Below are 115,343 nucleotides of genomic sequence, written 5' to 3'. Positions count from 1 at the left end.
ATAACAACTCCTGATTGGCTGTCTCAAGCAGTGTTAGCACCTCCACCATGGGATGCAAACGGGGATTTGTAAGTTCCAATAATAATCGGGCACTGATCATATGGGACAGCTCAGCCCATTCGTATTGGGGAAGATTCCGCCTCTGGTATGCCGCTTCTACAGCAAGGGCCAGACCGAGTGGATGTCCATCGGTCATTCTCGTAATGCTACCTGCCATGCCCTGATTCAGAGACCCCGCCACCGTGATATATTCCGTAATCTCATCGACTGTAAAATGTTCAAGCTTCATCTGTACCAACCGCTGATGCAATCGGGGATGTGTCCGCCAGGCAGAGGCTAGTTCCGGGCGTGAGGCAAGAATGACCAGTATCCCTCTTAACGGAAGTTTGGATACGAAGGCTTCCATGAACCAACTTTCGAGTAAAGCGAGTTCTTCATAATTATCCACTGCCAGGACTAATCGCTTCTCGATTGATGTGTCTTTCAGCAGACTCAAAGGTCGCGGGTACCCTTCACTGTCCAATGTTTCCAGCCCCAATGTCGAGGACAAATAATCCATAAAAACGGAAGGTGTTCCGCCGCATGATCGACCATCCATCCATATTGCCGTCGCACCTCGATCCCGAGAGACAGATAACATCTCTGAAAGCAAGGAAGATTTACCAATACCTCCCATACCCGTAATTGCGAATATGGTCAATGGGGCTTCTGGATGATTGAACCACCGCTCCAGTGTCGTCAGTTCCTTGGTTCGACCAACGAAACGTTTGCCATCCTCAACATATTTGTCGTATTGAGCCTCACTACTGTTTCCCATATATGTCCTCCGCACTAGATACTGGTACTTTTAATATACTTTATTTCCTCAGAAAATTGAGACTATATTGAGACGCACAATTGCATGTGAAGTGATAGAATCTTGTTAAAAGCCAATTTATAGAAAATATTCAAAACAGCGGACATAGAAACGTTTAACAAGGTATATAGACGCCTCCCCGCTTCTTCTTAACTTAATGAATCATTCCGCCGATCAAGCACAGCCAACATGCATATGAGTATGTACTGATCTCGAATTCATGCTTCCCTTTCATACCCTACTACCAGCCCGATATTCCAGGAAAGGCGGATTTGTGTGAGAATAAACCTCGATATCTGTAATCTGAGCGGACAACTTGGAATCAATCCCAAACGACTTAATGAATGGCTGCACCAAAGTGGCATTTCAATGGCGGCCAATGAAGCAGAACCGGAAGGACGCCCTGACCGGTCTTCACCCCCGTATCGGCTGGCTGCTCCTTCTTCATTATCATTGGCACCATCCTCCGGTCAAACGAAGCTTTATCGGGGCCGACGCTCCACTCCCACTCTGCAACGCCTGCCTGCTTCATTACAACATACCCGGCGGATTAGTAAAAACTGCTAGACTGTGCTTAAGGTCTTGTAAGATCGATGCACAGTCTGTCTTGCATTCCTTTCACCTCATCAAGAGGATTGCCACTGTCCATTCTCAATCATCGCGTGCGCGAGCAGCGCCATCTCCAGACAGATTCGTCTCCCTTGATCCATGTAATCCGGCCCCATCAGTTCTTCCAGCTTCTCCAGTCTGTTATACAACGTTTGCCGATGAATAAATAGCTGGGCAGCTGCATCCCGTTTGGAACCAAAATTCTGCAGGTAGGCATCCAACGTCTCTACCAATCGCAGGTGATGCGTTTGGTCATGTTCAATCAACATACCCAGGTGATCCTGGACAAAGGGTTGCAGGAAGGATTGGGGTAACGCTTTTAACATTTGATATATACCCATACGTTCGTAAAAGTGAACATGTTCCATCCGATCTACCGATCTCGAAACTTCGATCACCTGATAGGCCTCCTGAAGGCTCTCCGGCAGGCTGGTCAGACGACTGCGTAACTTGCCAAACCCGACATGAATTATAACCTGCTTCAAGTTACGACTGGCAAACCGTTTTACATCCAAGGCGATCCCTTCCAGCAATCGTTGCAGTTGATGCCGCGCAGCCGCCGATACCGCTTCCTTCGCACAGCACAGATATACCTGGTTGTTCTTCAGCATAATCAGACTGGGCAGACTGTTCTTCTTAAGCAGGGAACGAAGCAGGACAAGAACATCCTGATGATTCGCTTCCATCCGCTCCCGGCCTGTGCCTTTCAATCGATGCTCAATCTCGATGACCCCTCCTGCAAACCAGTACTGCCCCTTCACCAGCAAACGAAGGCCCATTCGGGTCTGAGCCTGTTCCTCCTGATGGATGTTACCATTCATCAGATCCTGGATCAGTTCATTCTGATTACGGACCGTCTTCTCTTCAAGAAACTGGGAACGAAGCGTGAGTGCTGCCGCCGCCTTCGCTGTATAGTCGAGCAACAGCTTGAGATATTCCACTGGGGCCGCGGGATGAACAATCATGCCTACAGCAGAAAATACCTGGCCGAAACAGACGACCGGATGGCACAGCAGAACTTTCTCTTCATCCATATGGAACCATAATTCGGTATCTGAATCATTCAAATCCAGATGTTCCACCTCTTGCTCATACCAGGTATATATGGCCTGTTCCATCTCCGGAGCCAATTCAGGTACAAAGCTGCCCGGTTCCATCGACGAAATGTACACCACCGGTTTTGCAGCGTACTCATGCAGCAGGTTCAGCACAGCAGACATATCCGTACTCTGTAATGTTCGTTGCTGAAGCTGACGGGAGTAAGCCTCCAGACTTTTCAGCAGCTGGTGCTGATGATTAATGAGCAGAGAGTGAATATCCTGTGTGATCTCTACAAAACGGACCGGTTGCTCAAATACGATCAGCGGAAACTGATGTCTGTCCGCCAGTTCAATCAGTTCTTCCGGGATTCCGTATATGCTGGTACCAAACTCCACACACAACCCCGCTGCTTCACTGCCGATGAGCTGAAGCAGATACTCTTCGCGCCCTTCTTCCGATTGAAGCCACAGTCCAGTGGATAAAATAAGATCATGGGGGCTTACGAATGGAGATACATTTGTAATCTCGAGCACATGAACCCAGCCAACCTGACGGTTCACTCCATCCTTCCCTGCCGCTAGTCGTGCTCGGCCAAATACCGGACGTGCAAGGATATCTTTGATCGTAAACACGCGGTCATTTTGCAATGGCGATCCCTCTTCGTGTTATTTTTTCTTACATTATAATCCATGGACAAATGTCCTGAACAGTCTTTTTCAACAATATGTTGAGTTTAATTTCTAAATATTAGACATCAAGTAAGGTGCAAAACGATTATCCAAGTCATAAACTTGTAGTATAAGCTAACAACCAATAAATGGACGAGGTGCATGGTGATGAGAATCGGAATTCCCAAAGAAATCAAAAACAATGAGAATCGTGTAGCAATGACTCCGGCCGGGGCTGCTGATTTCATCAGAGCCGGTCACCAGGTGATGATTGAACAAGGAGCGGGCATCGGCAGCGGATTCACGGATCATGAATATCAAGCTGCGGGCGCAGAGATTCAAATGGATGCCAAGTCAGTATGGAACGAGGCCGATATGATCATCAAAGTGAAAGAACCGCTTGCCAGTGAATATGGATATTTTCGTCCGGGGCTGATTCTGTTCACCTACCTGCACCTCGCAGCGGAACCCGAGCTTGCAAAAGCGCTTATTGCAAGCCGGGTAACGGCCATTGCGTATGAGACGCTGGAGGTCAACAGTTCTCTCCCCCTGCTAACACCTATGAGTGAAGTTGCAGGCCGCATGGCCTCCCAGATTGGAGCACAGTTATTGGAGAAGACGGAAGGTGGCAAGGGCATTCTGTTGTCAGGTGTACCCGGCGTTAGTCGGGGGAAAGTGGTCATTATTGGCGGCGGTACGGTGGGAACAAATGCTGCCAAAATTGCCATTGGCCTCGGAGCGGATGTAACTATCCTCGATCTGAATCTGAATCGTCTGCGCCAGTTGGATGATATCTTTGGCAATCAGATCCACACGCTGGTATCCAGCCCCTCCAACATTGCAACAGCTGTTGCGGCGGCAGATCTGTTGATCTGTGCGGTGCTGATTCCGGGCGCCAAGGCGCCAACACTTGTCAGCGAGCAGGTGGTGAAGACGATGGCACCGGGTTCGGTCATTGTGGATGTGGCGATTGATCAGGGCGGGATCGTTGAGACCATTGATCATATCACAACCCACGATGAACCGACCTACGTGAAACATGGGGTTGTGCATTACGCGGTGGCGAACATGCCGGGCGCTGTGCCGCGTACGTCCACGGTGGCACTGACCAACGCCACCATGCCTTATGCGCTGCAGCTGGCCAACCACGGTGCAGCCGCCGCGATTCGCGGCAGTTCGTCCATTCGCAGCGCGGTCAATGCGCTGAATGGACACATCACGTATGAGGCGGTTGCCCGGGATCTCGGGCATGCCTATGTTCCTGCGGGTCAGGCGCTGGAGAATACCGCCGCCGTCCAGTAATCTTGATATGATCGTTCCACCCCGGCGCCTTGTCGCCTGGCCTGTGGAACGCAATAGAAGCGCAAGTCGGGCGGTTGATGTGCCCGGCTTGCGCTTCTTGATTTTTTTCACATAAGAAATAGCTCGTTAGTTGGTATAAGGCCTTTAGATTCCTCCGGTTATGGCACTTCAGACCGCCCGTTCACTGCACACTTCGCGGAAGTTGCAATCCCGGCAGGACCGGTGCGAAGGCATTGCCGTAAAGTAGGTAACGTCCTTGGGACGGTTATAATACTCATCCTCCACGCAGGATCGCATCTCCTCAATGTAACGGCCCACGTTCTCTTCCACCTTCCGGATATCCTCTTCTGTGGCTGTAAACTCTCGATGTTTCCCGGTTAACAGGTACTCCACTCGCAGCTCAATCTGTTCCAGGGGAACCCGGTAGTGCTCTCTTACATAGGATGCGTACAGCATTAGCTGATCGGAGAAGTCATCCTCCTTGCCGGTCTTCCAGTCCACTATGACAATATTGCCGTTACTGCGCCGATACAATAAGTCCATCTTCACATACACGCGTGTATCGTGCAGCATCATCGTATCCCATTTCTCGATCTCCAGAATGTCCGTACTTGCCCGGGACAAGTCCTCCCACGTAAGCGTCTGGTACAGGTTATTGACACAGGCCGAAGCCCGCTCCTTAATCGTGGCGATCCGGTCATTCAATGTGTCATCCCCGTAATAAATCTCAGACAACATCGTGCGATTTTTGGGGTTCAGCCGCCACTGATCCACATCCATCGACTCCACATACGCCTGATTCAGCAGCTTGCGTATCGTCTGTTCCAGAAAGGGTTCACGCGGTTTGTCCTTGCCCTCTTCCCTGCTGCGTACCGCCGACTCACACATTCGATGCGCGAGGTCTCCGAAGACAAGATACAGATTGCTAAGTTGTTTCAGACGGTACAGACGTACCTGCATCTCATCAGCCGAGTCTGTCTTCCAGCCGTTGTGGGCACCGTAATAATGATAATAATATTTGCGCAGGCACTCATCGAACATACTCGCCCGCGACTGCGAATAAGACCATTGCGGGTATTGTGCCATAAGATTTTCTGCCTTTCTGTATGCCGGATCTGCATGAGATCCCTTAATGCTCACAGTATAAAGCCCGGGCAACATTGCCGCAAGCGCGCTTCCGTTATTTTCTTCTGACGCAACCGTTTCCGCTTCAATCCGTATCGTTTATATAGTAACATCACCAAAAGATGAAATTGCGGAGCAGAACGCTTAATATACTCCATAGAGGGCAGCGATTCCGGGATGTTAGTGCGGGTCTTACAGGTCCAGCGCTGGCCAGGCGCTAACAATCACATACACGAACGCGAAATAAGACTTACTCCGTTCGTTAGAAAATGATTATATGAAAAATTGTACAGGCATATCCTAAAAGGAGGCACCACCCATGAATCGACCGGATTGGTTCCAGGCGGAAGAAGCATTACAAGAGATCCAAGTCATCGGAAGCGACCGGAATGAGCTGGTGAACATCATCGGCGATGCAGAAGGATTGAATTGCATTGGCACAGGTACGGATGCGGCTGTATTTACGTATGATGGCTTGCCGCAGTATGCCTTTAAGATGTACTCGGATCATGCCCTGGACAAACTCGAAAATGAAAAACAGGTATACGAACAGCTCAAAGGTCTGCCATACTTTCCTACCTATTACGGCAGCGGCCGGAATGTTCTTGTGATCAGTTTTGAACCAGGGGATACGCTGCTGGAATGTTTGGAAAAAGGAATCCCCGTCCCCGAGCAAGTGATGCTCGATGTGGACGCAGCACGAGAAGCCGTTCGCAGCCGCGGGTTGAACCCTCGCGACATTCATCTGAAAAATGTCATTCTTCAGAACGGACGTGGGAAAGTAATTGACGTATCCGAATACATTCAGGACGGCAATGACAATCGCTGGGAGCATCTCGTCTGGGCCTATCACAACATCTATCCGCGAATCAAAGGAACGCCCATATCTCCGCGCATGCTGCAGACGATCAAATGGGGATACAATCAGTTCGATCATGCCAACGTCAAAATGGACGACCTCGCCAAGAAAGCCAATCGTCTGTTCTCCAGATTTATGAAATGAACACGTTGTACACAGTAGAGGATTGTCTTGTTGTTTTTATTGAAACCAAACCGCCCGGATAATAGCCTTGAAATGGCCTTTATCCGGGTGGTTTTTTTGTGAAGGTGCGCATCCGTATGCGTATGTGTGTGTGTATGTGTATGTGTGTGCGTATGCGTATGTGTGTGTGTATGTGTGTGCTGACTGTTATGGTAGTCACTGCTGTGCGCTCTGCTTCTGCTTACTTTTGTGATTGCGAGTTGCACATGTCTACAACCTTCGTTATGGACATTTTATTCGAGGCTGCTGCCAAACTGACCGTGCTCAACCTTCTTTTCTCCCCCGCCCCTGCGAAGGGGTCATGCCCTTGTACTGTTTGTATAACTTCGTAAAATAGTTGGCGTTGTCGCAGCCTACTCTGGCGGCGATCTCCGTAATGGTCAGACTGCTGCCTTGCAACAGTTGTTCGGCCTCACTCATCCTGCACCCGTTCACGTATTCCACAAAGGTACGTCCGGTCAGCTTTTTGAACATTTTGCAGAAGTGATACGCATTCAGTCCCACATGACTTGCTGCTTCCGTAACAGACATCTTGCCTGTAGGGTCCGCTTCAATCTGCGCAATTAATTGCTTGAAGCGTTCGCGGTTTGGAAAATACGATCCCACCGATCGATCCGGCAGCTGCTGCGGCATAAAGGTTCGCGCAAGCAGGGTGAATAAGGCATGCAGCTTGGACTTCACCACGAGCTGATAAGCCGGGGGCTGTAACGCCATTTCCTCTACGGCTTCATTCAACAAAGAATAATAGCCTGTGCAAGCTGTGTTTTCCTCTGCCGGTTTGACCGGAAACCTCACCCTTCCTTCCAGATACGGCGCAACATATTGCTCATGCACAGGATCATGGGTGAAGTCATGAAACAAGGCACGGTTCACCACAACGGAATCATAATGCACATCCCCCTCATCCAGAGCATATCCAACATGTAATGTGCCTCCGGGAATGATGATGACCTCACCTGCTTGAACTACATAAGGTTTGCTATCAATATGAAACAGCGCACTGCCCTTGCGCATGACAATCAGTTCAAAATGTTCATGCCAATGCAAATACAGAATGCATTCTTCCACTTTCATATCTGAACATCGATTTTGGAACAGCTGAAATGGATGTGATTTATGGTCAATTCGGGTATTTTCGTGAAGCGCTTTCAGATCCAGCACGACTTCTTCCCCCTCTTCACAAGATCCGACTATTATTACACAAGATTGTGTAGAGCCATCCCGTTAATCCACGGCTATAATGAGTGTGTCACGAAGTACTATAAGCCAATATTGGAGTGAAATTCAACCATGAATAAATCATTACGCATCGGTACTCTTGTAGGCGGGCAGGACGCCGTCCGCGTTATCCCGCAGATCATGCAACACGGCTTCGAATCATTTAACCTGACCTTCTGGCAAACAACTGGCGATCTGGATCTGACTGAGACGGCCAAACGTGTCCGTGAAATCGTGGACGAACAAGGCATTGTCATCTCCGCGGTGAGCGTATTTGGTAACCCGCTCACGGGAGCTGGGGACAACGCCGATACACTGGCAAGCTGGGAACGAGTGATTGACCACGCACAGCTCTTCGGTGCAGATATCGTCTCCGGATTCACTGGACGATTGACCGATCAACCCATTGACGAGTCCATCCCCCGGTTCAAGAAAGTATTTGGTGAACTGGCACGCCGGGCAGCAGACCGGGGTGTACGCATTGCTTTTGAAAACTGTGATATGGGAGGCACCTGGCAGACAGGCGACTGGAACATTGCCCATAACCCGACGGCTTGGGAGATGATGTTTGATGCGGTTCCGGATGAAAATGTTGGGCTGGAATGGGAGCCTTGCCATCAAATGTCCAGCCTGATCGATCCTATTCCACAGCTACGCAAATGGGCTCACAAAGTGTTCCACGTCCATGGCAAAGATGCCACGATTGCCTGGGATATTGTCAAGGAATACGGCGTACACGGTCCACGGGAATTTGTCTGGCACCGCACACCCGGCTTCGGGGATAACAACTGGGCAGACATTATCACTATTCTGCGTCAGAACGGTTATCAGGGCACGATTGATATCGAAGGCTGGCATGATCCCGTCTACAAAGACGAACTCGAAATGACCGGACAGGTACATGCATTACGGTATTTGAAACAATGCCGTGGTGGCGATTTTGTGCCCAATCCGGTTTAGGAAACCTCATGATTTGAAGACTCCGAGGAAGAAACCATTTCAGCTGTATAACACAATCCATGCGAAGGAGATGAGAACATGAGTCATCCTTATCGGGTAATTATCGCTGGCTGCGGTGCCATGGCGAACACATGGGCCGAATACGCCTTGCAAAGACCGGATACGGAAATCGTCGGGCTAGTTGATCTGTATGAGCAGACTGCTACTGCTTTCGCTACAAGACATGACCTCACCTGCCCTACGTTTACCGATATCCGTGAGGCCATTCAAGCGACTGGTGCGAATATCGTATTCGATGTCACAATTCCGGCGAGCCATTATGGCATTGCCATGACAGCGCTGAAGGAAGGATGTCACGTTTTTGGCGAAAAACCCCTTGCGGAGTCCTTCTCCGACTGCACGGATATTGTGCAAACCGCTCGTAGCACGGGACGTATTCAAGCCGTGATGCAGAATCGCCGGTTCGATCCGCGGATCCGTGCCTACCAGCACCTCATTTCCGGTGGAGCTATAGGGCAGGTAGGTTACGCAGGGGCAGACTTTTTCCTCGGGCCACACTTCGGTGGATTCCGGGATCTGATGGATAGCCCGCTGCTGCTCGATATGGCAATACATACGTTTGATCAGGCACGATATATTCTCGGAGCCAACCCAGTATCGGTGTACTGCCATGAGTTCAATCCTCCAGGTTCCTGGTATCAGGGCAATGCGATGGCGTTATGTATATTTGAGATGTCTGACGGGTCCGTATTCAACTATCGCGGATCCTGGTGCGCAGAAGGTGTACCCACATCATGGGAAGCAAGCTGGCGCGTAATCGGTGAAAAAGGAACCGCCATCTGGGATGGTCATGATGACATCTATGCTGAGGTGGTTGCTGCGCAAAGCCTGGATGCCGACGGCAAACCATCCTTTTTCCAGCCAAGTGAGCGGATTGAAGCGGAACTGCCAATCATGGAGAAAACAGGACACCACGGCTGCCTGGAAGACATGTTCGCTGCACTGGAATCCGGCCGACTGCCTGAGACCGATTGCAGCGATAACCAGTTCAGCATGGCTATGGTCCTCGCATCCTTAGAAAGCGCACGCACAGGCCAGAAAGTATTCATCGCCGATTTGCTAAAAAACACATAGCGAAGCGCCTGTGTTTTTCAATCGAGTAGGAGGCTACCCATTAGTTGAGTAGCCGACCTCTCACACCACCGTACGTACCGTTCGGTATACGGCGGTTCAACCGCTTGCGTGCACTTGTCGAAGACGCTCGTACTGGGCAGGGAAGTTATAATACCTTGCCTGTGCGAGCCTTTCGTTTGTTACAGAGCGATTCAGCACTGCACTTCCGGCGATTCGCCAGTAGCCCAGCCTGGTATTCCCCCATTGGTAGGCCTGCCACTCCGGTATCCCCAGCTTTCGCAGGTTCTGCACCTTTGTTCGAGGCTTTTTCCACTGTTTCCAGATATACATCCGCATTCGTCTTCGCAGCCATTCATTCCAGCCTTGCAGAATTCGCTTCATATCCGCTATATAGAAATAGCCGATCCATCCCCGAATGTAGACTTTTACGTTCTCCATGACCTGCCGTGCGCTCTTGCCTTGGCTTCGATTCGTTAGCTCCTTTAGCTTCCGCTTTGCCTTGGCCAGGGATTCGCGGTGTGCACGGATGTACACCCCCTTCCCGTTCTTGCCAAGCGCATATCCGAGAAATTTGAAGTGCTTCTGCGCCACGACGCTGACCACCTTGCTTTTCTGCGTGTTCATTTGGAGCTTGAGCTTTTCTTCCAGATACGTCCGGCTGGATGCCAGCAGTCGTAGGGCGGCTCTTCTGCTTTTCGCGAGGACAACGATGTCATCGGCATAGCGAATGACTCTCACGCCTCGACCTTCCATCTCCTGATCAAATTCGTTCAGGTAGATATTCGCTAAGAGCGGGGATAGCGGTCCACCCTGTGGGGATCCTTCTTCCACCCTCCGGCGTATGCCATTCTCCATAACGCCGCTTTTCAGGTACTTCTTGATCAGATCGATGACACTTTTGTCCTGAATTCGCTTTCGCAGTAAGTTCAAAAGAAGCTCGTGGTTCAACGTATCGAAGTATCTCGACAGGTCGATTTCGACTGCATGTCTGTAGCCCTTCTCCGCATAGGCTTTGACTTTTCCAATGGCTTGTTGCGCGCTTCGCCCAGGCCGGTAGCCGTAGCTTCCGTCCGAGAAGAGCGGCTCGAACAACGGTTGCAGTTGCTGTGCGATCGCTTGTTGAATCACCCGATCCACGACCGTCGGGATGCCCAGCTTTCGTACGCCACTTCCATCTGGTTTAGGGATTTCCTTGCGCCGCACCGGGCTTGGCTTGTAGCTGCCTTCCCGAATGCTTTGCAGGAGTTCCTCTCTGTTTTCGCGCAACCACGGCAACGCCATCTCCACGGTCATTCCGTCGATTCCCGGCGCACCATGGTTGCGTTTGACCTGTTTATACGCCCGGTTCAGATTGTCTCTGTTCAGGATGCGTTCCATCAGGCCTTTTGCACCGTCTCTTTCTCTACTTTCCCGAGTTTCGATACTCCGCGCTCCGGCATACCCTTCGCGTTCCACGCCATCTCTTTGCCGGTAGCCCTTTCGGTATTCTGCTTTCATCGCATCGACTCTCCTTTCAGTCTGTACTCAAGACTTACGATTGTTCAGTCCTTCCCGAAAAAAAAAAAACTTCCGGTACTATGACTTCTGCTGACTTCTCACCACAAGCTTTACTCCGTCTTTCGGATTTTTTTTTTTTCCTACTTCACGTCAGTGAGACCTCCCCGGGTAAGAGCGATAACTTTCCCCTCATCCATCTGCCACATCTACATGATGAGATTTCGGGCAGTATTGGACTTCGCTTTGTAATGCAAGCTCATCCATCTCATCATGCCTTGTATGTGATTTCTGTTCGTCAGACCGAGGGTTTGCCTCCGGCTTCCTTCAGATTCGGCCTCACGACCGACACCCTTGCCCTTGGCTAACAGTTCCTACTGCCAAGCCTGTAGCGGACTTTCACCGCCTAGTTATCGCCCATGCCGGGCGCACATTAATAAAGCCCAAACTGCAAAGTTCAGCAGTTTGGGCTTTCCTGATTTTTTTACCTACTCCCCTTTCCTATACAAGGTACAAAAAAAGTTTCTGATGAAACGCGACGTAGTGCAGGGAACGAAATCGATTCTGAAGAAGCAACGCGGTCGCCTTTATCACCGGATTTCGACTTTACAAAAGTCGATCAGGAAATCCGGGGATAACAGCGATCGAAAGAACGATTCGTAACCGAAACGGCCGCTTTACGAGCAGTAAGAACTCTTTTTTTAAATGTACCATTTATAGAATTCCTTTTTTCATTGCCTTGTACACCAACTGCGAGAACAGGCTGTTGGACCAGGCGAACCATGGTCTGGTGAACGTGTTGGGATCATCGGCGTGGAAGCCTTCATGCATATATCCAGTACCTGCATCTGTGTTCTCCAGTAATCCAATCATGGCCAGCATTTCCTCGTCATTGTCTGCGGTTAAGCCCTGCATGGATAACGCCATGTGCCAGATGTATCCCGGAGGGGTGTGGGGGCTACCTATTCCTTTGGCTACCTTCCCTTCATAATAAAACGGATTTTCCTTGCTCAAAATGAATCGCCGTGTGTTCTGATACACCCTGTCTTCAATCGAAGCATACTCCATATACGGGATGGACATCAGTCCAGGCGTGCCCGCATCATCCATCAGACAAAAGTTGCCGTAACCGTCCGTTTCATAGGCATAGATCTGCCCGTACTCTGGATGACGGTAAGTACCGTACAAGGAAATCCCATGTCGTATTTCTTCTTCCAATCGAGCCATCCGGCTTACCAGTTGTTCATCCCGGAACACCCACTTCGCGATCTCCCCCATCTGCTGCAAGGTTACCGCAGCGAACATATTCGCCGGAATATTATAATGAAAATCACAGGCATCATCACTCGGACGGAATCCGGACCAGATCATTCCCGTATAATTCACGGGCATACCCAATCCTTCATTTCGCAGCGTATCATGGGCTGGACAATTACGACGCATGAACCGGTAAGGTGATTGCTCTGTGTGATGCTGTTCTGTCTCCCATAGTTGTACGATATTCTCCATCACTTTCTTGAATCGCTCATCGAATATGTCCGTAAGTTCCGTCTCCCGCCAATAGGTATAAGCCAGCTTCATGGAGAAACATAGAGAATCCAGCTCAAACTTCCGTTCCCATACCCACGGTGACATCTCCGTCTCATCATTGGCATCCCAATGCCATCCATTCGCCGTTTCATTGAATGCGTTGGCATAGATGTCCATATCAGCGTAGAACGTATGACGTTTGATCAGGCCTCCAATGATACGTTGCAACTTCTCGTCATCCTTCGCAAGTGGAACATAGTGCATGACCTGCTCTACGGAATCCCTTAACCACATGGCGGGAATATCTCCTGTAATCACAAAGGTTGTTCCATCATCGAGCAGCTTTGTAGTCGTTTCCAGCGTATTGGGAAAACAATTGCGAAATTGAGCCAGCAACCTCGGTCGATGTTGCAAACGCTCGTCCGCTTCAGTCAGAATATCCTGCACAGCTTGCGGTAATTCCAGATGCGGCATAGGGATTTTTGGTAATCTGAACTGTTCCATGGATGTTGTCTCCTTTGAATTGAGGTTTTATGTATAATTTGATAAAAGATTATTTACACTGGCACTACGATGACAGAGCAACTTTCCAATCGCTGTTATCCCCAGATTCTTTCGATCCCCTTTCTCAAGGGGAAATCTGGTGATAAAGGCGCACGCTTCGCTTTGTCAATTTTTTTCTGTCCTCTCCGTTATCGTGTAAATGATTAGTTCAACATATATAGATTGGTTTAGATTGACTATATGACCCCAACTCTATTGTTATTTTTGTTATGATAAATTATAATAACAGTATTATTTGTAAGTGTACTGTGTCAGAAGATGATCGTCAAATGAAGGAGTAATGATATGTCACGCAAAGTATCCATTCAGACGCTGGCTGACCAGCTCGGATTATCCAAATATGCCGTCTCCCGCGCCCTCAGTGGCAAGACGGGCGTTAGTGAAGCAACACGTGCACGGGTACTGGAACTCGCTCGGGCTTTGGGATATCGCCAAAGTACTCCGGGTGCTACCAACAGTCCTGCTGCCGCAAACCATACGGACCTGTCCGATCCCCCGTTTGTTCTCATATGCATGAATCAGCTCAATCGCGGTGAACCCCATTACTGGCAACGTGTTCTGTCAGGCATGATCTCCGCCTGTAATGAACGTGGTTGGCATCATGCCATTGTATCGCCCTCACTTGGAGTGACGGACGAGAACACTTCTCCCGAAAAAGCGATTGCTCCTCATTTGGACTGGGAACATTGTGCAGGGATTATTGTCATGGGTGCTTTTCCTCATACGGTACTGCAAAGACTTTCTCAGACGGGACGACCTATTATTCTCGTAGATCATCAGGAACCATTGCTGAATTGTGATACAATCAGCCACGACAATCTGGAAGCTGGCATCACCGTGGCTAGATATCTATTGTCTATGAATTGCCAACGGATCGGCCTTATCACTGATGATGGTCGTGCTGCGAGCTTCGCGCAGCGGAAGATCGGGATTGAGTTGGCCTTGAACCATTTCCATGTGGATACCAGTCATATTACCAGCTTCAGGGAATGGAACATCCCATATGAGAATGGGGAATGGGTCAACCAATTGGCTGCCACCATTCAAAACATGCCAGATGATGAACGTCCCGATGCCTGGATTGGTGTTAATGATGATATTGCTTTGCAGTGGATGCACAAATTACAGGAGATGGGCATCTCCACACCTAAAGATTGCCTTGTCATCGGTATCGACAATGTACATTCTGCCGTTACGTCTTCCCCGCCTCTGACCACAGTTAATCTGTGTAAAGAGGAACTCGGGCAGCGTGCGGTTGAAGCTTTACAACGCCGGATTGAACGCCCGGGGACACCGAAAGAAACGGTGATGTTATCGACCACCTTGATTCCAAGGGAATCGGCGTAATTCGGAAAGGTAATCGCTCTGTTCTTAAGATGAATTCGTTAGGTATTTGCTCTCCCCGTGAAGTCCGGTGCATACGAAAGAGGCCTCGCATATATGCAGGGCCTCTTTCGTATATTAGGCTTGTATGCTTATATTTCTCTTTTACATTCACACTTAAATCTATTGATCCATCCATCCATCCTTACATCATCTATTCAAAGCTTCATTTACTTCATGGCTGGGGATTGTACTATGGTTATTTCAGCCAAGGCAGGCTATAGTACGATGGAAGATCCACTTCCCAATTCACATCACGATACTCTCTATCGACTACGGTTCTTTTCAAAGTGAATTTTGTACCCTTTTCTTCGTTAAAGCCACGAATCTTCAACTGCAGATCATCTTCAACGTATTCACCGTTATTGTTAGGCTGATCCGGATAACCGTTCACTTCAACAGGATACTCTTTTCCATCCGAATCTACTGCAACCCAGCGATCACCCATGAAAGCATTTCGGAACGTCCCACTCCCCTTTAGAACTAGTGAATACCCTTCCTTTACATCAATCTTCGGAGGATCATACGATTCCATCAGTGGCTCGTACTCAAAATCATAGAATAATATTTTATCTCCAAGCTGTTCAAATTGTGCAAAAGTATAAAAATTCGTATCCTTACGCCTCTTCTCCAGATCAACTTCCACTGATTTCTCTTCCTTCACCGGGAGGGTGTAACCATCCAGAATAAAGCGAATGTTCTTCGCATCTACCGTAACAAATGCAGGGTCCCATGTCTCAGACAACTTCAACGGTCCACCATTTCTTATGTCACTCAGATCTTGGAGCCGAAACTTGGCTTGACGGGAATCTGGTCTTATCCCATTGAAAATTCGATATTCATTTGTTTCAGGAATCTCAAGATGGTAGATGATACTCATATAGCTCGCCCAATTCTCATCAACTTTAGCACGGAGCTCATCATCCAGACTCACATTCAGGTCAAGCCGGGTTCCATTTGGCGTACGTACAAGCTGTGTCATATCGAGCTTTAGTCCTTCTGGCGTCGTATATGTGTTATCCATAGAATTTTCAACAGCCAATGATTTGGCTTTGGTCATATCGATCTTGAATTTGAAGCTCCAATCCACCGTAACATCTCTATCTTCGTAGGATTTCTTCTCGTAATCATAATATCTGCCCACATTTAAATTACGCAGTTCACCCCGCACGACCACTTGATCCGGAATTTCATCATGAAACTGGAATAACAATCGTTCAGTTAGAGGGCCCTTTGTTCTTGCATCTCTTGCAAGAGTGGCAACCTGTCGCCCCTCTTCATCCGTAACATGAATTCTCCCCAACTCAGGCAGAAATCGTGATACCCCTAATCCATCAGGTGTTGTTTGTTGCATGGTCATTACCATATGAGATCGGTCTACAAGCACGTCTTCAATTTTAAGCGTGTAGCCCTGGTCATTGATATTGATATCCGGATTAACCACAAGTCCAAGAGGTTTAAGACGTTTATAATCATCCGCAAAATAGGAATATTTCAATGCTTCAGGCACAGGTATGTTAGGCAATGGCAGACGATCCACAGCATTTACCGCGGGTTGTGCTGGCTCTGCTGTTCGGTCAAAAGCAAACCAAGCCCCTCCCGCAAGAATCCCAACTGCCGCTGCAGCGATACCCGTCCAGCGCATCCAATGCGCTCTCTTGGATTTTTTCACGAATGGATGCTCATCTTCTCCATTTTCCATGGACACGCCATCCAGCTTCTGCATGACCTTAAGCGTGAAATCCGCATCCGGCTCCTCTCGATACAGATGCTCTTCCCACAACCGATCTTCATCCTTTGAAATAGGCTTCATACGTGGCTAAACCTCCTTTGCGTTCCATTTGCTTCCTCAGCATTTTTTTCCCGCGATAAAGGGCATTACGCACTTTGGTTGGACTCATGCCTGTAATGTCCGCAATCTCTTCATAGCTCAACTCGTTTGTGTACTTCAGCAATAACACCAGGCGATACGATTCAGGTAACTGTTCGAGTTGTCGATATATTTCACGCTGCATCTCCTTATGCAGCACACGCTTTTCCGGTGTTTCAGTACTGACAGGTTCGATCCCCTGATCGACCGGAGACATGACGGGTTTCTTTTCCCGTATAAAATCCCGCATCCGATTCACCGCAATGGTGTACACCCAAGATGAGAAACTGCTCCCCTCCCGCCTCGACGGAAGATAACGATAGATGCGAATAAATGTATCCTGAGCGAGATCCTGTGCATCCGGATGACTCGCGCCCATTCCGCGCATGATGCCGTAGACTTTATTTTTATATCGATCCACAAGCACGGAGAATAACTGCTTCTCCCCTGCAACAATGCGCTGAATAAGCTCCTCCTCCGGTATCTGTTGAGTCATGTAATCCCCCTTCTCTACAGCTTCCATGCATGGTTCTGTACTATATAGACGGAATCCGTTCCCGAAACCTCTCACTTTATCCAAAAAAAAGAATTCGCCCTTATCGGCGAAGCCGACTGGGTGAACTCTGCTTACTTGCCTCTTAATCTTCCCTGTTCTTCTCCGTAACAAAATCAGCAAGCTGGGAGTAGATCGCCACAATCTCATCCATCGACATGCGCACGAGTCCACTGGACGAAGGAGCGACGAATTCCTGAATTTCCTTGACGACCGGGTCATCCTGGAATCCCCATTGTACTTTGGCACGTTTGCTGTACTGGGTGTACACCCCTTTTCCGACAAAACAGGCGATGTCCGGTCGGTATTCCTCCAGCTTTTGCCGCAAAATCTGGCGTCCTTCTGCATATTCTTCCTTCGTAATATCTTCCATACCTTTAGTGGGCCGGGCCACGATATTGGTGAATCCGTACCCCAGCTTCAGCAACTCTCCATCCTCCTGTGCATCATATAAACGCGGGGTTAATCCCGATCGTTCAAGGATGCGCCAGAACCGGTTTCCTTTGTAAGCATAATGATGACCCGTCTCTCCAGACGTAATGCTCGGATTGAAACCAATAAACAATATCGATAAACCAACATCCAGATGATCTGGAATCATGATGCAACCCCTCCTGATCTTTTTTAGCCTATTCCCACGTTCGGTTGTGTATAAAATGATATAATAAGCAAAGCATTTTCGAAATCGGATTGAAATTTTCATGAAAAAGGAAGCTGACCTAATGATTACAGACATCATGCTTGAAGTCGTCCTGCCCGTCTTTCTCCTGATTGCCGTCGGGTCCTGGATGCAAAAGGTGTTCAAGCTGGACTTGTACACCCTCGCCAAAATCAATTTCTATTGTATTACCCCCGCAGCCGTCTTCATGAGCATGTATCACTCGGATATGTCCGGGGAACTGCTCGGGACTGTGACACTCTTTTACGCAATATATGTATTGATTCTCTATATTGTAGGTTCTGTAGTTGCGCGCTCACTTAAAATGAATAAAGGCATGAAGGCTGCCTTCAACAACAGTATTATGCTGGATAACGCAGGCAACTATGGACTGCCTATCAATGCACTGGTATTCCGCGGCGATCCACTCGCCTCTTCCATTCAGGCGCTGGTCATGTCTTTGCAGGCATTACTGACATTTACCTATGGCGTGTTGTCCATTCAGGGCGCGAAGCTCAAAGGTAATTACCGTGCGGTGATTATTGGATTTCTCAAAATGCCTGTTCCGTATGCACTCTTGCTGGGGATTCTGTTCCATATGTGGAAGGTTCCCTTGCCTACGTTCCTGTCCATGCCGCTGACCTATGCGCAGCAAAGTATGGTCGCTGTAGCGCTGCTGACACTCGGAGCACAGATTGTAAAATATCCAATTCGACTGTATCGTCTTGATGTGTATATTAGCACATTTTTGCGTCTCCTGATTGGCCCCGCGATCGGGATTTCGATTGTGCTCATGTTAGGGTTGGAAGGCATCGCGGCACAGGCACTCATTATCGCTTCGGGTATGCCGACCGGTGTCAACGCATCCATCCTGGCGGAAGAATACGATAACGAACCCGATTTTGCAGCCCAGACGGTGTTGATTTCAACGTTGCTTAATATCATTACGATTACGGCACTGATCTCTTATGCCAAAACGTTCTAGATGGGGAATGTCCATAAGTACATCCCTCCATTAAGACCCAACTAAAATTTACAAGTCCACGCCCCCTATAGGTGGTTGTGGGCTTCTTTGTTTATACTCTTCGTCCCATTTGCAGGAACAAAGTCTTACGAAAAGCATTTATTTAACCCAACCAAAGGACTGTTTTGCGCGTCAATTCCTTATTATCCGTTGCGAATATACGTTTCGACCTTTAAAATTAATGGGTAAATATTTCACAGCGTTTCATTTTTGATCTATACATAATCTGTAGAAATCCTTAATTTTATCTTCCACGAGGTGAATGTCGTGACCAGGATTATTGTACCGCCTGAGCAGCTTCAGGCAATCTCCAACCAATTTGCTCAAGCTTCGGAACATAGTCGTAGCATGATTAACAATTTAAGCAGACATATAAGTACATTACAAAGCCAGTGGTCAGGAATCACACAGGAGCGTTTCTTTCAGAACTTTCAGGTGGCACATCGGCAAATGGAAAGATTCTCTAGCTCAGTTTCTGCGATTGGCACGGAACTACATACCATCGCAACTCGTTTCTCCCAAGCGGATCAATCTCAGGGGCATGGTGTACAGACCAGTTCAAGTCAATCCTCTTCTGGGAAAGATGTAAAAACGACACTATCGGATATATATGATCAAGGAAGTCAGTCTTGGAATATAGTTAATGGAATTCATGGAAATGTAGGCCTGATTGGAACAGGATTATATTCTGCTTTGGCTACGTCCATGGTACTCTCCAAAACGGTTCATTTCAAAGTAGATCCCCGGAACTCTAGCCGTGCCAAAGTCCATAATGCCCCGTGGGTGAAGGGAAAGGGGAATTCCTTTCTGAGTAACATGGCACGTAAACTGGATAAACAATTCCGCAACCCGGGACTGGTCATGAAAGGATTAAAGGGCTTTGATCGACTTGCAGGTAATTTAAAAGTAGGTGATATCGGGCTTGGTTTCAACAAAGCCAACAGCTTCAGTCAATGGACCCGCAATGTTATTGCCGGTGTGAATAAAGGTCAATACGGTATGAAAATTTCCAAAATACCTACAATGATAAGCAAAAAACTGTTCCCTATCAACGTAGGACTTAATGTTTGGGATGAAGGGGTCAAAACGGTCTCCAAGTATAAGGAAGGAACATTAACCAAAACGGATCTCGCCGTGTCCACATCGAATATCGTGATCAAGTCTGCCTCTGCCGGAGCCGGGGCTATTGTTGGCGGGACGCTATTATCGTTCGCCGGGCCTGCCGGAACAGCAGTTGGAGCTTATGTAGGCGGAGCTATAGGTAGTTACGCCGGAAAACATATAGCCTCGGCGGCTGAAAAGGGGATTAGATGGGTTAGTAAACTCTTCAGATAATACTTAGGAGGTATCCATGCAGCTCGTTACATACCAACGCAAATATGCAATTCGTCATACGCTGATATCTGCTCTTTTTATCATTGCTGGACTTGTCTTGATTGGTGATGTTATCTATGGTGACAATAGCGTTCTTCAGTCCTTGTACTTTACTAGTGCGGCATTCTTAAGCTTTTGGTTTGTGGGACGTCTGTTCATCTGGAACATCACGAGAATATTTGGAACAAACATCTTATTTTCCTTCGATCTGTCTGGCATTAAGACAAATGCAGGAAAACAGTTATCTTGGAAGGATATACGCACCATTGATTTCGTAGCACCGGGACTAAACAAATGGATTCAACCTACTCCATCCTATTACTTATTCAAAATGGTTGATGGAAAGAGCAATAAAATATATACGTATAGTCTACTGAAACATCAGGAAAGCGACATTCTTAAAGTACTTCGAAAAACCTGGAATGAGCACAAATGATCTTCAAAAAAAAGTAACTTGATCTATTAATCTACATAGAAAGTAGGCGGTTAATCTCATGAATAAACCACTTGTTACCTTATCCATTGAAGAATTCGGATTTGCGCTGGCCACACTTGGCGCAGAGGACATTGCAGCCGGTCTCCTAAAACCGATGTATGGCGAGTTATCTGAACAACACTGGGAACTCCTTCTAAGGGCTGCCTCACACGGTCTTTTATCCAAAGGTCTCATCTTGCATATGGAAGATAGCGAGATAGAGATCGAGCCGGAGTTTCTGAAGATGCTTATGCATTTTGCCCAAAGCCGCAGCATGATTAGAGCGTACTCAGACAGCCTTGAACAAGAAAAGGTATTAACCATTCACAAAAGTACGGATAACAACGATACATACCTCTATCATTTACCAGTGGATCAACGTGTGCATTTGTTCACCTGGACAGAACCTGAGGAATGGGAAGAGGAATTGTTCCGATTTTACATAGGGCAACACAAACCATTCATTGATCAACCTACTCAGTTCACGATAACGGAGGAACAATGGACTGTCCTGACGAACGAGGAAAACCATATTTTGTTAGATAGATTCATGGATGATTGGGAGCTACCTCTAGAAACACGCGAGTTATTGAAGGTATGGCATAACTCTTTTGAAGCTTCTGGCCGTAGTGTGGATAACCTCAGTATTATCAATTATGCCGAAGATGTAATTCCTCTGCCTGATCAAGCTCTCCTGCTGCTTCATACCGAACAAGGTATCTGGAGCATGACTAACAGAGATTCCACCAGCCAAAATGATTCTAACATCGAGATTGACCAGCATACCAATTCCTCCTTTCGTAAACAATTGCGAGAATGGATCGATCGCTTCGTAGTCCCTGTCTCCCATACTTAAATGTGCAGCACACGCAAAAAAAGTCCAAGAGCCACCACCTTTGGTCTCTTGGACTTCTTCCATTATTTAACCCATGAACTCTCAACTGCCTGCTCAGCCTACTTGTCATGCAGCCTGCCATAGGACTATGATTCAAACGTCGTTCGTTCCGGGAACTTGCCGCCTTCCCTGAATAAACATCGTACCAGTCGCTGCGCGGCTCGGTTAAAGAAAAAACTCGGACTTACCCCATCCACCTGGACAGGTTCCAGTTCCCTCACACTTTCCTTGATCTTATTCATCTCAATGAGCCCCATCTTACGCTCATTCGGTCCGAATCGATAAATAACCTTCTCATCGTCCTCCGTCTGTTTTACCAGCAGAATCACGGATGCCATACAGGTTACCCCCTATCGTTACGTTTTGAGATTCCATTAATCACTTGCCTATTATAATTATTACCCAGATTCTAGTGGAAGGATATAGGACTTAAGTTAGTTCTACCTAAATTAAATATCCTGAAATAAAGATTTCCCGAAATGAGTCGTTAGGCTCACAAACACCGTATTCACGCTATCCTTTTGGATAGTCACTGTCATGAAAGTGCGTACTGCCCAAGTCGTTTTTCTCCGTTTATACTAACCTTATCTTAAATTCCAAAGGAGAGATTCATATGACTACAACTCAAATCTATAGCCACGGTGTACCGTGGGAAGAAGCATTCAGCGTCGCTCAGGGATACAGCGTTAACGGTATGATCTACATTGCAGGACAATTTTCGCATGATATGCAGGGGACGTTTATTGGTGTCGATGATATTGAAACACAGGTTCGCCAGACACTCGATAACTTGGATCGCGTGCTCGCAGGATTCAACGTGACCAAGTCGAACATTGCTGAACTGGAGATTTTTTTGGTTCACCCGCAGGAGCATCTTGAGCCATGTGTTGCCGTGTATAAAGAGTACATTGGTACGCATCGTCCGGCTGTCACGATGGTTGGGACATCGGGGCTGGCCTTCCCTCATCAACTGGTTGAGATTCGCGCCGTTGCACATACCGACTAATTCCTGTCACCTTGAGTCTTGTAGCACAAAGCAAACAGACTGATAAGGTGCTCCCTTTATTGAAGTTCATACACTAAAAAAGCAGGCTGGGATTAGATCCCAACCTGCTTCACATTTCTTATTCTTTTACCTTCTTCGCATCTTACAAACGCGGGTCTACTCGCTCTGACTCCAGCGATAGCGTTGCCAGCACGCATTCATGAATTCGCTCCATTGGCTCTCTGCGTATAAAGCGCTCAATTCCCTCCATGCCCAAAGCACTCTCCATTAAGGCGTGACGTTCCTTTTTGGATGTTTTGCGTTTACGAAGTCGGGACAGATTCTCGGCTGCCAGGTAATCCATCCCATAGATGATGTGCAAATATGCACGTCCTCGTACTTTTATCGCAGGCTGGATGATTTTGTTGCTATTCCAGGCGCGGAACGTTTCAGGTTTGATCACAATCCCCTCATGTCCTTCCGCCGTAATCTCATCCCACCAACGAATGACATCCGCTTCATCTGCCTCACTTGTGATCACGCGATATTCCGTCTCCATCATCAAGGTCGACATCCGGGCGAACTCACGGTTTTGTTCCATATGCCATTCATGTGGTTGCTCCCAAAATGCTCCCGTGCTATGTGCCAGTGTGTGGAACGGCGCAATCCGAATGTCCCCTATATCATCCACATCCCAGCAGTATTTCTGGAATACATCGCGGAACATCTCGGCATTCGCGAGTTTGCCAGCAGTCTCCTGCAACCAGTCATCTACATTCCGACCTGCCACTTCAGCTTCGTGCAGTTTGTCCAGCACCGTAGAGCGATCTATAATCGAGGCTTCGGCCACGTGTGCATATTGTGAAGCAATCAGCTCACGCGCCTTCAGATTCCAAGGTACGATCTCCGCATCAAGCAAAACGAACTCCGTCTGATGACGATCAAAATAACCATCTGCGATCAAGTCCGCATGTAATCTGGAAAGCACATCTTGCTCTGTCGAAGAGTCAAAAAAGGATCGGCCCGTCCGGGTCACAATGTTCCCCAGCATCGGTCGGCCCACTCGCTGCACCGCAGCTTGCTCATCGCGGAAAAGCAGCAAAATGGCCCGGCTGCCCATGTGTTTCTTCTCGGCAACCATACGGGTAACGCCCTGTGAGCCATAATATTGGAACGCATCCTTTGGATGCTCCAGGTATCCCTCTACAGAACATACACCCGGCGGCGGACTCATCGTAGGCGGGATGTAAATCAGTTCTTCCAGCGGTACGGTATAATGAGAAAACGTATCAATCGCCGTCTTCGCCACCTCACCGTGCACAGAAACATCCAGTTTGGATGCTGTCTGAACCGTGAAACCCTCCTTGAACTTACGTATGTTGGGCGGAGCAAATCGCCGCTGTTCCCAGCGCTTTAATGGACTATCCGGATCTCCCGCATAATCCTGCCTCGCCGGAACACTGACTGCCTCACGTTCTGGCATTCGCCAAGCAGTGAGCATGCCACCAAAAACGACACCTTGATCAATGTTGACCGTATCATTCACAATCGTAGGATATGGACGAGGATCATGTCCCCAAACGATGCATTCACCCGAATTGTGATCCACGTACCAATCCTTGCGCACAGGCCGCCCCTGCTCATCGGTACCTTCCACATCTCCATACCGGCAGTAATCCTGAATGCGTTTGGACTGTTTTCCGATAAAATGATCTCGAATTCCTGCATGTGTCACAACCACCTGTCTTATCCCATTTCGGGAAAATACCAGATGAGATGGTGCATCAAGCAGAAATGTTCTAAGCTCCGTACGTACTAACTTTGCTGTCTCTAGACCTTGCTCCTGCTCAAGCTGTAGCAGTTCCATCTCCACCCGTTCGTCACCATGACTCAGCGTAACGTCACGACCATCCAGATAACGTGCGATCTTCCAGCCGTGATTACTGTCAATCATGTAGGCGAGCCCGGCGGCACAATGCCGTTGCCAGAACAACAGACATTTTAACGATTCAGGTCCACGGCTCGTTACGTCACCAACGGAGACCAATTTGCGTCCTTCAGGGTGATGGTACAGATCAGCTCCATCCTCGTCCACATACCCTAGCTGAATGATTAATTCCATCATTTCATCGTAACAACCATGAATATCTCCGATGATATCAATACCTGCACCCATGTCGGTCACCAGCGGATTCGATGTGCGAACAAACGTAATCTCATCCGGCTGCTTCAGCACATAGCTGGCATCGAAGCCATCCTCACGGATCGAGCGCAATGTACGCTTGAACTGCTGCACCTGTTGTTTCACTCGTTGACGTCCACGCGGATACTCCCGCCGGGCATCACGTTCCAGCAGTTCCTTTTCAGGGATATCCAGCACCACAGCAATCACGGGAACATGAGCTTTCCTTGCCACCTGAATCAGGCGCTTGCGATCCTCGGGATACAGATGTGTCGCATCCACCCAGGTCAGCTTGTTCAGACGGCAGCGAGTTGCCAGCATCGCCTCCATCGCTTCAAATGCTTTGGCCGACACTTGCTGATACTCCGCATAGATCACATCCGCTTCACTGCGGGGACGATGTTTCCAATCCACATACTCATCATCTCCAACCAGCATGCGGAATTGATCGGATGAGACGGCTTCCGTGCGGCGAATGACGCTCTCTGCGACCAGACGATCCAGCAGCGTACTTTTGCCACTGTTAGATGGGCCGACAAGAACAACGATACCTGCATGAGGCAGACGAATCTCGCGTTGTCTTTCCTCTGTCCCACTTTCCCAACCCTGCTGTCCTCTGCCCGTATCTGATATTTCGTTAAGTCTCATTTTCCTCCTCATGATTGGCTCTCCTTTCTCCGCTCAAAAATGGCCAGTTGGGTAGGTTGTCCATAGCCTTCTGCATGCTCACCGATACCCTTAATTTCATAGGCATAGTTCCCTTGTTGCGTCCATTCCTCACACCGGGCAACCAGCTCCGCACGAGTCCACTCAAAGCGATGATCATGGTGACGGAAGCTCTCCTCTTCCATTGCGTACACTTCGTTATATTCCTTGTTTGGCGTAGTGACCAGCAACACTTCTGGCTGATATTCGTTCATGATCGTATCCATAATTCCGTTCAGACGATATTCCTCAATATGCTCAATCACTTCGCACAGGATCATGACATCCTGGTTTTGCATCTGTTCGTCAAAATAAAAAAGTGAACCGATAATTGGCTCCGGCATAGCCACCACTCCAGAACGACCTTCCAGCTTCGCGAAACGCTCCATGGCCCGAAGCCGTGACTGACCGGAAGGTTCAACGGCCAGAATCGACTCCACACCTGGAATGTATGCCAAACGGGCAGACAGCTTTCCTTCACCCGCTCCCATATCCACAATGCTTCGTTTGACTGGTAACGCTGCAACCACATCTGTAATCGCACGATAACGCAACTCGTTTAACCGCACAGGAGGTTCAGATTGTTCAGATTGCACACGTTGATTTTGTTCTCCTTCTTCCTGATGCCCTGCTTTATTCTCCAGAATAGCAGTGTCCGAGGTGTGGCCTAATCCTTCCACCTGTCCAAGAGACGCAGACAAAGCACCCTCTTGTCGCTCATACTGTCGGATCAATTCGGCAAAACGCAGCGTACGCTTCACAATGAGTTCTTTCAGTGGGTGAGCATCCAGCCACCCTTCACCATAACGTTTGATTTTATCGATCTCATCTTCACTGATGAAATAATGTTTGTAATTATCCAATACTGGAATCAGCAGAAAAAGCTGACGCAATGCATGTTGTACCGTGTTACGACCACGCAGGATGATATGGCGAACCGTGCTTTTATTTTTCAGATCAAATGAGTACGATAGTTCTCCACGTTCCACCGAAACTGCGTAGCCTAATGACGAGAATAATTCCTCCACAACCCGATCCGGCAGGTCTGAGGCCACCGGGCCAAATTTCAGTTCCAGTTCAAATGCATGATTCACCCACTGTAAATAGTCTTCCTTCGGCTTACCATTCAGGGCCGTCCCAAGCGCCGCACGTATGTAGGAGCAGAACAGGCTGCTGGTCACGAACTCACGATCATTGATATATTGCGTAATGTCATAACCATCAGGTGTACCTCTGACGAGGTCCACAGGATCTGGCTCGGCATGAATCAACACTTCCGTTTCGTTCTCTGTAGCCGTAGTGTACACCATTCTTACACGCACACCTTTGTCTACGCGGTCATATATATTCAGTGGGTTCTTCGCTAACAAATGGGATACAACCCCCGCGTCAGCGCCGCTTGCTTTTAAGATCAGATGCATCGGTTCTCCTCCTTTGATTGAATTCCATTCTCTTTTATGATTTCCGTTGTATCAAGCTCTTGTTGGTCTCCCATACCTCTTGTAATGCCAAACGGAAAATCCGGTCCAATTCTTCAAATTGAATAATCTGCTCATTCTCCATCTGTCCGGCAAGTCTGTCAAAATGTTCGATCTTCTCCGCTAAAAAAACCTGTATTGCCGGCAACTGCGCCTCCAGATCCAGTTCCTCGCCCGCCTTTTTCCGGCGCAGCAATTCATGAATCTCCGTATATAGCGGTGTAGTCGCAGGTACAAGTTCTTGCACCAGCTCTTCGAATGCCATCGGTGGCATCGCATCATAACGTTCAATCCAGCCACAAGCAAGTAATGGGCGAAGAACATAGAAGTACTTTTTAATCCTCACTCGCTCACCTTGTAAATAATCCCGGAAATTTCCTTTCGCCATATTAAGATAATGATACATGCAGGACTTGGGCGAGAAGGTCAACGGTGAAAGTGCACGGATATGCTGTGCCACGTTGTATTGTTCATCATACTGAATCGGGGATTGCAACCACTCCAGTAACGGTGGATTTGATTTTCGAAACAGCTTCAACGCCTTGCGCAGATCCCAACCATTGATGTCGAGCTGATCATTGATTGGACGTTCGATAACATCCCTCTTATCCTCAATCGACAAGTACCATTCCAGCGGTCTCACATACAGAAAACGTACATCATAATCACTGTCCTGTGAAGGAAATCCCCACGCCCGACTGCCCGATTCACAGGCATAGATAACTCGTACATGCTCCTCCTGTTCAATCTGCTTCAGCTGTTGTCTAATCGTATCTCTCATTTCTTCATGAACGTAGGTCATGTCCGTCTCCTCCTTTAGAAACCAATACATTACTTTATGTATCACTGGTTCCCATTCTCTTCTCGCATTGTTCACCAGATCGATTAATCGTGTGTCCCTGCCTCGCTCATACCCTCATTATGACCCACGCATGATACATACGAACATGGCAGAAGTATGACGACCCTCATAAGTTTAAAATGAAACCTGCCGCTCATCCTGCTACAATGAAGGGATAACAAGGAGTGAATGTTCATGGCAAGAGAGAGTTTTGACAAAGAAATTCAGTTCTTACGCATGTTATCCCTAACAAGCGGTGCATATAACCGTAAACAGTATGCCGAGCGGCTTGGCATATCCGTACATACCTTTGATAAAACCAATCGCAGATTAAAAGACATCATGCAGAGCGTCACTGACCAGCGTTCAGGTGCTGAAGCAAGCCGGGAAATGGCTGATCTCGTCCGCTTCCAGTATGGAGAATCCGCGGAACCGATGCTGCTTTTCCTCTTCCGCGCCAAGTCGATGAAGGAGACTGAAGTTCAGCGTCTTTCTGTCCTTTTGCATACCCTACAAGATAAATCTCTGACCGCGATGGAACTGCTGGACGCCTGCTGTGCTGATCTGCCGGAAGATCTGGCGTTACCTGACGAGAAAACCATTCGCTCCGATCTGAAGTACCTGGAAGAGGTTGGCGTTATTCGAAAAGAGCCCGGTGGCAGACCGTATCGATATACTTTAGAACAAGATGTCCTTACCGAATTAACCGTGGAGGAACAGCTGGAGTTGTATGATTTTGTAGATATGATGGCAAATACCCAGGTTCCTTCCGTACAGGGATATTTATTGCGGGACAGTCTGAAGAAAGCCATTACGGCAAGTTTTCCGCAAGAAGAAGCTACCGAACCCTATATTTATAAGTATCACTACTATTCTCGTATCCTGGACGAAGCTCATCTCTACACGCTGCTTAGTGCAATTCGCCAGCGTAAACGTGTGCAGTTCCTATACTATTCACCGAAAAAACCATCCAGCTATAGTTCACAGAATACAAATCCACGCTTTGAACGGGAAGCAGGTGGACGATCCAACCAGATCGTGCCCCTTGAAGTGATCTATGACCATCAGTATGGTCGGTGGTATGTCATTGGATATCAAGGCCGCCGGGGCTTTGTGAAATTCCGCATGGAAGGCATAACCCAACTGGAGGAACAGGATTCAGTAGAAGAGGAATACTTGCTTGAATTGAAGCAGCAGTGGACCAACATTAGTCGCTACAGTTGGCTCGTGGATACGGGGAATACCGTGACGGTTCAAGCACGCTTTTTCCACCCGGAGCGAGGTCAGCGCAACTTCATTCTGGATCGGGTTCGTCTGCAAGGTCAATGGGGCAAGATCATACCCGAAACGGATCATACCTTTCTCTACGAAATCCAGGTCAACGGTACCACCGAGATCAAACCGTGGTTACGGAGTTTTGGCTCAAGCTGTGAAATCATCGCACCGCAGAGACTCCGCCAGGAGATGATTCAGGAATGGAAGGAGATTGCGGCATATTATGAATCTGTTCGAGAAGATGTTCAATTACCAAATGATGACCCGACTGAATGAAACCGGACTGTTCACCTGGACTTCACAGGAACGGGCCTGGCTTCGCATGATGCTGAATCACCCTGCGGCAAGAGAAGCGCTGAGCCCTGTAGCGCTGGATAAAATGCATAACATGCTGAATGGTGAGCAGGACCTGAACCTTCAGGATTACCTGACCGAAAAAGCCAAAAGCGAAGAAAACAGTGTCTCTCATCCACTACTTCGACCGTTACGGCTAATCATTCTGCATCATCAGGGATTTCGAATGACGGGTCGCGTCCGCAATGGACGCACGAGCCATGATGAATTTGGTTTCCCGTATAAACTGGAGTATTCCATGGTCAAAAAAGAATGGTATGTGCTCTGGTACGCCCCTCGCTTCGACAAACTCATGTCTACCAAGCTGCACAGCATCGTTACTGTCGAAGCCCAACCGGTTGATCCGGATACCGCTTCGGGCTACACTGCCCGAATTGCTGCGATAACGGAGAGACGTAAGACGACCATCACCATCGAAGTTCTGCCCCAGTTCAATCAGGAGCTGTCCCGAATCCTCTATGCCTTCTCCTGCTTTGAGAAACAGGTCGAGTACATGGAAACCAAGCAAACCTATCGGATCGAGCTGACCGTTCCACGGAATGAGATGGATTATGTCTTATCCAAAATGCGTTTTCTCGGCAAACGGGTTCGAATCGCTGACCACACGGTGCTGCGGGAACGAATGTCCGAGACAGCTGCCAAGGCATTGGCCCGTTATGCGGAAAAAGATCCTGATAACCATTTCGAACACTCCAATGAAGTTCAGCACCGTCAACCTGAGGAAAAACCGCTTGCAAAAGCCGATGGTCATTGATTTCGTAAAAGTCGGTTAACCGTAACCCTTTGCTCAAAAAAAAACCATATACAAAAAAAGGTCTGGATGATCTCATCCAAACCTTCTTCTATACATGTCCCTAAACTAGGTTCCTCCACTACTGGCAGCCGAATTCCGTCTTTTATTAATCGCGTGCACGCCCATGACCACTGCAATTAACTCATATGTGTCCAGTTGTTCCGACTGGTTATCCAATACAAATGCCCCTGAACTAAACCAGCCACTGGTGCGACGGAAACTGGCCACGATGCGGCCGCCAGCTCCACTGATATCATATTCCTGCGAAAATGCTGGAGCAGACACATCATACGTACCTCGTGATCCTGCATCATATTCATACTTTTTGCTGAAGAAGCTAAACCTCGCTCGCAATACACCCAGATGTTTCCCATCTGCTGAAGTGATATCCCAACGATTGGTTAACATGCGGAATTTGCCGCTGCAAACCAACCCCGAGTTATCTGATACATCGAGCGAAGAGCCAAAGAGACTTTTCAAATCCAGATGCCCTGCCTGTTCCTGATCCGGATTCATAATCTCGGTGTAACCCGCGTTAAAAAAATTATCTCTGAAGTAAAGTTCCATAACCCTTTCTCCTTTCCCTTACATATCCTTTCGTTCTTTATAAACACCATCGCAGATCGAACACACAATATATCTATATTAACGTATCTTTAATGGGGTTTGATTCAAAAATCAGATCATCGCTGGATGTAAAAAAACGAGCAACCCTAGTTGCTCGCATCACGTTCAAGTTATCCTGTCATCAGACTTCGACTTTTTTGTTGTTCAGGTAAATGGTAGCCCACACCAAGATGACCGCCACAATGACTTCAAATACAATGCTTCCCCACATGCCGTCCGACCATAATACACCATTGGCTGTGATTGCAATACCTGTACTTTCTTCGGTGTAACGGAACATCTCATTTGGATTGAAGCGTCCTGTCATCATCATATTCTCCAACCAGCCAATTAGATTAACGAGGACTAAGAATGCGACGATTCCGATCCATGGTCCCGTTCTCCAACGGAAGCTGCCCGCAATGGAGATCGAAAGAAAGATGATGACAGTCATAAATACGATAACCCAAGCGATAAACAGCAACAAACGAATATAATCCGAAACTTGCAGACCGGAAAAATCAATATTGGTAACCATGTTCATTCTGAGTTTCATGGAGATATAGATGTAGGCATGAGTCGTAAATATAATAACTAATCCCAACCCGCAAAGAGCTCCAAAGATCAGTGGAGACAACACATGTGTTAGACCTGTTACGGGTAAGAGACGGCGATTATAAGAGCGGATATTGGACGTGTATGTTTTAATCATTTTCACATAAATCGCCACACCTACTCCAACATAACCCATAATGCCAAGCACAACCCCTGTGACCTCAGACATGAAAAGGGAAAGCGCCACTTGCGCGATAATTAAAATAACCAGCCCAGCCAGCAGTGTATTCCAGTTCCTTCTAAAGTCATACTTCAATAATGTCATCATTCCGCATAGACCTCCTTGAACATCTCATCCACACTTTTTCCATACTTCAGACGGAGCGTTTCCACTTCTTCCCGCATCACCAGTTGACCTTCACGAATGAAGACAACTTCATCAAAAATCCGCTCGATATCATTCACCAGATGTGTGGAGATGATCAGACTGCTGTCTTCATCATAGAATTTGACGATCGCATCCAGAATCTTGCCACGCGCAACCGGATCTACTCCGCCAATCGGTTCATCCAGCAAATACAGACGAGCCTTACGAGAAAGTGCCAGTGTTAGTTGCAGTCGTTCATTCATACCTTTTGACAGATGCCATACCCGGTCACTCTCGACAAGGCTCATGAAATCCAGCATCTCCCGCGCCTTCTCCTCATCAAAATCAGCATAGAAATCGCGATAGTACGCAATCGCATCCCGCACTCTCATCCACTTCTCGGTTAATGGGCGATCCGGCATAAATGAAACCAGTGACTTCGTCTCCAGCCCAACAGGCTTGCCTGTGACTTGAATCGTTCCACTGCTCGGATGCAACAAACCTGCAATCAGCTTCATGAGCGTACTTTTTCCACTTCCGTTGCTGCCCAGCAGACCTACGATTCGTCCTGGAGCAATATCCAATGTAATATTACTAAGCGCTTTCTTATTGCCGTATGTCTTATTGATCTGGTTCATTTCAAGGATGTTACTCATGCGTTGTTCCTCCCTTTCCTTCCGCAACGGCATCAGCTACGATGGACAAGATATCCTGCTCTTCGATTCCCAGCTCCTGCATTCCGGTCAGAAAGCGTTCCAGCAATTCACCGGCCATCTCTTTTTTGATCGTCATAATCTTCCGCTCCTCACTGGTCACATATCTGCCCAAACCACGTTTGGTTTCAACCACTTCTTCCCGCTCAAGCTCTTGAAATGTCCGTTGTACTGTATTGGGATTGATCTGTAGTTCAGCCGCCAGTTCACGAACCGAAGGAATTTTGTCACCTGCCTGAAGTGTCCCGGTTACAATCTGTCTTTTGATGTACTGCATGATCTGCAGATAGATTGGTAAATTGTTATCAAATTCCATAGTCACAAAGCTCTCGCCCCTCTCTGTATTTGTGTGTTAGTTACATAGTACACTAGTGAAATAGTGTTGTAAAGCCCATTTGTTAAAATAAATATTCGCTTAATTGAAGGGCAAGCTTCAGTTATCTGTGTACATACAAAAAAGAGCAGATCGTGACGATCTGCTCTGCATAACATAATATTCGCATTTTCACTTTATTCATGTGCTCATCCGTTCAAGATACCCTCTACACGATGTCTAAAGGTACCTTACCTTTAGGTGCAGGGAAAGCCTCATCCAGCCTGGTCCGTTCCTCTGGTGTCAAAACGATGTTCACTGCTGCTGCATTGTCTGCCACATGATTCAGCTGTACCGCCTTGGGAATCGCCAGCACGTCTCCGTCCCTGATCACCCAGGCTAATGCGATCTGCGAAGTTGTCACTCCCCGACCCTGTGCAATCTCCTGAATGACTGGATGCTCCAGCAATTCACTTCGAAGTCTGCCGCCCTGAGCCAGGGGACAATATGCCATGACTGGAACATGCCGTTCCCGCATCCATGGAAGCAGATCATGTTCAATACCTCGCGAAGATGCATGGTAAAGCACCTGATTCACCATACACTTTGAGCCCTCCGGCAGGCTCCATAATTCCTGCATATCCCTTGTGTCCAGATTCGAGACACCCCATCGCAGAATTTTACCGGATTGTTTCAATTGTTCCAAGGCCTGAACCGTCTCTTCGAGCGGTACTCCTCCACGCCAGTGGAGCAGATACAGATCCAGACGATCTGTTCCCAATCGCTTGAGACTGCGCTCACAGGCCGTAATCATTTGCTTGCGATCCGCATGATGGGGATACACTTTGGATACGAGAAAGACTTCATCACGAAGGCCTGAGATAGCCTTTCCGGTAACAACTTCTGCCCCACCTTCTGCATACATCTCTGCCGTATCAATCACGGTCATTCCCAGTTCAATACCGGAACGCAGTGCACGCACTTCTTCTTGCTGGCTGGATTGCTTCTCTCCCATGTTCCATGTGCCTTGTCCTATCGCAGGCAGGACAGTTCCATCCGGAAGCAGAATCGTGCGTGTCTGATCACCATGCATCATCTATATTCCTCCATTCTGAAAACTTATGGACATTCTGACCTCTCTAACGACGATTATACGAATCATACATCATGTTATCACTCACATGTCTCCAGTGGTTCATCATTATGGTATACACCTGATCCAGTGGCATTGTGAGGCTACTTTGGGCAACACTGATGGTCGCATCGACCATATTACTGTTGACCATCATCAATTTGCGTTTCATCCCGTTCTGGCGATCCAGAAAGGCTTTCTCGTCCCGCAATTTAACCCCGATCATTTTCTGTCCCATCAATTCATACATAAAAATATTCTCAACGTCTCTCCAGGCCACTGCTCCTCCTGCGGTATAAGAAGATGCATCCACAAACCCATCCTCATCGATCAAAAAAGAAGGTTCCTTCTTAATCATCTTTACCAGACTGTAGCAGAAACATAGCCCAAAAAACAAAATGGACAGAAGTCCAATCACACCCGAGAGGATGGAACCATTCGTACCTGAAGAACGATCAAAAATCAAAAAAAATCCGGCTGCCACAAAAAGTGCTGCCCCTGCTGTGAGCCACGCCATTCGTTTCCGGTTTGGATATTCCACATGCTGCTCATAGGATGTTCTCAACGTAACGTTCCTCCTTCATTACGACTGAATCATACAAGTTCTATATAAACGAATAGCTATGAACTAAATTCCTGAATGTAGAACAAGAATTGCATTGTACATTAAACCAATTTCACCAATGTTAAACATTAATTTAAGAGCATTTTCGTCATTTCTGCGCTTATTCAACATTAGGATTCGTCATCTTTCGAGCAAATCCTTTTAACACATCTATATGAATTGAACAAAGAATGTTTGCACTGACCACTCCGATGACAGAACAACCTTCCGATCGCTGTTATCCCCAGATTTTTCGATTCCACTTTTTCAAAGTGAAAATCCGGGGATAAAGGCGAACGCTCCGCTTCTTCAGGTTATTTCTGTCCTCTACGTTACGTGCAAATATTTAATTCAATTAATACACATTGTTAAATGTCTTACCCTCCTTCATTACACTTATTGTCCTGTCCCATGCTTTCCGTTAATATAAATGGAAAGGTTAGGAAATTAGCCGATTCTAATTCATGGTGGGAGGACAAACAATGATGAGTCATCGCGGCATAACATCGGAAGATCTTTATCACATTACATGGGTTAACGATCCAACTCCGTCTCCTCAAGGCCGACAACTGGTATATGTAAGCCGGAAAACGAATGAAGCACGTGACGGTTATTGTTCTCACCTAAGACTGTTGCATCTGGGGAGTCAGAAGGACAGGCCCTTTACCTCTGGAGAGAAGGATCACTCCCCAGCCTGGTCGCCGGATGGGTCACAGCTTGCTTTTATACGAGAGGTTGAGGGAAAATCCCAAGTGTGGATTATCGCAGCTGATGGCGGAGAAGCACAGCAAATCAGTCACTTGAAACATGGCGTCAGTTCCTTTCTCTGGTCACCAGATGGCCATACCCTACTTGTGAAATCATCCGTGGATATGAGCGGAGAAAACGAATTAAAACATACAGATTCCAAAGACGATGGTCCTAAACTGCCGCAAGAACATGTCGTGGACCGAATTCGAATGAAATCTGATGCAGGCGGATTATGGGACGGAAGACGTTCCCATCTCTTCACCATCTCGCTAATCGACGCAGAAGCTATCCCTGTAACTACAGGTCATTATGACGTTGGCGACTACGCCTGGTTACCGGATGGATCATTCATCACATGGATCACGCAAATGCCTGAAGAAGGCGAGGATCATACTGATTATACCCTGACCAATCATGTGTACCTTGCCAAGGCAGACGGAACAGATGTGCAGCAGTTGACCCCGGAAGGATATACGTTCAGCCGACTGACATTTGCACCGGATGGACAATCCCTGGCCCTGCTCGCCAGTGACCGTTCTTATGGAAATGCCACGCTTGTGAAGCTATATACTCTTCCTATATCAGGTGGTGAACCCGTATGTCTGAGCACGGATTGGGACGTACAGTTAAATCACAGCATTGTTGGTGACATGCGATCACATCTGACAACTACAGGGCCTGTATTCAGTCGGGATGGTTCATCCATCCTCTGTCTCGCGACCATTCATGGTAGTGTACGCATCGCCAAATTCGCACGAGACGGCAGCAGTGCCGAGTATATATTGCCTGACGAGCAGGAGATTTATCAATTTACCGAATTGGAAAACGGACGGATTGTTGCCGCTGTTGCCAATACGCGCAATCCTGGTGACCTCTATATGTATGAACAACCGGAAGATTCCGGTGTAGAACCGATTCAGCTTACCCGCAGCAATCCACAGCTTGAGGATGAGATCCATCTTAGTGCACCCGAGACCTTCTGGTTCAACGCCTCGGATGGCCTGCGGCTGCAAGGGTGGATCGTGAAACCTCGTGGCATGGTCGATGGGGTCAAAATCCCGACCATTCTTGAGATTCATGGCGGCCCACACATGATGTATGGTTTTACATTTATGCACGAATTCCAGATTCTCGCCGCACAAGGCTATGCTGTTGTGTACATCAATCCACGCGGGGGACTTGGATACGGGCAGCAGTTTGTAAACGCCTGTCGCGGAGATTATGGCGGTGGCGATTATCGCGATCTTATGGAGAGCGTGGATTACGTCCTGTCCCAGTATGCGTTTATTGATGAATCCAGACTGGGCGTAACCGGCGGCAGTTATGGTGGCTTCATGACCAACTGGATTGTTGGGCACACCGATCGCTTCAAAGCCGCTGTTACCCAACGTTCCATCTGCAACTGGCTATCGTTCTATGGCGTCAGTGACATTGGCTATTTCTTCACGGAAGATCAGATTGGCGGTAACGCGTGGGATGACACGGAAAAACTGTGGAAACATTCCCCGCTCGCTTATGTCGGCAACGTGAGTACTCCGCTGCTCATTTTGCATGGCGAACAGGATCTGCGGTGTCCGATTGAACAGGCTGAGCAATTATACATTGCGTTGAAACGCCGCAAACAGACCACTCGACTCGTTCGTTTCCCAGGGGCCAATCATGAATTGTCTCGCGGAGGTCATCCCCACTTAAGGGTACGCCGTCTGGAGCATATTGCCGGTTGGTTTAACGAATACCTGTAAATAACATCAATTTCCTGAGAAGAATAGAACCAGATATGAATTCAAGCATAAAAGCCGCCCGTTGGAATCTGTTACGATTTCAACGGGCGGCTTTTGGCACTAGCTTTTAAAAATAGAAGAATACGGATCATTATACTTTGAACCACTCAGCAGGATAATATGTGGACGTGTGGTTATAGTCGTTGCTTACTCTTCACCCCACACCACGGTAATTTCATTCAGATCGTTGTTGGTCGCAGACACAGAACCCGTGATCGTTACGGCATATTTACCATCTTCACGCCCCACGATGCTGAAGCCGTCTGCCTGTATATCCTGAGTATTCTGAGTCAAGTTTTTGGTCTGGTAGTAGTCTTTGTAGGATGTTCCAACGGTTAGCAATGTTTCTTTGGTTGTATACGTGAGCACTACTTTTTTATTGTCGCCGTCTACATTGCTCTCAACGAGACTTGTCGCCTTCGCATCCTTCGGTAATGGGAAATCTGCTGGCAGATACTCCGACTTCACACCCTCAGCCTGTGTGTTCGTGCCTGTTGAGGGTGATGTTGAACCGCTGTTGCCTGTGGATGTCGACCCACCGGAGGAGCTTGAGGAGCCGATGCTCACTTTATTGTTCTGGGAATCATACTTCACTTCGGTCTTCAGTGCATCCGCAATCGAACGAACGGGAAGATATGTACTGCCCTGATATGTAATTGGCGCAAGCTTTTTGCCCTGGTCACCTGTCGGTATGAATTTCTGTCCGTTCACTTCGATAGCGAGTCCATGGTTCAGATAAGCTTTGATCGTCTCCAGTTGTGTACCTGCATATACGCCTGCCGATCCGGTCAACACCATGCCGAACACACTCGCAGTAATCAACCACTTTTTGCTTTTCATCTCTAAACGCCTCCTGAGTTCAAATGTCAGCCTTTTGCATAATACGATTAAGACGATCGCACGATTTACGCCAAAGACTCATATCGTTATGCTCATCATGTATGGGTACAAGCTTATTCGGATAACAGCCCGTTGCTCCCACCAAATGTTAGCAATATAATAACATCTGACAAGAGGTTGTAAACGATATATGAACAAAACAGGACCACGGGCGTACAAAAATAGTCTTTGTTGTATGCCTGCTCTTCTCTGGCTCGTTAAGTGGTTCATATATGAATAAAGTCCTGAATTCCGGACCATACATATGAAGCTAATCGTACACGCACAACAGTTGCGAAATTAACCAATGTATTAGATAATTATTTGTCGATTTGTGATCAAAGGAACGGAACTCAAGGGGGATTTATTACGATGAATAATAACAGTACATTTGATCAGTCTATTAACCGGATATCTACTGGATCAGAGAAATGGGATGCACTTGAGGAGATCTTCGGCGCTGCGGATGCGCTTCCGATGTGGGTGGCCGATATGGATTTTGCTGCTCCACCTTCCGTTATTCAGGCCCTGAAAACACGGATGGAGCACGGAATTTTTGGTTATACAGTACGGACTGAGGCGTATCATGCAGCTGTTACAGGCTGGATGGAACGGCGCCACAACTGGAAAATTAACGATGACTGGATCGTATTCACTCCCGGTATTGTGCCCGCGCTAAGTATTGCTGTACAACGATTCACAGAACCGGGGGATGCAGTGGTCATCCAGACTCCGGTGTATGCTCCCTTCTATGAAGTCGTACGTGGTCAAGGCCGTGAACTGATCACCAATCCTTTGGTGGAGAACAATGGTCATTACACGATGGATCTGGCACAACTGGAATCCAGCTTCCAGACCGGTCGGGTCAAAATGCTCATTCTGTGCAGTCCTCATAATCCGGTTGGACGTGTATGGACTCGCGAGGAACTTGAAAAGCTTACGACGCTGTGTGTTCAATATAACGTACTGATGGTTTCAGATGAAATCCATGCCGATCTTGTTCACCAGCGCGGAGCTCATACACCGCTCACCCTGATCTCGGACGCCGTCTCTGATCTAAGTATCATCTGTACGGCTCCAAGCAAAACGTTCAATATTCCTGGCCTCTGCACATCCAATATCATCATTCCTAATGAAAAATTACGGGAATCATTCGCGCAAGGTGTGAAAACGATGGGACTTGCCGGTATCAGCACACTGGGGGCTGTTGCAACCGAAGCTGCGTACAATGGAGCCGAAGAATGGCTGGATGAGTGTCTTGCATATATCCGCGGAAATATGGCGTATGTTCAGCAATATGTTGCGCAACATATGCCAAAGATCAAAGTACATCTACCCGAAGCAACCTATCTGTTATGGATGGATTTCCGGGAGCTGAATATCCCACATGCACAACTATGCAATATGCTGCTTCATGAAGCAGGACTTGCTTTCAATGACGGGAGCTCCTTTGGAACCGAGGGTACAGGTTTCATGCGTATTAATGTAGCCTGTCCACGTTCCACGGTGGAAGAGGCCATGCGCAGATTATCTGTGTTACTTAGCCATGTGTCGGACAAATAAGCTGTCAGTTACATAGATGTGCGTTGCGAACAGAATGTGTACTGTTCGATAAATGAAGAATATTGGTCAAAACGGAAAAGAGGTGCCCCGTAGTCAAGTCCATGACTCACATTCATGGTCAATGACTGCACAAGGGCACCTTTTTTTTGTATTCAATCCATTTAATTATTATTCAAAACATCACTAAAGTTACAGTAACATCGGCATCGGTGTAATCCTGTCGCACAACCTGTTCAGCAAATCCCGATCATGGCTTATAATCAGTAACCCCAGATCACGCTGGCGAACCACTTCCATCACGGTATGCCAGATCTGTGCCTGCGTTATTGCATCCAGCATCGTTGTCATTTCATCTGCGATCACATAACGTGTCGATGTACCGAGTGCTCGCGCCACACAGAAACGTTGCAGCTCTCCACCGGATAATTCACCAGGTCTGCGGTCCAACCAAGTCTGCTGAATACCCAATGCTTCGAGCAACTGCTCATCCTGCACAGCCGCCTCCTGGAGTACACGACGCATCCGCCAGCGTGGATTCACAGCTTTCTCCGGGTGCTGGAACACCAGTTGAACCGGACAGACTCCTGTACGAGGGAGTGGTTCTCCATCCAGAAACACTTGCCCTGCCACGGGTTCCGCATATCCTGCAAGGATCCGCCCAAGGCTTGTTTTCCCACAGCCACTCGGCCCCCATAAGCCAACGACTTCGCCTTGTTGTATCTGTATATTCACCTGCTGAAACACCCACGATGTCTGATTATAACGGTAACTTATATCCTGCGCTTCAAGTGACATGGAAACACCTCACTTCTCCGCCCCGCATCTTACGAAGCTGAGGACGTTCTTGGGTACATGCGGCGGTTGCTGCGCTACATCGGGGAGCAAAAGAACATCCTGTCGTGATCTCTTGACCTGCCAACGGCTGTGAGCCTGGAAGTGGCTGAAAACCATTCTGCGGTAACGCATTCCAGAGGGCTTTCGTATAAGGGTGACGCAGGCGTTCTCCAATTCCCGCAAAATCATCCACCTGCGCTGTCTCCACATTGGCACCCGCATAAAAAACAGTGATACGATCGGCTGCCGTCAGGGCAGTTGTGACATCATGGGTAATCCATAAAATGCCTACGCCTTGATCTGCGAGTTCGCGAAATTGCTTCATCGTCTCGGCCAGCACTTCGGGATGAATGCCTGGTGTCGGCTCATCGGCAATGATCAGCTTGGGCTGGCCTGAGGTCGCTGTCGCCATCAATACCCGCCTCGCCATACCTCCGGACAACTCAAACGGGTATTTCCCGCTGGTTCCCCGAGGAAGATGATATCGCTCCGTCAGCTCCTGCTCCGTCTTTTTCACATGGGATCGATTCATGAATCTTCGCTTGCGTCCCACATCCCGGCTTACCGGCTGAACTTGTCTCCCCACCTTCATCAGTGGGTCCAAATAACTGACGGATTGTGGAATCAACATCAGTTCGTCTCCACGCAGTTGAAGCTGCCGCTCCGGGGTCAAAGGCTCGCTATTGTAGCTAATGCTGCCTTCCAACCTGGCATTGGCAGGCAGAATGCCCATGATGGCCTGCGCCAGCACACTTTTACCTGATCCGCTTGCACCTACAACAGCCACAATCTCGCCCTCGTTTATGGAAAGATCCAGATTCTGAATGACATACGTCTGTTCGTGTCCAAACCAGCCGCGAGCGCGCCGAAATGACACCGACACTCCCTCAATATCAAGCAGAGCCATATTCACCGCACCTCCCTTGAATTAACTGTACCCGTCAACGTCTTGAGACTGTTGCCCAATACATCAAACGCACGAACAACCAGCAACAATGACAGTCCCGGGAAAAAGGCGAGCCACCACATGCCAGCAGATAAATATCTCATCGACTCTGACAAAATAATGCCAATGGCCGGTTGTTGCGGGGACAACCCCAGCCCCAGAAACGTAATGGCTGCCTCATGCAGAATCGCATGGGGAAAGATTAGCAGCACGCCCACAAACAGTTGCGGGACCAGATGTGGCAGCATATGCTGCACCGCAATTTGTAACCGCGATTGACCTAACTTATGTGAAATCTGAATGTATTCTGCGGATTTCAGTTGAATCATCTCCGCTCGTACAATCCGGGCCAGATTCGGCCAGTGAGTCAGCGCAATCGCTGCCGCCACTCCTGCCAAACCTCCCCCAAATACAAAGGCCAGCATAACCAGCGATACAAGATGAGGTACACTCAGGAACAGGTCGATAATCCATGAGATTACCCGGTCAGCAGCCTTGCTTGAAGCGGCAGCCAAACCCAATAACATTGCGATTAATCCGCCACCACAAGCAGCAAGTAATCCCACTTGAATGCTGGTTGCCAATCCTTTTAACGTACGCATGAACATATCTCTTCCGAGCCAATCTGTGCCAAATGGATACGCCCAGGTTGGAGCCAGATTCCGATCCATTAATGAGGTTAGGGTAGAACCAGCGGGTAGCAGCCTGCCCGTCAACCACACGAGGACAATCCAGATCATCGCAAGGCTTCCCCAGATTACCGCTCTTTGGCGAGGATTGCGGAAATTTTGGTCTCTGGCACCCGCATAACCTTTTCTTGTTTGACGTGTTGTTCCTGTTCCTTTTCCAGTCTCAGCTTGTAGTAACCCCGGATTAATGTTGAGCCTTACCTCTTGAGTCGCAGTTTTCACTTTTGGTACTTGGGATGTTTCTGTCATCTGCTCAGAGGAGCGTTCAATCGTCTGTTTCATGACATCAACTCCTCCTTCATCCGCGGGTCGATCAAGCGATACAGAATGTCAGCCACCATATTACCTGTAAAAACAAAAATTGCACTGCACATCACAAGTCCAAGCAGCAGTGGAACATCACCGCGCAACCCAGCCTGAACCGTTGCCTGACCCAGCCCAGGATATGAAAATACCTGCTCCGCCAGCACAGCCCCGCCGAACAGTTCACTGAACGAAGCAAACTGCAGCGTGATTGCTGGCAAAACAACATGTCTGAACCCATGTCGACGGAACAGCTGAAATCCACGCTCACCCCGTGCTCTGGCAAACAGAATATAATCTGACTCCAGCACATCCGTAAGCTTTTGACGGGTATGCAAAGCGATGGAAGCTACCCCGGTCAAGCTGAGGGTCAACGCTGGCAGAATCATATGAATAGCCCGATCTCCCCATGTGACCTGATCAGCTGACATTCCTGCGGGTACCCCAAGACCAACTGGAAGCCATCCAAGCCACACCCCAAATACCATCAGCAGCAACAGCGCAATCCAGAATACCGGCGTGGAAGCCAGCGTATAACAATACCAGCAGATCAGGCGATCCAGCTTCGAATCCCGTCTCATGGCAGCAACTACGCCAAGACTGAAGCCAATGATTCCGGATAGTAGCCAGGCTACAGCCATAAGTGCTACAGAATTCATGAACCGTTCCTGGATAATATCCGCTACAGGCTGTCTGTAGATCATTGATGTTCCCAGATCTCCCTGAATCAGCGCTTGTCCCCAAGTGAGCAATCGTTCCATAGGAGATTCATTCAATCCCCAACGTTCTTCGATTAAACTGCGCTGTTCGGCGCTTACCCTGATCACGTCTCCACCAATGTAGGCTTCGATCGGATCAACAGGAGAGAATTGCATTAATATAAAAGACAACACACTGACTCCAACCAATAGAGATACAAGTCGCAACACTTTAAAACCAACAAATCTGGCCCATCCATTCCTGCCCGTCATCCAATCTCTCCCCAATTCAGGCTAAAGCTACCGCTGTGCTTCTTATTTCGTGCTGTTATCCCAGGACCATTCCTCCAGATTGGATGTCACCGGCCAGCCGTGACCATGGGGATGGATCTGCTGCTCGCCAATGTTTAGTCCATTCGTAACCAGATACAGATGATCTATATTTACGAGCCACGCCCAAGGTGCATCCCCCTGATAACTGAAACCTGTTCTTCCATCCCATTCTGCCTTCTGCCAGAACGGCAATGCCTCTTCTTCACTGGTTGCCTGAAGGGCCTTCTCCATCCATGAATCCACGACAGGATTACTGTACAGTCCTACATTGTAATATCCTTCTCCCTTGTGGGTACTGCTATAGAGGTTGTACGTCTCAAGTGGATCATGACTGCCCCAGCCAAATAATACAGCGTTGGAGTATGCCATCTTTTTCGTCTCTTCACGGCTTTTGCCTTCCACATTGATTTTAATTCCCGCCTGGGCAACCATATCCGCAGTAGCTAGCGCCAAAGATTGTCTTGTTAAATCACCTGCAAAATAAAGCAGATTGAACTCGGCCTTCATGCCGTTTTTCTCGACGACACCATCACCATCTGCATCCACCCAGCCACCAGTCGCCAGAATGCGCTTCGCCTCTTCGAGATTGGCATCCGTAAATACAGCTTCTGCGTTGCTCCAAGGCAGATCATCACTGACGGAATAAGCTGGACGACCGTATCCCTCCAATACACCCTCAACCAAAGCCTTACGATCAATCACGACATTCACCGCTTGGCGAACCGCCAGATCGGATGTTACATCATTCCCTGCGGGAAGACCATCGCCCGACTTGGCACCAGCAGGCTGCATGGGGAACATGATGCCCCGGTTATCTACGGTTTTCACGGCCTCTAATGTCATGCCATTCACCTGTTGTTTGCTAAATGCTGCCGGGATCGCAGCGATATCCACCGTACCTGCCTGCGCAGCAGCGTAGGCTGCATCTTCATCCAGATAGAGGAAGGTGAGTTTGTGGAATGCAGACTTGTTACCGTAATATTCTTCATTGGCCTCCACGATGGCCTGTTGTCCTTTGTCCCACTGTACCAGCTTATACGGTCCTGATCCGACCGGATGCTCTGCGTAATCAGTGCCATAGGCGTGTTCAGGCACAATGCCAAGTGTCGTGAGCAGACTGATGAATGTAGACTGCGGGGACTTCAATGTGAATACGACCGTGCTATCGTCTTGTGCCTGCACATCAGCCATATTCGTCAAATCAATCACAGACCCACTCTGGGCAGCTGTTTCAAAAGTAAATTTTACATCCTCTGCCGTAAGCGGCTCACCATCAGAAAATTTCACATCATCCCGAAGTGTAACCGTCCAGGTCAGCCCATCTTCACTAGCTGAGTATGCCGTAGCCAGATCGTTAACCAGTTGTAGCTTGGCATCCCGCTTCAGCAAGGTACTCTGAAAAAGTGGTGACCCATATTGCCCCCATCCGGTTGTCGGATCAAACCCGCCTTCCGGCTCGGTGCCCACAGCCAGCACCAATTCGTCTTTGGTTAAAGTTGTACCTGATTGTCCATTCTCTGCTGACGAAGCTGTTGGCGCTGTGCCCTGTGCACAACCAGATAAACCAATGGAACATACAAGCAGGATGCCTAATCCTGTTCTAACTTCTCGTTTTCCCCATCTCCATGAAAATCTGCCCATTCTGGTCGTTCCCCCTCTAAAGTTGTGCAACATCGATTCATTTCGTGTTACTTTTAACAGAAATTGTAGCACAAAACACAAAACATATGTCAATAAAGTTCACTTCAAAATCCAAATATTTTCATATTTCAGATGAAATACCAGATATACTCTATAATCGAGCGCCTGGGTTGCTCCCATTAAGTCAGGTATTATAACAAATAACAAAAAAACAGACCGTTGGCATCTAACCAAGAGTCTGTTTTAATTAGCTTCGTTATTTTTTTCGAAATGTTACTCTCATTGATCTTAATCTGCAGAGCGATGAGGATGATTGTGAATATGAGCATGAGCCAGTTTATTGAGTTCATCCACATAAGTCACAGACAGCTCCGCATACAATACCCCTTTTTGCACCTGGATCTGTTGATGCAAATGACGCAATCGTCCCAGGTTACCTCGTACGGCTATTACCTCCAGGCATTGGTCATGGTTCAGGTGCACATGCATATTGGAAATGATGTCATGATGCGCCTCGTGCTGCAGCTCCATCAAGCGAATGGGAAGATCACTGATATGGTGATCATAGACCATGACAATGGTGCCAGCCACATCCTGATCAGATTGCAGTGCAGAGGGTTGAAGTAATGTTTTTCGAACAAGATCACGGAAAGCCTCGGATCGGTTTTTGTATCCCTGTTCCTCAATATACTGGTCAAACTGCTCAATCAGAGGTGTAGGAAACGCCACCCCGAAACGGGTCAAATCTTCTTTGTCTGCCATGTTTCTCCTCCTGCGCCCTCATTTGCTTCGAGTGTACCACAGACTTGTCTGCTCATCGACTATACTGTTGCATAAATCGTACTGCCGAATGTATCGCCTGTTGACCAGCTTCACTATCCAGATCAAATTGATAATCATGTCCCAGCTTCACCAATGAGGTCGAGAAAAACAAGGTTTCCACCTCAACATCAAGGCGCTTCAAGACTTGTGCCAGCTCAATCGATTGACTGGTCAACGGGTCATCATTGCCTGAGGTAATAAATGCAGGCGGGTAATCTGGTGTGGCCTGAAGCACGGTCGACATTTCATGCAGACGTGGATAGTCTTCGAAAGTTTTGACTCCCGTATATGACCAGAGAAATGTCCGTATGAGTGGAAATCCTGTATTTGCTACCGTGCTTAGATTGTAAGGACCACAGAATAGAAGAACCCCACGCAACTCTTCCGGCTGGCCGGTTGGTGTTATATTCATCAGTCTCGCGAGGGAAGGGTTTGTCACCACTGCCGCAGTCTGACTTGCAATCTGCGCACCTGCCGAATTGCCTGCGAGAAATATGTTTTCCGGGTCACCGTGATACTCACTGACGTGGTTCTTCACGTAGGTCAAGGCCTGATTCGTCTGGATCACGGGAATGGGATATTTCGTATCCGGTGCGAGCGCATAATTCATACTAACCACAACGTAGCCCTGTTTGGCTAATTGTACGGCATAATCTGCGATATCCTCTTTATCACCCAAGACCCACCCACCACCATGAACCCACAGCACCACAGGCAAAGGTTCCGATGTTACGGAAGGATAATAGATATCCAGCGTACTGTTATTACGCCCTGCATCTGCATAGGGTACATCAACAACACGAGTTATCCCATCTGAGAGCATATTGTCCTTGCTGTTCGTATCTTGATTAGCAATCTCAATAAATGATTTTAATAAAAATACCGTTATTTTGGGTGTCCATTGTGTACCAATCCCGATAAATCCTATGATCAAAATTAGTACCATACTGGGAATCCAGTACCGTTTACGTTTAAAACCTTTTGTCCTCTGACGTTTCGTTTCCAACTTGGACTGCAATAACTTCACCTCGTTCCATCATCATCGAAGCGTCTTTACGTCTAAAGTTGTGTACGTTGCCGAGAGGATCGGGTTTCCTCTTATTTGGGTCTTTTGGAAATTTCCTGTCTGACTTTCACATACGTGGTGGATACTTTTTGCTCCAGTGTATGAATATTTTGTTTTGTGCCTGCCCACTTCTCTGCTGCAGACGCCAATGTGTTCAATGAGCTGAGCACACGTGACGTTTGGCCTTGCTTTGTACTCTGTTTGAACTGTTGTAGGGCGTTGGAATATCGTCCTTTTGCCAAACTTGCCTGTTTTTTAGCCATTTGAATCTGTTTCTTCGCGGAGTCGGCCCCTGCTAGCATGGCTCGTAAACGTTTTATTTCAGCGCTATTCCGTTTACGTGCTTCAGCAAGTTCCTTTTTCTTGATCCGAATGTCTTCTCTGGCAAGCTTCACAACGGGTCTCAACGTCTCTGCCTGAGTGCGGATCGCTGTACTCCATTCCTTATTTTTGATGGCTTTGGCTGCATCCAGCTGCCTATTGACTGAACTGTAGAGGGCGAATAACGGTTCATACCGGGCCTGGGTTTGCTTTACCTTTTCAGCTAGAGCTGTGACCTTCGCATCATCGGTTTGTCTTATTTCTACACGTAATCGCTCCAATTCCGCGGTATTGGCGGCATGAAGTGTCTTTATTTTTTGTTCCCAAGCCTGCTCTTGAGCCTTCCAGTCCCCTACTTTCTCATACGTTTGCTTCAAGGTTAACTTGGTTTGGGTATCAGCTTTGTTCAAAACGGAATCCCAGGCCTTCTGCGCGGTTACACCAAGATCTATGCCCGCCGCCTCGGCTGAAGAAGCAAAATAGATCAGGCCTGCGCTGAACAGAATCACAAGCCCTATGAGCAGGCGTGATCCGAAAATAAGATGAGTCAACGATGGCAATTGACGACGCCGAACGTTACTTTGTTCCATCATGTGACTATGGCTACCTGCTATTGGAGAAGGGAATAGTATGTCACTCGTCTCCATTAAAGCTATATCTTCTGTAGCTATATCTTCGATATGCTGTCGCCCCTTTTTTTCTTCCAATAGGCCGTCATGTTCTATGAAGTTATGTGAGTTTGTTCGTTCCAATAGGGAAGAACAACACTCCATTGCCTCCTGTTCATTTATCGTTTCCTTCCACGTTTCTGTTTGCATGCGTCTCTACACCCTTTCTTCTAAAATATTTAGCAGAATAGCCAATGAAATCAGCGAACGACAAAAAAGCACCCGCAAGTCAGGCATTTGCCTGCTCTTACGGGTGCTTCCCTCATAAGCCGTTCCATATGAGATTCGATTGAACGAGTCGCTCGAACCTTTCCTTTTTCTAATATATTCCATTTACTGTATCTGGTCAAGTCGTACTAGTTTAACTGGTCTAATATCAACCCTTCGATCAACGGGAGAACCCTTCCCGCATTTAATCAACAACGTATACAGCTCAACTTATTGATTGACCAAAATAGCTTTCATTGCCTCGGTCAGATCCTCTTCTTTTAGCATCATGTAGATGTTCTCGCCACGAGTTACATTCAACTTGATCTGATAAATGGTATCTTTCTCTGTTAGATAACCAGACCGTTGACGTTTGAGCAAATCACTAATGATTTCTTTGTTTTTAGTCGCTATCTGTTTGTTACCACTTAGATTTCCATCGATATATTCTGGCTGCGGAGTAGTCCACTGAAGCGAACCCGGACTGTTAATCTCCTGTTTCGCAAACTGAGCGGAGACAATCTCATCTGCCTGGACAAGCAACTGGTCGTATAACTTGTTCTCCTTCAGCCAAGCCAATACCCGATCATAGCTAGGTTTGATCTCATAATTCCACATCTCCCTCGGTTGAAATGGATCTTTCGAAGTAGAGTCCTGATTCATCTCCGCGTAAGCAAACGACTGCCACGGGGAGCGCTGTTCTTCATAGGTCTGATCCAAAATGTCCTGCTTCAACAATGCTTTGAACTCACGGACTTGCTCCGGATTGCTAATATAAACCTTCCGGTATGAACTTATGGCAGAACGAATGCCGAAACTTAACGCATCTTCATCCAGCTTATACGTTTCAAAGGCGACTCTTTTGTAATCCTGGGACTGTTTCAGAGCCTTTAATTCCTGATGGAATTCGGCTTCTGGAATGTAGTATTTACGTTTCATCACTTTGCCGTTATCCAGCTTGTAGTTAATTAATATAGACTCATCATTACGCATACCTGTATTAATCGGATCATCCAGTAAAGGAAGATCGGAATCCACAATTTTTTGATGAAGAGCGATAACTGCCCCCATGTATTCCGGATCATTAGAATAGAGGTGAGCATCGTCCTTTTTCTGATTGACACCGTTACTGTAGGTATAACTCTCCCCACCAAGCTTGATGCTGTTCACCTTGCTCATTTCAGGCACTCGAGCGGCGTATCCATTCCAGTCGGCAATAGGTACGTACAGTATCAGACCAGCGATGATACCATATAGAATCAGCTTGGGTAGCAGCCTGCTGCTCCAGATCAGCCATGTTTTGCGAATAATCATCTCGGCAACGATATAACCTACAATTCCGCCGAGGATATATCCGAAGATTCCCCATCCAGCTGATCCTCTTGGAGCAATCATTGTAAAGTAACCTCCGCCAATCAGAACCAATGTAAACATCAATCCAAAGCGGAATATAGGTTTTATAAGCTTAAACGTAACTGCTTGAGTAGCAGATTCAACCTGTCTCTTCGCATAAAGTACATAGGTTAGAGGAATAAACAGGATTGCAAATATAGCATAGATAATTAACTCCTGACGGATTACAGGGAGGTTACTGATCGAACCCACACGCAGGACAAGTGAGAGTTTCTCCGCATTAAAGCCCACTTCTTCAAAAGCATATCCGAGCAAATAATGCTGGAGATGAAGTGACATAATGAACCACACGACTACAGGTAACAAGACGAGCGCGTACACGGTAAGTCCCTGCAATACAGATTGACCAATACACATGCCGACCGCCACAGTTAGCATGAACATAAACAGTGAGTAGATACTCATGCTCAAGCCCCACATCCAGATTGTACTGCCATCGAACAAAAACGCAGGTTGATCCAGTACCGCCCATACCCAGCCGGTAATCGCAGTTGTAATCCAGATTGGAATCAGGATCATGGCATATCCGGTCAACAGATTAATCGTTAATAGATGTTTACGACGTAACGGCAAACTATGGAACAGATCCGAAGGTGCACCAGATTGAATGTACCGAAAAAGAAAGATTCCAGCCGCTACGGGCAGTGTGATAGCGAACAAAATCTGCACTTCACCATTGGCCTGAAACAAACTTGTAATCTGCTGTGGCACATCTCTGTACTCGGTAGCAATATATAAAGGTAACGAGAACAACAATGTGATGAGAAATAAAATGCCTATCCATCCATGCTGTCTGAAATTTTGGATCAGGATGCCCCGGTTACAGAACAATCGGTTGAATATCATACCCTGCGTCCTCCATTTCGTAAATAAAGATTTCTTCGAGCGTCAAAGGCAGTACATCCAGCAGATACGGGTCATGTATACGGAATTGATCGGTTACCTGTTGTCGGTTGCCTTTGACAATGTACAGGGATACACTTCCCCGTTTCTCTTCATGCAAAATATCAATCTGCTCATCCATGGCTTTCGCATGGTCCGGGTGGCGGAAAGCGACCTGGATTTTATGCGTATCGGCCTTCAGATCATCGAGATCCTTCTCTACAATAATTCGGCCTTTGTGCATAATCGCCACATGGTCACACAGATCTTCGATCTCACGCAAGTTGTGCGACGAGATGACAATGGTTACCTGACGCTCAGCTGCTTCCTGGAACAGCAAGTTTTTGATCTGCTGGCGCATGACCGGGTCAAGGCCGTCGATCGGTTCATCCATCAGCAGCACTTCAGGCATACAGCTAAGTCCCAGCCATACGGCTGCCTGACGGCGCATGCCTTTGGACATGCGATGCAGCTTGCGTTTTACATCCAGTTTGAACACCGTCGCCAGTTGCTTGAACCGCTCCTCATTCCAGCGTGGATATACGGAACGATAAAATGCAGCCATCTGGGTTATTGAAGATTGCGGGAAAAAGTAGGGCGAATCGGCCATAAAAATCGTGCGGCCTTTGAGATCCATATTTTCATAAATCTCATTATCTTCGATACGAACTGTCCCGCTATCCTGACGATAAATGCCAGCCATCATTTTGAGCAGCGATGTCTTGCCTGCCCCGTTGGAACCGAGCAAACCATAGATCGACCCCTTATGTATGTGCATCGTTACGCCATCCACTGCCTTTTCCTGTTCAAACGCTTTGACGACTTGATTCAGCTCAATCATGAGGCTCCTCCTTCTCTATACGGGCCATAGCTTCCTCAAACAAAAGTGTCATATCCGCTTTGGTCAAACCGGAATACGAAGCTTCTGCAATCAACTTCACCAGAGACTCTCTGATCTCATCCTTCATGGCTTCATTTGGATGTTCCACTGACGATGATACGAAGCTCCCTTTTCCCTGCAAAGAATAGATATAACCTTCACGTTCAAGCTCGCGATACGCTTTCTGAATCGTATTTGGATTCACAGTCAGCTGCGTGGATAACGCACGAACGGAAGGCAGCTGCTCATTGGGCTTTAGAATACCGTATACGATCATTTCTTTGACTTTGTCCACAAGTTGCTCGTAGATCGCCTTACGGCTGCGTACATCTAATTCGAACATCCCGCACCTCCTTTCTGTAAATGTGTGAAATAACCTATGGATTTAAATGACTGTATCTGAGGTGTATTAACTGTACTACTATTATTAATACAGTAAAATCAGAATGTCAACCGTTGACTTTGACTTCTTGTTTTATTCGGAGTACGGTAAGAAGGATAGTACATATGGTATATTTGACATATTGTTTTAGTCTGGAGAGCAGGTCATTTGGGCTTAGGATGGGGTATGATCAAGGTGTCATTCACATGAGGGTAGGTGACACAGGCTTATTGAAGCGATATGACTACCTGAAGTGATATGTCTACTTGGAGCGTTACGGTTACTTGAGGTGATATGCCTACTCGAAGCGTTACGGTTACTTGAGGTGATATGCCTACTCGAAGCGTTACGGTTACTTGAGGTGATATGCCTACCCGAAACCTTGCTTGACCGCTTTTGACAGAATTACATGCAGAGGTTGTTCAGGTCTTTCCCCTTCCGTTATGATGGAGATGAGATATTGTTCAACAATCACTGTATCTTTGTTAATTTTTTTGTGCGCGTTTAATCTGATTGATTGCCTTGTTGGTAAAGAATCTGAAGGTCGATATATGATTTACGTTGAGTGGGTCGGGGCAATCTTCAGCCTTTTTACTCGTTTATCTGTTCGTTTGGAGCGCCAACTCGTGCTGTCCGCATTGAGCATACATATTGTAGATATGTCTTTCAAAGGGTGGACACGGACAGGAGAAAGCACTCCGGAATTGATATTCTACATATAGATCATTTTAATTTTTTTATCTGAAAACATCTATATGTAGTGTTTCATTTGCTTGGGTCGATATAGTACCTTTTTAGAAAAAGTGTCCACTCTTTGAAAGACAAAATTAAGATAAATGTCCTTTTCAAGAGGACAATATGTTCTCGAAATTAATTTATATAAGTGAACTATACAATTACACGGAAATATAGAAGTAAGTCATAACCCTAAGAAGTGTAGCTACAAGCTTGCTGTATGAAAGATACTATGGAGGCAGAGGCTACGCTTCTAATACCTCACAAGGAGAATCGGCGATGAATGAACATAGGCAGGATGAAGAGCAGAAAAATGAACCAAACGCATCACACGAAAATAGCGGACACCACGGGGATTTAACTGGGGAAATAAACACTTCAGATATAAGTCCAATCCAAGAGAATTCATCACAACGTGTGTTAATTGTAACCGCGGTTGATGCGGAGAAAGATGCAGTCCTCCGCGGCTTGGGAGATGCGGCCGCAGAACGTTTTGACGTCATTGCTGCGGGCGTTGGCCCAGCCTCGGCCGCAGCTGGAACAGCCGCTACATTGGCATATGCCGTAGCGGCTGCGAGCACAAGGGCGTTGGCGCAGAGTTCTACTACGCCAAGCCCATCGGATGTAGCACAGACATCTGCCACATCTTCAAGGCCGGGGCTCCTTGCCGGGACCGGCTCTTCACCAGCCTACATGCTGGTGATCAGTGCCGGCATCGGCGGCGGGTTCCCCGGCCGGGCGGACGTCGGCTCCCTCGTGGTAGCCGACGCCATGGTTGCCGCCGATCTGGGCTCGCAGACGCCAGACGGCTTCCTTCGTGTGGACGAGCTCGGATTCGGCTCGTCCATTGTGGCGGCGGACGCGGAGCTTGCCGCTCGCCTGCGCCATGAGCTGCAGCGGGCCGGGCTCGCTGTCAGCGGAGGCACTGCGGTCACCGTGTCCACGGCGACCGGAACAGCGGAGACGGCCGCGGAGCTATTGCGCCGTGTGCCGGATGCCGCCGCCGAAGGCATGGAAGGCTTCGGCGTGGCAACAGCTGCCCAGCAGTTCGGCGTGCCAGCACTCGAACTGCGGGCCATATCCAACGCGGTCGGTCCACGCGACCGCGACGCTTGGCGCATCAAGGATGCCCTCGATGCGCTCCAGGCTGCAAGTTCCATTTTACGGGAGGTTATTACATCATGAAAATTGCATTTTCCCCTTGTCCAAATGATACATTTATCTTTCACGCATGGGTGCACGGGTTGATCCCGGGCGCACCTGAGCTGGATGTCCGTTATGCGGATATTGATATTACCAATGGTCTGGCGGCTAATCCGGATGGACCCGACACACCTGAAGTGATGAAAATATCTTATGCAGCACTGCCATACGTGTTATCTGACTATGCTCTGCTTCCTGCTGGAGGCGCACTTGGCAGAGGATGTGGTCCTTTGGTTCTGACCGCAAATGGCACGACCGATCCTGGCTATCTGTCTGGACGACGGGTTGCTGTACCAAGTGAACGCTCGACAGCATATCTGTTATTCCGTCTGTGGGCAGCGCAAAATGTTCCTGGCGGTGTAGGCGAGATTGTTGTCATGCCATTCGACCAGATCATGCCTGCTGTGCGGGACGGCAAGATTGATGCCGGACTTGTCATCCATGAAGCACGTTTCACGTACCAGAACTATGATCTCAAACTGATGACAGATCTTGGTAACTGGTGGGAAAGCGACACAGGCCTTCCGATCCCGCTTGGAGCGATCATCGCACGTCGCAACATGGATGCTCATGCCCTCGCCGGATGGGCACGCGCCTCCGTTGAATATGCATGGGCGCACCCGGATGAGTCGAGAGCATACGTGATGGAACATGCCCAGGAAATGGACCCTGACGTAGCTGCACAGCATATTGGCCTGTACGTTAATGAATTCAGCGCCAACCTGGGTGATGATGGGTATGGTGCGATTACTGCACTGCTTGGGCGTGCGATGAAAGAAGGACTCGTTCCCGAGTTCGACCTTGATCTGTTGCGAATCTAATATTTGATTATTGTTTGCTATATCCGATTCGTTAGAAATTGGTGAGTGCGTATTTTCGGCGAATAGCGTGTGTTTGATTCGTTAGAGTTCTGCATATGGTGCTTTCAAACTGGTAAACAATAGTTACAACAACCCAGCTTCCAATTAGTTTGCACCATAAAAAGGGCTGTCCCCTACCGTCATATTCTTGACGATGGGACGGCCCTTTATTGAATATTTCAGATTCATATCCATAATTCATTTTCATCTGCTGCAACCGCAGCCAAACGAATCCAACCATCACCTACGATTCCGCCACAACCGTTCGGATCATGATCCGCAGCGCATCCAGCATCATGGGAATAGGCAGCGAAGGGACGGAAGGCTGCAGCACAGCCATCTCTGTTGAAGCGGGAAAGTGTACAAATCCTGCACAGATTGGAAGTTGCCCTATACAAATGTAATCCAGCACGCTGTACATCGTGTTGTTGCAGATATATGTGCCTGCTGTATTGGACACGGCAGCGGGAATACCTGCTGCCGACATGTCATTCACCATGGCACGTATGGGCAAGGTGGAGAACAAACCGTCTGGGCTACCCTTTACAATGGGTTCGTCCACCGGACGTTGTCCCTGGTTATCCGCGTAGGAGCCCGGCGGGATGTCTTTGACATTCACGGCAATCCGCTCCGGTGTGATGCATGTTCTGCCCTTGGCCAGCCCACAGGCGATGACAACATCGGGCCCATAGGCTTCCATCTCTGCGATGAGCAGGTCTGCACATTCATCGAAGTGCACGGGCAACAGTACTGTTTTTAGCTCAGCCCCCTCCACCACTTCGTTCGCAAGAGCTTCCAATAACGTTCCCGTCGGATTCACTGTATCTCCGCCAAAAGGTTCAAACCCGGATATCAGAATCTTCACCATCACACGTCAGCTCCTGTCTGTTACTCCGATTTGTAACGCAATCCCCACTGACCCCGAATCGTGTCCATCAGCTTCATGATTTCCAGGGATTCGTCCAGTTTGATGGTATTACTCTCCATGCGGCCTTCCAAGATACAACGTCCCGCTTCTTCTGCCTCAAAAGCATAACCAATACACGTTCGATCATCCGTGAACTTCTCCGGCTCGTCTTGACCATTCACATGCAGATAGGCTTCTTTGCCCGCCAGGAATAAAGGCAGACGAATCTTGCCTTCCGTACCATAAATGACCGCTTCATTGCTGAGGTTCAGACGAATGGCAGCACTCAGTGAGGCAGAACGTCCCTCGGAATAAGACAACAACACCGAAAACTGCTCGTCCACACCCGTCTCACCGATATTGGCCGCACTCCATACATGCTGCGGCTGTTCGCCAAAGATCATTGAAGCAAAGGAGATCGGGTACACCCCTGCATCCAGCAACGCTCCCCCACCCAGATCCGGATTAAGTAACCTTCCTTCCGGCTCCCAGCCGATACGGAATCCAAAGTCTGCCTGGAGCAAACGCACTTCACCGATTCGTCCTTCTTCAATCCATGCTCTGGCTTGAGCAATCGGGGGCAAAAAGCGTGTCCACATCCCTTCCATCAGAAAAAGATTGCGCTCCCGTGCCGTCTCCACCAGTTGCTCCAACTGACGTGCATTCATCGTAAACGGCTTTTCACAGAGCACCGCCTTGCCTGCCTCCAGACAAGCCATCACATTCTCCTTATGCACAGGATGAGGTGTTGCCACATAGATAATATCTACCTCAGGGTCTTGCAGCATCTCATCATACGAGCTATAAGCGCGTGCAAAACCATATTCAGCTGCAAACTTCTCCGCGCTTCCTGCTGTCCGCGAACCTACCGCTGCTTTCACTGCGTTACCGGCATGCTCCAAATCCTTTGCGAACTGGGATGCAATCCATCCCGTACCCATAATGCCCCAACGTACTTTGTCCCGTCCCACTACTTCTGTCATATTAAAGCCTCCCTACTGCAATTTCGGTTGAAAAGGTTCATGATTCAGATCAGGCCAACATGGTATCCCCTTTATTTTACCAAAAAGAAACGCCTGCGTCAGAAAACGTTTTCTATGTTGTCGGTTCATTAGACTTCCACCTCATCAGCACCTCGAACATATCTGTGTACATTTCAATTCTCCAGTAGATTTGCTAAGATTATCAGCAGACCAGGGCCAAGAGGTCTTGTTCCGTGCATGCTTGTAACAAGCAGTAATCCGGTTAAATCAGCCATCACACCTGATCAACCACATCCGATCCCTGTCTTACAGGTATATAAAAATATCCAATCATCACCTAATAACTGTTCAAAAGAGAGGAGGTCGCATATCACCATGACTACCATCCCAGGTAACGCCCACAGCGGCATAAATCCACACCTGTTGCATCAGCAGACAGGTCCCACATCACAAAAGGAATCCTCAACCCGTGCAGACCTGGATGCATTCCTGAATGATATTCTGATCGAATTCCGACAGGCAGAACAGATCATAAACCGCGGGAACTGGCGCTGGTCCACAACTGAGCTTGCTCATCATACCTTCATATATATGCATAAATTCACGGGCACACTGATCATGAATGAGACCGAATCCCATGTGGCTCGCAAATCAGCTTGTCTGTGCACACCCGGCACTTCAATTGAACTGATCGGAGATGAAGACCATGATATTGAACTGTATATCATTCACTTCGATCAGTATCGGGCTACAGAGAAGACAAAAGCCAGACGCATCTACGAACGTGAGCTCAGTTCACCTGTTACAGGGTGGATTCAGGGCCCATTTTACGGTATACAGCGCATTGCCGTGCAGCTTACACAACTTAACAACGAAAATTCGCAAAAAGACTTAAAAGCACAGCTCTTCCTGACAGAACTGTTACATATGCTCTGGCCTCAAGAAAACCAGACTGACGTAGTGGCTGGACAGGATGAACCCGAACAGTGGCTCAGGTCCACCCTGCAATACATGCGCGAAAACTACATGCATGAGATCAAGCTGGAAAAACTGGCCGAACTGGCTGACATGCATCCCTCTTATTACTCTCAGCTATTCAAGAGCCGCATGCAGAAGAATCCGATTGAATATATCACTCATCTGCGTATGAACCGGGCCAAGGAATTGCTGCTCACTTCCGATCTGCGTATCCGTGATGTGGCTCGTGAAGTGGGTTACCGTGACGAATTCTATTTCAGCCGGCGTTTCCGGAACCATGCTGGCTATGCTCCCACTTCTTATGCGAAGCAGGTCCACCGGAACATCGTGTCGCTCTCCTATCCATACACGGACCATCTGATGACACTTGGCGTCACGCCATGCGCTGCTCAGATTCAGGGCCATCTGCCTCATATGCCCAAATCGCTGAAGCTGCCCTTCCACGCCTACGAGCCTTGGGAACAGGGACGTCAGGCTTTCCTGGATGTGAATCCCGAATTGATTCTGACCAAGGACAATGCCACTGGTAAAGCCATGGAGCATATTGGCGATGTCGCTCCTATCATCACCATTCCCTGGAACCAGACAGACGTCTTCGGTCATCTGCATCAGATTGCCTCCGTTGTGGATCGTACCCAAGCCGCAACAGATTGGCTGGATCGACATGAGCGCAAAGCGGAGCGTGCACGCAAAAAAATGAAGGAACTCGTTGGAGATATTACCGTTGCTGTTGGCACGTTAACGCCTAAAGGTCCACGGATGTATAGCCATCGCAACTTCGGACATGTCTTCTATCGCAGTCTGCAATTGGCCGCTCCTCAGCGAATTCAGCGCGAACTGGCTGACAAACCTCCGGGCATCGGATTCAACTGGCTGCCCTTCACACCAGGAGAATGGGACGGACTGGAGGCAGACGTGTTGGTACTGGCGATTAATTCCATGCATGAAAAGGCAACACTGTTGAAAGAGATGGCTTCGAATCCACTATGGAACAGCCATCCTGCGGTAAAAAACGGACGTGTACATCTCATCGACTGGAACTCATGGGTCGTATATGCTCCATATTCCATCAACATCCAGCTGGATGAAGCGCTCTCTATGTTGACGAACAAACCTTCACTTTTGTAATCTAAAAAATGTCCATCTCCCAAATCTTAATTTATGCCATGTACGGGCCTGAATTAAGATTCTATAATGATGACTAATTGATAATGATAATCAATAACAATGAAATGCGTTGTTGGTACCAAAGGAGTGACCCGTATTCAACATCCGGGACTGCCACATCGTCCGTCTAATTCAAAAAAATCTCCAGTGACCGTTGGGCTGACGTTTTTGTCTGCCATAGCCATACTGCTGCTAAGTATGTTTGTCGCCATCTCGCTAGGTGCCAAAGGGCTAACGCTGGAAACTGTATGGGCTGCCATATTTCAGTACAACCCGGCTTTGACACCACATCAGATTATTCATGAGCTGCGGCTGCCTCGTGTCCTTGCCGCGGTTATGATTGGCGCTGCCTTTGCCGTTGCAGGAGCTTTAATGCAAGGCATTACGCGCAATCCGCTGGCAGACACCGGCATTCTGGGCATCAATGCTGGAGCCACTTTTGTCGTAGCCTTGAGCTTTGCCTTTTGGCCGGGACTATCATACGGCTGGATCTTGGTTTTGTCATTCGTGGGGGCTGTTCTGGGCACACTGCTTATCTTCCTGCTTGGAATGGCAGCACCTGGTGGTCTGAATTCCATCAGACTGACTGTTGCCGGAGCCGTTATTGCAGCCATGTTAACCTCGCTCAGCACAGGCGTTGCCATTTATTTTGACCTGAGTCAGGATCTGGCCTTCTGGTATGCGGGAGGTTTTGGCGGAATCGAATGGCGGCATCTGAAGCTGATTCTTCCCGTGCTGCTCGTGACACTGGTACTGATTATGCCACTCGCCCGGCGTGTATCGCTTATGTCACTCGGTGAAGAAGTGGCGATTAATCTCGGGATCAACCTGCGCTTGACGAGGTTTCTCGCCCTCGCAGCGGTTGTTGTGCTGGCTGGTGTGTCCGTGTCAGCAGTAGGCTCGATTGGATTTGTCGGACTCGTCATCCCTCATATCTCCCGCAAACTGGTGGGTGTGGATTATCGACTCATCATTCCGATGTCTTCTCTGCTTGGAGCGATATTACTGGTGCTCGCCGATCTGGGCTCACGCATCGTGAACCCGCCCGAGGAACTCGCGGTAGGCATCATGGTCGCTTTTGTCGGTGTACCATTCTTCCTCTATCTGGCCCGTAAAGAAAGGAGGGCCTTGTAGCGATGAATTTTAATACACCTTCACGATCACGAGGTAAACGTTCGTTAGTCGTCAGTATCACACTGCTCTGCATTGCCATTGCCGTTATTGTGATCAGCCTGAACACGGGAACCATTCGTCTCTCCCCAGCGGCTGTGTTACAGACTTTGCTTGGTCATGGCAGTTCGGATGATCAGATTGTACTGTTTGATTACCGCCTGCCTCGCATCCTGGTCACTGTACTGGCCGGAGCGGGACTTGGTATTGCCGGAGCGGCCTTGCAAGGGATCACCCGCAATCCACTGGCGGACCCGGGTATTCTGGGATTACATGCTGGGGCAGCGTTTGGACTCATGGTGTTTGTTAGCCTGTCCTTTACAATGGACGGCTCTGTAGCCTTATTCATTCCGTTATTTGCTTTTGCAGGCAGTGTGGCTGCCGCCCTGATCATCATGCTGTTATCTTATGATCGGCACAACGGCGTATCTCCCATTAAGCTGATTCTGGTGGGAATCGCGGTAGCCGCCGGGTTCCATGCGTTGACACTCTACCTATCCCTGCGTTTGGATGAAGACACCTATTCATTTGCCGCTCGCTGGTTGGCAGGTAGCGTCTGGGGTCGGGATTGGATTCATGTGCAAGCACTGCTTCCTTGGGTGGTGTTATGTATCTCGTACATTTGGAGTCGATCCAAAACGCTTGATGCCTTCAATCTTGGAGATGCTGCCGCAACCAGTATCGGGACGCCTGTCCGATCCCAGCGTGTGATTTTGCTGCTCTGCGCCGTGGCTTTGTCTGCCGTCAGTGTATCGATGGCTGGTGGGATCGGCTTTATCGGTCTGGCGGCACCACATCTGGCTCGCAGACTTGTCGGTCCGATGCATCGGTATCTGATCCCTGCTGCCGGGCTCATCGGCATGGTTATTCTGGTGAGCGCTGATACGATCGGGCGAACGATCTTTCAGCCTAACGCCATTCCGGCAGGTGTAGTGGTTGCCGCGATTGGTGCACCTTACTTTTTGTACCTTTTGGTACGAAGCAAGTGATCTTTTTTTCACAAAAACAATAATTACATCCAAGAGATGTTCAAGGAGAATGTGACTACCCATGTTAAAGAAAAATCTTATGCTTGTCATGAGTATCTGTCTGGTGCTTGTGCTCGCTGCCTGTGGAACGGCCAACAATTCATCATCTGCTTCAGGCGGTTCATCTACGGATACTTCAACCAACAATCAAGACAACAGTGCAAGTTCGGGAGAGCAACGTATTGCCTCCATGTCAATCCACTTGACCAATGATCTGCTGTCTCTCGGTATTACTCCGGTTGGTTCCGTTATTGGCGGCGAAGCCAAAGGTTTCCTGTCCCATGTTGCTGATCGCCTTCAAAATACAACGCCACTTGGTCCGGTTAAAGACCCGGATATGGAAGCTTTGCTTGCCCTGAAACCCGATGTAATCTATCTGGACGAGGAATTCTCCGGTGGTGATATTGCCAAGTTCGAGAAAATTGCTCCAGTGCATGTCTTCAACCTCGATGACGGTACATGGCGCGACCACCTGAAGGAGATTGGCAAACTCGTGAATCGCGAGAAGGAAGCCGAGCAATACATTCAGGACTACGCGACCGAAACGGAAGAAGTGAAATCTCTGATTCACAACACGATTGGTGATGGTACCGTAATGGCGATTCGTGTTACTGCCAAAGAATTACGTGTGTTCAGTACACGCCGTCCCATGGGTCCCATTTTGTATGATGATCTCGGTCTGACGCCTGCCAAAGGAATTACGGATATGGATTCAACGAAACCGTATCAAGTCGTCTCTCGTGAAATCTTGCCGGACTATGATGCAGATGCAATCTTTGTGGTTGTGAATTCGGATGATGAAGCCCAAACCATGTTTAAGGAGCTGCAAAACAATCCGATCTGGCAAGGTCTAAAAGCAGTCAAAGCTGGCCATGTCTACCCGATTGGGGCACAACCTTGGCTCGATTACTCATCGATCGGTAATAAAATGGCCATGGATGAAGCCAAAGAAATGTTCTCCAAAAAATAATCAAAAAAACCTCACTTTGAAATCGGAACAACGTTGGTATGAATCATACTAACGCTCATTCCGGTCAAAGCTGAGGTTTTTTGTTTTGGATCTGTCAGCAAGCTGCAATCTATCCTTTTCCACCCTGCGCGCTCACACTGTACAGACAATAATCTCAACATCCGTATCGGCAAAGGTTGCCTGGATAATTGGACGGACCTTCTCCCATTTCAGTCTGTCCAACCCACATCCTATTCGGGGCATCGCCAATTTCGTAATCCCTTCCATCACACATACGTCCCGCATGGATTCTACCGCATTCGTCAACGATTGGTACGTCGGCTTATTGGAGAACTTTGCCTTGGTGACCAGATTCAGCGTCCGTCCCACCGGATAACATCGTCCAATCTCAAGCGGCTCTTGTTTGGCCTGTTCTTGAAGATTCTCCAAACCGAATCGCTCCCGGAACTCTACCGCAATGCCCTTGCCCATCCTTGCATCGGCTGATATGCAGTGCGCAAGCGAATAATCATCTGCCAGATCAAATAAATCCTGTTGTCTCTCATGAAACTGCATGCCATCTCTCTCCTTTATCATATTTACACTGACACTACGCTGACAGAACAACCTTCCAATCGCTGTTATCCCCAGATTTTTCGATTCCCTTTTTCTATAAGGACAAATCCGGGGATAGTGTATGCTTCCGATGTAGCTTTCTGAAAGAAAGCTTTTGGGCGAACGCTTTGCTTTTTCAGGTTTTTTCTGTTCTCTCCGTTATCGTGCGAATGATTAGTTCAACATATTGAGATCCTTATTTTTTAATTAAGCCTCTGCCAAAATACGTTGAAATGCCTTCAAAGTTCTCTGACCTGCTGATCGATCATATACGGCAAATACAATGCGTTCAAAGGCGTCCTTATAAGCCTCTCCCACTAACACATCATGAAAATACTTCGCCACTACTGCTGGTTCATTTCGAAATACGCCGCAACCGTACGCACCCAGAACAATCGTGCGGTGGCCATTCGTAACAGCCACGTCCAGAATATAACGGATGCGTTCCTTCATCACCGACTCAATCTGTAAATCATCCGCTTCTCCACGCTCTTTCACCACACCCGCATTCACCGCTGGCGCAGTAATGAATGAGGATACATAATATTTGTCCAGCAGCCTGTCTTCATCATCACGAATCACCGGAACATCCGGTGAATAGATCATATAATCCGAATATAGACCCGATCGCTGTTTGCGATTGTACTCGTACATTTCATCCATTTGAGCGATGCACGGGTATAGCCCTGTCGCTCGGGCCAGACACTCTTCCTGTGCCTGACTTCCGCCAAGGAAGCCACCGCCCGGATTTTTCGCTGATGCAAAGTTTAGACAGACCACATCTTCTCTTCCTTCAGCTGCGGTCAAACGTAAAGCCGCTCCAAGTGTAGTCTCACCCGTAACTTCAATGCGACCTAATGCAGCTTCAACTTCAGATGAAGGGGCAACGGGTTGAATTCCAACGTGAGCTTCTGTACGACGCTTTTCTCTGAGCGCGGACAATGCTGCTGGATGGTATAACACCGAATTTCGGATGGCTTGCTGCACATCGGTACCGATCCCAACCTTGCGATCATACCCATTTACGTAATGCCCTTCATCCAAAATAGCCAACGTCTGCTGTGCGATATTAGCCCGCATGGAACGTGAATTGGAGCCGGCATTCCCCGTTGATCTACCGAGTTTATTATTGTTGTTATAACGCCCACTGCTATTTTTGTTATTGCTATTTTTGTTATTGCTATTGTTCTTATCCTGTTGTTGATCACTCATCTGAATCACTTCCTAAATTTTCTCTTAGCCGGGTCAGAATCTCACCCAGCCAGTTGGTCCCCCGCCATGTTCTTCGATTGCGAATGCGCGGGTCTTCCTCCGCCAGTCCCACACCCCAGATGCGATCATCGGGACTTGCTTCCACAAGGGTCGTTCCACGAGTGGCGCGCAGCGCGGTCAGCAGTTCTTCGTTTTGTGAAAATTTGGCCAGGTTCCCCTCGTAGACAATGCGCTTGCATTCCGCTTCCCATACCGTCTGGTCGAAACCTGCGACCTGTCTGCCCAGCTTTTTTTGCACCGAAGCAGAGCTTGCCTTCAGAATCTTATCCGCTATGATCTGATCGCCAAACAACAGCGCTTTTTGGTGCATCATGTATTGCTCCGCACTCGTGTAGTGAACCCCGTTCACGGTAAAATCCGCCGGGTGCCACTGTGAGAACGGCGATGCAGTCCGCCAGAAAAACGTAAACTTTTCCATTCATATCCCCTCTTTACTTGATCCTCATGTATGCAATCATCCCGCAAACGTCTTGAATGACTTCATTCGATTTCAGTGATGCATACCATCTTCTATATGTTTTGCCTCTCTGGATTCAATCTGTATAAACGTGATGGTCGATGACCGGCACTGCTCGCATACTCTCCTGTCTCAATAACCCAATCGGCGATTTTGCGCCGGAAAGCGGCCGCCAGCAGTTTTTTGCCACTGATGATCTCATGTACTTTCTGAAGTGCAGTCAGTGTGAACGTCTCCGGCATCAGATTGAATGCAATATCCGTGTATTCGATCTTGGATCGCAGACGTTCAAGCGCATAATGAATGATTTTGGCATGATCAAATGCAATCCCCTGAACCTCACCCAACGTCACATGATGGCTCCGCACCTTTCCTTCTATCGTTTCTTTTGTCTCAACAATGGCCGACAACTCTTCTGTTCCATTGGTCAAAATCAACTGCAATCTGCGTTCTGTCACACGTCCACGCTCATGGATATGGCGCTTCTCTTCCAGAAGACGCTGCTCTACCCGAAACCAACTGGCCTCACTGGCATCATCGCCAGCCTGAAGCTCCAGCTCGCTGCTATCGACCAGCGCCATATAGGAACAGCTGATAACCCGTGTACGCGGATCTCGCTCCACATCTCCCCAGGTGTACAGTTGCTCCAGATAAATATCATCCAGCCCCGTCTCCGTCAGCAATTCCCGCCGAGCAGCATCTTCCAATGATTCCTGCATGGAGACAAACCCGCCTGGTAACGCCCACTGTCCCAGATAGGGATGGCCACCCCGCCGAATCAGCAGCAACTGGAGTTCGGGTTCCGCGAGCTTGCGATAATTCTCCTGAGCTTCACTGCGAATTGTAAATACCAACATGTCCACGGTGACGGAAGGACGTTCGTAATCGCCAGCATCATAGCTGTCCAAAAACTGTTCTTCACTGATATGTGCCTGATCCTGATGCTCCCGGTAATCAGGTGCTTTTCCTCCAGAGGAACCTTCGTAAGTCATCCTATACAAACCCCATTCTGTTATTAACGTTTTGTTATTAACATTTAGATAATATCAATTTATCATATCATTTTATCTCAGGTCAATATTTCCAGTCCAAAATAAATGATCTGTATTCACTTGACGGTATGTCAAATCAAACTTAAAATTTAGTTAGTCAACTAACTAAATGTGCGTGTTCAAAAAGTCCAGTTTTCAGTACCGAGAAGATGGAATGAAGGTAGAAATGGAGTAGCGGAGCGTAGGCAAACTACGTGAGCAACGGACATTTCGGCTGAATTTTATATTCGATGCTGATGATGCCGCTAGGCATCATTCGTAATCAAAAGTGGACTTTTTGAACTACCTCTAAAAAGATATGAATGGAGCGGATGATATGAACCCAGTCCAAAACGATCGGTTAATGGGACAGCTATCCGAGCTCGTGAAACTGAAACGCTACAAGGTTCATGAGAAACTTGTGAATCATCCCGAGTTATACCCGGGGCAGCCCCCTTTGTTGTTCCAGCTCGAACGGGAAGATGGCCAATCCCAGAAAAATCTGGCCGAACAACTTCAGCGCAGTCCCGCCACGGTAACCGTTATGCTCAAGCGCATGGAATCATCCGGTTATGTGAGACGTGAAGCAGACCCGAAGGATCTGCGCAGTCTGCGGGTATACCTGACGGATCAGGGACGCTCCGTGCTGCAAGAATTGAGAGAAGTGATTCAGGAGTTGGAACAGCAAGCCCAGAAAGGTTTTACACCGGAAGAATCCCGTATTATGTCTCTACTTGCACAACGTATGCTCCAAAACCTGCGCGAAGCGTGAGGTAATACAAACGTGATTGAAACAGGATGAAATGGATTCCATTTACGCATTAAAAATTGAGGTGATTTCCTAATTGTGGACGTTAAAACGATTCTTGACCCCGTATAAATCGGCGGCGATCATCGCCCCGCTGCTCATGGTACTTGAGGTTGCCATGGACCTGCTCCAGCCCAAGCTGATGTCCAGCATCGTGGATGATGGTGTACTTGCAGGGAACCTGCCCCATATCGTGACTACAGGTCTGATCATGCTACTTGTTGCGTTAATCGGCTGGGTTGGCGGCGCAGGCTGTACACTCTATTCAAGCAAAGCTGCCGTGGGATACGGCACGGATCTGCGTCAGGAACTGTTTGACCATATTCAGACCTTCTCTTTCCGCAATCTGGATACGTTTCAGGAAGGATCTCTGATCACGCGTCTGACCAGTGACATTACCCAGATGCAAACTTTTGTGCAGATGCTGCTGCGGATGTTCATCCGTTCGCCGATGCTGATCATCGGTAGTATCATCATGGCGTTTACGATCAGTGTGAAACTGGCTTTGATTCTTATTGCCACCGTGCCGATACTGTTTATTATTTTATTTATTCTGATAAAAGCATCCTATCCGCTGTTCGCCAGTGTGCAGAGCAAGCTTGATCAGGTCAACGCTGTGCTCCAGGAGAATCTTGCTGGCATTCGTGTCGTCAAGGCATTTGCACGTGCACGTCTGGAGAAAAAGCGGTTCAAGCAATCCAACGAAGATTATACTACAACCGCCGTCAAAGCTTGGCGTATTGTCACGCTGAATGCACCCGTTCTCAGCTTGATGCTGAACGCTACCATTGTAGCGGTGCTGTGGTTCGGAGGTTTCCAGGTAGTCGGAGGCGATATTGCTGCCGGAGATCTGATTGCTTTTATCAACTATGTCACGGTTGTACTCTCGTCCCTCACGTCAATCGGCATGATGATGATGAGTTTCTCCCGCGCCAAGGTATCTGCTTCACGGATCAACGAAGTGTTACATTCACAGCCGGATATTCAATCGGGAACCGATAATTCCGGGAAAATACAGTCACTGTCTTCTATCCGTGATCAGAACTCATACCGATCGTCCCCCCTTCCCTCGCACACAGGCGGTCAAGTGGAGTTCAGAGACGTATCTTTCCGTTATGACGGAGACCATGCACTTACCAGCATTAACCTGGTAGCTCGTCCGGGTGAGAAAGTGGCTCTGATCGGTTCAACAGGTTCAGGCAAAACCTCGCTGGTGCAGCTAATTCCCCGACTGTATGATGCTTCGCAAGGTGAAGTGCTCGTAAATGGAGTGAACGTTCGTCACTGGGATCTTCAGGATCTTCGCAGCCGTGTGTCCATTGTGCTCCAGGAATCCATTCTGTTCAGCGGCAGCATCCGGGATAACATATGCTTCGGCCGGCCCGGTGCAACGGATGCTGAATTGCGTGCTGCGGCACGGGCTGCGGCTGCGGATGATTTTATTATGAAACTGAAAGACGGGTATGACACGGAACTGGGTCAGCGCGGGGTCAATCTGTCCGGTGGGCAGAAACAACGTATATCCATTGCACGCGCCCTGCTTATGCGACCGGAAGTGCTGATTCTGGATGATAGCACCAGTGCTGTGGATCTGCGCACGGAAGCAAGTATTCAGAAGGCTTTGCAATCCTTGATGCAAGACAGCACGACCTTTTTGATTGCACAGCGGATCTCTTCCGTGAAAGATGCAGACTGTATATATGTCATTGATGAAGGACAGATCGTTGCCAGGGGCACACATGATGATCTTATGGCTCATTCATCACACTACCAAGCCATCTATTATTCGCAGCAACGGAAGGAGGATGTTCAATTTGGCTAAACCTGCCTCTTCCTCCATGCAACAAACGGTCGTGCCTCCCATCGGAAGACCCGGACCAGCGAGCAGAGGACCTGTTCCCAAAGTCAGAGCCAAGAATGCTCGCCACGCCCTGATTAGAGTATGGTCCTACATGGGACGTCACCGCAAAGGCGTCATTGCTGCATTAGTGCTGACCGCTCTCGGAACATTCCTGAATCTGGCAGGACCTTATCTTCTCGGACGTGCCGTTAACGAACATATCTTGCCCAAAGTAACAGCGGGTTTGCTGAAGGAATGTCTCCTCTTGCTGAGTGTTTATGTCCTTGGCTCACTCCTGATGTGGGCTCAATCCTATGTCATGATTGGTGTGTCCCAACTGACCGTTAAGGATCTGCGACACGCGTTGTTCTCCCGACTACAGGAGCTGCCTGTCCAGTTTTTTGATAAAAATCAAAGCGGGGATCTGATGAGCCGAGCCACCAATGATATTGATAACGTATCTACAACGCTGAATCAAAGCGTAACCCAATTGATGTCCAGTGCCATTCTGCTCGTTGGCTCCTTGTCGATCATGTTTGCACTCGATGTTCGGCTTACACTGCTCAGTCTGATAACGGTACCCTTAATAACCATTGCTACTCGTCTAATCGCTTCAAGAACTCGCAAACACTTCACGGGCCAGCAGAAACTACTTGGTGAGCTTAATGGATATGCTCAAGAAACCATTGCCGGACAGAAAGTCGTAGCGGCTTATAACCGTCAGGATCAGGCACATCAACATTTCAAGAACCTGAACGAGAAACTGCGCACCTCCAGCACACAGGCCCAGACTGTTTCGGGTTTGGTTGGCCCTACGATGAACGTGATGAACAATATCGGGTTTGCCATACTAGCTTCTGTGGGTGGATGGATGGCTTATCATGATCTGACATCCATCGGATTGATCGTCAGTTTTCTTGCATACTCCCGTCAGATTGAGCGACCGCTGAGCGATCTGGCCAATCAGTATAATCTGATTCAGGCTGCCATTGCAGGTGCTGAACGTGTGTTTCACATCATGGATACGCCTGGTGAATACGTGGAGGAACAGAAGAAACAACTGGACCAGATTCAAGGTAAAGTTGTATTTGAAGACGTCTCCTTCGGGTACAGTGCAGAGCGAGACATTCTGAAGAAGGTTAGCTTTACTGCAAAACCAGGTGAGATGATTGCACTTGTTGGTCCCACCGGTGCGGGCAAAACGACCATTATCAACCTGTTACCCCGCTTCTATGAGATTACAGGCGGACGGATCACCATCGATGGATGTGACATTTCGGAACTGGAGAAGGATCAACTCCGTCGGCAACTCGGCATTGTACTTCAGGATGCCTACCTGTTCTCGGGTACCATTCGCGACAACCTCGCCTATGGCAAGCCGGACGCAACCGATGAACAGATTAGGCAAGCAGCTACGCTTGCGAATGCACATTCGTTCATCCGCAAACTGCCACAGGGCTACGACACCCCCATTATTTCCGGGGGAAGCAATCTGAGTCAGGGACAGCGACAGCTGCTGACCATTGCCCGGGCAATTCTGGCGGATCCGGCCATTCTTATTCTGGATGAGGCAACGAGCAGCATCGATACGCGTACAGAGATGAAGATCCAAGAAGCGATGCGCACTTTAATGAAAGACCGCACCAGCTTTGTCATCGCTCACAGGCTCAGCACGATACGTGAAGCCGATCAGATTCTCGTCATTGATGAAGGACAGATCGCTGAACGGGGAAGCCATGATGAATTGATGCAGCAACAAGGATTTTACTATCAGTTACATCAGGGACAGCTCAATAAGTCGAACCCCATATAGTCTGATCTGAACCGATGTCGTCTCCACACATTAACTTATTAATCGAAATATTAAACGCCGCACGGGGTTCTTCAGGACCCATGCGGCGTTTTTATGTTTTTGTCTAATGACTATGTTATTGCTATCTCTGGGTAAGTTATATGATTTACGTCTCCATTGGCAGATGAAGCGTGAAGGTGGAACCAACCCCCATTTCGCTATGGACGGTAATTTTACCATTGTGATCCTGAACGATTTTCTGGCAGAGTGCCAGTCCCAGTCCTGTGCCTTCTTCTTTGGTTGTATAAAATGGATTAAAGATTGTGGATAGCGAATTTTCCGGAATGCCGCTTCCTGTATCTGTAATTGAAATGAGTACTGCGTCTCCCTCCTGCAACAAATCCATATGAACCTCACCCGGGTCTGTCATTGCTTCAAAAGCGTTACGAATCAGATTAATCAATACCTGCACAATCTTATCTCGATCCATGTTGATCACAACTGGCTCATCAGTCATTTCAAGCGTAATTCGATGCCCACGGGATGCCGCATCTGACTCGGTCAAAGACATCACCCGTTCAAGGCAGTGACCCAAATGTTCAGGTTTCATGTGATTGGCATGTGGTTTGGAAAACTGTAAAAATTCAGCCGTCAGGTCAGTTACTCTCGTCACCTCACCCATAATCACTTCATACCATGGCGCGATATTAAACGCTTGTCCACGTGACAGCTGCAAGAAGCCCCGAATTGCGGTAAGTGGGTTCCGAATTTCGTGAGCCATACCCGCGGCCAGTTCACCTACAGCCCTTAGTCTCTCGGAACGAAATACTTCTTCTTCATTTTTCAGCCATTTGCTGCGCTGTTGTTGAAGCAGTCTATCCTCGGCTACCGTCATAAAGTGCTGCAACGAATCCGACATTTCCGGGTACAGAGATATGCTGTAGCTTACCTGGAGTCCTTGAAGCTGAACGGATAGCAGTGACGACATTCGTTCTTCCACATCCTGTATCTCCGGCAAAACGACTGCAAATCGGTCTCCTGCATATCGGGATATGCCGTAGGCCTCAGTGAAATGATTGCTAATCATCTGGCCTGTACCTATGATTACCGTACACCAAGGATCTTCTGAATCTTTTTTAAAGCCGCTAAAGTTATTGACATTCAAAAGGACAAGCAAAAAAGGCCGATGCTCTTCTACTGTCTTATGCAGCACCTCCATGTAACCTTCGTAATTCAACAGTCCCGTAAGCGGATCATGGAGGGTCAGAAACCGATTTTTTTCCCGAAGCCTGCGCTTCTCGACCTCACTGTTGATTAAAGTATGATACAAAAAAATGATAACAACCGAGGTTAACAGGTCAAACAACGAAACGAGCAAAGTATATGTATCTACAGGCACATACGAAAGCCGAATCACCGTATATTGCAGCATGAGCAGCAACGAAATCGGCAAGGTCTGCGCCAAACGCTGTTTGTCCTGGATCATTGAAATAATGAGCATATAATACAGCATGTTGCACCAGTTCAGTTCACTGAAATAATGAAATATCCCGAGAAAAAACCACTGAAACTTCCGCAGCACAGGATATCTTCTCTCCCCAAAAATACTTGCTACCAATAATGTCCCTGAAAGCGACATTATTGCCATATGAGGGGTAAGCCTTAGAACATAAGAGGACAGAATGACAAGCAGACAACCTAGCGGGAATATCACCATTTTCATCGTGTAACTTAGCAAACAGCCTCGCCCCCTTTGACATAAAACTCACATCTAACAACTTATGTACATGTATTATATCGATTATGATTAGCTGATGTTGTCGATTAGTGGAGGCTCGTCAAATTCGCATGAATGTATAAGTTATGAAGGCAATAGGACATATGATGTAATTGTAATCGACAAAAGTGAAACAATTCCTCGGGAACTGAGGGACTTCACATTCCTTTTGTAGTAGCAGCCCTCTTCTGGATTCCAGCCTTCTTGATTGCCAAAAAATATCGTGCGCATTTTGGTACCAGTGTATCTTATAACGTCGCGGGATTTATGTTGCTTTTATGCATCATTGGACCAGTTATCCCCGTTATCGATTGGATGGTCAATGGTTAAACGCTTAAAGCCAGCTCTCTATATCCCGAGGGCTGGCTTCTTTGCTGCTTTTTCCATATAAGATGAAAGGAATTTTTACACCATAACGTAGAGTACAGAACCAATCTGAAGAAGCGAGAGCGTTCGCATTTATCACCGGATTTTCCCCTATTAATATAGGGAATCAAGAAAATCAGGGGATAAGGGCGATCGGAAGATGGTACTGCACTCGGAGTACAACAGTGTAACCTTTTCACGTTCATCCCATATCCTTCTTATTTTTTCGCCATATACTTACGGATATCAAAAGCCACCGCAGCAACAATGATCAATCCTTTGATAATCAACTGCCAGTATGGACTTACACCGATAAACGTCAGACCATAGTTAATGACCCCGAAGATCAACACACCTGCCATAACCCCAGGTACCGTTCCAATACCTCCTGCCGTTGATACGCCGCCTACCACACATGCGGCAATCGCATCCAACTCATACATGTTACCGTAATTGTTTGTTGCCCCACCTGTGCGTGCTGCCTCAAGCACACCACCCAAACCGTACAGTGCACCCGCAATGGCATACAGGGCAACCAGGTTGCGTGCCACATGAATCCCGGATACATGCGCAGCCTGAATGTTGCCACCGATCGCGTACATGTTTTTGCCGAGACGTGTTTTGTTAAAGATCACCCAGCAGATGAATGCCACAACAATCGCAATGAGGACAATATACGGGATGGAGTAACCCCCACCCAGATCAATGTATCCGGAACCAATGACGGTGAAATCGGGTCTCAATCCTCCGATGGGCTGTGACTGATTGGGTTCCGTATCAAAATAAATGGAGTTTAGTCCATACACGGCAACCATCGTACCCAGCGTTGCGATAAAAGGGGGCACATGTAACTTGGCGATAATAAGGCCATTCACCAAGCCCACGAACAGGCCAACCGTGATTCCAACCAGAATCGGCAATAACACCGGCAATTGTGGAAGATCGGGGAAGAAACGGTTCGCATACTCGTCAATCTGAAGCATCGATGCGGATACGACAGCCGTCAGCCCCACAACCCGACCAGCGGAGAGATCCACCCCTCCTGTAACCAGAATGAAGGCTGCACCGAGTGCAATAATGGCCCTTGTGGAGGACTGCTGTAATATATCCCGTAGGGTGGAAAAAGCAAGGAAGTTCGGATCGGCGATAGCAATGCCAATGATGAGCAGAATTAGTACGATAAAGATGGCTCGCTGTGTTACATATTGCTTCACTTGATTGATCATCTGTGGGTTCATCGGTTTCCCTCCTGTCTAAGCCATCCGCTGCTGCGCGGCCAGCCTCATAATATCCTGCTCTGTTGCCTCAGCTCCGTCCACGATTCCGGTGAGACGCCCTTCGCTCATCACCATAATGCGATCTGACATCCCCAGCAGTTCGGGCATCTCTGAGCTTATCATGATAATGCTTTTGCCCTGACGAGCCAGTTCCGTAATAATGGTGTATATTTCGAACTTGGCCCCTACATCGATTCCACGTGTCGGTTCATCCAGCAGCAGAATCTCCGGGTCGGTCAGCAACCAGCGAGCCAGTAGAACTTTCTGTTGATTCCCACCCGAAAGGTTGCGAATTAGCGTGTTAACCGAAGGTGTTTTGGTTCTGAATTTCTGCGTTTGCTCCCGTGCTTCCTCGCGGCCTTTTTTCTCATTCAGCAAACCTATGCGATTTTGGTAACGACCAAGACTTGCGATGATGGTGTTCTCATACACCGACAAGACGGGGAATATCCCCGTAACCCGTCGTTCTTCCGTGAGCAACGCAATGTTATAACGTTTCGCGGCAGCGGGAGAATGAATCTTTACTTTGCGCCCATGAATCGAAATCTGACCTGAAGCAAGACCTCGCAGCCCGAACAAGGACTCCATCAATTCTGTCCGCTGTGCGCCAACCAAACCGCCGATGCCGAGCACCTCACCTTTACGCAGCTCAAAGGATATATCACGAAACGATTTGGATTGGTTTGATGTCAGCCCCTCCGCTTTTAATATCACTTCACCGGGCACGTTCGTCCGTTCCGGGAATCGTTCGTCCATGTCACGCCCCACCATGCGTGTGATGATCAGATCTGTTGTTAAATCCGCAGCATCCCAAGTCCCGACAACGAAGCCATCACGCATGATCGTGACTTCATCCGAGATCGTCAGGATCTCCTCCATCTTGTGGGAAATGTAAATTATGGACACACCGCGACTTCGCAGTTCATTGATAATGGCGAAGAGCTGGTCCACTTCCTTGCCTGTCAGGGAAGAAGTTGGCTCATCCATGACGATGACTTTGGAATTGAATGAGACCGCCTTGGCGATTTCCATCGATTGAATCTTGGAGACAGACAATGTTCCGGCCTGAGCCTTCGGATCAATATCCAGGTCCAGGTCCTTGAACAGAGATAGTGTATCGGTATACATCCGTTTCTCGTCTACCAGTATCCCCCTCATTGGAAAACGACCCAGCCAGATATTCTCCATCACCGGACGATGCGGGACGGGATTCAGCTCCTGATGAATCATGGATATCCCTTGCTGAAGTGCCGCTTTGGAATTTGGAATATCCACTTCCTTTCCTTCGATGCGTATCGTTCCTTCATCCGGGTGATACATCCCGAACAGACATTTCATAAGTGTGGATTTCCCCGCTCCATTCTCTCCCATCAATGCGTGAACCGTCCCCGGCTTCACTTTTAATGTGACCTGACTTAGTGCCTGCACACCCGGAAATGCTTTGGAAACTCCATTCATCTCCAGCAGGTAAGGTGACTCCATCTTGGTTCCTCCCTTCCATATGACCGGCAAAAAAGGGACGCTACCCGAATGTCGGACGTCCCTGTCTCGTGTTGTTATTGGGCGTCGGCAATGTTGTCTTTTGTAATCTTTTTGTATGCAATCCAGACGTATTTACCATCTGTAATATCGTATTTGGTATTTTCCTTCGTTGGTGTCTCACCTTTGGCAAGTACGGAAGCCAGTGCCACCGTGGCTGCACCCTGATTCTTGGCATCATTAAGCACCGTGCCCAGCATCGTGCCATCCTGTAGAGCCTGAATGGCTGGAGCTGTTGCATCCACACCTACAACCGGCATCGATTTGCCATCCTTGAAGTATCCGGCTGCTTTCAATGCCTCTATGGCCCCCAAGGCCATGTCATCATTGTTCGCGAGAACAGCTTCAATCTTATCCCCATGGGAAGCCAGGAACGCCTGCATTTTCTCCTGACCCTTCACGCGGTCCCACATCGCCGTGTCTTCCGCCAGTGCTTCCACTTCGATACCGGCATCCTGGATCGCCTGAACCGAATATTTGGTCCGAAGCTCGGCATCCTGGTGACCCGGTTCCCCTTTCAGCATGACGTATTGAAGTTTGCCGTCCCCGTTTTTGTCTGCTTCCGGATGTGCTTTCCAGTAATCCACAATCAGCTGCCCGGAGATCGTACCGGATTCCTCCGCTTTTGCTCCTACATAGTACACTTTATCCCACTTGTTCATATCTTCAGCCACTGGCTCACGATTAAGAAATACCACTGGAATGTTCGCTGCCTTGGCCTTGTCAATGATGACCCCTGCTGCCGTGCGGTCTACCGGATTCACAGCCATTGCATTATATTTCTTGGAGACAAACAGATCAACTTTCTCATTCTGGGTTGGCTGCGCATTCTGGCTATCCACAATATCCAGAGTCACTATGCCTTCCGCTGCTGCGGTCATCGCATTACGTACCCCCGTCATGAATGTATCATCGAATTTGTAGATGGCAACACCAATCTTGGGTGTTTCCGTACCGGCTGCTGTCTGGCCTCCTGTATCTGTTCCCGTACTTCCACCTGCACTGTCTCCGCCGCTGCTACATCCTGCCGCCACAACCATACATGCCGTAATCAACAGTGTCATCCATGTTTTCTTCATATCCTAATGACCTCCCCCAAGTTCATTCGGCTTTACCGATGTCTTTATTATGAAAGGGTTTACATTAAATTCGAATACAATATCTTCACCTGTTCTATCGAAATCTTCCTCAAGTTATAAAGTGTCTTCATTTCTTCATTCAGCATTCGTTCCTGTATTCATTCATTGTACAAAAGGAAACAACAGCTTCTGGTTATCCATCCAGAACATATTGTCAGTACTCACCAGCTTCGTCTCAAGGAGAACTCTCGCTTGCACCTGTTGATTGTTCAGCCGCGCAACGGCTTGATTCAATCCCAGGTAACCTGCACTGTATCCATTCTGGACGATGAGATGATCAAAGACCCCTTCCTGCAATTGCTCCAGTTGCTGTTGTTCACTGCCGAATCCAACAATCCTTACCTTTTCCGCAGATTTGCGTCGATTCAGTTCATCGGCTGCTCCCAGAGAAGCAAGTTCCTGAAGAGTAATGAAGCCATCCACCTCCTGCTGGTCCAGCAATTGCTTCGCAGTCTGCCAACATCCATCCCGTGTATTACATATCGATTTGGGTTCCACTTGAATATTAGGATACTGTACCAAGGCTTCCATAACTCCCTGCTCTCTCTGAATAAGACCAGAATTAAGAGGATCGGGGCCTAATAAAGCCACATGCCCTTTCCCTTCCAGAAGCTCCGCCATAGCCTGGCCGGCCTGTCTTCCCGCCTCAACATTATCCATCGAGATGAAACTGGTGATGCCTTTCACGGGAAATTCATCGTTAAGCACAATGACAGGAACAATGGTTCCATCGGAATTTGTTGTCTGTGCCTCCTGAATGATGTCACTAAGGGCCTTCTCACTTAGGGGATCAACCAATAGAGCTGATGCCCCCTGCTTCAGAGCCGATGCGGCGGCCTTTACTTGAGCCTGCTCTCGCGCACTGCGAGACAACGTATGGCTGTTGATATTTGCCTGTTTGACCTGCATCTCACTTCCAGCAGAATCCAGAATGGCAGGCGTGTACACCTCACCATCGGAAGGGTACGCTTCCACGGTAATCAGTTCGGCTCCACTCTCTTTGGCAGCCGCTTCGGCGCCAAGCCGGATGGCTTCCGCAAGTTCGCCCGTGCCTGCTGGCGTAACCAGCGCGATACGTGGCGGTACTGCCGTAGCGTCGGGACTCGATAGGCCGCAGGCACTGCATATTAGCAGACAGAAGTTTATGGCTGTCAGGGTTAATAACCGACGTTTCCGAGTTCCAAGGAAACTCGCAGCAACCTTTTTCCAAAATATAGGGATATTCAATCCTTTAACTCTTTGAGCATCGTTCTTATTAGCTTGATTGTCTGTCATCAGGCTCGCCCTCCTTATGCTGCGATTGAATAGGAATCCGAATCCAGACCGTAGTGCCTTCTTCCAGCTCACTTGCAAATTCAAGACCATAGCCCTCCCCATAATAGAGACGGATTCGATCATGGACGTTGCGTACTGCTACGCCGGAGCCTGCACCACTTTTGACCACAGGACGACCACTTAGTAATCCCGACATCTGTTCTTCCGTCATGCCGACCCCATTATCTGTAATGCGAAACACCAGCTTGTTGTCCTCACAATAAACATCGACCTCAATACTTCCTTCGTCCATGTGGTACTCGATGCCATGAACAATGGCGTTCTCAATCAGGGGTTGAAGCACCAGCTTTAATGTCAGGCAATCCAGAAGCGTCTCATCTGCCTTAATCGTAAAGTTGAATTTGCGCTTGAACCTCATCTGCTGAATCGTCAGATAATGCTGCGCATGCTCCAGCTCTTCCCTGATCGTAATGATCGTTTTACCTTGACTGAGGCTGATGCGGAACAGGCGCGAAAGAGACGTGATCATCGTGATCACTTCTTCATTGCGGCTCATGCCTACCATGCGCACCACGGAATTTAGCGTATTGTATAGGAAATGCGGATTAATCTGGGCCTGTAAGGCTTCCAGCTCCAGCCGCCGCTTCTGTTCCTGTTCATGGATGATCTCATTCATCAGGGTTCGAATTTTATTGACCATCAGATTAAAGCGACGGGATAGACGTTCCACCTCCAGCGGCCCTTCAATAGGTAACTCCACGTTGAAATCCCCACGCTCCACGGCCTTCATCTTGCGTTCCATTCGCCGGATTGGGCGAGTCAGACTGGAGGATAGGAACAGGGACACGAGAATAACCAACACCAGAACAACGACCAGTACACGGATGAGATATCCGTTTACTTCCTGACGGGTGGTCATAATCTCATCCAGATAGGCGACACCAACAATTTTCCACCCAATATTGGCAACGGACTTCACGGTATTCAGCCTTTTCTGCCCATCTGCTTCATCTTCATAACTGCCGGTAGCCACCAAAGCCTGTTCGATATTCTCACTTTTGAGTCCCATATACATCAATTGCTGCTGCGGATGGTACACAATATTGCCTGCGCTCTCATCGATGATATAGACATATCCTCGTTGTCCCAGACTGACCCGGCGGCTCAGTTCATCCATCTGTTTGAAATTGATATCGACCAGCAGGATAACCTGCCGATCCTGACCATTTTGCCGTATCGTTATGCCTTTGCTCATGGAAACGACCCATTTGTATGGGCCTGTGTACATGTTCTGAATATGAGGCAACGAGAAACTCAGGTGATCCGGCACACGAAGCGCAGACTGAAACCACCCTTGCTGTGTCACATGGGCACTCGGTTTTAATTCGGCTGTAGGTCGGTTCTTGAGCAATTTCCCCGTGGAATCGAGCAGAGTAATCGAGATAATATCTTCACGACTGCTGAGCAGTGTGTCGAGCTGTTTGTCCACCAGTTCCCCTTCCCATGTCCCGTCACGCAGCATGTGTTCCTCAATGGCACGGTACAGATGAGACATGCTGCGAACGTAATCCTCCAGGTTATAACTGACCTGATCTACAATCTGTCTCGTCGTCAGTTCCGCACTTCGCTCGGCAGCCTGCGTGAACTTGTCATGCAGAAGCATCGCCATGATGGTCAGCACCAGAACGATGAAAACGGAGAAGGACCATGTAATAATAAACCTGATACTGCTGACTCTGGACGAACGCATCCTGGAGCGTAATTGAAGTCCCATGGACTTCACCCACCTCGACAAGAACTTCATCGGAGTGAACCTTCACATGCTGCCTGGAAAGCCTGTTTACGATATTCTTTAGGTGAGACGCCAATATGTTTTTTGAAACAAAAGCTGAAGTAATTCGGTTCGGCAAAGCCAACCTGCTCCGCAATCTCAAAGGACTTCAGCTCTGTCGAGCGAAGCAGTTCACGGGCTGCCTCCATCCGGATCTGCATCAGGTACTGCAGGAAGGTAAGCTGCACTTCTTTTTTGAAAATGCCGCAAAAATAACCGGAGCTGATATGCAAATGTCCGCACACCTTCTGAATGGACAGGTCCGGGTCGGCATAATGCTCTTTGGTGAAGACTAACGCCTGTTCGACAATATCCTTGTATACATGCTGGCGACCGCTGGCAATGCGCTGTTGTACAAGTAGACAGACCTCCCGTACCTTCTTCTGTGCTTCAGTAAGACCCGGCAGTCGGAACAGATCCGCATACAACTGGAACCCTGCACCAAAGATATCTTCCATTTCTTCCCCTGATGCCTGTGCTGCCTTCCATACCGTTGTTAACACTTCGATCAGATAGAGCTGAATATCACTTCGCCCGTGTTCCACGGTAATTTCCCGGAAAATGATCGCAAGTGCTTCCTCCAGTTCCACTTGTGTACCTGCCTTCAGACAACGTGTCAGCGTCTGCTGCTTCAACTCGTCGAACCGCAGCTTGCCTGCCGTCTGCCGCTCTACATCCGCGATATATATGATTGAATCCGTTCCGGGTACAAGCCGATAATCCAATGCCAACAGGGCATCTTCATAGGACTGATTCACCTCCGCAAGTGAATCCACAATCTGACCAGATCCCACCGTAGCCGGGATACGCAAGTAGTGATTGATGCTGCGCATCACATTTTCCAAGGCCTTCTGTTGTCGCTTCGCGCCATCTGTACCGCCCAAGCGATCCACATAGAGCAGGACAATCGTCTCCTGATGCATAAAGGCATGACCAGCCCCGTGTTCTGCCCATACTTCTGCCGCAATGTTAAGTGCAGCAAAGCGTTTCAGCTCAGCATCTTCCGATTGGCGCAGTGAACCTCCGGGAATGAATATCTCAGACTGATCCGCTTCCTCAGATGTAGTATGGTTATGTCGCTGTGGAAGCTCGTTGAATACTCCCTCAGGTTTTGCCTTCTGCACATCTCCTTCCATATGCAGTGTCAATACGGACACCCCATAGCGTTCTCCTGTCAGATCCAATCCGCATTGTTTGGCTTTACTATGAATATATGTCGAGGATTTCTGCCGATGGAGCAAGGTTGCCATCAGATCTGCCTGCAGTAATGGCAAACTGGTATGATAGTGCTCTCGCAGTTGCTGAACATCTTCACGCTCGGCCACTTCAGCGGCCATCTGGGCGCGCAATCTTGTGAGCAGTTCGGTGAGATGCCCTGCCGAGAACGGCTTCAACAGATATTCATCCACACTTAATGAGATGGCTTGCCTCGCATAATCAAATTCATCATATCCAGTCAAAATGACCACTTTCACAAGTGGATTTCGCTTCCTCAATCTTTGCGCGAGTTCCAGACCATTCATGAAGGGCATGCTGATATCGGTCACCACAATATCCGGCTCCACCCGCTCCGCCATCTCCAAAGCTTCTCGCCCATTCTCAGCCAAACCGACAATCCGCAGATCGAGCGCTTCCCAATCGACCTCTACAACGAGCCCTTCACGTACATCTTCTTCATCATCCACCAGCAGTACCCGGTACACGTTTGGATTCCTCCTTTTGATGACGGGCCTTATGCCCTACAACTAATATATATGTGCCATAGTGAATCATTTGATTTCGATTGCTCACCAAACGTATGCCAAAATGCAAAGGGTGCATGTTGATCTGTTCCAAGGTTGCCATCATAATATACAATATTATCGGGAATATGTAATCGCTTTCTTTATTAGGGGTAAGGCAACCCTGTCGGGCAGTGCCTAAGTGAAATGTGAAGGATAGTATATGAATGCTAAAGGTAGGTTAAAGTAATACAAACACGGAAAATTTCGAAGTACTTCTAATAAGAGGTGTTTTGATTGTGACTATAATTCAGATTCTTCATTCTTGTTCTCTACGATGATTCGAACTTAATGCTTTAACATAAATCATTGTTGTATCTGGGTTGGTGTGTCCCATTATCTCGGCCAAACGGTGCAGTGGCGTATGCTCAGCCATGGCGTAGCCAAAACGATGACGCAAGTCGTGTGAACTCAGTCCTTCCAGCCCTGCTGTTATCATTACTTTTTTAATCAGGTGGCGCAATGCTCTCTCCGTTAAACGATCGTTGGTCTTCTCCGAAGGAAAAAGGTACGCACGATCGGTAGCATAATCAGATAAGTACTGATTCAACATGACAATACACTGCATATTCAAAGGGATCTTGCGCTCCCGGTTGCGTTTATCGGCTCTCACTGTCAGGTGACCACTTCGTCTACCAAGTTCGATATCATGAGGCATGAGGTTGCATACCTCCATCGTTCGCAAGCCTGTGTGAAACATAAGGGTCAGGATGGTCCGATCACGAAGGGAGTTACCGTACTCCACTGCCGCGAGGAATGCCTCTTCTTCTTCGGATGTCATTCTGCGTGGACTGACTTTATCTTCCGGAATGAATTTTAATGCTTTGGAAGGGTCATGATTGAGCCTGGATTCCAGAACAGCCCATTTGAAAAAACGCTTTAGCGTAATCAACCTGCGGTTAATGGTGGCTGGCTTCAATAACATAACCTTGTGTGAATCTTCACGATAATGGACTAAAGTGGATGTATCCACGTCTTCCATTCGTAATGTAACCTCTTCCTCGAGCCTAGTGCTTTCCTTGTACCATTCGATAAAGTGCTTCAGATCACTTGCATATTCCTTCACGGTTTTGGGATGCAATTCATCCTCATTAGCAAGCATATGGATAAATTCTTCTATTGTCGGTTCCCGCTGCACCGACATCGCTGATGACTGATTCATTAGAAATTACCTCCAAATCTTGACTTATATTAGCGGACATGGTATTATCATATTAATCGATACATTAGCGGACATCAAGTCTGTGGTTTAAATGCACCAGGTGAGTGTCAATTTTAAATTATACTCGTCATAATGATCGGCTAAAAACTTATTTTTTGGAGGAATCACATGCAAACAGGTACAGTGAAATGGTTCAACGCGGATAAAGGATTCGGCTTTATCGAAACTGAAGAAGGAACAGACGTATTCGTTCATTTCAGTGCAATTCAAGGTGAAGGTTACAAATCTTTGGACGAAGGTCAACGCGTTCAATTTGAAGTAACTCAAGGTAACCGTGGACCACAAGCTGAGAACGTTACTAAACTTTAATTATATGAAAGCTGCCTTATTAATAAGGCAGCTTTTTATTTACTCATAGGTTGTACAGTAAAGAATTTCACACCCCAACAATGAAAGCGAGGTATTCCCATGGATAAAGAACAATTGATCACAGAAGTAGCTAAGGCTGGCGGTTTCTCCAAGAAGAATGCTGAAAAAGCTGTAACCGTTGTACTGGATTCGATTCTCGAAGCTCTCAAAGAAGGTAAAGAAGTTCAAGTGGTTGGATTTGGGAAATTCGAAGTACAGAAGCGTGAGGCAAGAACCGGAAGAAGTCGGAGAACAGGCAAGGAAATTCAACTACCTGCAGGTAAAGTTCCTGTCTTCACAGCAGGATTAAGCATGAAAGAAGCTTTAAATTAAACCACGTAACAAAGTAACAACTTATTGAAAAGAGGTTTTTATTCAAACACACAATGATAATATGGATTTAAATGTCGTGTTTACTACCGTTGATGATATCATTAACTTTTATTCAGGCAAACAGACAAACTCGGATCATACAGAAGATCATACTCATTTAAAGCCCCCATCAGTACAGTCTGATTGCAACCTACGACCACCCACCCGCTAAATTAACATTTCATCTTGGACAGCAAGAGGCCCTGATCTCCTCAAAACGGTCCAGGGCCTGATTTGCTTGGAAGCCGGCTCCGTCAGGAACTAGCTTTTTTTGCTTTTTATGCACAACCATCCTACTTGCTGTTCAAAAGTCCGCGTAATATCTGTAGATCATATGTAGAGACCAGACGCTCCAAATGCGTATCCAGCCATTCCTCATCCTGATCCCACCACTTCAATTCCAGCAGCAGTGCAATCGTTTCTTCATCAAAACGCTTTTTAACAGTCTTGGCCGGATTACCACCAACAAGGGTATAGGGTTCGATATCCTTCACAACGGTTGAATTGGAGGCAACGATTGCCCCGTCTCCAATCGTGATACCAGGCATGATCGTCACATGTTGTCCAAGCCATACATCGTTCCCCAGTATCGTGTCACCCTTATATGGAAGCTGCTCAAGTGTAGGTGTCACACGCTCCCATCCTCCACCGAAAATGTTAAAAGGATACGTCGTCATGCCCTCCATCCGATGATTCGCGCCATTCATAATGAATGTCACACCTTCCGCAATGGCACAGAACTTGCCAATAACCAGGCGATCACCAATAAAGTCATAATGATGCTGTATTCGGTCATAGAATTGCTCTGGCGGATTTGTGTTATCGCTATAATACGTATAATCACCGATGTCCACGTTGGAACGCGGCGGCAGGTTTTGAATGTAACATACGGTGCGGATATTCTCGTTTGGGAAAAGTTTTGTTTTATCAGGGGCCATAGACAGTCCCTCCTTTTCCCTATTGTAACAGATATTAAATCTTAAAAGGACGAAGTGAAGTCTGAAGTTCTGTTGACACATCAGACAAAATAGCCGCAGATGCCTTGATCTGCTCTACCGACTTGAGCTGTTCATGAACAGCTCCGGCAGCCTGCTGTGAATTGGTACTGGCCGTCTGGGCATGGCGAGCGATCTCATGTACGGAAGCCACAATCTGCTCCACTCCTGCGGACATCTCTTCACTCGTCGCAGTATTCAAGCCGATTTCGTTTCGAATATTTATCGGTAGGCATAGGACATGAAATCAAAAAGTTGGAGGCGTTGATACGGCAATGACCACAGTCTCTCCTTTCCATGCATTTTTATAGCTATGTGGTGTCTTTGCATCAAAGTAAATACTGTCTCCCTCCTCTAACGTATATCTGTCATTCCCTAGTACAAACTCCAAGCACCCTGTCTGCACATACAGAAACTCCTCGCCTTCGCTATGTCCTACACCGATATCTCCAGAAGTCGCACCTTCTTCAAGCACCCCCAATATGGGGCCCATCTTGTTTCTGCCTCCCTCGCTAAGGGAATACCATGTAATACGAGAGCCTTCAGAATGGACCAGCGGTTTACGTTCCTTTTTTCTCACAACAATACGTTGCTCTTTCTCTCCAAATAGATCGGTAAAATTTACGTTCAACGCATTCGCAATCCGTTTTAGTACGCTGATGGATGGATTCGCTTTGTTTCGTTCGATTTCGCTGAGAAAAGATAAGGAGATGGAACCTGCTTTTGCCACATCTTTTAGGGTTAATTTCTGTTTTTTGCGGGTATTTCTGATGACCTCGCCTATAGAGTTCATTCTTCGTTTCTCCTGAGTAGTTATTTTTTTCGCTGTCAGCGAAATTTATAGTTTGATCATAATTAAAATATTGAGCAATATCAAGCTTTCTTGCAAAGGTTCAGTTTCGGTGCAAAAACGTTGATTTAACAACATTATTGGACTAAGATTTTAGTAAGGTTGATGTGCAAATATGATCCCGGGACATTTACGCATAATTCTTTTATATATAGCATTTCATTTCCAGCGAAATTTCTAAGGGAGGCGATGAGCCATATGACTAAGCTGCCTAAGACTTATACTGTAGGCGACACTACGATTACCCGAGTCACGGAGATGGTAATCAGCGGTGTCCCACCAGAGATTTATTTCCCTGTTACATGGGACCCTTCATTTCTGAAAGAGAACCAACACTCCTTACCAGAGGGCTTAATTGACGAAAACTCACAACTGATCGTGAGTATTGGAACCTGGGTCGTGAAGACGCCTGATCATACTATTCTTATTGATACTGCTACAGGAAACGACAAGAACCTGCCACTGAATCCGGATCTTTCCAATCTGCAGCTGCCTTATCTGGAACGACTTCAAGAGGCTGGTGTTACTCCGGAAGAAGTTAATTACGTGTTACTTACTCATTTGCATGTAGATCATGTCGGTTGGAATACGAGACTGATTGACGGCAAATGGATACCGACATTTCCGAATGCAAAGTACGTATTCCCGCTTAAAGAACAAGAATATTACTCCAGCGAAGCAAGCCATAACAAAGTAAATGAGGTAAACTTCAATGTTTACGAAGAGAGTGTACTTCCTATAATCGAGGCTGGTATGACGGAGACCATCGGTCCAGAAGGCGGGAAGTTTCTAGACATATTTACATTCATTCCGACTCCAGGTCACAGTATTGGGCAAATGTCCATACGTCTCTCGTCCGGTGGCGAAGAAGCTTTGTTCGGCGCCGATATCATGCATCATCCATTCCAGGTCTTAAGACCAGACTGGAATTCGATGTACTGTGAATTTGCTGATCAGGCTCGCACCTCACGGCGCTGGGCTTTAGAATACATCGCCGATCGTCCCATTATTTATTTCAGCACACATTTCCCAGAGAGTTCTGCCGGTTATGTCACCCGAAGTGAAGACGGCTTCAACTGGCGCTTTATATAAAATATATTTCATCAAAGAGAGGCGAAACCTATAATGTCTAACCATACATTCAACAAATCGATCTCCCTCGTATCTGAGAATTATATGATAGCCAGTGATACGCCTGGAATTGAACTATCCGTCCTTAATAAACGTCCTGCATCTATGAAGGAGTTCTCAAATGAGAAGACAATCGTCATGGTCCATGGTGCGACGTATCCCATTGGCAGCCTGTATGATGTAGAGCTAGACGGGTTTACTTTCCTGGACTTCCTCGCAAGTCATGGCTATGACGTCTACGCCGTAGATGTTCGTGGTTATGGCGGGTCCACAAGACCGCCGGAAATGGAACAACCAGCCGATCAGAACCCTCCGCTTGTCCGTACTGAAACCGGAGTTCGCGATTTTGGTTCAGCTGTAGATTTCGTCCTGCAACATCGCAATCTGTCGAAGGTCAATATCCTTGGGATGTCTTGGGGTGGGACAGTCGCCGGTGCATATACAGGCCGTAATAACAACAAAGTGAACAAACTCATCCTTATCGCTCCTCAGTGGCTAAGCAACAAACCTATTCCTATCGATACCGGCGGGCCGCTTGGCTCTTACCGCCTTGTTCCGGCAGGTACTACGAAGGAACGCTGGTTAAGTGCTGCTCCTGAAGGGAAACGCGATAGCCTGCTCCCTGAGGGTTGGTTCGAAAAATGGGTTGAAGCCACTCTGGCTACTGATCCTATTAACAAAACTGAACACCCGGAGCATATTCGCGCTACCAACGGACCGATTTTGGACATCCGTGAATATTGGACAGTGGGCAAAGCCTTCTATGAACCTAAAGATATCACTGTACCTGTACTCCTCATTCATGCAGAGTGGGATATTGATGTACCGTTAGATTTGGCACAAAATTTCTTTACCTCCTTAACCGGAGCTGCTTATCGCCGTTGGGTAGAGATTGGTGAAGGTACTCATATGGTACTGCTCGAGAAAAATAGAGTTCAAGCATTCCAGGCTGTTCAAGCATTTCTGGATGAGAACTTCGCACCAGCGGGTCAATAAAACGCAGTTAGCGGATTTCAAACCGATCTGAGACCCGCAGTATTGCTGCGGGTTCTTCATTACACTTTACAGATAAACAACCTATCTATTCCTTAAAGGAGGGTCCTGCAAGAACCACTGTACAGGTAGCCAAGCTGCCACGCGGCGCGGAGATTGAGATCGAACTGGTTGCCATCAAGCGTCCACTTAACCAATAAAACTATTGGATTAGTCAAACTTTTGAAAGAAGGCGCATCGGCTTGCGAACTTATCTACTTCTCTTACTTTGTGCGACTCTATATGAAAGCAACTTCGTATTCGGCTCGCTTGTGCTACAGGAATTTCCTGCCGTGCATCTTTCCGCATACCGCCTTGCCGTTTCCTCTGTGTTCCTGATGGGCTATCTGATCTTGTCCAGACACTCATCCAGGGTTTATGTGCAGTCATCTGGAACAATCAGATTCAAAAAGTTGGTGCCGCCAAAGCATCCATATTTCTCAATCTTCAACCATTTGTCGCTATGTTGGTTGGATTCTTCGTGCTTGGTACTCCCGTCACCTTCGTTCAAGTTGGGGGTTCCATCCTCATTGTATGCGGTGTAGTTCTATCAACGATACAGAGATTAGAATACACTAAGGGATTCGATGAGTTATCGAATCCCTTTTTCTTGCTTCTTAGCTGCAGAATGACAGCCAGGCAGAAGATCGTTTTTATTGGGAGCTAAGACTTACTTGTGCAGCGGTTTGATCCCAGTCCACGCTCAGTCCCAGTCCTTCGGAGATGAAGCGAACCGACACGAGTGTGCGACTGTTTTGAATAATCGCTGGTGCATCAATTTCGAATGTTTCCCCATTTACCGTTGCTGTGCTGCTTCCGATCTTGAGCACAAGAGTCTGGTCATTCAGAATGGCTGTTACTGTTTTCGCCGTTTTGTCCCAAGTCACTTCTGCACCAAGTGCTTCGAGTATTGCGTTCACAGGTACCATCACTCGGTCACTTTGCTGCAGCGGGTCCTGATCCGGGAAGGTGATTGATTTACCATCAAGTGTTACGGTAATGGTTTTGTCGGTTGTTCCGGATGAAGTATTCGAACCTGTCTCTTCCGAAGTCTCAGGCAAAGGCGTTACTTCACGCCCAAGTTGCTCTTGCAGATTCGCAAGGCGGTTCAGTGCAAATGTCGTCAGTGATCCGGCTGCCATGGAGCCCATACCTCCGCCTCCTCTGCCAAAGTTACCGCCAGGACGTGTCTGCGTATTGCCTGTACTACCTGTTGTTCCTGTTCCCGTTGTGCCACCCGGAGGTGTTGCTCCATCTGGAGGTGTCATTCCTTCGAAACCTTCCGGCGGTGTCATGCCTTCCATGCCCTCAGGTGGTGTCATTCCCTCAAACCCTTCAGGTGGTGTACCGCCCATCCCCCCTGCGACATCTGCATTGGCAGAATAAGCAATGTTGGATTCAAACTGTTCTGTCGTATAAAATTTCGTTGGATCTGCTTCTACATAAGGACGAATCTCATCGGCAAGGTCCGTAATGCGATCCTGAATGCCTTCCATATAGTCCGTCAGTTCATTGACGTAGCTCAAATATTTTTCCTTATACTCCGGTACAGCAAGCAGGTTGTTAATCATCGGTACATTTTCCATGCTAATGCCCAGTACAGGCTCATCCACAGATACATTCGTTGCGTTGGTGTTGGTGGTGGTTGATCCGGTTGTTGTTCCACGTCCTCCTCCACCCGAGTACCCGTTGAAGGACATGTTAAAGTCCCAAGGAACAACGGTGAACTTGCCCTCAGCATCACTGTAGAGCATGAAGTTGTGCCCTTTGTCGCCGTTATAGCTGTCATAGTTTCCAAAAACCATGTTGCCTGCAATATATTGAAGCGCTGAATCCACGTCCAGTACACTTTCAATATCACCTTTTTCACCTTCTGGCATCTCGTTCAGCGTTTGGATGAAGGATTTGAGTTTGGCTTTGTCCTTATCCGTACCCAAATCTTCTGTGATGGTGCTGTAGTCACTGCCCTCTTCATATTGAAGATAACTCTTCTCATCCGTATCATAGAGGACGCCTTCCTCGTAATCCTCACCGTAGTTGCGCTCGAGATAACTATCATCCACCGCTTCAACGCCAGTATAGAAACCAACAAGCTCGCCGTTAACGTACAGATTAACATAGTTTGTCATCGGTACATCCATGCCAATACTCCGCAGTGCTTCATAGTGAAGAACTTCACGCATATACGACGGATCCGCGTAGTTATTGTTCAGTACCATTTTGTCCAGTCCAAGCAGGGTTTGTTTTTTGTCGTATTTATCAAACTTCAGTCTGAAGCTGTAACGGTCCGAATCCTCCATTGAGGCTACGGCTTTCAGGGTCAGATTGCCCTTGGTGGAGAAACCGACATTGTCCAGCTTGTTGCCATCCACTTCCACACTCACATTCTTGTAATCCTTATCCAGCGGACTTTCGAGCATGCTCTTCCAGTCTGCATCATCAATCGTTACATTCACATCAATAACGTTATCCGTCTGGAATAACGATTCATAAGCTTGTGTCAAGCCTGCACTCGTGGTTGTCGCTGTACTTTCTGCAGCAAATGCCGCATTCGGACTTCCCATCAGCCCAAAAGATGACGTTACCATGGTCACGGATAATGCCGTTACTGCAGCTTTGCGTAATAAATTATTCAAAATGATGAATCCTCCTTCTTGGTTTCTGTTAAGCAACTGAGGCTTATGTAACCATGGTAGAGGACGAACCTTTAGTGAATCTTAAATAAACGAACCATAAAAAAGTAGCCTCTCAGGCTACATAAGTTGAACTATAAATGTTACACCTTATCACTCCGATTGCAGTACCATTTTCCGATCGCTCTTATCCCCAGATTTTCATCATTCCCTTTATTTAAGGGAAAAATCCGGTGATAAAGGCGAATGCTACGCTTCTTCAAATTGGTTCTGCACTCTCCGTTTAGGTGTAAAATTGAGCTTCAACTTATATAGACGCCTTTCAGGCTACTTATTCTGATCCTTTATATTTCGGTAACGATCACACCTTCTGCTTGGTAGTAGTCCTCATTCACGTTGTTTAGAATGTTAGTCTTTAGCAGAATGCCGACTCCGGCAAACAAGCCGATTCCGTTTGTGTTACCTTCGATTCGGTTATTCTCAATCAACACATTCTCGGGATTCCCTTCGCCAATATTGCCAGCTCCAGCATCGCCTTTGTCGCGCTCAAGCCGTACGCCCCAGTATCCACTGGCAGTATTGTTACGAATCACATTGCCGCGAATTATCGTACCCGGTCCATTCAATACTTTGATTCCAGCCGCATCTGCAATCGTGGTTGTATTCTCGATGAGATTATTCTCAATTAGGGTATCGGGGGTACCCATGGTCACCGAAATACCGATCCGGCTGTTCTTGATTGTGTTGTCATGAATGTAGTTTCCTTTGCCAGACTTGCTGTGGTTGCTGGGCGCTGAACCCCCTGTATTGCCAAGCCCAATCCCTGCACCTGTCAGCACATCCATAATGACATTGCCGGAGATTTCATTCAAATACTCCAGTTCACCATGAAGGTCAATGGCATCCAGCTTGGTTCCATTAAATGTATTGCCACGTAACACGTTATTGTGAGCCACAAACTGAATCAGTGCTCCATGTCTGAGATAAGGACCCTCAAATGCACTGTCCTCCACCACATTCCATAACGTATCATTATCAAAGCCGAGTCGATCGGTCTTGGCCGTTCCCTGAATCGAAATTCCGTATCCTGAACCTCCGGGGCCCAGATCTGTTGCATTGCGGAAGGTTGCATGCTTCACAACAACATCGCGGCTGTGCTCAATTCGGATAGCCATTCGTTTGAACTTCTCCACAATTACGCCGTCAATTGTAATGTCATACGATGGTACCTCGCCATAATTGGCGATATGAATCAGACTATCCGGCCCCCCAGCGGAGGGATTATTGGATTGATGATCCGTCGTGTAGCTGCCGGACCAGGATGAAGTTAGGGTCATGTTGGATATGAGAATGCTATGCTGAGCTGATGCCTTCAGAACGGCACTACCCGTCACCTGATCCAGCGATGTCTGGAGCACGGTTCCTTCACGGCTCTCTCCTCTCAGATTCACGCCGGATTTGAGCATCAGGTTGGTGGTTCCATCCGGCCCGGATAACAAATTGTACACTCCATTGGGTAAAAACACTTCATCACCCAAGTCAGCCTCATCAATAGCAGCCTGTATTGCTGGTCGGTCATCACTCGTGTTGTCGGCAGGTTCTGCTCCAAAATCCCGTACATCAATTGTACGTCCGGTCACGGCATGTGGAACATGGACAGCATGTGGTGTGCCATCTGTTTCCGTCAGACCTGGGGCGATAAAGGGCATCGTCCCTTCAGGTGGTTGTGGCACGATATATGGAATCAGAGCCACAGGTGTCCCTCCCCCTGCAAAAGGGGCATACAGATGCACATCGGTCAGACTTGTGTAAATACTCGCATCGGAATTGCCATGCCCTGTGATTCGTACATAACGTGCAGACATGGCAGAGATATCAAACGCCTGCATTTCGGTTGTATCCCCACTGCTTTCGCCGTTGAATACCTGGGTCCACTGCTCACCGTCAAGAGACGATTCCATCCCAAAAAAGGTCTTTCGGACATCCCCTTTGTAAAAACCAATCCCCACATAACCCACTGACTGTACCTGACCCAGATCAAATGTGATCCATTGCCCCTCCCCGGCAACAGACCAGCGTGTATAGCTGTTATTGTCGAGGGTATTGGTCGCCAGGTTGCCGTCGCTGCCACTTGCCGTGACAGAAGCCACAGGCAGGGACGATAACGGGACGTCTAGGGTTGTCATTTCGGTTGATAAAGCACTGCTGATATTGCCCGTCTCGTCAATTGCTTTCACTTGAAACGTATACGATGTCCCAGCTGCAAGTTCGCTGTCACGAAATGACCGCTTACTTTGTTCTGCCAGCAGGACTCCATCCCGATAAATTCGGTAAGCAGATACAGCTGTATCATCGCTGGCCGCTGGCCATCTTAGTTCCGCAAAATCTGTCCCCCAGTTGCGAATCTCAAGCTCAGCTCCCTGCTCCCATTCGGGTGACTGCGTGTCACTGCCTTCTTCAATCAAAGCAATGACTGCTAACTGTGGACGCGGATTGCTCGTTCCGTTCGCTTCCTTGGTGTATACGTTCACGGAAACACCCGTTGATTCCGCATCCGCAAGCAAAAATGCAACCTGATCCGCATCTGGACGACTCTTCACAACATCGGTTACATCCACTTCATAGACGGCCGGGCTTCCATTCCGATCTGCCGTAACCTGGAATGTGCCCAGCAGCGAACCTTCGCTCAGACTTTGAACCGGAGCATTTGACCAGGTTAACGAAGATTCGCTCCAGGTTGTTTCATTCAAACCGTACAGAGACAACGTGGTATCGATATTTGATGTGCCTTTTTTGGCAGCAATCCGCAATCGATACCGATCTCCTTCCGACTCATTTCCGGACATATCAAATTTGAAGTACACATATTTCTTGGTTGAAGGAGTGGAAGAGATGCTCAGTAATCCGGTACTGGAGCCCGTGGCCTGATTGAAATTCAAGTCAGGCTTGCTGCTGTCAATCGCCGCATCGTCGCTTGGCACCTTGCTGGCGATGACCTTTTCAATCAACGGTGGATTGCTTTTGAAAATAATAGGCTCCGTAACGATCCGGTTCTTCACATGTTCATCCAGGAAGGCCCATGCCTCTGCATTCGCAGTCTCGGAAGCCGTCCCTGTAAATCCGTGGCCCTGACCAGGCACGACTTTCATATCCACAATCGGCACACCCGCAGATTGAAGCTGTCCCGCGAAAGTAACGCTGTCGGTATAGGGAATAGTAGCGTCAGCATCACCGTGCCGAATCCAGAATGGTGGATCATCTGGTGAAGCATACGTGCCCGGCATGGCAAGTCTGGCCTGCTCCGGAACATCGAACGCGCGATGCCCGCCAAGCAGAGCCGTGACCGAACTATAGTTATTAGCAAATGTCGTTGTAAAATCAGCAGGTCCGTACCAGTCGGCGACCGCCTGCACTTTGTCGGAATACTCAGGCCATCCGCCTGAACCTTCCAGATCAGGTATATCTACTGTCACCCCTGTATCGAGCTCTACAGTGTCACCAGCGACCATGTCTCCTGTTGTACCAAGCAAAGCAGCCAGATGTCCGCCTGCCGATGATCCCCAGACACCAATACGGCTTGGGTCCAGATTATACTGCTCTGCATGAGCTCGCAGGTATCGAATAGCAAGCTTCACATCCTGAATCTGGGCAGGGAAAGGTGCCTCAGGCGTCAGTCGGTAGTCCAGAGACACTCCGATGTAACCGCGTTTGAGTACATAGTTGCATATGGAGTTCAGTGCCTGCTTCCGGTCCCCGTGATTCCATCCACCTCCATGGATATAGACCATGACTGGCATCGGTTCTGCTGCCGCTGTCTCGGGAACGGCAATGGATGAATACATCGCCCGCCCACCAGCCGTACCGATCTCCACATCTTCGTACAAAGTCACTCCTTGGGGTGGCGTGAATTCAGTATTCCCCTCTCCAGGTGGCACCGGGGAGGGGGCAGGCGTTATTCCGGGAATAGCCTGACCGTAAATGGCAACATTGTCGATATACATGTTGGCCTGCATGGCATCTCCTGTCCGAAATCTAATTTTAACCGTGCTGTTATTGTTCGCTTCCGAACCCAGCGTCCAGCTTTTTAGCGTATTGCCTTCCTTATTCTTCAGGTCCGGGGTGCCCGGGGGAAGTTCAAATGTCTCCAGCGTCGTCCAGGATGTGCCACCATCCTTCGACCATTCGATCATCACACTTCCACTTATATAGGAGGAAGCACGCGTGTAGTAGCTCAGCCGTATATTTCCGTATCCAGTCAAGTTTAGAGGCAGTGCAAGCGCATCGGTTCCGTCCATCTTGATCATGTTGGGTAGCGAGGGAGCAGTCGTGGAAGATGACGTCTTGGCCTTGCTTCCACCTGCCCCTTCCTGCGACCAGGGAGCTCTCAATGCAATTCCACCTGTAGAGCCAAAATTGTCCGGGTCATCAAAGTTTTCCGCGTAAATTTCCATCTCAGGGCCCTCCGGCTCCGGGACGTTTGCTCTTTCTTCCTGTGTAGGGTTACGAATAGAGCTAGGAACAACATCTTCCATCGCCCGGACTTCATGCATGGGAACGATGGTGCCGTTAATGAGAATCATAGACATGGCAACAAGGACAACGCGCTTTTTCCACGTTTTGAACAAATTATTCACTTGTATCCCCTCCGCACTGTAGTCCAATCTCCTGACGTTATACCTTTACAATTGCTGATGGTAATCATTGCTTATGCCGCACAATTCTAGCGACGCGGCAAAGATACGCCTTCCCCGTCCTTGAATTTCTGCGTGGCTTCCTCAATGGCCTGATCGCCACCTTTGGATTTCCATTCTTCAACTACCTTCGGCCAATCGGAGATCGGCTCCTTGCCATATACCATCTTGATCATGTGGGTAAGCAATACCTGAGGAGGTGTATCCGAATTGGGAGCAATATCGGGATTCTGTACAAAAGCTTCCAAACGTGGATCAAAGTTGATGCCATCCCGACCTTCTTTGGCTAAAACCGTATCGTAAATTTTCATCAGCTTTCTGCCTTCTTCAGTCAGGGATAGGGAGCCTTTGTTGTATGTCGTGTCCTGTACGAACCATAGGAACGATTGACGGTAACGCTCCTCGTCCACGCCAGCCGAGTCTGTCGGAGCTGTATATGAAATCACACCATTATCCTCTGTATAGGTCTCTCCTTCCGTGCCGTACGTAAAGAACTTCTCCGCTTCGTCAGACACCATCCAGTTGAAGAAACGGATAATGGAAGCCGGATCGGCCGCATCCTTATTAATAAAGTAGGCACGCGTCACCGGACCGTACAGATAATACCCGCCCTTTCCGTCCGGGCCGACAGGGGAAGGGATAATCTCGATTTTGGCATCGGGAACCGACGCTTTAATCTGCTTCTCCCACTGGATCAGTTCGTTGGCATTCATGGACCACATGCCCGCCTTGCCGGAGAGAATAGTATTTTTGAATACCGTCGAATTGATGGTCGCAAATTCTTTGTTAATCAGCCCTTCTTCGTACATCGTCTTATAAACCGTCAGGGCTTGCTGCATATTCTCGTTATCCATGAACTTAGGTACAATCTGGTCGCCCTGCTGCTCCATCATGGACAGGAACTGCTGCACATCATAGGCCCCAAAGAAGGTATCCGCATATTTGAAATCCTCACGCCCCATATATGGATTCTCCACGCCAAGCTTTTTAAAGGCGCGCAGCACTTCCATTGTCTCCTCCACCGTGGTAGGCACCGGCAATCCGGTTTGATCCAGCAGATCCTTACGAATCCAGGTTGCCCGGCGGGATGGATTGGATAAATATTCAGGGATGGCATAGATCTGGCCGTCATGGGTGACCTGGTCCCAGGCTTCCTTCGGCACGGCTTTCAGCAAATCTTGCCCATACTGCTGTAACAGCTCATCCAGCGGCTGGAATACTCCGGCTTCGACCGAACCTGCCATCTCCTTGCCATTAACGCCGCCGTCCCCCTGCACCACATCAGGAATATCATTGGTAGCAAACATTTGCACCATTTTTTGCTCATATTCCTTATGAGGCACCAGGACAATTTTGAGATCTGTATTAGTCAGATCCTCCAGTTTTTTCACCCATTTATCCTGGTTGATGTCGGGTGACTTCTCCACATACGTATACGCCAGCGTTCGCAGTGACATGGAAAACCTCGTCTTGCCGTCTCCCCCATTCTCACCGGATTTCGCCCCGCTTCCAGTGCTGCATCCCGCCATGACGGTTGTCGCCAGCAATAGCGCCATGCCTGTGACCAACCACTTTTTCATGCTACCCCTCTTTTCATCCTGATTTAGGTTTAGGTATCACTTATTGATGAAGCGCTTTCACGAAGATGATAAAACATCCCCACCGCCTGCAACAATGGGGATGTTTTAGATGAGATTGCGTTTTCTTTAGGTCAGCACTCAGCCACTGCGATTGCAGTACCCTCTTCCGATCGCTGTTATCCCCAGATTTTTTTGATTCCCTTTCCAAAGGGAAAAATCCGAGGATAAGCGTATGCTTACGATGTAGCTTTCTTACAGAAAGCTTTTAGCGAACGCTTCGCTTCTTCAGATGGGTTCTGCACTCTTCGTTCTTGTGTAAATATTCAGTTCATCTTATCTAGTACGTCTTGGATACCTCGATCTTCTTTGTTACACCGTTGTCGGTAAAATAGAGATGAATGCCGTGATCCTGGTCATCGATGAAATAGGGGACATACTTCGGCTCCTCGATCTTGTAAGGTACAAGCAGCGTCACAATGGTATGACTTGTGGCAGGCCGCGTTTCCGCGCTTAGATGATAATGTCTATCCAGCCCTTCATACTCTGCCGGGTCCACCTCTGCGAATTGATCCGTCTGGCTGAGCGACAGCTCTCCGGAGGAAGCATAGACAAATGTCCCCTCAAGCCCCGCCTTAGTAGCGTTCAGACGGAAGGTCTGCCCTTTCAGCTGTAACGGGTGTAGTGCATGGAACAGCCATTGAACGCTGTCCGGCTTCTTCAGGTCAATGTGGTCCACAATAACGAAGTAGGATGATTGCAGAAAATGTATTTCCCGTACAACATGCTTCACATGCGGTACGGTGCTAGCGTAGGCATCGGTCGCTACCGCGCGCACATAACCATCGCCATCCCGCCAATAGGCATCTTCGATCTGCCCGGTTGCCGCCATGTTCAGCACTTTGTTGTTCTCGGCGTACTGACCTGCTCCGCCAATTAGCAGGTTATTTTTGGAGCGTGTCTGCCTGCGCCATTCCCGGTGAAAGGAACTTCCATGCGCGATATAATAGCCGGTATCCGCCGCAAGCGGCTCACCGAATGCATGCAGGGTAAAGCTGTTCTGATCTGCATGACTGTGGCTGATGGAGCCATAACGGCTCGACTTGAGCAGCAGCATCATATGGTCATCCGGATCATCCATCCGGTGATGCATAGCTACCCATCCCACATCCCTGAACCATTTGAGCGGCTCGATGTTCACAGGTGACTCTTCCTCCACCTGCGGATAATCGTGGCGGTAAACCAAGTCGTCGAAGTTAAAGTCCCACCAACCGTAGTTATAAAAAGCTCCCTCTGTCCCCGGATCGGATTGGCGTACACGCTCAAAGTACCACTGGTACCAGTGGTTGCCTGTAACCCCCGCCAGTTGGCGGACAAGATAGCCTGTTTTCAAATTTACCGGGTCACCCAGCGTAGACTGATCCCCAAAGCTGGCGCGCCGTGCATCAGGCGGGTACACGTAGAGTGGAAAATCCCCGGTACGCTGGAAGAACGGTCGAAGGAAAAAGTCGATGCCCGCATAATTTCGCAGCAGATTCATCGCTTCGGTCACATAAGCCATACCTGTTGTCCAGTACATCGGACCTTCGGCCCAACCCCCATCACTGCCACCCCAAGGGGAGTACAGACAGGCATAATAATCGATCGCATAATCCAGCCACGCTGCAGCTTGCTGCTCCTCATGCAGCAAAGCCATACAGCACGGTACAAGTACGGAAGACAATGAACGAATTGCATGGCTGTCATAGGGCACACGATGGATCTTCGAGCGAACCATCACATGCTGGGCTACCTGTTCTGTCCGCCGCAGTAAACTGCGCCTTACCACATCTTGCTCTTCACTGTTCAACTCATCATGCAGCCAATCATAGCCCCAAGCAAGCGCCGCTGCGACCCGAAAGGCCGCCTCATCGTTATAATCACGGGAGGTCGTTCCCTCCGGATCCCAGGCCGCCACATGCAGCAGCCAGGTTTTCGCCGCTTCAAGCAGCCGTTCGTCTCGAAGCACCCGCCCAGCGATACTCAGATGACGAATGGCATATAACACTTCCTGACAGTCAATGTACATTTGTCTCCACAACGTGGCGACACGTTTGTTATCCGGGTAAGGCAGCGGTTCACGAATTGGCTCACGGTCTGCCCACGGTTCCACGGAATTTGCCATAAACACATCCCAGCCGCAATAAGTGGAATCAGACGCAACACCATCAGCAAGTGCATTCAGTCCACGCTCATCTAGCCACAGCCTTGGGTGAGACGTGTCTGTGGAAACGTATCGCTGTGCCCGGGAGGGCAGAGGTGTCTCAGGTAGTCCCGCTGGAACCGTAAACCGCCGCACCTCACTCCATGACGACATTTCCTGCTGTTTCTCCTGCACGGCATCCGTCTCGGCTTCGCTTCCTTTCTGCACTGGATGATTCACAAGCAGCGCATATCGCCAATAATACTCTCCAGGTTCAAACACCCGGTCAGGCGTGAAAAAGTTATACGGGAGCGGCGTAAAGGTCATCGTCTCTTCTTCCTGAAAAGAAGGGCTCGCCGATACTTGCAGCAGATAGGCATTCTCATCCTCCTGCTGTGCCGCCATCCAGGTAAACCTTGGCGGATTCTCTGCCAGAACAGTATGCTCGTCAGGAGCATAGTCCACATGGAACGGCCCGCTGATGGGTTGGTACAACGATCTTTCTGCAAGCTTTCGCTTCACTTCCATCGTTTTGTCCCCTCCTTATCACAATGTTGTAACATCAACGCATATACATGCCGCCATTGATTTCAAGCGTCTCTCCGGTAATAAAAGAACCCAGGTCAGAACACAGGTACAACGCCGCTCCTGCGACATCATCGGGAGTACCTTCCCGTCCAAGCGGGATGCTGCTTACCGCAGAAGACCGACCTTCTGCCGAGGTGAACGTAGTATGGAAAGCCGTCTGTCCGATGAAGCCCGGGGAGAGAGCATTCACCGTAATCCCGCCAGGTGCAAGCTCTTTGGCAAGCCCTTTGGTTAACGCAATGACGGCCGCCTTGGAGGCTGCGTAAATAGCTGCACCCGGCCCGCCACCATTATGAGCCGCTACGGAGGTCAGATTGATAATTCGTCCGCCACCAGCCGCCTTCATGCCAGGAATGACTGCTTTGGAGACAAAGACGGTGCTCTTCAGATTGACATCCATAATTCGGCTGTACAGCTCCTCACTCATCGTTTCAATGGGGCTTCGCTCCACCAGATGTCCCGCGTTGTTAACCAAAAGGTCAATTGGACCGCCAAAACGGAGTGTAATATCGTCAACCATCGCTCTGATGGCATCCGTATCCGTCACATCTGCCTGAAATGCCGCCGCTTCACCACCAGCATCCCGGATTGCGGTCACGACTTCCTCCGCCCGCTCCATATTATGCAGACCATTCACAGCAACCTTCGCCCCGCAACGAGCCAATGCTCCAGCAATAGCAGCGCCAATCCCTCCACTGGAACCCGTTACCAATGCGATTTTGTTCTGTAAATTGATATTCATGTTCTATCTTCCTCCTTGTTATTGGTTTGAATTAAATTCGCTTGCTGTGCTGGTCCGCCGGAAGCGCCATCGTAATGGTCGTTCCCATACCTTCCTCACTCTCCATCATCAAGCCGTACGTTTCTCCAAATACGAGCTGAATCCGGCGATGCACATTCATAAGTCCGATGCCACCACGATGATAAACATCATCGGTGTCTTCACCGGCCAGACGGTTCAGTTCCAGACGGCGACGCAGCTTCTCCAGACGTGCATTGCTCATGCCCATGCCATTATCCTGGACGATGACAAGAAATCGATCTTCCAGACGCCGAGCATCTATGCGGATAAAATGACCCGGTTCCATGCCACGTGGAAACGCATGTTGCAGTACATTTTCCACCAGGGGCTGGAGGGTGAGACGAACCATTTTTTCCAACAATAAATCCGGTGCAATGATGACCTCAACTTCAAGCTCCCGATCCATGCGATGTTTCATGATGGAAAGGTAGGCCAGCACATGCTTCAGCTCATTGGCAACCGTAATTTCCTCCAGATTGGTCTGAATGGAATAACGGAGCATATGAGCCATCGATTCCACCATCTGCGTAATTTCTTCGGAATCCTGTACGACGGCATAACATTTGATCGTTTCCAGCGTGTTGTAGAGAAAATGCGGATTGATCTGCAACTGGAGCGCCTGAAATTCCGCACGGTGTCGTTCCAACGCTTCCTGCTGTAGCTCAATTTCCGACTTCTGGCGGCGCAACTCCGACTCATATACACTCTCAATCATGTCCGACAAGCGGCTGACCATCAGATTATAGCTGCGAATCAGCACTCCGATCTCATCGCGCCTTTCCTTCATCTCCACCTTGTTCCAGATTCCCTTCTCCGTCTGTCTCATTCCGTTCATCAGCACCCGAATGGGTTCTACTTGAGATGCTCCGATCCGGTAGGCCACCACAAGCGCAGCGAGCAAGGTCCCTGCACCAACCCATAATGTAGCTGAGCGGATCGTTGCAATCGGCCTTTGAAGCTCCGACAGCGGCACGGAAGCAACAAACCGCCAGCCCGAATAGGCAGACAACTCCGATATAAACAGCCGCTTGGTACCATCCGTGTTCTGTTCCAGTGACCCTGCCTCCATGTGCATAAGTCTGTCCACGGTGCTGGACGACATCACGGTCTGAGCCTCCTCGTCCCCAGGAAGGTAGATGACATTTCCGTTCTGATCCATCACATACTGATATCCCCCTTGACCGAGATCGAGTTCTCCCCAGATGTTGTCAAGCTCCAGCACATTCACTTCCATCGCCAGCACTCCGTTTGGTGTATAGGAGGACACCCCCCTGATCAGGCGCGCAATCGTAATGACATTCGCACTCTGTCCACTGCGAATACTGCGGGTAAGCAAAGTTGACTCGCCATTCGTAGGGGTTGCATCGAGTAACTCCTTATACTGCTGTGCAGCATCGATATCGGGTATGCCCGCTGAATTCTGGTTGTCATCGATGACAACCCGCCCGTTCTCCCCGATAACATACAGGAACTTGATCTGTGGATATAACATAAAAACAGGCGGGAACACGTTTCTTTTAATCTGACGGCTGTACTCGTAATAGGCATAACTGTCCTCCGAATTCATATCGAGAAAGTGCTTCACACTCCCATTTGAGAGGATGGAGTAGGTCGCGCGATCATAATTCTGCAAATACAGATCGGTCTGGTACGCCGTATTACGCATGGTTTGGGCGATGTTGTCCGCCAGCTGATCGTTCATCTCAGTCGAGGCATAGGTATAGGTAAACAAGCCAATAGCGGACAGAGACAACGTAATTACGATGGAAAAATGAAAGAACAGGCGGATCGACAGGCTGCGCTTCATCATTCAATGCCCAACTTACTGCGGTATTCGGACGGGGTCAGTCCAGTAATTTTCTTGAATGTCTTGGTAAAATGGGGATGATCCGCATACCCCACTTCGTAGGATATATCCGTAATCCGGTTGCCCGGCTGTTCCAGCATTCGTTTGGCCAGTTCCATTTTGCTGCGTATTCGGTATTGGATAAAGGTCTGACCGGTCGTCTGTTTAAACAGTTGGCTGAAGTAGGACGGGTTCAGTCCAAGCTTGGCAGCAATCTCGTCCAGTGAAACTTCACGGCGCAAGTGCTTCTCCAGATAGGCTTTTGCTTCTTCCACTGGATGCTTGCGCTTACCACTGCGCTTTTCCTTGATCGTCTTCATTAACGTGTGGATCTCGTTACCCAGAGCCTCGAAGCATTCTTTAGAGGAAGCGCTTACAATTATCTTACTGGACGTACTCATCGTTCCGTTTCCCCGTGCATTCATGCGGGCCACAATCAATTCCAACAATTCCTGAAAAAGCTCCGCTGTCTGCTCAGGCATCAGGGCATATGCCGGATAACGATTCGACCATGCTGCGAGCAGTTCCGTCACATCGGATTGCCTTAACTCCCATATAGCCTCTTCCAGACGCATGGCCCAATCATTCAGCTCCCTCACGGGTACAAGGGATACCGTAGGTTTATCCTCTTCGGATGCCAGCAATTTGAGCAGCAGTTCATGAAGCTCCTGTCGTCCCACTGGCTTGAGCAGATATCGTTTTACCCCATAATCCATACAGGCTCTTGCATATTCAAAGTCTGAATAACCGGAGACTACAATAATGCGCATCGTACTGCCTTGCTCGGATAAACGTCGGCACAACTCAATGCCATCCATCGTTGGCATGCGAATATCCGTGAACAGGATGTGTGGTCGAAAGTCCTTCACCACCTGAAGGGCCTCTTCCCCATGCGCCGCCTGCCGGATCTCACAATCAAACAGACCTGCTTGCTCAATCATCTTTGCCAGACCCATCCGAATCATCGGTTCATCGTCCGTAATCAAGATTCTGAACATCGCCATTCCCCCGTTTCCGTCAGATCTGTATGCTGCTTGTAGTTAAGATTTGACGGAGCCGACCATGATTCCTTTTACAAAATGCTTTTGCAGGAAAGGGTAAATGATAATGATTGGCAAGGTGGCGATGATAATGGTCGCCATTTTGATGCCTTCCGGCGATGTATGTGCAAGGGTGCTATAGACCGCAGAACCCGGATCGACGGAAATATCGTCACTCTCAAACAGCTTCTTGAGTGTGACCTGGATCGGCCACCAGGCCGGATCATTCAGATAATAAAGCGCGGTGGAATACGCATTCCAGTGGCCCACCGCATAGAAAATGCCGAGTGATGCCATGGCCGGTTTGGACAATGGAATAACGATACGCCAGATGATGCCAAACTCCCCACAGCCATCGATGCGGGCGGCATCGATCAGTTCACCCGGTAGCTGTGAGAAGAACGAACGCATGACGAAAAAGTTAAAGGCGTTAATCGCTCCTGGCACAATCAGCACCAGTGGATTGTTGACCAGGTGTAACTCTTTCATCAGGATAAAGTTCGGAATGAGCGGTGCCGAGAATACAACGGTTATCAGGACAAACATAACGACCAGTGAACGCCCTTTGTACTCTGGACGGGACACGGGATAAGCCAGCGATGCCGTTGCGGCGAGATTGACCAGCGTACCCACTAACGTTACCCCAACCGATACCGCAAAGGCCCGCCAGAAGGCAGCATCGCCGAATACATATTCGTAATTGATCCAGGTAAAAGCTACAGGCCAGAAGCTGACCTTTCCGCCCATGATCGCTTCCGAGCTGCTAAGTGATTGGGCCAGCACATTAATGAAAGGCAGAATCATCGTCAACGAGAGCAGCGTTAGAAAAACGAGATTTCCAATGCGAAATATACGGTAACGGACACTGGGGGTACGCATAGAACTCGCCTCCTAATACAGGCTTTCGCCGGTTGTTTTTTTGCTGAAGAAATTACCGAGTAGAACAAGCATCAATCCCACGACTGACTTGAACAACCCGATGGCTGTTGTATAACTGTATTGCTGTGAGAGAAGCCCGGCTTTGTAGATATACGTATCCAGAATTTCACCAGATTCCAGATTGAGCGGATTCAGGAACACAAACACACGCTCAAAGCCCAGATCGAGGAACTTTCCGATGTGCAGCAGCAGCAGGATCATAATTGTCGGCAGCAAGGATGGCAGGGTAATCGACCATATTTGCTTCAAACGTCCGGCACCATCCACCTCTGCCGCTTCATACAGGTCGGGATTGATCCCCGCAATAGCAGCAAGGAAAATAATCGTGCCGTAGCCCGAATCCCGCCAGATTCCGGAACCGATCAGAATGGAACGAATGTACGAGTCTTCTCCAAGAAAGTAGATTGGTTGCATCCCCAGTAATCCAAGTGCCTTATTCACCACCCCGGCATCCATCGAGAAAATACCCATGAAGATACCGCTAATGACAACCCAGGATAGAAAGTGAGGCATGTATACAATCGTTTGCAGCAAACGCTTAAACACAATCATCCGTACTTCATTTAGCAGAATGGCCAGTAAGATCGGTACCGGGAATGCAATCACCAGATCATATAGTCCAAGCAGAAGTGTGTTATTGAGAATTCTTAAAAAATCATAATGGCTGAACATCTTCTGGAAATGCTCCAACCCTACCCAATCACTGCCGGTGATGCCTTTGAAAATGTTGTAGTTCTGAAAGGCAATCACTGAACCGAATAAAGGTACATATTTGAAGAGGAAAAAATACAGAATGCCCGGCACGGAGAGCAGGTATAGGATCCGGTATCGCCACAGATAACGTCCCGCATCTCCAAGCCGAGCGCCCAGACCAGACGAGTCAAGTCTGGTTGCCCCCCGACTTGACGGCGTAATGTCCGCCGGCTTCACGTCTTCTCCCCTCCCTGCTTCTGTGATTGCATGGCTTTCAAATTATCAGGAACGTTTTCGTCCCATGGGATTTCATTGAATTCAACGGAAATATAATCCGGCTCACGGTCGATAATATGCGAGAGCTCGCGTGTGAACACCTCCACTATCTCCTGCTTTTGCTCATCCGTCCTGCCTTCATACAGTCTAATCGTGATTTCTGGCATCCGAGTTAAGCTCCCTTCAATCCATAATGTAAACGCTTTAACAACTTTATCTTAGCGCTCCTGCAAAAGGGCAACAATGGACTGTCTTTTCGTTCTCTTGTGTTTTCTTTAGGTCATGGCAAACAAAGCCCAAAAGGGGCACTTATGAATAATAAAGATCGAAAACGAAAAAATACACCCATAGAACCAGTACCTTAGAACCATTTTTGCACGAAAAGCTAATATTAATATGACTTTATAACGATATATTCTACGAAGTAACTTACCTGGAGGTCCTATAAGTGAAGTAGAACTTGTAACAATGCAAGAAGCACACTGCATCATAAGAGAATGTCACGTAACCACAGTAAAAATAAGAATTATAGAAGTTGCACGATAATCATTTCCCACTAAATATTCGTTAGATTACATAGCGTATAGCATCCCATCCAGGTATAGTGCATTTTCACAATCGTAGAAGGAGTGAACAACCTTGTTTAATAAGCTTCGCTGGAGTACCATGCCTTTCTTTGTTAAAAATTTGGTAATCTCGTTCGGTAGCATCACCTTAATTGGTATTATCCTGATTACCGCGGCTTACCAGCTGCAAAAGAACATTCTGGTAGAACAGTTGCATGACCAAGCCACTGTCATCACCCAGAAATCGTATAACGATCTGGACATCGCCAAAGTCGCCCAAGCAGCCAGTGAAAAAAGCTACGCCGGTCCTGTACAGCAGGAAATAAAGGCTTATCTTGATTCCATCCATGAGTTCTATCCAAACATCGCGCAAGCGTACATTTTCGGTTCAGAACTTGAGCAAGGAAACGGAACGTCCATCATCGCGATTCCAACGAACCTGTTGGAGCCATTCGAGCAAGATAATCTGCCCGCAGGTGCCATGTACCCACTGCCCGAGAATAATGTGGTGGTGCTGGAACAGATGAAAAAGGACGGAAAGCCGGCCTTCAGTGATTTCTACACCGATGACTACGGAACTTGGACTACACTAATCTATCCGATTAATAACGCAGATGGCTCCATGTACGCTGCTCTTTTCTTCGATGTCGATGCAAGCGCCGTTCCAAAAGGACTTAATGAATTGCTTACGTACGGATTGATGTTCCTTGTCGGATTCCTAATCTTGTTCATGGTATTGCAATTCATTTTGCTGAAAAGAACGTTGCTTCCAATCCGCAACCTGATGAAAGGTATCGAAGAAGTCAGCACGGGTAATCTGGACGTAACCATCGACACGGGGCGAGATGACCTGGGTATCATCAACGAGAAGTTCAATGCGATGATCCATCGATTCAACACAACCATCTATAAAGTACAGAATACTTCACATCACCTCTCGGAATCTTCCAAACAACTACTGGGCATTTCCGAGAAAAATAATGTTAATATTCAATCCATTAGCCACAACATCCGGGAAATATCCACTGGGCTGGTGTCACAGGACAAAGCCACTGTGGAGAATGCACGCGCCATGACAGAAATGTCAACGGTTGTGCAGACAATTGCCAGCAGTTCAGCTGATGTGGCAGATGAAGCACTCAGCATGGAGCAGCGCTCCAGCACAGGTAATGTGGTGATGCAACAAGTCATTGAGCAGATGCGCCTGATCTCGGGTGCGGTGCAAAATACGTCAAACTCGATTCAGTCTTTGGAAAATAACTCGAACCAGATCAGCAACATTGTTAACGTAATCACGGAGATTGCCGGACAAACCAACTTGCTGGCACTTAACGCTTCAATTGAGGCAGCCCGCGCAGGTGAAGAAGGAAGAGGTTTTGCGGTGGTTGCAGGCGAGGTACGTAACCTGGCAGAGCAATCCCAGGAATCAGCCAAGCAAATTCGACAGTTGATTGAAGAAATTCAACGGGATATCCTGCAATCTTCCGAGGCGATGCAATTGGGTTCCAAGGAAGTCACCAAAGGCTTGGAAGTTACCCAAGAGACTGGCGTATTCTTTGAGAATATTCTGACTGCTACGAATAAAGTTGCAAACCAGATTCAGGATATCTCCAGTTCTACCGAAGAAATCTCGGCAAGCACACAGGAAATGTCTGCCACGGCGGATGAATTGTCAGCCAATGTCAGCAAGGCAGCAAGCAGCAGTAAACAAATTGAGCAGTCCATTGATGAGCAGGAAGCCTCCATGGCTGCCATTGTGAGTGCCTCCGATGAGCTCTCAGTTGTATCCAAGCAACTTCAAGAACTCATCTCATTCTTTAAAGTACGTGCAGAATAAAATTAATAGGATACAGAGAACAAGAATACGACACAGTAAAAAAACCAAGGCTCATGAGTGACTAACTCAAAGCCTTGGTTTTTTGTTGTTACCAGAGTAGGTGGATAGGTTCTATACTTCCCAGTATCATATAGATGAGAAAGCATATTTAAACAGTCCATAGTATAGAGGTCCAATCGCGACAACTAATGTTATCAACATTCAAACTCTTCTCGTCATCATCGGTAATCCATCCGACCACTCTCCATATTATAGAAATCCTTGCTCCGTGCACCTCACCACTCACTTCTGTTGTCATTTCCGTGTCCACATTATGACAATAATCACATCCACCTGCCTTGTCCAAGTGCTACATTTGTTAACGACCAACTGACCATAATAGTAAATCGGTCAATCAATAAGTTACCTTACCCATTACCTTTCAACATATAAGGAGGTGTATATGCCATGAAAACGATAGATCGAAGGCAACAGGTGATGGACTCTGCCGAGAAATCCTTTGCCTTGTTTGGCTACAAAGCCACAACGATGGAGCAGGTTGCGAGACTTGCCAATGTAGGCAAGGGAACGATCTATACCTTTTTCGAGAATAAAGAAGAATTGTTCAGTGAGATTTTGCGTTCGATCATTGCGGATATGAGACAGATTACAGAGCAGACGGTGAAGGAAGAGAACTCCTTTCTGGATAACGTGCATATGAGCATGGACTCTCTGTTGGAGTATCGGGAGGAACATGAGTTGTTAATCAAGCTCTTTCAGGAGGTCAACGAGTTCGGTACACCGCAGGCCAAGGAAGGTCTGCAGAAAGTGGAAACCGCCATACTCGAATATCTGGAGCGTCAGGTCAGCCGTGCCATGGAGTTGGAGCAGATTCGCAGAGACGATCCCAAACTGGTTTCTTTTGTCCTGCTGAAGCTGTATGTCACCTTAACCTCGGATTGGAACAAAGCGCATCCTACACTGCATAAGGATCAGATCAAGGATTTTGTAGGCCTCTTTCTCAAGAATGGCTTATCCCCCATGTAGAGAAAGGCGTGTCACCAGATTCAAAACATAATAGAGATAGAAGAAACGGATTAGCGTAAGGATAGGGAGAGAACATGATGAAATCATTCCACGTATTTGGGCAGGATCTGAAGTCCGCCTTCAAGAAACCAAAAGTATGTATTCCAATTCTCGTTGTACTGTTCATTCCGGTGCTGTATAGCGGCCTGTTCCTGAATGCATTCTGGGACCCCTATGGCAAAATGAATGAGTTACCTGTGGCCGTGGTTAACACGGATCAGGGTGCAGTCTACAATGACAAATCACTGGAGGTCGGTCAGAATCTGGTCGATGAATTGAAAAAAAGCGATGATTTCGACTGGCAATTCGTCACTCGTGAACAAGCAGATCAAGGCATGCAAGACAACACGTATTATATGACGATTGTGATCCCGGAGGACTTTTCCTCCAAAGCAACGACCCTGATGGATGAGCATCCTGAGCCGGCAGACCTGATCTATGAACCCAATGAAGGATACAACTTCCTCGCGGGTCAGATCGGTGGTACGGCTGTGAAACAAATCCGCTCCAAAGTCGCTGCCAAAGTCACCGAATCGTATACCGAAACGCTATTGGAACAGGTCGAAAAAATCTCTGACGGTTTTGCGGATGCCGGAGATGGCGCAGGTCAGATTCATGATGGTGCGATCAAGCTGGATGAGGGTGTTGCTACATTAAAAGAAAACCTGTCCAAACTGGCCGCTGGTACCGACAAGCTCGAAACGGGCGTAGTTCCATTAAAAGAAGGCACATCTACTCTCGCTCAAGGCATTAGTGATCTTCATACAGGTGCGAGTGCTCTGTCCAATGGGCTGTCCCAATTGGCAGCAGCAGGCACGAAGCTGAGTGATGGAGCAACCCAGGCTGAAGCTGGCGGCAAGCAGCTACAGGCTGGCATTCAATCTGCGCAAGATGGCGCAGCTAAGCTAGATGCTGGGCTGGCGGCTTCCGAGGAAGGTAGTGCGAAGCTGACTGCTGGGTTGCAAAGTTCTGTCGATGGCAGCGGCAAAGTTAGTGAAGGTGCCAAAGCGGTTGCCCAAGGACTCGCCCAATTGGCTGAAGCCAGTCCGGAACTGGCCGCAAGTCCTGCTGTTCAGCAACTACTGGCAGCCAGTCAGGCCGTAGCGACTGGCAGTGAACAAGTGTATCAGGGCGGGCAGCAATTGGTCGCAGGCAGCCAAAGTCTATACGCTGCACAGCAACAACTGCATCAAGGCAGCAGCCAGTTGGTACAGGGTGAACAACAACTGGTACAAGGAGCTACGCAGTTGTCCGCTGGACAAGAAAAGCTTGCGACAGGTCTGCAACAATTCAATTCCAAATTATCCGAAGCAGCATCTGGAGGAGCCAAACTTGCGGATGGTTCAGGTCAATTGGATGCGGGTGCAGGCAATTTGGTTGCCGGTGTAAGCCAGCTTACAGATGGCATCTCCACCCTTGCAGATGGTTCACATAAGCTCGATGACGGCGCCGGTCAGTTGAAAGAAGGTACGCTTAAGCTAACAGACGGCTCTGGCGAACTTGCCACCAAGCTGAATGAAGCGGCTGAACAGACGGGTGGTGTGAAAAAGACCGATGAACTGGTAACGATGTATGCGGAGCCTGTTCAGGTCGATGAGCATAAATATAACGAGGTACCTAATTACGGTACAGGATTCTCGCCATACTTCCTGTCCCTCGGGCTGTTTGTCGGGGCCCTGATTGCCACATTGGTTGTGCCGACACGCGGCAGCACGGTTAGCGAGGCAAGTGGCTGGAATCGTTTTGTGAGTAAAACGCTGGCTTTCACGCTCATGAGTGCAGTGCAATCTTTGCTTGCTTCATGGCTGGTCTTATACGGCTTGGGTCTGGATGTACAAAGTGTTCCATTGTTCCTCTTGTTCAGCTTTGTGACCAGTCTAAGCTTCATGTACATCATTCAGGCATTGGTGACTTGGTTGGAAAATCCGGGACGATTCCTCGCCATTCTGATGTTAATCTTTCAGCTTACGACCAGTGCGGGCACCTTCCCGCTCGAACTGATTCCAAACTGGTTGAAGGTGTTTAATCCATGGTTGCCTATGACCTATTCGGTAACAGGTTATAAAGCAGTCATCTCAAGTGGACAGTTCGGTGTGGCTTGGGATCAGATTGGCATTCTGTGCATCTTTGCGGTAATTGGTCTTGGAGGAACTCTAACGTACTTCCTGATGCATCGTACCACGGAGAACAAAAACGTGAGCAGTGAAGTCGCACTTCACCTGTAATAAATTAAAAAAAGCAAAGGCATATAGCTGAGCTCCACCCTCTTCTAGACAACAGAAGGTGTGAGCTAAGGTACGCCTTTGCTTTTTTTTAGTTTTAGATACAATCTAAGTTTGCTAACTTTGTATTCTTAGTATATAGAGTACATATCAGAGCTTGTAACAGCGAAAGTAAACAATAGCACGAACGCAATAAGTAATACATACATCGCTGTACCGATGATTCCACAAACAAGTCCAGCAATGGCTAACCCTTTCCCCTGCTCCATGCGAACTCTAATCTCTTTGAAGGCTAAAGATGCAAATATAATCGCAACGATTCCGATTAAAATTCCCACGTAAGGAATCGTGACGGACAGAATCCCCAAAACTAGTGATACAATCGACTTACTATTGGTCTTTGGTATTACATAAGGTGGTGGTGGAAGTGTGTCGTTATAATAACGATCCACATCATTTTCACGAGGTTCCAAGGTAAATCCTCCCTGTTTATTAAGTATGTTCATTATAATCGATTAATAGGAATAATAATATCCATATTATGCTAAATTATGAATTGATATTAGATTTATTTTATTCCCACCATCCCTGGACATATAATTTAAGCGTAAGCTTAAACATTGTACTTCAAGGATATGAATTTAAGAACCATTTATCCGTTTGATGATATAAATCAAGAATACCTCTAACATATAAATATTATTGTAGTCGTGATACTGTTCTAAATATCTTTGGAGGATCACTCAGATGAAAATCGATAAAGTCATGAACATACTCATGATTTTGATGCTTGTACTTATTGCTTTTTATCAAAATAATGTAGCTGTTTTATGTTTTAGCATTGTATTGTTTGGAATTATGGGTTATACGACATTTCGAAATCGAACCCATTGGAATGTAGCAACTTTTATCTTTTTGACTCTTGTACTGATGATCTGGAACATATACCTGTGGACATAAGCTTTTATTAAAAAAAGAACGCAATCCCTCATTACTCATAGGATTGCGTTCTTTCGCATTTCTTAGATTTGGAATGTCTTCTATCCTTCCACTTCAACCCGCTGCAAAAATGTCCGGGTACGTGCAAGCTTTGGATTGCCAAAGATCTGTTCTGGCGGTCCCGCCTCTGCGATCTCCCCGTTATCCATGAAAAATACACGATCCGCAACGTCACGGGCGAAGCCCATTTCATGCGTGACGATCATCATCGTCATGTTCTCCTGCGCAAGCTGTTTGATGACACGCAACACTTCTCCCGTCAGTTCGGGATCGAGTGCCGATGTCGGCTCATCGAACAGCAGAATGTCCGGCTGCATCATGAGTGCACGAGCGATGGCTACACGCTGTTTCTGTCCACCGGATAGATTGGCCGGATAGACATCGGCCTTGTCCGACAGCCCTACTTTGCCGAGTAATTCAAGACTGCGATGCCTGATGACACTTGAACTTTCTTTTTTCAAAGTCTTCGGTGCGAGTTCCAGATTAGCCTGTACGGTCAGATGCGGGAACAAGTTAAAATGCTGAAACACCATGCCCATGCGATCTGTCATCTTGCGAATATCTGCGGCACCCGCGTAACGGCCATTATCAACCAACGTCTGATCCTGAATGCGAATCGTTCCGCCCGAAATATCCTCCAGATGAATCAGGCTGCGCAGCATCGTACTTTTCCCCGAACCCGAAGGTCCAATCACGGCAATTACTTCGCCTGGTTCCACGTTGAAGGATACCTGTTTCAGCACATCAAGTGTGCCGAATGATTTTCTCAATTGATTTACTTCTATTATATGTGTCATATGCAGACAGTCCTTTGATTGATCAGATTTAATTTATTCAAATGAAAACCGCTTCTCAAGTGCCTTGAACAGCACGGTGAGTACGAGTGTCATGAGCAGATACATAACCGCCGCCACGAAGAAAGGTAACAGCTGTATGTCGCGATTTACCGCCGCTTGGGCGTAATACAACAGCTCAGGCACAGCCACGGCATAGAGCAGTGCCGTATCCTTGATGAGCGTAATGGATTCATTGGCCGTTGCAGGCAATACTACACGAATCATCTGAGGAATAATGACTTTGGTCATCGTCTGCCACTTTGTCAATCCAAGTACCTTCGCCGCTTCATGTTGCCCCTTATCAATGGAAAGCAGTCCGCCCCTGAAGATTTCAGCGAAGTACGCCGCATAGTTTAGGATGAACGCAATCGCCGCTGCAACAAAACGATCAAACACCAGATACTCTCCAATCACCGGAAGCAACGGTAAACCGAAGCAGAAGAATAGAATTTGGAGCAGTAGCGGTGTTCCTCGCATCACATATACATACGTATGGGCAATCCACGCCAGCAGTTTAATCTGACTTCTCATCGCAAGCGTGACCGCAAATCCAAGCGGTACAGATAACACGATCGCTAGCAAGAACATGAAAATGGTGGTCTGCGCACCCTCTAGCATCGGTTTTAAAATTGTCGATAAATAATCCCAACTCATTGTTTTGTCTCCTCTAATCTGTTAACCCCGCATTCCTCTGGGGCATGAATCGCTCCAGCATGGAATACGGGGTCCGTTTTGTTTCTAACTATATATCAGGTGTATAACCTGCCTATTTCAGAACCTTATCTTCACCCAACCATTGGGCGGAGATTTTAGCAGCTGTTCCGTCTGCATTCAGCTCATCCAACGCTTTTTGCAGCTGATTCAGAAGTTCTTCATTGCCTTTTTTGATACCAATGCCATATTGTTCCGGTGCAAGAGATTCATCCATCAGTTTGAATGTTCCCTCTTCTTTGGACATATAGTATCTCGCTACCACTTCATCAATGATGACCGCATCCAGACGTTTCGTCTTCAGATCCGTAAGAGCAAGGACGTTATCCTTGAACTCGGAAGCTTTCACTTTATCCTTGAGAGGACTTGCTGCCAGTGCATCTGCCGCGGAGGACAGCGCCTGCAATCCCACATTTTTACCATTAAGTTCATCCAGCTTTGTGATTGGCGAGTCTGCCAAGGTAATAGCAACCTGACTGTTTTCCAGATACGGCTTCGTGAAGAGCACTTTCTCTTTGCGCTCATCCGTAATGGTGTACCCGTTCCAGATCATGTCGATCCGGCCACTGTTCAGCTCTGACTCTTTGGAAGACCAGTCGATCGGCTGAAATGTGATTTCTTTACCCATTTTCTCCGCTGCAGCTCTTGCGTAATCAATATCAAAACCAACAATTTCATTCTGCTCGTCCCGGAAGCCCATTGGAGCAAACTTGTCATCAATTCCTACAACAATCGTGTTATCGTCTTTGCTTGCGGAACTGGAACAACCAGCCACAATCAATACACATATACTAATGAATAATAGTAAAATCGCTTTTTTTCTCATCTCTCGAACCCCTCCATGTCTATAACCAAAACCCAAACGCTTTAGTTCGTTACCACGTTATCAGAGATTTATAATAACATAGCATGGGAGAAGAGTCGAGTCTCTTGCTTATTTCCTTCTATATCATACCGTTTAATTGTCAACAATCTGTGAAAAAATCTCTTTCACTTGTGTCGGTTCTACCAGCTTCTCGCGTACAGTCGAATTCCATAGATTCGGGTTCTGAAGGTCTTTTAATTCCGTACCTGTCCATTGTTGGGCAGATTCACGACGTAAGGTATGGCTAGTATTCTCAAACTGGTAGACGATCTGCTCCAGATTATCGATCATAACAAAGTTCGCAACCGCATTATATACGAGTATCCGCTCAAGTTCCTCTGCATCCATCTCACGCGTATCCAAGCTATAATTCACTTGGACCGTGAACGTCTCTGGGTACAGCTGGTAACCATTCAATCTTTCACGTAAAGGTAAAGCCTGATTCAGATGACTAAGGTTCGAATGATTACCCATGTAGGGACTGCGATATTTCACTAAAGCGGCAAAATCATGTGTCAGCGGATTCTGCTGCTCTTCCTCGTACTGAGCCTGTTTCGCCTCGATCTTCGGATTAACGTAACCCTCCACGAACACAAGGCCAACCACACCGAGAACAACGAGTGCAATAATCCATATATTTTTCCCTCTCATGACACATCACTCACTTCATATTTGCTAATGATCCGATACGCACGATGTACTACCAAAGGAATAATAACGCTTAGTAGCGGGACGGCAAAACCAATGACGATCACAGCAAACTGGTAGGGTCCATCCACCTGAATGGGTCGATTAAACCAGATGTTGCTTCCGAATCGCAACGCTGCCTGCGTCCCCCATAGGACGAGTATTAATGCCGCCCACAACCACCATATTCTTCGATTCCACTGCACTAAGGCAGGGATTCGTATAACCGTGGTTTTCACGGAAGTTGCAGAATCGTTCGTCTTGTTGATCAACAGATACAACACATACGTGCCACCAACAATGAGACTCACGATCATAAGCAGGTTGTTTATGGCGGAGCCTTGCATCAGCACTCTCATTGGAATGGTAATGATCCAGGCTATGAGGCTGTAAATCAAAGCAGACTGCAACAACGCTGTCCAATAAGGAACACGTTGTACCCTTCGATGGTCACTCATCACTTCATCCATACCAGCGATATGCTGAATGGCGGTCTGGAACGCCTTCTCTTCACTCATCCCCTGCGAGATATAATCGTCAATCCGCGCAGCGAGATTGCTGTGAATCTCTTCTTTTAATTCTCGGTTGTCCAATGTATCTGGTGCATGAGCGAACAAACGATTCACATGACGGGTGATGCGAACTTCCAATCTCATAGGTCTTCATCTCCTTTTTCTCCAGTGACAATCATGCAATCAATCAGTGCCTTGGCTGCCTGCCAAGCTTGAACCTGCTCTCTATAGGCTTCAAGCCCCTGCACTGTAATTCGGTAATATTTGCGTCGGCCTCCCTGTGTCTCTTCCCCCCAGTAGGACTCCACATATCCACTCTTCTCCAGCCTCTTCAAACTGGAATAAAGCGTGGGTTCCTTCAATTCAAACTGCTCTCCGCTCTTGCGATAGATCTCCTTAATAATGCTGTAGCCATAGTTATCTGCGGGTATAAGTACACTCAGAATAATGGGGTCAATATTGCCCCGAATCAGATCACTGTTAATCACTTGCACATCCATCTGCGAGTTTCACCGACTTTCTTCCATCCTGCGTATACTATAAGACATATTACTATGTCTGTAAAGGTAATACTTCACACATGGTAAATATGTATCGCAAGAGTAACTTTAGCAACATTCCTCTCTTGCTTTTCTTCAATAATAACCATTAATTCAATCATGATTTTTACAACAGCGCTCCTGTTATCCAGCTGTATTACTCCTCTATTCTACGGTATCGCCCCTCGAATCATCAAAAAGAACGTAATCTCCATCCCTGCGGTATAAAACATATTTATTAAATAGAAATATATGGTAATAAGGAATAAAAACAAACCCTTGAGACAAAATTAATCCTTGAAAAATTAAAGGAGGCAACCAAGCATATGAATGTTCACGAAAAAGGTAAAGACAAGCTAAGCCAACATTTATTGAAATATCTAGAAAATGACGTTCGAAGCGAAGATCAAATGATTACTGTCTTGATTAAGAGAGATACGAATATAAGTCCCTCAAGTTTTTTGGAGACTGACATGAAAAAAAGTGAAGCTAAAGTTTTGGAGCGCTTCGAGTCAATTAATACTGATTTAGTGCAAATTAAAGCTAGTCAACTCAACCAACTCCTTAAAAATCCGGCCATTAAATCTGTGACGGCTGAGCAAACGTATCACCTTTCCTTAGATGTTGCTTCAAAAGTAGTAGCTGATTCAAATGTTTCAATAATTGATACCCATTTAGATGGAAGTGGTGTGACAATAGCCATTATTGACTCAGGCATATATCCCCACGATGACTTATGTACACCTCAAAATCGTATCGTAGCTTTCTATG

Annotated in this window: 99 protein-coding genes (2 of these 99 only partly in view); 34 read left to right on the top strand and 65 right to left on the bottom strand. The window is 47.9% G+C overall.

Annotated features, from left to right (window positions below; all coding sequences use genetic code 11):
* Positions 1 to 817 carry the start of a hypothetical protein gene (locus tag ABTV53_RS05170; RefSeq protein ID WP_433751402.1) on the bottom strand. Its footprint begins 1,253 nt before the window's first position, so 817 of the gene's 2,070 nt are visible here — the first part of the coding sequence; it begins with the start codon at positions 815 to 817; the stop codon falls past the left edge of the window.
* A 315-nt stretch (positions 818 to 1,132) separates the two neighbouring features.
* Here ABTV53_RS05170 and ABTV53_RS05165 point away from each other — a divergent pair, with 315 nt between their 5' ends.
* On the top strand, positions 1,133 to 1,423 hold the full coding sequence (locus tag ABTV53_RS05165) for a hypothetical protein (RefSeq protein ID WP_433751400.1): 291 nt from the start codon (positions 1,133 to 1,135) through the stop codon (positions 1,421 to 1,423).
* A gap of 59 nt (positions 1,424 to 1,482) precedes the next feature.
* Here the strand turns inward: ABTV53_RS05165 and ABTV53_RS05160 are convergent, their stop codons facing one another.
* Positions 1,483 to 3,153 (bottom strand): PucR family transcriptional regulator, encoded by a 1,671-nt coding sequence (locus ABTV53_RS05160; protein ID WP_433751399.1) that lies wholly within the window; start codon positions 3,151 to 3,153, stop codon positions 1,483 to 1,485.
* 189 nt (positions 3,154 to 3,342) lie between these two features.
* On the opposite strand from ABTV53_RS05160, the gene ald reads away from it, so the two are divergent.
* Positions 3,343 to 4,476, top strand: coding sequence for an alanine dehydrogenase (gene ald, locus ABTV53_RS05155; RefSeq protein ID WP_433751397.1), 1,134 nt, complete (start codon positions 3,343 to 3,345; stop codon positions 4,474 to 4,476).
* A gap of 168 nt (positions 4,477 to 4,644) precedes the next feature.
* Here ald and ABTV53_RS05150 read toward each other — a convergent pair whose 3' ends face one another.
* Positions 4,645 to 5,562 carry a PD-(D/E)XK nuclease family protein gene (locus tag ABTV53_RS05150; protein WP_433751395.1) on the bottom strand — a complete coding sequence of 306 codons (918 nt, stop codon included), beginning with the start codon at positions 5,560 to 5,562 and terminating at the stop codon, positions 4,645 to 4,647.
* 358 nt (positions 5,563 to 5,920) lie between these two features.
* Here ABTV53_RS05150 and ABTV53_RS05145 point away from each other — a divergent pair, with 358 nt between their 5' ends.
* Positions 5,921 to 6,604: a serine/threonine protein kinase gene (locus tag ABTV53_RS05145; RefSeq protein ID WP_433751393.1), complete on the top strand. Its 684-nt coding sequence runs from the start codon at positions 5,921 to 5,923 to the stop codon at positions 6,602 to 6,604.
* 303 nt (positions 6,605 to 6,907) lie between these two features.
* Here ABTV53_RS05145 and ABTV53_RS05140 read toward each other — a convergent pair whose 3' ends face one another.
* Entirely contained in the window at positions 6,908 to 7,804 is an 897-nt protein-coding gene (locus ABTV53_RS05140; RefSeq protein WP_433751391.1) for an AraC family transcriptional regulator, read from the bottom strand.
* A gap of 129 nt (positions 7,805 to 7,933) precedes the next feature.
* Here ABTV53_RS05140 and ABTV53_RS05135 point away from each other — a divergent pair, with 129 nt between their 5' ends.
* Both ABTV53_RS05135 and ABTV53_RS05130 read left to right on the top strand, forming a co-directional pair.
* On the top strand, positions 7,934 to 8,821 hold the full coding sequence (locus ABTV53_RS05135; RefSeq protein ID WP_433751389.1) for a sugar phosphate isomerase/epimerase family protein: 888 nt from the start codon (positions 7,934 to 7,936) through the stop codon (positions 8,819 to 8,821).
* 78 nt (positions 8,822 to 8,899) lie between these two features.
* Positions 8,900 to 9,955 carry a Gfo/Idh/MocA family protein gene (locus ABTV53_RS05130; RefSeq protein WP_421887649.1) on the top strand — a complete coding sequence of 352 codons (1,056 nt, stop codon included), beginning with the start codon at positions 8,900 to 8,902 and terminating at the stop codon, positions 9,953 to 9,955.
* Positions 9,956 to 10,051: 96 nt separating this feature from the next.
* Here the strand turns inward: ABTV53_RS05130 and ltrA are convergent, their stop codons facing one another.
* Together ltrA and ABTV53_RS05120 are read right to left on the bottom strand one after the other, a co-directional pair.
* On the bottom strand, positions 10,052 to 11,452 hold the full coding sequence (gene ltrA / locus ABTV53_RS05125) for a group II intron reverse transcriptase/maturase (protein WP_433751387.1): 1,401 nt from the start codon (positions 11,450 to 11,452) through the stop codon (positions 10,052 to 10,054).
* Positions 11,453 to 12,163: 711 nt separating this feature from the next.
* On the bottom strand, positions 12,164 to 13,483 hold the full coding sequence (locus ABTV53_RS05120; RefSeq protein WP_433751386.1) for a glycoside hydrolase family 125 protein: 1,320 nt from the start codon (positions 13,481 to 13,483) through the stop codon (positions 12,164 to 12,166).
* Positions 13,484 to 13,828: 345 nt separating this feature from the next.
* Between ABTV53_RS05120 and ABTV53_RS05115 the strand changes: the two genes are divergently transcribed.
* Positions 13,829 to 14,890: a LacI family DNA-binding transcriptional regulator gene (locus ABTV53_RS05115; protein ID WP_433751384.1), complete on the top strand. Its 1,062-nt coding sequence runs from the start codon at positions 13,829 to 13,831 to the stop codon at positions 14,888 to 14,890.
* Between the two features lie 235 nt (positions 14,891 to 15,125).
* Here ABTV53_RS05115 and ABTV53_RS05110 read toward each other — a convergent pair whose 3' ends face one another.
* The 3 genes from ABTV53_RS05110 to ABTV53_RS05100 all read right to left on the bottom strand — a co-directional run bounded on the left by ABTV53_RS05110 (position 15,126) and on the right by ABTV53_RS05100 (position 17,950).
* Positions 15,126 to 16,739, bottom strand: a complete 1,614-nt coding sequence (locus ABTV53_RS05110; protein WP_433751382.1) for a DUF4179 domain-containing protein — start codon at positions 16,737 to 16,739, stop codon at positions 15,126 to 15,128.
* Positions 16,717 to 17,292, bottom strand: coding sequence for an RNA polymerase sigma factor (locus ABTV53_RS05105; protein ID WP_433751381.1), 576 nt, complete (start codon positions 17,290 to 17,292; stop codon positions 16,717 to 16,719). The genes ABTV53_RS05110 and ABTV53_RS05105 overlap by 23 nt, the downstream gene beginning before the upstream one ends.
* 142 nt (positions 17,293 to 17,434) lie before the next feature.
* Positions 17,435 to 17,950, bottom strand: a complete 516-nt coding sequence (locus ABTV53_RS05100) for a mismatch-specific DNA-glycosylase (RefSeq protein ID WP_433751379.1) — start codon at positions 17,948 to 17,950, stop codon at positions 17,435 to 17,437.
* A gap of 121 nt (positions 17,951 to 18,071) precedes the next feature.
* Here ABTV53_RS05100 and ABTV53_RS05095 point away from each other — a divergent pair, with 121 nt between their 5' ends.
* The 4 genes from ABTV53_RS05095 (at position 18,072) to ABTV53_RS05080 (ending at position 21,736) form a co-directional block, all read left to right on the top strand.
* Entirely contained in the window at positions 18,072 to 18,992 is a 921-nt protein-coding gene (locus tag ABTV53_RS05095) for an AEC family transporter (protein ID WP_433751376.1), read from the top strand.
* Between the two features lie 306 nt (positions 18,993 to 19,298).
* A complete protein-coding gene (locus ABTV53_RS05090) occupies positions 19,299 to 20,366 on the top strand; it encodes a WXG100 family type VII secretion target (protein ID WP_433751373.1) in 1,068 nt (355 codons plus the stop codon).
* A gap of 16 nt (positions 20,367 to 20,382) precedes the next feature.
* Positions 20,383 to 20,841, top strand: a complete 459-nt coding sequence (locus tag ABTV53_RS05085; protein ID WP_433751371.1) for a hypothetical protein — start codon at positions 20,383 to 20,385, stop codon at positions 20,839 to 20,841.
* A 58-nt stretch (positions 20,842 to 20,899) separates the two neighbouring features.
* Entirely contained in the window at positions 20,900 to 21,736 is an 837-nt protein-coding gene (locus ABTV53_RS05080) for a hypothetical protein (protein WP_433751369.1), read from the top strand.
* A 125-nt stretch (positions 21,737 to 21,861) separates the two neighbouring features.
* Here the strand turns inward: ABTV53_RS05080 and ABTV53_RS05075 are convergent, their stop codons facing one another.
* Entirely contained in the window at positions 21,862 to 22,113 is a 252-nt protein-coding gene (locus ABTV53_RS05075) for a hypothetical protein (protein ID WP_047841868.1), read from the bottom strand.
* Between the two features lie 275 nt (positions 22,114 to 22,388).
* Here ABTV53_RS05075 and ABTV53_RS05070 point away from each other — a divergent pair, with 275 nt between their 5' ends.
* Entirely contained in the window at positions 22,389 to 22,781 is a 393-nt protein-coding gene (locus ABTV53_RS05070; RefSeq protein ID WP_433751366.1) for a RidA family protein, read from the top strand.
* Positions 22,782 to 22,923: 142 nt separating this feature from the next.
* Here ABTV53_RS05070 and ABTV53_RS05065 read toward each other — a convergent pair whose 3' ends face one another.
* Genes ABTV53_RS05065 through ABTV53_RS05055 form a run of 3 tightly spaced genes read right to left on the bottom strand, consistent with a single transcriptional unit; the run spans position 22,924 to position 27,927 of the window.
* Entirely contained in the window at positions 22,924 to 25,602 is a 2,679-nt protein-coding gene (locus tag ABTV53_RS05065; RefSeq protein ID WP_433751364.1) for a polynucleotide kinase-phosphatase, read from the bottom strand.
* A complete protein-coding gene (locus tag ABTV53_RS05060) occupies positions 25,599 to 27,068 on the bottom strand; it encodes a 3' terminal RNA ribose 2'-O-methyltransferase Hen1 (RefSeq protein ID WP_433751362.1) in 1,470 nt (489 codons plus the stop codon). Before ABTV53_RS05060 ends, ABTV53_RS05065 begins: the two co-directional genes overlap by 4 nt.
* A gap of 34 nt (positions 27,069 to 27,102) precedes the next feature.
* A complete protein-coding gene (locus ABTV53_RS05055) occupies positions 27,103 to 27,927 on the bottom strand; it encodes a nucleotidyltransferase domain-containing protein (RefSeq protein WP_433751358.1) in 825 nt (274 codons plus the stop codon).
* A 234-nt stretch (positions 27,928 to 28,161) separates the two neighbouring features.
* Here ABTV53_RS05055 and ABTV53_RS05050 point away from each other — a divergent pair, with 234 nt between their 5' ends.
* Both ABTV53_RS05050 and ABTV53_RS05045 read left to right on the top strand, forming a co-directional pair.
* Positions 28,162 to 29,517, top strand: coding sequence for a helix-turn-helix transcriptional regulator (locus ABTV53_RS05050; protein ID WP_433751357.1), 1,356 nt, complete (start codon positions 28,162 to 28,164; stop codon positions 29,515 to 29,517).
* Entirely contained in the window at positions 29,465 to 30,349 is an 885-nt protein-coding gene (locus ABTV53_RS05045; protein WP_433751354.1) for a WYL domain-containing protein, read from the top strand. Before ABTV53_RS05050 ends, ABTV53_RS05045 begins: the two co-directional genes overlap by 53 nt.
* A 105-nt stretch (positions 30,350 to 30,454) precedes the next feature.
* On the opposite strand, the gene ABTV53_RS05040 is transcribed toward ABTV53_RS05045, so the two are convergent.
* The 6 genes from ABTV53_RS05040 to ABTV53_RS05015 form a co-directional block, all read right to left on the bottom strand.
* Positions 30,455 to 30,955 (bottom strand): hypothetical protein, encoded by a 501-nt coding sequence (locus ABTV53_RS05040; RefSeq protein ID WP_433751352.1) that lies wholly within the window; start codon positions 30,953 to 30,955, stop codon positions 30,455 to 30,457.
* Between the two features lie 181 nt (positions 30,956 to 31,136).
* Positions 31,137 to 31,877, bottom strand: a complete 741-nt coding sequence (locus tag ABTV53_RS05035) for a hypothetical protein (protein ID WP_433751350.1) — start codon at positions 31,875 to 31,877, stop codon at positions 31,137 to 31,139.
* Positions 31,874 to 32,572, bottom strand: coding sequence for an ABC transporter ATP-binding protein (locus ABTV53_RS05030; protein ID WP_433751347.1), 699 nt, complete (start codon positions 32,570 to 32,572; stop codon positions 31,874 to 31,876). The genes ABTV53_RS05035 and ABTV53_RS05030 overlap by 4 nt, the downstream gene beginning before the upstream one ends.
* The gene (locus ABTV53_RS05025; RefSeq protein ID WP_026081254.1) at positions 32,565 to 32,951 is read right to left on the bottom strand and encodes a GntR family transcriptional regulator; all 387 of its coding nucleotides are present in this window, start codon (positions 32,949 to 32,951) and stop codon (positions 32,565 to 32,567) included. Before ABTV53_RS05025 ends, ABTV53_RS05030 begins: the two co-directional genes overlap by 8 nt.
* Before the next feature lie 220 nt (positions 32,952 to 33,171).
* Complete coding sequence (locus tag ABTV53_RS05020; RefSeq protein ID WP_433751343.1) at positions 33,172 to 34,038, bottom strand: aldo/keto reductase; 867 nt, start codon at positions 34,036 to 34,038, stop codon at positions 33,172 to 33,174.
* 43 nt (positions 34,039 to 34,081) lie between these two features.
* Positions 34,082 to 34,639 (bottom strand): STM3941 family protein, encoded by a 558-nt coding sequence (locus tag ABTV53_RS05015; RefSeq protein ID WP_433751340.1) that lies wholly within the window; start codon positions 34,637 to 34,639, stop codon positions 34,082 to 34,084.
* A 521-nt stretch (positions 34,640 to 35,160) separates the two neighbouring features.
* On the opposite strand from ABTV53_RS05015, the gene ABTV53_RS05010 reads away from it, so the two are divergent.
* The gene (locus ABTV53_RS05010) at positions 35,161 to 37,170 is read left to right on the top strand and encodes a prolyl oligopeptidase family serine peptidase (protein ID WP_433751337.1); all 2,010 of its coding nucleotides are present in this window, start codon (positions 35,161 to 35,163) and stop codon (positions 37,168 to 37,170) included.
* 186 nt (positions 37,171 to 37,356) lie between these two features.
* Here ABTV53_RS05010 and ABTV53_RS05005 read toward each other — a convergent pair whose 3' ends face one another.
* Entirely contained in the window at positions 37,357 to 38,049 is a 693-nt protein-coding gene (locus tag ABTV53_RS05005; protein WP_433751334.1) for a stalk domain-containing protein, read from the bottom strand.
* A 411-nt stretch (positions 38,050 to 38,460) separates the two neighbouring features.
* On the opposite strand from ABTV53_RS05005, the gene ABTV53_RS05000 reads away from it, so the two are divergent.
* Complete coding sequence (locus tag ABTV53_RS05000; protein ID WP_433751332.1) at positions 38,461 to 39,651, top strand: MalY/PatB family protein; 1,191 nt, start codon at positions 38,461 to 38,463, stop codon at positions 39,649 to 39,651.
* Positions 39,652 to 39,840: 189 nt separating this feature from the next.
* Here ABTV53_RS05000 and ABTV53_RS04995 read toward each other — a convergent pair whose 3' ends face one another.
* From ABTV53_RS04995 to ABTV53_RS04945, 11 genes are all read right to left on the bottom strand, one after another.
* A complete protein-coding gene (locus ABTV53_RS04995; protein ID WP_433751329.1) occupies positions 39,841 to 40,446 on the bottom strand; it encodes an ABC transporter ATP-binding protein in 606 nt (201 codons plus the stop codon).
* Positions 40,436 to 41,392: an ABC transporter ATP-binding protein gene (locus tag ABTV53_RS04990; protein ID WP_433751326.1), complete on the bottom strand. Its 957-nt coding sequence runs from the start codon at positions 41,390 to 41,392 to the stop codon at positions 40,436 to 40,438. The genes ABTV53_RS04995 and ABTV53_RS04990 overlap by 11 nt, the downstream gene beginning before the upstream one ends.
* A 2-nt stretch (positions 41,393 to 41,394) precedes the next feature.
* A complete protein-coding gene (locus ABTV53_RS04985) occupies positions 41,395 to 42,402 on the bottom strand; it encodes an ABC transporter permease (protein WP_433751324.1) in 1,008 nt (335 codons plus the stop codon).
* Positions 42,399 to 43,394: an ABC transporter permease gene (locus ABTV53_RS04980; RefSeq protein WP_433751321.1), complete on the bottom strand. Its 996-nt coding sequence runs from the start codon at positions 43,392 to 43,394 to the stop codon at positions 42,399 to 42,401. The genes ABTV53_RS04985 and ABTV53_RS04980 overlap by 4 nt, the downstream gene beginning before the upstream one ends.
* 42 nt (positions 43,395 to 43,436) lie before the next feature.
* The gene (locus ABTV53_RS04975; RefSeq protein WP_433751319.1) at positions 43,437 to 45,095 is read right to left on the bottom strand and encodes an ABC transporter substrate-binding protein; all 1,659 of its coding nucleotides are present in this window, start codon (positions 45,093 to 45,095) and stop codon (positions 43,437 to 43,439) included.
* Between the two features lie 288 nt (positions 45,096 to 45,383).
* Entirely contained in the window at positions 45,384 to 45,857 is a 474-nt protein-coding gene (nikR, locus tag ABTV53_RS04970) for a nickel-responsive transcriptional regulator NikR (RefSeq protein WP_433751316.1), read from the bottom strand.
* Between the two features lie 52 nt (positions 45,858 to 45,909).
* On the bottom strand, positions 45,910 to 46,935 hold the full coding sequence (locus ABTV53_RS04965) for an alpha/beta hydrolase (protein WP_433751313.1): 1,026 nt from the start codon (positions 46,933 to 46,935) through the stop codon (positions 45,910 to 45,912).
* 80 nt (positions 46,936 to 47,015) lie between these two features.
* Positions 47,016 to 47,897, bottom strand: coding sequence for a hypothetical protein (locus ABTV53_RS04960; protein WP_433751310.1), 882 nt, complete (start codon positions 47,895 to 47,897; stop codon positions 47,016 to 47,018).
* Positions 47,898 to 48,410: 513 nt separating this feature from the next.
* Entirely contained in the window at positions 48,411 to 50,438 is a 2,028-nt protein-coding gene (locus tag ABTV53_RS04955; protein WP_433751307.1) for a hypothetical protein, read from the bottom strand.
* Entirely contained in the window at positions 50,413 to 51,315 is a 903-nt protein-coding gene (locus ABTV53_RS04950; RefSeq protein WP_036606401.1) for an ABC transporter ATP-binding protein, read from the bottom strand. Before ABTV53_RS04950 ends, ABTV53_RS04955 begins: the two co-directional genes overlap by 26 nt.
* On the bottom strand, positions 51,308 to 51,697 hold the full coding sequence (locus tag ABTV53_RS04945; RefSeq protein WP_433751304.1) for a GntR family transcriptional regulator: 390 nt from the start codon (positions 51,695 to 51,697) through the stop codon (positions 51,308 to 51,310). Before ABTV53_RS04945 ends, ABTV53_RS04950 begins: the two co-directional genes overlap by 8 nt.
* Positions 51,698 to 52,750: 1,053 nt before the next feature.
* On the opposite strand from ABTV53_RS04945, the gene ABTV53_RS04940 reads away from it, so the two are divergent.
* Together ABTV53_RS04940 and ABTV53_RS04935 are read left to right on the top strand one after the other, a co-directional pair.
* Entirely contained in the window at positions 52,751 to 53,656 is a 906-nt protein-coding gene (locus tag ABTV53_RS04940) for a futalosine hydrolase (RefSeq protein ID WP_433751302.1), read from the top strand.
* Complete coding sequence (locus ABTV53_RS04935) at positions 53,653 to 54,495, top strand: 1,4-dihydroxy-6-naphthoate synthase (RefSeq protein WP_076331838.1); 843 nt, start codon at positions 53,653 to 53,655, stop codon at positions 54,493 to 54,495. The genes ABTV53_RS04940 and ABTV53_RS04935 overlap by 4 nt, the downstream gene beginning before the upstream one ends.
* A gap of 283 nt (positions 54,496 to 54,778) precedes the next feature.
* On the opposite strand, the gene ABTV53_RS04930 is transcribed toward ABTV53_RS04935, so the two are convergent.
* Together ABTV53_RS04930 and ABTV53_RS04925 are read right to left on the bottom strand one after the other, a co-directional pair.
* Positions 54,779 to 55,402 (bottom strand): pyroglutamyl-peptidase I, encoded by a 624-nt coding sequence (locus ABTV53_RS04930; protein ID WP_433751299.1) that lies wholly within the window; start codon positions 55,400 to 55,402, stop codon positions 54,779 to 54,781.
* 20 nt (positions 55,403 to 55,422) lie between these two features.
* The gene (locus ABTV53_RS04925; protein WP_433751297.1) at positions 55,423 to 56,424 is read right to left on the bottom strand and encodes a Gfo/Idh/MocA family protein; all 1,002 of its coding nucleotides are present in this window, start codon (positions 56,422 to 56,424) and stop codon (positions 55,423 to 55,425) included.
* Between the two features lie 375 nt (positions 56,425 to 56,799).
* On the opposite strand from ABTV53_RS04925, the gene ABTV53_RS04920 reads away from it, so the two are divergent.
* From ABTV53_RS04920 to ABTV53_RS04905, 4 genes are all read left to right on the top strand, one after another.
* Complete coding sequence (locus tag ABTV53_RS04920; RefSeq protein WP_433751295.1) at positions 56,800 to 58,530, top strand: helix-turn-helix domain-containing protein; 1,731 nt, start codon at positions 56,800 to 56,802, stop codon at positions 58,528 to 58,530.
* 99 nt (positions 58,531 to 58,629) lie between these two features.
* Complete coding sequence (locus ABTV53_RS04915) at positions 58,630 to 59,703, top strand: FecCD family ABC transporter permease (RefSeq protein ID WP_433751292.1); 1,074 nt, start codon at positions 58,630 to 58,632, stop codon at positions 59,701 to 59,703.
* Positions 59,704 to 59,705: 2 nt separating this feature from the next.
* The gene (locus ABTV53_RS04910; protein ID WP_433751289.1) at positions 59,706 to 60,728 is read left to right on the top strand and encodes a FecCD family ABC transporter permease; all 1,023 of its coding nucleotides are present in this window, start codon (positions 59,706 to 59,708) and stop codon (positions 60,726 to 60,728) included.
* A 61-nt stretch (positions 60,729 to 60,789) separates the two neighbouring features.
* Positions 60,790 to 61,737 (top strand): iron-hydroxamate ABC transporter substrate-binding protein, encoded by a 948-nt coding sequence (locus ABTV53_RS04905; RefSeq protein WP_433751287.1) that lies wholly within the window; start codon positions 60,790 to 60,792, stop codon positions 61,735 to 61,737.
* Between the two features lie 132 nt (positions 61,738 to 61,869).
* On the opposite strand, the gene ABTV53_RS04900 is transcribed toward ABTV53_RS04905, so the two are convergent.
* The 4 genes from ABTV53_RS04900 to ABTV53_RS04885 form a co-directional block, all read right to left on the bottom strand.
* Positions 61,870 to 62,292, bottom strand: a complete 423-nt coding sequence (locus ABTV53_RS04900) for a macro domain-containing protein (protein WP_433751284.1) — start codon at positions 62,290 to 62,292, stop codon at positions 61,870 to 61,872.
* A 246-nt stretch (positions 62,293 to 62,538) separates the two neighbouring features.
* Entirely contained in the window at positions 62,539 to 63,411 is an 873-nt protein-coding gene (locus ABTV53_RS04895; RefSeq protein ID WP_433754066.1) for a TIGR02452 family protein, read from the bottom strand.
* 124 nt (positions 63,412 to 63,535) lie between these two features.
* Positions 63,536 to 64,021, bottom strand: a complete 486-nt coding sequence (locus tag ABTV53_RS04890) for an NADAR family protein (RefSeq protein ID WP_433751282.1) — start codon at positions 64,019 to 64,021, stop codon at positions 63,536 to 63,538.
* A 92-nt stretch (positions 64,022 to 64,113) separates the two neighbouring features.
* Positions 64,114 to 65,052, bottom strand: a complete 939-nt coding sequence (locus ABTV53_RS04885) for an NUDIX hydrolase (protein WP_433751280.1) — start codon at positions 65,050 to 65,052, stop codon at positions 64,114 to 64,116.
* A gap of 376 nt (positions 65,053 to 65,428) precedes the next feature.
* Here ABTV53_RS04885 and ABTV53_RS04880 point away from each other — a divergent pair, with 376 nt between their 5' ends.
* The 3 genes from ABTV53_RS04880 to ABTV53_RS04870 all read left to right on the top strand — a co-directional run bounded on the left by ABTV53_RS04880 (position 65,429) and on the right by ABTV53_RS04870 (position 69,552).
* Entirely contained in the window at positions 65,429 to 65,863 is a 435-nt protein-coding gene (locus ABTV53_RS04880; protein WP_433751278.1) for a MarR family winged helix-turn-helix transcriptional regulator, read from the top strand.
* 73 nt (positions 65,864 to 65,936) lie between these two features.
* A complete protein-coding gene (locus ABTV53_RS04875; protein ID WP_433751275.1) occupies positions 65,937 to 67,721 on the top strand; it encodes an ABC transporter ATP-binding protein in 1,785 nt (594 codons plus the stop codon).
* Complete coding sequence (locus ABTV53_RS04870) at positions 67,714 to 69,552, top strand: ABC transporter ATP-binding protein (protein ID WP_433751272.1); 1,839 nt, start codon at positions 67,714 to 67,716, stop codon at positions 69,550 to 69,552. Before ABTV53_RS04875 ends, ABTV53_RS04870 begins: the two co-directional genes overlap by 8 nt.
* Positions 69,553 to 69,697: 145 nt before the next feature.
* Here the strand turns inward: ABTV53_RS04870 and ABTV53_RS04865 are convergent, their stop codons facing one another.
* The 8 genes from ABTV53_RS04865 to ABTV53_RS04830 all read right to left on the bottom strand — a co-directional run bounded on the left by ABTV53_RS04865 (position 69,698) and on the right by ABTV53_RS04830 (position 81,678).
* Positions 69,698 to 71,113 (bottom strand): ATP-binding protein, encoded by a 1,416-nt coding sequence (locus tag ABTV53_RS04865; RefSeq protein ID WP_433751269.1) that lies wholly within the window; start codon positions 71,111 to 71,113, stop codon positions 69,698 to 69,700.
* A gap of 779 nt (positions 71,114 to 71,892) precedes the next feature.
* Complete coding sequence (mglC, locus tag ABTV53_RS04860) at positions 71,893 to 72,912, bottom strand: galactose/methyl galactoside ABC transporter permease MglC (RefSeq protein WP_421887789.1); 1,020 nt, start codon at positions 72,910 to 72,912, stop codon at positions 71,893 to 71,895.
* Positions 72,913 to 72,927: 15 nt separating this feature from the next.
* Positions 72,928 to 74,433 carry a sugar ABC transporter ATP-binding protein gene (locus ABTV53_RS04855; RefSeq protein ID WP_421887792.1) on the bottom strand — a complete coding sequence of 502 codons (1,506 nt, stop codon included), beginning with the start codon at positions 74,431 to 74,433 and terminating at the stop codon, positions 72,928 to 72,930.
* 74 nt (positions 74,434 to 74,507) lie between these two features.
* A complete protein-coding gene (locus tag ABTV53_RS04850) occupies positions 74,508 to 75,569 on the bottom strand; it encodes a galactose ABC transporter substrate-binding protein (protein ID WP_433751266.1) in 1,062 nt (353 codons plus the stop codon).
* 162 nt (positions 75,570 to 75,731) lie between these two features.
* On the bottom strand, positions 75,732 to 76,904 hold the full coding sequence (locus ABTV53_RS04845) for a substrate-binding domain-containing protein (RefSeq protein WP_433751264.1): 1,173 nt from the start codon (positions 76,902 to 76,904) through the stop codon (positions 75,732 to 75,734).
* Positions 76,885 to 78,678 carry a histidine kinase gene (locus ABTV53_RS04840; protein WP_433751261.1) on the bottom strand — a complete coding sequence of 598 codons (1,794 nt, stop codon included), beginning with the start codon at positions 78,676 to 78,678 and terminating at the stop codon, positions 76,885 to 76,887. The genes ABTV53_RS04845 and ABTV53_RS04840 overlap by 20 nt, the downstream gene beginning before the upstream one ends.
* A gap of 26 nt (positions 78,679 to 78,704) precedes the next feature.
* Complete coding sequence (locus ABTV53_RS04835) at positions 78,705 to 80,438, bottom strand: response regulator (RefSeq protein ID WP_433751258.1); 1,734 nt, start codon at positions 80,436 to 80,438, stop codon at positions 78,705 to 78,707.
* 337 nt (positions 80,439 to 80,775) lie between these two features.
* The gene (locus ABTV53_RS04830) at positions 80,776 to 81,678 is read right to left on the bottom strand and encodes a tyrosine-type recombinase/integrase (protein ID WP_433751255.1); all 903 of its coding nucleotides are present in this window, start codon (positions 81,676 to 81,678) and stop codon (positions 80,776 to 80,778) included.
* A 168-nt stretch (positions 81,679 to 81,846) separates the two neighbouring features.
* Here ABTV53_RS04830 and ABTV53_RS04825 point away from each other — a divergent pair, with 168 nt between their 5' ends.
* Both ABTV53_RS04825 and ABTV53_RS04820 read left to right on the top strand, forming a co-directional pair.
* Complete coding sequence (locus ABTV53_RS04825; protein ID WP_017690333.1) at positions 81,847 to 82,047, top strand: cold-shock protein; 201 nt, start codon at positions 81,847 to 81,849, stop codon at positions 82,045 to 82,047.
* A 99-nt stretch (positions 82,048 to 82,146) separates the two neighbouring features.
* On the top strand, positions 82,147 to 82,419 hold the full coding sequence (locus ABTV53_RS04820) for an HU family DNA-binding protein (protein ID WP_124117202.1): 273 nt from the start codon (positions 82,147 to 82,149) through the stop codon (positions 82,417 to 82,419).
* Between the two features lie 332 nt (positions 82,420 to 82,751).
* Here ABTV53_RS04820 and ABTV53_RS04815 read toward each other — a convergent pair whose 3' ends face one another.
* The 3 genes from ABTV53_RS04815 to ABTV53_RS04805 are packed head-to-tail and all read right to left on the bottom strand — an operon-like array spanning position 82,752 to position 84,246.
* Entirely contained in the window at positions 82,752 to 83,396 is a 645-nt protein-coding gene (locus ABTV53_RS04815) for a Vat family streptogramin A O-acetyltransferase (protein ID WP_433751251.1), read from the bottom strand.
* 34 nt (positions 83,397 to 83,430) lie between these two features.
* Positions 83,431 to 83,655 (bottom strand): hypothetical protein, encoded by a 225-nt coding sequence (locus ABTV53_RS04810; protein ID WP_433751248.1) that lies wholly within the window; start codon positions 83,653 to 83,655, stop codon positions 83,431 to 83,433.
* A gap of 45 nt (positions 83,656 to 83,700) precedes the next feature.
* Positions 83,701 to 84,246 (bottom strand): helix-turn-helix domain-containing protein, encoded by a 546-nt coding sequence (locus tag ABTV53_RS04805; protein WP_433751245.1) that lies wholly within the window; start codon positions 84,244 to 84,246, stop codon positions 83,701 to 83,703.
* A 255-nt stretch (positions 84,247 to 84,501) separates the two neighbouring features.
* Here ABTV53_RS04805 and ABTV53_RS04800 point away from each other — a divergent pair, with 255 nt between their 5' ends.
* The 3 genes from ABTV53_RS04800 (at position 84,502) to ABTV53_RS04790 (ending at position 87,133) form a co-directional block, all read left to right on the top strand.
* Entirely contained in the window at positions 84,502 to 85,395 is an 894-nt protein-coding gene (locus tag ABTV53_RS04800; protein ID WP_433751243.1) for an MBL fold metallo-hydrolase, read from the top strand.
* A 33-nt stretch (positions 85,396 to 85,428) separates the two neighbouring features.
* A complete protein-coding gene (locus ABTV53_RS04795; protein ID WP_433751241.1) occupies positions 85,429 to 86,430 on the top strand; it encodes an alpha/beta hydrolase in 1,002 nt (333 codons plus the stop codon).
* A 295-nt stretch (positions 86,431 to 86,725) separates the two neighbouring features.
* Complete coding sequence (locus tag ABTV53_RS04790) at positions 86,726 to 87,133, top strand: EamA family transporter (RefSeq protein ID WP_433754064.1); 408 nt, start codon at positions 86,726 to 86,728, stop codon at positions 87,131 to 87,133.
* On the opposite strand, the gene ABTV53_RS04785 is transcribed toward ABTV53_RS04790, so the two are convergent.
* The 10 genes from ABTV53_RS04785 to ABTV53_RS04740 form a co-directional block, all read right to left on the bottom strand.
* Positions 87,120 to 89,102 (bottom strand): CotH kinase family protein, encoded by a 1,983-nt coding sequence (locus ABTV53_RS04785; RefSeq protein WP_433751238.1) that lies wholly within the window; start codon positions 89,100 to 89,102, stop codon positions 87,120 to 87,122. The two genes, ABTV53_RS04790 and ABTV53_RS04785, sit on opposite strands and share 14 nt — an antisense overlap.
* 341 nt (positions 89,103 to 89,443) lie before the next feature.
* Entirely contained in the window at positions 89,444 to 93,733 is a 4,290-nt protein-coding gene (locus ABTV53_RS04780; RefSeq protein WP_433751235.1) for an alpha/beta hydrolase fold domain-containing protein, read from the bottom strand.
* Positions 93,734 to 93,819: 86 nt separating this feature from the next.
* Positions 93,820 to 95,370 carry an extracellular solute-binding protein gene (locus tag ABTV53_RS04775; RefSeq protein ID WP_433751232.1) on the bottom strand — a complete coding sequence of 517 codons (1,551 nt, stop codon included), beginning with the start codon at positions 95,368 to 95,370 and terminating at the stop codon, positions 93,820 to 93,822.
* 337 nt (positions 95,371 to 95,707) lie between these two features.
* Positions 95,708 to 98,077: a DUF4962 domain-containing protein gene (locus ABTV53_RS04770; protein ID WP_433751230.1), complete on the bottom strand. Its 2,370-nt coding sequence runs from the start codon at positions 98,075 to 98,077 to the stop codon at positions 95,708 to 95,710.
* Between the two features lie 34 nt (positions 98,078 to 98,111).
* A complete protein-coding gene (locus ABTV53_RS04765) occupies positions 98,112 to 98,879 on the bottom strand; it encodes an SDR family NAD(P)-dependent oxidoreductase (RefSeq protein ID WP_433751228.1) in 768 nt (255 codons plus the stop codon).
* Positions 98,880 to 98,910: 31 nt separating this feature from the next.
* Positions 98,911 to 100,749, bottom strand: a complete 1,839-nt coding sequence (locus tag ABTV53_RS04760) for a cache domain-containing sensor histidine kinase (RefSeq protein WP_433751225.1) — start codon at positions 100,747 to 100,749, stop codon at positions 98,911 to 98,913.
* On the bottom strand, positions 100,746 to 101,783 hold the full coding sequence (locus ABTV53_RS04755) for a response regulator transcription factor (protein WP_433751222.1): 1,038 nt from the start codon (positions 101,781 to 101,783) through the stop codon (positions 100,746 to 100,748). The genes ABTV53_RS04760 and ABTV53_RS04755 overlap by 4 nt, the downstream gene beginning before the upstream one ends.
* A 42-nt stretch (positions 101,784 to 101,825) precedes the next feature.
* A complete protein-coding gene (locus tag ABTV53_RS04750) occupies positions 101,826 to 102,704 on the bottom strand; it encodes a carbohydrate ABC transporter permease (RefSeq protein ID WP_036672498.1) in 879 nt (292 codons plus the stop codon).
* 12 nt (positions 102,705 to 102,716) lie between these two features.
* Positions 102,717 to 103,634, bottom strand: a complete 918-nt coding sequence (locus ABTV53_RS04745; RefSeq protein ID WP_433754062.1) for an ABC transporter permease — start codon at positions 103,632 to 103,634, stop codon at positions 102,717 to 102,719.
* A 56-nt stretch (positions 103,635 to 103,690) separates the two neighbouring features.
* Positions 103,691 to 103,900, bottom strand: a complete 210-nt coding sequence (locus ABTV53_RS04740) for a tautomerase family protein (protein WP_433751218.1) — start codon at positions 103,898 to 103,900, stop codon at positions 103,691 to 103,693.
* A 499-nt stretch (positions 103,901 to 104,399) separates the two neighbouring features.
* Between ABTV53_RS04740 and ABTV53_RS04735 the strand changes: the two genes are divergently transcribed.
* The 3 genes from ABTV53_RS04735 (at position 104,400) to ABTV53_RS04725 (ending at position 109,426) form a co-directional block, all read left to right on the top strand.
* Positions 104,400 to 106,136 carry a methyl-accepting chemotaxis protein gene (locus ABTV53_RS04735; RefSeq protein WP_433754060.1) on the top strand — a complete coding sequence of 579 codons (1,737 nt, stop codon included), beginning with the start codon at positions 104,400 to 104,402 and terminating at the stop codon, positions 106,134 to 106,136.
* Between the two features lie 447 nt (positions 106,137 to 106,583).
* Positions 106,584 to 107,162: a TetR/AcrR family transcriptional regulator gene (locus ABTV53_RS04730; protein WP_433751215.1), complete on the top strand. Its 579-nt coding sequence runs from the start codon at positions 106,584 to 106,586 to the stop codon at positions 107,160 to 107,162.
* 77 nt (positions 107,163 to 107,239) lie between these two features.
* Positions 107,240 to 109,426: a YhgE/Pip family protein gene (locus ABTV53_RS04725; RefSeq protein ID WP_433754058.1), complete on the top strand. Its 2,187-nt coding sequence runs from the start codon at positions 107,240 to 107,242 to the stop codon at positions 109,424 to 109,426.
* Positions 109,427 to 109,554: 128 nt separating this feature from the next.
* Here the strand turns inward: ABTV53_RS04725 and ABTV53_RS04720 are convergent, their stop codons facing one another.
* Positions 109,555 to 109,896 carry a DUF4190 domain-containing protein gene (locus ABTV53_RS04720; protein WP_433751213.1) on the bottom strand — a complete coding sequence of 114 codons (342 nt, stop codon included), beginning with the start codon at positions 109,894 to 109,896 and terminating at the stop codon, positions 109,555 to 109,557.
* A 274-nt stretch (positions 109,897 to 110,170) separates the two neighbouring features.
* Here ABTV53_RS04720 and ABTV53_RS04715 point away from each other — a divergent pair, with 274 nt between their 5' ends.
* Positions 110,171 to 110,383, top strand: a complete 213-nt coding sequence (locus tag ABTV53_RS04715; RefSeq protein WP_433751211.1) for a hypothetical protein — start codon at positions 110,171 to 110,173, stop codon at positions 110,381 to 110,383.
* Positions 110,384 to 110,463: 80 nt separating this feature from the next.
* Here ABTV53_RS04715 and ABTV53_RS04710 read toward each other — a convergent pair whose 3' ends face one another.
* The 6 genes from ABTV53_RS04710 to ABTV53_RS04685 all read right to left on the bottom strand — a co-directional run bounded on the left by ABTV53_RS04710 (position 110,464) and on the right by ABTV53_RS04685 (position 114,533).
* Complete coding sequence (locus tag ABTV53_RS04710; RefSeq protein ID WP_433751208.1) at positions 110,464 to 111,219, bottom strand: amino acid ABC transporter ATP-binding protein; 756 nt, start codon at positions 111,217 to 111,219, stop codon at positions 110,464 to 110,466.
* Positions 111,220 to 111,252: 33 nt separating this feature from the next.
* Entirely contained in the window at positions 111,253 to 111,912 is a 660-nt protein-coding gene (locus ABTV53_RS04705) for an amino acid ABC transporter permease (protein ID WP_433751206.1), read from the bottom strand.
* Between the two features lie 112 nt (positions 111,913 to 112,024).
* Positions 112,025 to 112,795: an amino acid ABC transporter substrate-binding protein gene (locus tag ABTV53_RS04700; RefSeq protein ID WP_433751204.1), complete on the bottom strand. Its 771-nt coding sequence runs from the start codon at positions 112,793 to 112,795 to the stop codon at positions 112,025 to 112,027.
* Positions 112,796 to 112,927: 132 nt separating this feature from the next.
* The gene (locus ABTV53_RS04695) at positions 112,928 to 113,485 is read right to left on the bottom strand and encodes a DUF4825 domain-containing protein (protein WP_433751201.1); all 558 of its coding nucleotides are present in this window, start codon (positions 113,483 to 113,485) and stop codon (positions 112,928 to 112,930) included.
* Complete coding sequence (locus ABTV53_RS04690; RefSeq protein WP_433751199.1) at positions 113,482 to 114,177, bottom strand: permease prefix domain 1-containing protein; 696 nt, start codon at positions 114,175 to 114,177, stop codon at positions 113,482 to 113,484. Before ABTV53_RS04690 ends, ABTV53_RS04695 begins: the two co-directional genes overlap by 4 nt.
* Positions 114,174 to 114,533, bottom strand: coding sequence for a PadR family transcriptional regulator (locus ABTV53_RS04685; protein WP_315937999.1), 360 nt, complete (start codon positions 114,531 to 114,533; stop codon positions 114,174 to 114,176). Before ABTV53_RS04685 ends, ABTV53_RS04690 begins: the two co-directional genes overlap by 4 nt.
* Positions 114,534 to 114,898: 365 nt before the next feature.
* Between ABTV53_RS04685 and ABTV53_RS04680 the strand changes: the two genes are divergently transcribed.
* A protein-coding gene (locus ABTV53_RS04680; RefSeq protein WP_433751195.1) for a S8 family peptidase crosses the window boundary here: on the top strand, positions 114,899 to 115,343 show its 5' end (the start). It continues 812 nt past the right edge of the window; 445 of the gene's 1,257 nt are visible here — the first part of the coding sequence; its start codon is at positions 114,899 to 114,901; the stop codon falls past the right edge of the window.

This window comes from Paenibacillus amylolyticus (genome assembly GCF_050990605.1).
GTDB classification, from domain to species: domain Bacteria; phylum Bacillota; class Bacilli; order Paenibacillales; family Paenibacillaceae; genus Paenibacillus; species Paenibacillus amylolyticus_H.
This window is presented reverse-complemented; position numbering and strand designations above follow the sequence as displayed.

Excerpts from the sequence above, each read along its gene's own strand:
- ald (WP_433751397.1), top strand. The coding sequence starts at position 3,343 with ATGAGAATCGGAATTCCCAAAGAAATCAAAAACAATGAGAATCGTGTA.
- ABTV53_RS04980 (WP_433751321.1), bottom strand. The coding sequence starts at position 43,394 with ATGACGGGCAGGAATGGATGGGCCAGATTTGTTGGTTTTAAAGTGTTG.
- ABTV53_RS04890 (WP_433751282.1), bottom strand. The coding sequence starts at position 64,021 with ATGGAAAAGTTTACGTTTTTCTGGCGGACTGCATCGCCGTTCTCACAG.
- ABTV53_RS04995 (WP_433751329.1), bottom strand. The coding sequence starts at position 40,446 with ATGTCACTTGAAGCGCAGGATATAAGTTACCGTTATAATCAGACATCG.
- ABTV53_RS05010 (WP_433751337.1), top strand. The coding sequence starts at position 35,161 with ATGATGAGTCATCGCGGCATAACATCGGAAGATCTTTATCACATTACA.
- ABTV53_RS04695 (WP_433751201.1), bottom strand. The coding sequence starts at position 113,485 with ATGAGAGGGAAAAATATATGGATTATTGCACTCGTTGTTCTCGGTGTG.
- ABTV53_RS04910 (WP_433751289.1), top strand. The coding sequence starts at position 59,706 with ATGAATTTTAATACACCTTCACGATCACGAGGTAAACGTTCGTTAGTC.
- ABTV53_RS05030 (WP_433751347.1), bottom strand. The coding sequence starts at position 32,572 with ATGAGTAACATCCTTGAAATGAACCAGATCAATAAGACATACGGCAAT.
- ABTV53_RS05085 (WP_433751371.1), top strand. The coding sequence starts at position 20,383 with ATGCAGCTCGTTACATACCAACGCAAATATGCAATTCGTCATACGCTG.
- ABTV53_RS04930 (WP_433751299.1), bottom strand. The coding sequence starts at position 55,402 with ATGGTGAAGATTCTGATATCCGGGTTTGAACCTTTTGGCGGAGATACA.
- ABTV53_RS04755 (WP_433751222.1), bottom strand. The coding sequence starts at position 101,783 with ATGTTCAGAATCTTGATTACGGACGATGAACCGATGATTCGGATGGGT.
- ABTV53_RS04885 (WP_433751280.1), bottom strand. The coding sequence starts at position 65,052 with ATGACTTACGAAGGTTCCTCTGGAGGAAAAGCACCTGATTACCGGGAG.
- ABTV53_RS04880 (WP_433751278.1), top strand. The coding sequence starts at position 65,429 with ATGAACCCAGTCCAAAACGATCGGTTAATGGGACAGCTATCCGAGCTC.
- ABTV53_RS05045 (WP_433751354.1), top strand. The coding sequence starts at position 29,465 with ATGAATCTGTTCGAGAAGATGTTCAATTACCAAATGATGACCCGACTG.
- ABTV53_RS04955 (WP_433751307.1), bottom strand. The coding sequence starts at position 50,438 with ATGATATTCAACCGATTGTTCTGTAACCGGGGCATCCTGATCCAAAAT.
- ABTV53_RS04935 (WP_076331838.1), top strand. The coding sequence starts at position 53,653 with ATGAAAATTGCATTTTCCCCTTGTCCAAATGATACATTTATCTTTCAC.
- ABTV53_RS04710 (WP_433751208.1), bottom strand. The coding sequence starts at position 111,219 with ATGACACATATAATAGAAGTAAATCAATTGAGAAAATCATTCGGCACA.
- ABTV53_RS04685 (WP_315937999.1), bottom strand. The coding sequence starts at position 114,533 with ATGGATGTGCAAGTGATTAACAGTGATCTGATTCGGGGCAATATTGAC.
- ABTV53_RS05055 (WP_433751358.1), bottom strand. The coding sequence starts at position 27,927 with ATGACCTACGTTCATGAAGAAATGAGAGATACGATTAGACAACAGCTG.
- ABTV53_RS05005 (WP_433751334.1), bottom strand. The coding sequence starts at position 38,049 with ATGAAAAGCAAAAAGTGGTTGATTACTGCGAGTGTGTTCGGCATGGTG.
- ABTV53_RS05080 (WP_433751369.1), top strand. The coding sequence starts at position 20,900 with ATGAATAAACCACTTGTTACCTTATCCATTGAAGAATTCGGATTTGCG.
- ABTV53_RS05105 (WP_433751381.1), bottom strand. The coding sequence starts at position 17,292 with ATGACTCAACAGATACCGGAGGAGGAGCTTATTCAGCGCATTGTTGCA.
- ABTV53_RS04820 (WP_124117202.1), top strand. The coding sequence starts at position 82,147 with ATGGATAAAGAACAATTGATCACAGAAGTAGCTAAGGCTGGCGGTTTC.
- ABTV53_RS05135 (WP_433751389.1), top strand. The coding sequence starts at position 7,934 with ATGAATAAATCATTACGCATCGGTACTCTTGTAGGCGGGCAGGACGCC.
- ABTV53_RS04805 (WP_433751245.1), bottom strand. The coding sequence starts at position 84,246 with ATGAACTCTATAGGCGAGGTCATCAGAAATACCCGCAAAAAACAGAAA.
- ABTV53_RS04800 (WP_433751243.1), top strand. The coding sequence starts at position 84,502 with ATGACTAAGCTGCCTAAGACTTATACTGTAGGCGACACTACGATTACC.
- ABTV53_RS05130 (WP_421887649.1), top strand. The coding sequence starts at position 8,900 with ATGAGTCATCCTTATCGGGTAATTATCGCTGGCTGCGGTGCCATGGCG.
- ABTV53_RS05060 (WP_433751362.1), bottom strand. The coding sequence starts at position 27,068 with ATGCATCTGATCTTAAAAGCAAGCGGCGCTGACGCGGGGGTTGTATCC.
- ABTV53_RS04775 (WP_433751232.1), bottom strand. The coding sequence starts at position 95,370 with ATGAAAAAGTGGTTGGTCACAGGCATGGCGCTATTGCTGGCGACAACC.
- ABTV53_RS05150 (WP_433751395.1), bottom strand. The coding sequence starts at position 5,562 with ATGGCACAATACCCGCAATGGTCTTATTCGCAGTCGCGGGCGAGTATG.
- ABTV53_RS05145 (WP_433751393.1), top strand. The coding sequence starts at position 5,921 with ATGAATCGACCGGATTGGTTCCAGGCGGAAGAAGCATTACAAGAGATC.
- ABTV53_RS04985 (WP_433751324.1), bottom strand. The coding sequence starts at position 42,402 with ATGAAACAGACGATTGAACGCTCCTCTGAGCAGATGACAGAAACATCC.
- ABTV53_RS04830 (WP_433751255.1), bottom strand. The coding sequence starts at position 81,678 with ATGAATCAGTCATCAGCGATGTCGGTGCAGCGGGAACCGACAATAGAA.
- ABTV53_RS04900 (WP_433751284.1), bottom strand. The coding sequence starts at position 62,292 with ATGCAGTTTCATGAGAGACAACAGGATTTATTTGATCTGGCAGATGAT.
- ABTV53_RS05100 (WP_433751379.1), bottom strand. The coding sequence starts at position 17,950 with ATGATTCCAGATCATCTGGATGTTGGTTTATCGATATTGTTTATTGGT.
- ABTV53_RS04925 (WP_433751297.1), bottom strand. The coding sequence starts at position 56,424 with ATGACAGAAGTAGTGGGACGGGACAAAGTACGTTGGGGCATTATGGGT.
- ABTV53_RS04760 (WP_433751225.1), bottom strand. The coding sequence starts at position 100,749 with ATGATGAAGCGCAGCCTGTCGATCCGCCTGTTCTTTCATTTTTCCATC.
- ABTV53_RS05050 (WP_433751357.1), top strand. The coding sequence starts at position 28,162 with ATGGCAAGAGAGAGTTTTGACAAAGAAATTCAGTTCTTACGCATGTTA.
- ABTV53_RS04740 (WP_433751218.1), bottom strand. The coding sequence starts at position 103,900 with ATGCCAGAAATCACGATTAGACTGTATGAAGGCAGGACGGATGAGCAA.
- ABTV53_RS04975 (WP_433751319.1), bottom strand. The coding sequence starts at position 45,095 with ATGGGCAGATTTTCATGGAGATGGGGAAAACGAGAAGTTAGAACAGGA.
- ABTV53_RS04920 (WP_433751295.1), top strand. The coding sequence starts at position 56,800 with ATGACTACCATCCCAGGTAACGCCCACAGCGGCATAAATCCACACCTG.
- ABTV53_RS04735 (WP_433754060.1), top strand. The coding sequence starts at position 104,400 with ATGCCTTTCTTTGTTAAAAATTTGGTAATCTCGTTCGGTAGCATCACC.
- ABTV53_RS04840 (WP_433751261.1), bottom strand. The coding sequence starts at position 78,678 with ATGGGACTTCAATTACGCTCCAGGATGCGTTCGTCCAGAGTCAGCAGT.
- ABTV53_RS04855 (WP_421887792.1), bottom strand. The coding sequence starts at position 74,433 with ATGGAGTCACCTTACCTGCTGGAGATGAATGGAGTTTCCAAAGCATTT.
- ABTV53_RS04730 (WP_433751215.1), top strand. The coding sequence starts at position 106,584 with ATGAAAACGATAGATCGAAGGCAACAGGTGATGGACTCTGCCGAGAAA.
- ABTV53_RS04905 (WP_433751287.1), top strand. The coding sequence starts at position 60,790 with ATGTTAAAGAAAAATCTTATGCTTGTCATGAGTATCTGTCTGGTGCTT.
- ABTV53_RS05040 (WP_433751352.1), bottom strand. The coding sequence starts at position 30,955 with ATGGAACTTTACTTCAGAGATAATTTTTTTAACGCGGGTTACACCGAG.
- ABTV53_RS04845 (WP_433751264.1), bottom strand. The coding sequence starts at position 76,904 with ATGACAGACAATCAAGCTAATAAGAACGATGCTCAAAGAGTTAAAGGA.
- ABTV53_RS04725 (WP_433754058.1), top strand. The coding sequence starts at position 107,240 with ATGAAATCATTCCACGTATTTGGGCAGGATCTGAAGTCCGCCTTCAAG.
- ABTV53_RS04795 (WP_433751241.1), top strand. The coding sequence starts at position 85,429 with ATGTCTAACCATACATTCAACAAATCGATCTCCCTCGTATCTGAGAAT.
- ABTV53_RS05075 (WP_047841868.1), bottom strand. The coding sequence starts at position 22,113 with ATGGCATCCGTGATTCTGCTGGTAAAACAGACGGAGGACGATGAGAAG.
- ABTV53_RS05095 (WP_433751376.1), top strand. The coding sequence starts at position 18,072 with ATGATTACAGACATCATGCTTGAAGTCGTCCTGCCCGTCTTTCTCCTG.
- ABTV53_RS05070 (WP_433751366.1), top strand. The coding sequence starts at position 22,389 with ATGACTACAACTCAAATCTATAGCCACGGTGTACCGTGGGAAGAAGCA.
- ABTV53_RS04750 (WP_036672498.1), bottom strand. The coding sequence starts at position 102,704 with ATGCGTACCCCCAGTGTCCGTTACCGTATATTTCGCATTGGAAATCTC.
- ABTV53_RS04715 (WP_433751211.1), top strand. The coding sequence starts at position 110,171 with ATGAAAATCGATAAAGTCATGAACATACTCATGATTTTGATGCTTGTA.
- ABTV53_RS05065 (WP_433751364.1), bottom strand. The coding sequence starts at position 25,602 with ATGAGGAGGAAAATGAGACTTAACGAAATATCAGATACGGGCAGAGGA.
- ABTV53_RS04700 (WP_433751204.1), bottom strand. The coding sequence starts at position 112,795 with ATGAGAAAAAAAGCGATTTTACTATTATTCATTAGTATATGTGTATTG.
- ABTV53_RS04990 (WP_433751326.1), bottom strand. The coding sequence starts at position 41,392 with ATGGCTCTGCTTGATATTGAGGGAGTGTCGGTGTCATTTCGGCGCGCT.
- ABTV53_RS05115 (WP_433751384.1), top strand. The coding sequence starts at position 13,829 with ATGTCACGCAAAGTATCCATTCAGACGCTGGCTGACCAGCTCGGATTA.
- ABTV53_RS04915 (WP_433751292.1), top strand. The coding sequence starts at position 58,630 with ATGAAATGCGTTGTTGGTACCAAAGGAGTGACCCGTATTCAACATCCG.
- ABTV53_RS05035 (WP_433751350.1), bottom strand. The coding sequence starts at position 31,877 with ATGATGACATTATTGAAGTATGACTTTAGAAGGAACTGGAATACACTG.
- ABTV53_RS04850 (WP_433751266.1), bottom strand. The coding sequence starts at position 75,569 with ATGAAGAAAACATGGATGACACTGTTGATTACGGCATGTATGGTTGTG.
- ABTV53_RS05110 (WP_433751382.1), bottom strand. The coding sequence starts at position 16,739 with ATGAAGCCTATTTCAAAGGATGAAGATCGGTTGTGGGAAGAGCATCTG.
- ABTV53_RS04690 (WP_433751199.1), bottom strand. The coding sequence starts at position 114,177 with ATGAGATTGGAAGTTCGCATCACCCGTCATGTGAATCGTTTGTTCGCT.
- ABTV53_RS04825 (WP_017690333.1), top strand. The coding sequence starts at position 81,847 with ATGCAAACAGGTACAGTGAAATGGTTCAACGCGGATAAAGGATTCGGC.
- ABTV53_RS04960 (WP_433751310.1), bottom strand. The coding sequence starts at position 47,897 with ATGATGGAACAAAGTAACGTTCGGCGTCGTCAATTGCCATCGTTGACT.
- mglC (WP_421887789.1), bottom strand. The coding sequence starts at position 72,912 with ATGAACCCACAGATGATCAATCAAGTGAAGCAATATGTAACACAGCGA.
- ABTV53_RS04765 (WP_433751228.1), bottom strand. The coding sequence starts at position 98,879 with ATGAATATCAATTTACAGAACAAAATCGCATTGGTAACGGGTTCCAGT.
- ltrA (WP_433751387.1), bottom strand. The coding sequence starts at position 11,452 with ATGAAAGCAGAATACCGAAAGGGCTACCGGCAAAGAGATGGCGTGGAA.
- ABTV53_RS04705 (WP_433751206.1), bottom strand. The coding sequence starts at position 111,912 with ATGAGTTGGGATTATTTATCGACAATTTTAAAACCGATGCTAGAGGGT.
- ABTV53_RS05000 (WP_433751332.1), top strand. The coding sequence starts at position 38,461 with ATGAATAATAACAGTACATTTGATCAGTCTATTAACCGGATATCTACT.
- ABTV53_RS04940 (WP_433751302.1), top strand. The coding sequence starts at position 52,751 with ATGAATGAACATAGGCAGGATGAAGAGCAGAAAAATGAACCAAACGCA.
- nikR (WP_433751316.1), bottom strand. The coding sequence starts at position 45,857 with ATGGCAGACAAAGAAGATTTGACCCGTTTCGGGGTGGCGTTTCCTACA.
- ABTV53_RS04815 (WP_433751251.1), bottom strand. The coding sequence starts at position 83,396 with ATGGCCCCTGATAAAACAAAACTTTTCCCAAACGAGAATATCCGCACC.
- ABTV53_RS05120 (WP_433751386.1), bottom strand. The coding sequence starts at position 13,483 with ATGGAACAGTTCAGATTACCAAAAATCCCTATGCCGCATCTGGAATTA.
- ABTV53_RS04950 (WP_036606401.1), bottom strand. The coding sequence starts at position 51,315 with ATGATTGAGCTGAATCAAGTCGTCAAAGCGTTTGAACAGGAAAAGGCA.
- ABTV53_RS05020 (WP_433751343.1), bottom strand. The coding sequence starts at position 34,038 with ATGATGCATGGTGATCAGACACGCACGATTCTGCTTCCGGATGGAACT.
- ABTV53_RS04770 (WP_433751230.1), bottom strand. The coding sequence starts at position 98,077 with ATGGAAGTGAAGCGAAAGCTTGCAGAAAGATCGTTGTACCAACCCATC.
- ABTV53_RS04895 (WP_433754066.1), bottom strand. The coding sequence starts at position 63,411 with ATGCGGGCTAATATCGCACAGCAGACGTTGGCTATTTTGGATGAAGGG.
- ABTV53_RS04945 (WP_433751304.1), bottom strand. The coding sequence starts at position 51,697 with ATGTTCGAATTAGATGTACGCAGCCGTAAGGCGATCTACGAGCAACTT.